The sequence below is a fragment of the Mycobacterium sp. IDR2000157661 genome, assembly GCF_022317005.1.
Lineage (GTDB): Bacteria > Actinomycetota > Actinomycetes > Mycobacteriales > Mycobacteriaceae > Mycobacterium.
Genome location: NZ_CP081006.1, coordinates 573,948 through 686,881 on the forward strand (window position 1 = coordinate 573,948; position 112,934 = coordinate 686,881).

The 112,934-nt window shown below is 67.4% G+C and carries 115 protein-coding genes (2 of these 115 cut by a window edge); 33 read left to right on the plus strand and 82 right to left on the minus strand.

The window, feature by feature from the left end; genetic code table 11:
* Window positions 1–1,098, plus strand: the 3' portion of a protein-coding gene (mycP, locus tag K3G64_RS03625) for a type VII secretion-associated serine protease mycosin (RefSeq protein WP_370647088.1). Its footprint begins 261 nt before the window's first position; only the last 1,098 of its 1,359 coding nucleotides appear in the window; its start codon lies beyond the left edge, outside the window; it ends in the stop codon at window positions 1,096–1,098.
* Here mycP and eccB read toward each other — a convergent pair.
* From eccB to K3G64_RS03640, 3 genes are read right to left on the minus strand one after another with little or no spacing between them, the layout of a single operon-like run.
* A complete protein-coding gene (gene eccB, locus K3G64_RS03630; RefSeq protein WP_238889062.1) occupies window positions 1,087–2,466 on the minus strand; it encodes a type VII secretion protein EccB in 1,380 nt (459 codons plus the stop codon). The two genes, mycP and eccB, sit on opposite strands and share 12 nt — an antisense overlap.
* A gap of 59 nt (window positions 2,467–2,525) precedes the next feature.
* Window positions 2,526–3,578 carry a polyprenyl synthetase family protein gene (locus tag K3G64_RS03635; protein WP_238889063.1) on the minus strand — a complete coding sequence of 351 codons (1,053 nt, stop codon included), beginning with the start codon at window positions 3,576–3,578 and terminating at the stop codon, window positions 2,526–2,528.
* Window positions 3,575–4,261: a hypothetical protein gene (locus K3G64_RS03640; RefSeq protein WP_238889064.1), complete on the minus strand. Its 687-nt coding sequence runs from the start codon at window positions 4,259–4,261 to the stop codon at window positions 3,575–3,577. Before K3G64_RS03640 ends, K3G64_RS03635 begins: the two co-directional genes overlap by 4 nt.
* A 75-nt stretch (window positions 4,262–4,336) precedes the next feature.
* Between K3G64_RS03640 and K3G64_RS03645 the strand changes: the two genes are divergently transcribed.
* From K3G64_RS03645 to K3G64_RS03660, 4 genes are read left to right on the plus strand one after another with little or no spacing between them, the layout of a single operon-like run.
* The gene (locus K3G64_RS03645; RefSeq protein ID WP_238889066.1) at window positions 4,337–5,767 is read left to right on the plus strand and encodes a hypothetical protein; all 1,431 of its coding nucleotides are present in this window, start codon (window positions 4,337–4,339) and stop codon (window positions 5,765–5,767) included.
* Window positions 5,764–6,276 (plus strand): hypothetical protein, encoded by a 513-nt coding sequence (locus K3G64_RS03650; RefSeq protein ID WP_238889067.1) that lies wholly within the window; start codon window positions 5,764–5,766, stop codon window positions 6,274–6,276. Before K3G64_RS03645 ends, K3G64_RS03650 begins: the two co-directional genes overlap by 4 nt.
* Before the next feature lie 16 nt (window positions 6,277–6,292).
* Complete coding sequence (locus K3G64_RS03655; RefSeq protein WP_238889069.1) at window positions 6,293–9,457, plus strand: ATP-binding protein; 3,165 nt, start codon at window positions 6,293–6,295, stop codon at window positions 9,455–9,457.
* 38 nt (window positions 9,458–9,495) lie between these two features.
* Window positions 9,496–11,517: an FAD-dependent oxidoreductase gene (locus K3G64_RS03660; RefSeq protein ID WP_238889071.1), complete on the plus strand. Its 2,022-nt coding sequence runs from the start codon at window positions 9,496–9,498 to the stop codon at window positions 11,515–11,517.
* Between the two features lie 4 nt (window positions 11,518–11,521).
* On the opposite strand, the gene K3G64_RS03665 is transcribed toward K3G64_RS03660, so the two are convergent.
* The gene (locus K3G64_RS03665) at window positions 11,522–12,775 is read right to left on the minus strand and encodes a saccharopine dehydrogenase family protein (RefSeq protein ID WP_238889073.1); all 1,254 of its coding nucleotides are present in this window, start codon (window positions 12,773–12,775) and stop codon (window positions 11,522–11,524) included.
* A gap of 22 nt (window positions 12,776–12,797) precedes the next feature.
* Complete coding sequence (locus tag K3G64_RS03670; protein WP_238889075.1) at window positions 12,798–13,355, minus strand: CGNR zinc finger domain-containing protein; 558 nt, start codon at window positions 13,353–13,355, stop codon at window positions 12,798–12,800.
* Between the two features lie 75 nt (window positions 13,356–13,430).
* Here K3G64_RS03670 and K3G64_RS03675 point away from each other — a divergent pair, with 75 nt between their 5' ends.
* From K3G64_RS03675 to K3G64_RS03690, 4 genes are all read left to right on the plus strand, one after another.
* Window positions 13,431–14,450 carry an EamA family transporter gene (locus K3G64_RS03675; RefSeq protein ID WP_238889076.1) on the plus strand — a complete coding sequence of 340 codons (1,020 nt, stop codon included), beginning with the start codon at window positions 13,431–13,433 and terminating at the stop codon, window positions 14,448–14,450.
* Window positions 14,451–14,497: 47 nt separating this feature from the next.
* Window positions 14,498–15,289, plus strand: a complete 792-nt coding sequence (locus K3G64_RS03680; protein ID WP_370647161.1) for a cutinase family protein — start codon at window positions 14,498–14,500, stop codon at window positions 15,287–15,289.
* A 37-nt stretch (window positions 15,290–15,326) separates the two neighbouring features.
* The gene (locus K3G64_RS03685; protein ID WP_238889080.1) at window positions 15,327–16,004 is read left to right on the plus strand and encodes a cutinase family protein; all 678 of its coding nucleotides are present in this window, start codon (window positions 15,327–15,329) and stop codon (window positions 16,002–16,004) included.
* A gap of 88 nt (window positions 16,005–16,092) precedes the next feature.
* Window positions 16,093–16,764, plus strand: a complete 672-nt coding sequence (locus tag K3G64_RS03690; protein ID WP_238950391.1) for a cutinase family protein — start codon at window positions 16,093–16,095, stop codon at window positions 16,762–16,764.
* Here the strand turns inward: K3G64_RS03690 and truA are convergent.
* From truA to K3G64_RS03740, 10 genes are all read right to left on the minus strand, one after another.
* On the minus strand, window positions 16,761–17,630 hold the full coding sequence (gene truA, locus K3G64_RS03695; RefSeq protein ID WP_238950392.1) for a tRNA pseudouridine(38-40) synthase TruA: 870 nt from the start codon (window positions 17,628–17,630) through the stop codon (window positions 16,761–16,763). The genes K3G64_RS03690 and truA overlap by 4 nt on opposite strands.
* A gap of 7 nt (window positions 17,631–17,637) precedes the next feature.
* A complete protein-coding gene (gene rplQ, locus K3G64_RS03700) occupies window positions 17,638–18,261 on the minus strand; it encodes a 50S ribosomal protein L17 (RefSeq protein ID WP_238889082.1) in 624 nt (207 codons plus the stop codon).
* A 59-nt stretch (window positions 18,262–18,320) separates the two neighbouring features.
* Window positions 18,321–19,373, minus strand: coding sequence for a DNA-directed RNA polymerase subunit alpha (locus tag K3G64_RS03705; protein ID WP_238889084.1), 1,053 nt, complete (start codon window positions 19,371–19,373; stop codon window positions 18,321–18,323).
* Window positions 19,374–19,454: 81 nt separating this feature from the next.
* Complete coding sequence (rpsD, locus tag K3G64_RS03710; protein ID WP_238889086.1) at window positions 19,455–20,060, minus strand: 30S ribosomal protein S4; 606 nt, start codon at window positions 20,058–20,060, stop codon at window positions 19,455–19,457.
* A 27-nt stretch (window positions 20,061–20,087) separates the two neighbouring features.
* Entirely contained in the window at window positions 20,088–20,498 is a 411-nt protein-coding gene (rpsK, locus tag K3G64_RS03715; protein WP_238889088.1) for a 30S ribosomal protein S11, read from the minus strand.
* A gap of 6 nt (window positions 20,499–20,504) precedes the next feature.
* A complete protein-coding gene (gene rpsM / locus K3G64_RS03720; protein ID WP_238889090.1) occupies window positions 20,505–20,879 on the minus strand; it encodes a 30S ribosomal protein S13 in 375 nt (124 codons plus the stop codon).
* A 178-nt stretch (window positions 20,880–21,057) separates the two neighbouring features.
* On the minus strand, window positions 21,058–21,171 hold the full coding sequence (gene rpmJ, locus K3G64_RS03725) for a 50S ribosomal protein L36 (RefSeq protein ID WP_003879483.1): 114 nt from the start codon (window positions 21,169–21,171) through the stop codon (window positions 21,058–21,060).
* Window positions 21,172–21,239: 68 nt separating this feature from the next.
* Window positions 21,240–21,461, minus strand: a complete 222-nt coding sequence (gene infA / locus K3G64_RS03730) for a translation initiation factor IF-1 (RefSeq protein WP_046182346.1) — start codon at window positions 21,459–21,461, stop codon at window positions 21,240–21,242.
* A gap of 514 nt (window positions 21,462–21,975) precedes the next feature.
* On the minus strand, window positions 21,976–22,518 hold the full coding sequence (locus K3G64_RS03735; protein ID WP_238889092.1) for a TetR/AcrR family transcriptional regulator: 543 nt from the start codon (window positions 22,516–22,518) through the stop codon (window positions 21,976–21,978).
* A gap of 20 nt (window positions 22,519–22,538) precedes the next feature.
* Window positions 22,539–23,750: a hypothetical protein gene (locus tag K3G64_RS03740; protein WP_238889094.1), complete on the minus strand. Its 1,212-nt coding sequence runs from the start codon at window positions 23,748–23,750 to the stop codon at window positions 22,539–22,541.
* Between the two features lie 234 nt (window positions 23,751–23,984).
* On the opposite strand from K3G64_RS03740, the gene K3G64_RS03745 reads away from it, so the two are divergent.
* The 6 genes from K3G64_RS03745 to rfbC are packed head-to-tail and all read left to right on the plus strand — an operon-like array spanning window position 23,985 to window position 30,548.
* The gene (locus tag K3G64_RS03745; RefSeq protein WP_238889096.1) at window positions 23,985–25,652 is read left to right on the plus strand and encodes an FAD-dependent oxidoreductase; all 1,668 of its coding nucleotides are present in this window, start codon (window positions 23,985–23,987) and stop codon (window positions 25,650–25,652) included.
* Window positions 25,653–25,688: 36 nt separating this feature from the next.
* Complete coding sequence (locus tag K3G64_RS03750) at window positions 25,689–27,191, plus strand: ATP-binding protein (protein ID WP_238889098.1); 1,503 nt, start codon at window positions 25,689–25,691, stop codon at window positions 27,189–27,191.
* Window positions 27,192–27,220: 29 nt separating this feature from the next.
* A complete protein-coding gene (locus K3G64_RS03755) occupies window positions 27,221–28,066 on the plus strand; it encodes an LLM class F420-dependent oxidoreductase (RefSeq protein ID WP_238889100.1) in 846 nt (281 codons plus the stop codon).
* Between the two features lie 15 nt (window positions 28,067–28,081).
* The gene (locus K3G64_RS03760) at window positions 28,082–28,924 is read left to right on the plus strand and encodes an LLM class F420-dependent oxidoreductase (protein WP_238889102.1); all 843 of its coding nucleotides are present in this window, start codon (window positions 28,082–28,084) and stop codon (window positions 28,922–28,924) included.
* Between the two features lie 26 nt (window positions 28,925–28,950).
* Window positions 28,951–29,946 (plus strand): dTDP-glucose 4,6-dehydratase, encoded by a 996-nt coding sequence (rfbB, locus tag K3G64_RS03765; protein WP_238889104.1) that lies wholly within the window; start codon window positions 28,951–28,953, stop codon window positions 29,944–29,946.
* The gene (rfbC, locus tag K3G64_RS03770) at window positions 29,943–30,548 is read left to right on the plus strand and encodes a dTDP-4-dehydrorhamnose 3,5-epimerase (protein ID WP_238889106.1); all 606 of its coding nucleotides are present in this window, start codon (window positions 29,943–29,945) and stop codon (window positions 30,546–30,548) included. The genes rfbB and rfbC overlap by 4 nt, the downstream gene beginning before the upstream one ends.
* A 3-nt stretch (window positions 30,549–30,551) precedes the next feature.
* Here rfbC and K3G64_RS03775 read toward each other — a convergent pair whose 3' ends face one another.
* From K3G64_RS03775 to K3G64_RS03815, 9 genes are all read right to left on the minus strand, one after another.
* Window positions 30,552–32,024, minus strand: coding sequence for an MCE family protein (locus K3G64_RS03775; RefSeq protein ID WP_238889108.1), 1,473 nt, complete (start codon window positions 32,022–32,024; stop codon window positions 30,552–30,554).
* A gap of 1 nt (window position 32,025) precedes the next feature.
* A complete protein-coding gene (locus K3G64_RS03780) occupies window positions 32,026–33,183 on the minus strand; it encodes a virulence factor Mce family protein (protein WP_238889110.1) in 1,158 nt (385 codons plus the stop codon).
* The gene (locus tag K3G64_RS03785; RefSeq protein WP_238889111.1) at window positions 33,180–34,472 is read right to left on the minus strand and encodes a virulence factor Mce family protein; all 1,293 of its coding nucleotides are present in this window, start codon (window positions 34,470–34,472) and stop codon (window positions 33,180–33,182) included. The genes K3G64_RS03780 and K3G64_RS03785 overlap by 4 nt, the downstream gene beginning before the upstream one ends.
* Window positions 34,469–35,713, minus strand: a complete 1,245-nt coding sequence (locus K3G64_RS03790) for a virulence factor Mce family protein (protein ID WP_238950393.1) — start codon at window positions 35,711–35,713, stop codon at window positions 34,469–34,471. Before K3G64_RS03790 ends, K3G64_RS03785 begins: the two co-directional genes overlap by 4 nt.
* Window positions 35,710–36,735 (minus strand): virulence factor Mce family protein, encoded by a 1,026-nt coding sequence (locus tag K3G64_RS03795; protein ID WP_238889113.1) that lies wholly within the window; start codon window positions 36,733–36,735, stop codon window positions 35,710–35,712. The genes K3G64_RS03790 and K3G64_RS03795 overlap by 4 nt, the downstream gene beginning before the upstream one ends.
* 33 nt (window positions 36,736–36,768) lie before the next feature.
* A complete protein-coding gene (locus tag K3G64_RS03800; RefSeq protein WP_238889115.1) occupies window positions 36,769–38,139 on the minus strand; it encodes an MCE family protein in 1,371 nt (456 codons plus the stop codon).
* A 4-nt stretch (window positions 38,140–38,143) separates the two neighbouring features.
* Entirely contained in the window at window positions 38,144–38,998 is an 855-nt protein-coding gene (locus K3G64_RS03805; RefSeq protein WP_238889117.1) for an ABC transporter permease, read from the minus strand.
* 9 nt (window positions 38,999–39,007) lie between these two features.
* Window positions 39,008–39,781, minus strand: a complete 774-nt coding sequence (locus tag K3G64_RS03810; RefSeq protein WP_238889119.1) for an MlaE family ABC transporter permease — start codon at window positions 39,779–39,781, stop codon at window positions 39,008–39,010.
* A 427-nt stretch (window positions 39,782–40,208) separates the two neighbouring features.
* On the minus strand, window positions 40,209–40,616 hold the full coding sequence (locus K3G64_RS03815; RefSeq protein ID WP_238889121.1) for a hypothetical protein: 408 nt from the start codon (window positions 40,614–40,616) through the stop codon (window positions 40,209–40,211).
* A 32-nt stretch (window positions 40,617–40,648) separates the two neighbouring features.
* Between K3G64_RS03815 and K3G64_RS03820 the strand changes: the two genes are divergently transcribed.
* Entirely contained in the window at window positions 40,649–41,887 is a 1,239-nt protein-coding gene (locus tag K3G64_RS03820) for a TetR/AcrR family transcriptional regulator (protein ID WP_238889123.1), read from the plus strand.
* On the opposite strand, the gene K3G64_RS03825 is transcribed toward K3G64_RS03820, so the two are convergent.
* Genes K3G64_RS03825 through K3G64_RS03850 form a run of 6 tightly spaced genes read right to left on the minus strand, consistent with a single transcriptional unit; the run spans window position 41,879 to window position 49,055 of the window.
* The gene (locus tag K3G64_RS03825; RefSeq protein WP_238889125.1) at window positions 41,879–42,649 is read right to left on the minus strand and encodes a glucose 1-dehydrogenase; all 771 of its coding nucleotides are present in this window, start codon (window positions 42,647–42,649) and stop codon (window positions 41,879–41,881) included. The two genes, K3G64_RS03820 and K3G64_RS03825, sit on opposite strands and share 9 nt — an antisense overlap.
* Before the next feature lie 37 nt (window positions 42,650–42,686).
* Window positions 42,687–43,769 carry a 3,4-dihydroxy-2-butanone-4-phosphate synthase gene (locus tag K3G64_RS03830; RefSeq protein WP_238889127.1) on the minus strand — a complete coding sequence of 361 codons (1,083 nt, stop codon included), beginning with the start codon at window positions 43,767–43,769 and terminating at the stop codon, window positions 42,687–42,689.
* Window positions 43,766–44,284 (minus strand): flavin reductase family protein, encoded by a 519-nt coding sequence (locus tag K3G64_RS03835; protein WP_238889129.1) that lies wholly within the window; start codon window positions 44,282–44,284, stop codon window positions 43,766–43,768. The genes K3G64_RS03830 and K3G64_RS03835 overlap by 4 nt, the downstream gene beginning before the upstream one ends.
* A gap of 19 nt (window positions 44,285–44,303) precedes the next feature.
* A complete protein-coding gene (locus K3G64_RS03840) occupies window positions 44,304–45,359 on the minus strand; it encodes an alpha/beta fold hydrolase (RefSeq protein ID WP_238889131.1) in 1,056 nt (351 codons plus the stop codon).
* 21 nt (window positions 45,360–45,380) lie between these two features.
* A complete protein-coding gene (locus tag K3G64_RS03845) occupies window positions 45,381–47,915 on the minus strand; it encodes an FAD-binding oxidoreductase (RefSeq protein ID WP_238889133.1) in 2,535 nt (844 codons plus the stop codon).
* Between the two features lie 30 nt (window positions 47,916–47,945).
* A complete protein-coding gene (locus K3G64_RS03850) occupies window positions 47,946–49,055 on the minus strand; it encodes an LLM class flavin-dependent oxidoreductase (RefSeq protein ID WP_238889134.1) in 1,110 nt (369 codons plus the stop codon).
* A gap of 261 nt (window positions 49,056–49,316) precedes the next feature.
* On the opposite strand from K3G64_RS03850, the gene K3G64_RS03855 reads away from it, so the two are divergent.
* The 7 genes from K3G64_RS03855 to mmsB all read left to right on the plus strand — a co-directional run bounded on the left by K3G64_RS03855 (window position 49,317) and on the right by mmsB (window position 57,940).
* The gene (locus K3G64_RS03855) at window positions 49,317–50,213 is read left to right on the plus strand and encodes an enoyl-CoA hydratase (RefSeq protein ID WP_238889136.1); all 897 of its coding nucleotides are present in this window, start codon (window positions 49,317–49,319) and stop codon (window positions 50,211–50,213) included.
* Between the two features lie 14 nt (window positions 50,214–50,227).
* A complete protein-coding gene (locus K3G64_RS03860; protein WP_238889138.1) occupies window positions 50,228–51,442 on the plus strand; it encodes an acyl-CoA dehydrogenase family protein in 1,215 nt (404 codons plus the stop codon).
* A gap of 1 nt (window position 51,443) precedes the next feature.
* The gene (locus tag K3G64_RS03865) at window positions 51,444–52,538 is read left to right on the plus strand and encodes an acyl-CoA dehydrogenase family protein (RefSeq protein WP_238889139.1); all 1,095 of its coding nucleotides are present in this window, start codon (window positions 51,444–51,446) and stop codon (window positions 52,536–52,538) included.
* Window positions 52,539–52,561: 23 nt separating this feature from the next.
* Entirely contained in the window at window positions 52,562–54,235 is a 1,674-nt protein-coding gene (locus K3G64_RS03870; RefSeq protein ID WP_238889140.1) for an AMP-binding protein, read from the plus strand.
* 76 nt (window positions 54,236–54,311) lie between these two features.
* The gene (locus tag K3G64_RS03875; RefSeq protein ID WP_238889141.1) at window positions 54,312–55,832 is read left to right on the plus strand and encodes a CoA-acylating methylmalonate-semialdehyde dehydrogenase; all 1,521 of its coding nucleotides are present in this window, start codon (window positions 54,312–54,314) and stop codon (window positions 55,830–55,832) included.
* Window positions 55,833–55,864: 32 nt separating this feature from the next.
* Window positions 55,865–57,055, plus strand: a complete 1,191-nt coding sequence (locus K3G64_RS03880; RefSeq protein WP_238889142.1) for an acyl-CoA dehydrogenase family protein — start codon at window positions 55,865–55,867, stop codon at window positions 57,053–57,055.
* Between the two features lie 12 nt (window positions 57,056–57,067).
* On the plus strand, window positions 57,068–57,940 hold the full coding sequence (gene mmsB, locus K3G64_RS03885) for a 3-hydroxyisobutyrate dehydrogenase (protein ID WP_238889143.1): 873 nt from the start codon (window positions 57,068–57,070) through the stop codon (window positions 57,938–57,940).
* 1 nt (window position 57,941) lies between these two features.
* Here the strand turns inward: mmsB and K3G64_RS03890 are convergent, their stop codons facing one another.
* The gene (locus K3G64_RS03890; RefSeq protein ID WP_238889144.1) at window positions 57,942–58,652 is read right to left on the minus strand and encodes a nitroreductase family protein; all 711 of its coding nucleotides are present in this window, start codon (window positions 58,650–58,652) and stop codon (window positions 57,942–57,944) included.
* Between the two features lie 100 nt (window positions 58,653–58,752).
* Entirely contained in the window at window positions 58,753–59,556 is an 804-nt protein-coding gene (locus K3G64_RS03895) for an HAD family hydrolase (protein WP_238889145.1), read from the minus strand.
* A gap of 106 nt (window positions 59,557–59,662) precedes the next feature.
* On the opposite strand from K3G64_RS03895, the gene K3G64_RS03900 reads away from it, so the two are divergent.
* Together K3G64_RS03900 and K3G64_RS03905 are read left to right on the plus strand one after the other, a co-directional pair.
* On the plus strand, window positions 59,663–60,325 hold the full coding sequence (locus tag K3G64_RS03900) for a response regulator (RefSeq protein WP_238889146.1): 663 nt from the start codon (window positions 59,663–59,665) through the stop codon (window positions 60,323–60,325).
* A complete protein-coding gene (locus K3G64_RS03905; RefSeq protein ID WP_238889147.1) occupies window positions 60,322–61,581 on the plus strand; it encodes a GAF domain-containing sensor histidine kinase in 1,260 nt (419 codons plus the stop codon). Before K3G64_RS03900 ends, K3G64_RS03905 begins: the two co-directional genes overlap by 4 nt.
* 29 nt (window positions 61,582–61,610) lie before the next feature.
* On the opposite strand, the gene K3G64_RS03910 is transcribed toward K3G64_RS03905, so the two are convergent.
* The 10 genes from K3G64_RS03910 to secY all read right to left on the minus strand — a co-directional run bounded on the left by K3G64_RS03910 (window position 61,611) and on the right by secY (window position 70,662).
* A complete protein-coding gene (locus tag K3G64_RS03910; RefSeq protein ID WP_238889148.1) occupies window positions 61,611–62,123 on the minus strand; it encodes a MarR family transcriptional regulator in 513 nt (170 codons plus the stop codon).
* 56 nt (window positions 62,124–62,179) lie between these two features.
* The gene (locus tag K3G64_RS03915; RefSeq protein ID WP_238889149.1) at window positions 62,180–63,214 is read right to left on the minus strand and encodes a pyridoxal phosphate-dependent aminotransferase; all 1,035 of its coding nucleotides are present in this window, start codon (window positions 63,212–63,214) and stop codon (window positions 62,180–62,182) included.
* Window positions 63,214–64,224, minus strand: a complete 1,011-nt coding sequence (locus tag K3G64_RS03920; RefSeq protein WP_238889150.1) for a 3-oxoacyl-ACP synthase III family protein — start codon at window positions 64,222–64,224, stop codon at window positions 63,214–63,216. Before K3G64_RS03920 ends, K3G64_RS03915 begins: the two co-directional genes overlap by 1 nt.
* 7 nt (window positions 64,225–64,231) lie before the next feature.
* Entirely contained in the window at window positions 64,232–64,909 is a 678-nt protein-coding gene (locus K3G64_RS03925) for an SRPBCC family protein (protein WP_238889151.1), read from the minus strand.
* Entirely contained in the window at window positions 64,890–66,578 is a 1,689-nt protein-coding gene (locus K3G64_RS03930) for a thiamine pyrophosphate-binding protein (RefSeq protein WP_238950394.1), read from the minus strand. The genes K3G64_RS03925 and K3G64_RS03930 overlap by 20 nt, the downstream gene beginning before the upstream one ends.
* 72 nt (window positions 66,579–66,650) lie before the next feature.
* Window positions 66,651–67,334: an anti-sigma factor family protein gene (locus tag K3G64_RS03935; protein ID WP_238889152.1), complete on the minus strand. Its 684-nt coding sequence runs from the start codon at window positions 67,332–67,334 to the stop codon at window positions 66,651–66,653.
* Window positions 67,331–67,855: a sigma-70 family RNA polymerase sigma factor gene (locus K3G64_RS03940; protein ID WP_305071273.1), complete on the minus strand. Its 525-nt coding sequence runs from the start codon at window positions 67,853–67,855 to the stop codon at window positions 67,331–67,333. Before K3G64_RS03940 ends, K3G64_RS03935 begins: the two co-directional genes overlap by 4 nt.
* 103 nt (window positions 67,856–67,958) lie before the next feature.
* Complete coding sequence (gene map, locus K3G64_RS03945; RefSeq protein WP_238889153.1) at window positions 67,959–68,762, minus strand: type I methionyl aminopeptidase; 804 nt, start codon at window positions 68,760–68,762, stop codon at window positions 67,959–67,961.
* A gap of 2 nt (window positions 68,763–68,764) precedes the next feature.
* Complete coding sequence (locus tag K3G64_RS03950; RefSeq protein WP_238889154.1) at window positions 68,765–69,325, minus strand: adenylate kinase; 561 nt, start codon at window positions 69,323–69,325, stop codon at window positions 68,765–68,767.
* Window positions 69,322–70,662, minus strand: coding sequence for a preprotein translocase subunit SecY (secY, locus tag K3G64_RS03955; protein ID WP_238889156.1), 1,341 nt, complete (start codon window positions 70,660–70,662; stop codon window positions 69,322–69,324). The genes K3G64_RS03950 and secY overlap by 4 nt, the downstream gene beginning before the upstream one ends.
* Before the next feature lie 305 nt (window positions 70,663–70,967).
* On the opposite strand from secY, the gene K3G64_RS03960 reads away from it, so the two are divergent.
* Genes K3G64_RS03960 through K3G64_RS03970 form a run of 3 tightly spaced genes read left to right on the plus strand, consistent with a single transcriptional unit; the run spans window position 70,968 to window position 73,738 of the window.
* Window positions 70,968–71,912 carry a class I SAM-dependent methyltransferase gene (locus tag K3G64_RS03960; RefSeq protein WP_238889157.1) on the plus strand — a complete coding sequence of 315 codons (945 nt, stop codon included), beginning with the start codon at window positions 70,968–70,970 and terminating at the stop codon, window positions 71,910–71,912.
* A gap of 12 nt (window positions 71,913–71,924) precedes the next feature.
* Window positions 71,925–72,830 (plus strand): SAM-dependent methyltransferase, encoded by a 906-nt coding sequence (locus K3G64_RS03965; protein ID WP_238889158.1) that lies wholly within the window; start codon window positions 71,925–71,927, stop codon window positions 72,828–72,830.
* Window positions 72,831–72,838: 8 nt separating this feature from the next.
* Window positions 72,839–73,738 (plus strand): SAM-dependent methyltransferase, encoded by a 900-nt coding sequence (locus K3G64_RS03970; protein WP_238889159.1) that lies wholly within the window; start codon window positions 72,839–72,841, stop codon window positions 73,736–73,738.
* Here the strand turns inward: K3G64_RS03970 and K3G64_RS03975 are convergent.
* Entirely contained in the window at window positions 73,710–75,053 is a 1,344-nt protein-coding gene (locus tag K3G64_RS03975; protein ID WP_370647091.1) for a xylulokinase, read from the minus strand. The genes K3G64_RS03970 and K3G64_RS03975 overlap by 29 nt on opposite strands.
* Window positions 75,054–75,071: 18 nt before the next feature.
* Here K3G64_RS03975 and K3G64_RS03980 point away from each other — a divergent pair, with 18 nt between their 5' ends.
* Both K3G64_RS03980 and K3G64_RS03985 read left to right on the plus strand, forming a co-directional pair.
* Entirely contained in the window at window positions 75,072–76,052 is a 981-nt protein-coding gene (locus K3G64_RS03980) for an NAD(P)-dependent oxidoreductase (RefSeq protein WP_238950396.1), read from the plus strand.
* Window positions 76,049–76,699 (plus strand): L-fuculose-phosphate aldolase, encoded by a 651-nt coding sequence (locus K3G64_RS03985; protein WP_238889161.1) that lies wholly within the window; start codon window positions 76,049–76,051, stop codon window positions 76,697–76,699. Before K3G64_RS03980 ends, K3G64_RS03985 begins: the two co-directional genes overlap by 4 nt.
* 36 nt (window positions 76,700–76,735) lie before the next feature.
* Here K3G64_RS03985 and sppA read toward each other — a convergent pair whose 3' ends face one another.
* The 31 genes from sppA to K3G64_RS04140 all read right to left on the minus strand — a co-directional run bounded on the left by sppA (window position 76,736) and on the right by K3G64_RS04140 (window position 101,999).
* Window positions 76,736–78,538: a signal peptide peptidase SppA gene (gene sppA, locus K3G64_RS03990; RefSeq protein ID WP_238889162.1), complete on the minus strand. Its 1,803-nt coding sequence runs from the start codon at window positions 78,536–78,538 to the stop codon at window positions 76,736–76,738.
* 31 nt (window positions 78,539–78,569) lie between these two features.
* The gene (locus K3G64_RS03995) at window positions 78,570–78,905 is read right to left on the minus strand and encodes a DUF732 domain-containing protein (RefSeq protein WP_238889164.1); all 336 of its coding nucleotides are present in this window, start codon (window positions 78,903–78,905) and stop codon (window positions 78,570–78,572) included.
* A gap of 110 nt (window positions 78,906–79,015) precedes the next feature.
* The gene (gene rplO, locus K3G64_RS04000) at window positions 79,016–79,459 is read right to left on the minus strand and encodes a 50S ribosomal protein L15 (RefSeq protein ID WP_238889166.1); all 444 of its coding nucleotides are present in this window, start codon (window positions 79,457–79,459) and stop codon (window positions 79,016–79,018) included.
* On the minus strand, window positions 79,459–79,647 hold the full coding sequence (rpmD, locus tag K3G64_RS04005; RefSeq protein WP_238889168.1) for a 50S ribosomal protein L30: 189 nt from the start codon (window positions 79,645–79,647) through the stop codon (window positions 79,459–79,461). Before rpmD ends, rplO begins: the two co-directional genes overlap by 1 nt.
* A 2-nt stretch (window positions 79,648–79,649) precedes the next feature.
* Window positions 79,650–80,330: a 30S ribosomal protein S5 gene (gene rpsE, locus K3G64_RS04010; protein WP_238889170.1), complete on the minus strand. Its 681-nt coding sequence runs from the start codon at window positions 80,328–80,330 to the stop codon at window positions 79,650–79,652.
* Window positions 80,331–80,359: 29 nt separating this feature from the next.
* Entirely contained in the window at window positions 80,360–80,770 is a 411-nt protein-coding gene (gene rplR, locus K3G64_RS04015) for a 50S ribosomal protein L18 (protein ID WP_305071274.1), read from the minus strand.
* A 2-nt stretch (window positions 80,771–80,772) separates the two neighbouring features.
* On the minus strand, window positions 80,773–81,312 hold the full coding sequence (gene rplF, locus K3G64_RS04020; RefSeq protein WP_238889172.1) for a 50S ribosomal protein L6: 540 nt from the start codon (window positions 81,310–81,312) through the stop codon (window positions 80,773–80,775).
* A gap of 15 nt (window positions 81,313–81,327) precedes the next feature.
* The gene (gene rpsH, locus K3G64_RS04025; RefSeq protein ID WP_238889174.1) at window positions 81,328–81,726 is read right to left on the minus strand and encodes a 30S ribosomal protein S8; all 399 of its coding nucleotides are present in this window, start codon (window positions 81,724–81,726) and stop codon (window positions 81,328–81,330) included.
* 138 nt (window positions 81,727–81,864) lie between these two features.
* On the minus strand, window positions 81,865–82,050 hold the full coding sequence (locus K3G64_RS04030; protein ID WP_059089870.1) for a type Z 30S ribosomal protein S14: 186 nt from the start codon (window positions 82,048–82,050) through the stop codon (window positions 81,865–81,867).
* Between the two features lie 4 nt (window positions 82,051–82,054).
* On the minus strand, window positions 82,055–82,627 hold the full coding sequence (gene rplE / locus K3G64_RS04035) for a 50S ribosomal protein L5 (RefSeq protein ID WP_238889176.1): 573 nt from the start codon (window positions 82,625–82,627) through the stop codon (window positions 82,055–82,057).
* Complete coding sequence (rplX, locus tag K3G64_RS04040) at window positions 82,627–82,944, minus strand: 50S ribosomal protein L24 (RefSeq protein WP_238889178.1); 318 nt, start codon at window positions 82,942–82,944, stop codon at window positions 82,627–82,629. Before rplX ends, rplE begins: the two co-directional genes overlap by 1 nt.
* On the minus strand, window positions 82,945–83,313 hold the full coding sequence (rplN, locus tag K3G64_RS04045) for a 50S ribosomal protein L14 (protein WP_067091049.1): 369 nt from the start codon (window positions 83,311–83,313) through the stop codon (window positions 82,945–82,947).
* 259 nt (window positions 83,314–83,572) lie between these two features.
* On the minus strand, window positions 83,573–84,454 hold the full coding sequence (locus K3G64_RS04050; protein WP_238889180.1) for a formylglycine-generating enzyme family protein: 882 nt from the start codon (window positions 84,452–84,454) through the stop codon (window positions 83,573–83,575).
* 4 nt (window positions 84,455–84,458) lie between these two features.
* Window positions 84,459–85,178, minus strand: coding sequence for a hypothetical protein (locus K3G64_RS04055; RefSeq protein WP_238889182.1), 720 nt, complete (start codon window positions 85,176–85,178; stop codon window positions 84,459–84,461).
* Entirely contained in the window at window positions 85,159–87,510 is a 2,352-nt protein-coding gene (locus tag K3G64_RS04060; RefSeq protein ID WP_238889184.1) for an arylsulfatase, read from the minus strand. The genes K3G64_RS04055 and K3G64_RS04060 overlap by 20 nt, the downstream gene beginning before the upstream one ends.
* Window positions 87,511–87,635: 125 nt before the next feature.
* On the minus strand, window positions 87,636–89,300 hold the full coding sequence (locus tag K3G64_RS04065; protein WP_238889186.1) for an ArnT family glycosyltransferase: 1,665 nt from the start codon (window positions 89,298–89,300) through the stop codon (window positions 87,636–87,638).
* A gap of 5 nt (window positions 89,301–89,305) precedes the next feature.
* The gene (locus tag K3G64_RS04070) at window positions 89,306–90,775 is read right to left on the minus strand and encodes a glycosyltransferase family 2 protein (protein ID WP_238889188.1); all 1,470 of its coding nucleotides are present in this window, start codon (window positions 90,773–90,775) and stop codon (window positions 89,306–89,308) included.
* Window positions 90,772–92,289 (minus strand): hypothetical protein, encoded by a 1,518-nt coding sequence (locus tag K3G64_RS04075; RefSeq protein WP_238889190.1) that lies wholly within the window; start codon window positions 92,287–92,289, stop codon window positions 90,772–90,774. Before K3G64_RS04075 ends, K3G64_RS04070 begins: the two co-directional genes overlap by 4 nt.
* Before the next feature lie 8 nt (window positions 92,290–92,297).
* On the minus strand, window positions 92,298–94,235 hold the full coding sequence (locus K3G64_RS04080; protein ID WP_238889192.1) for a hypothetical protein: 1,938 nt from the start codon (window positions 94,233–94,235) through the stop codon (window positions 92,298–92,300).
* Window positions 94,236–94,344: 109 nt separating this feature from the next.
* A complete protein-coding gene (gene rpsQ / locus K3G64_RS04085) occupies window positions 94,345–94,659 on the minus strand; it encodes a 30S ribosomal protein S17 (protein ID WP_238889194.1) in 315 nt (104 codons plus the stop codon).
* Window positions 94,659–94,892: a 50S ribosomal protein L29 gene (rpmC, locus tag K3G64_RS04090; RefSeq protein ID WP_238889195.1), complete on the minus strand. Its 234-nt coding sequence runs from the start codon at window positions 94,890–94,892 to the stop codon at window positions 94,659–94,661. The genes rpsQ and rpmC overlap by 1 nt, the downstream gene beginning before the upstream one ends.
* Window positions 94,892–95,308, minus strand: a complete 417-nt coding sequence (rplP, locus tag K3G64_RS04095) for a 50S ribosomal protein L16 (RefSeq protein ID WP_238889196.1) — start codon at window positions 95,306–95,308, stop codon at window positions 94,892–94,894. The genes rpmC and rplP overlap by 1 nt, the downstream gene beginning before the upstream one ends.
* 2 nt (window positions 95,309–95,310) lie before the next feature.
* The gene (gene rpsC / locus K3G64_RS04100) at window positions 95,311–96,258 is read right to left on the minus strand and encodes a 30S ribosomal protein S3 (RefSeq protein ID WP_238889197.1); all 948 of its coding nucleotides are present in this window, start codon (window positions 96,256–96,258) and stop codon (window positions 95,311–95,313) included.
* On the minus strand, window positions 96,258–96,851 hold the full coding sequence (gene rplV / locus K3G64_RS04105; RefSeq protein ID WP_238889198.1) for a 50S ribosomal protein L22: 594 nt from the start codon (window positions 96,849–96,851) through the stop codon (window positions 96,258–96,260). Before rplV ends, rpsC begins: the two co-directional genes overlap by 1 nt.
* A gap of 28 nt (window positions 96,852–96,879) precedes the next feature.
* The gene (gene rpsS / locus K3G64_RS04110) at window positions 96,880–97,161 is read right to left on the minus strand and encodes a 30S ribosomal protein S19 (protein WP_006245110.1); all 282 of its coding nucleotides are present in this window, start codon (window positions 97,159–97,161) and stop codon (window positions 96,880–96,882) included.
* Between the two features lie 22 nt (window positions 97,162–97,183).
* The gene (gene rplB / locus K3G64_RS04115; RefSeq protein WP_238889199.1) at window positions 97,184–98,020 is read right to left on the minus strand and encodes a 50S ribosomal protein L2; all 837 of its coding nucleotides are present in this window, start codon (window positions 98,018–98,020) and stop codon (window positions 97,184–97,186) included.
* 23 nt (window positions 98,021–98,043) lie between these two features.
* Window positions 98,044–98,346, minus strand: a complete 303-nt coding sequence (gene rplW / locus K3G64_RS04120) for a 50S ribosomal protein L23 (protein ID WP_238889200.1) — start codon at window positions 98,344–98,346, stop codon at window positions 98,044–98,046.
* Entirely contained in the window at window positions 98,347–99,036 is a 690-nt protein-coding gene (gene rplD, locus K3G64_RS04125) for a 50S ribosomal protein L4 (protein WP_238889201.1), read from the minus strand.
* A 2-nt stretch (window positions 99,037–99,038) separates the two neighbouring features.
* On the minus strand, window positions 99,039–99,692 hold the full coding sequence (gene rplC / locus K3G64_RS04130) for a 50S ribosomal protein L3 (protein WP_238889202.1): 654 nt from the start codon (window positions 99,690–99,692) through the stop codon (window positions 99,039–99,041).
* A 13-nt stretch (window positions 99,693–99,705) separates the two neighbouring features.
* Window positions 99,706–100,011: a 30S ribosomal protein S10 gene (rpsJ, locus tag K3G64_RS04135; protein WP_003883485.1), complete on the minus strand. Its 306-nt coding sequence runs from the start codon at window positions 100,009–100,011 to the stop codon at window positions 99,706–99,708.
* A gap of 395 nt (window positions 100,012–100,406) precedes the next feature.
* Window positions 100,407–101,999, minus strand: coding sequence for a carboxylesterase/lipase family protein (locus tag K3G64_RS04140; protein WP_238889203.1), 1,593 nt, complete (start codon window positions 101,997–101,999; stop codon window positions 100,407–100,409).
* A 136-nt stretch (window positions 102,000–102,135) separates the two neighbouring features.
* On the opposite strand from K3G64_RS04140, the gene K3G64_RS04145 reads away from it, so the two are divergent.
* Window positions 102,136–103,386, plus strand: a complete 1,251-nt coding sequence (locus K3G64_RS04145) for a cytochrome P450 (protein ID WP_238889205.1) — start codon at window positions 102,136–102,138, stop codon at window positions 103,384–103,386.
* Here the strand turns inward: K3G64_RS04145 and K3G64_RS04150 are convergent.
* Window positions 103,364–104,005 (minus strand): TetR/AcrR family transcriptional regulator, encoded by a 642-nt coding sequence (locus K3G64_RS04150; protein ID WP_238889206.1) that lies wholly within the window; start codon window positions 104,003–104,005, stop codon window positions 103,364–103,366. The two genes, K3G64_RS04145 and K3G64_RS04150, sit on opposite strands and share 23 nt — an antisense overlap.
* A 96-nt stretch (window positions 104,006–104,101) precedes the next feature.
* On the opposite strand from K3G64_RS04150, the gene K3G64_RS04155 reads away from it, so the two are divergent.
* Complete coding sequence (locus K3G64_RS04155; RefSeq protein WP_238889207.1) at window positions 104,102–105,760, plus strand: MFS transporter; 1,659 nt, start codon at window positions 104,102–104,104, stop codon at window positions 105,758–105,760.
* Here K3G64_RS04155 and mftG read toward each other — a convergent pair.
* The 7 genes from mftG to mftA form a co-directional block, all read right to left on the minus strand.
* Window positions 105,683–107,113 (minus strand): mycofactocin dehydrogenase MftG, encoded by a 1,431-nt coding sequence (gene mftG, locus K3G64_RS04160; RefSeq protein WP_238889208.1) that lies wholly within the window; start codon window positions 107,111–107,113, stop codon window positions 105,683–105,685. The genes K3G64_RS04155 and mftG overlap by 78 nt on opposite strands.
* Before the next feature lie 97 nt (window positions 107,114–107,210).
* Window positions 107,211–108,623, minus strand: a complete 1,413-nt coding sequence (gene mftF, locus K3G64_RS04165) for a mycofactocin biosynthesis glycosyltransferase MftF (protein ID WP_238889209.1) — start codon at window positions 108,621–108,623, stop codon at window positions 107,211–107,213.
* Window positions 108,620–109,363, minus strand: coding sequence for a mycofactocin biosynthesis peptidyl-dipeptidase MftE (gene mftE, locus K3G64_RS04170; RefSeq protein WP_238889210.1), 744 nt, complete (start codon window positions 109,361–109,363; stop codon window positions 108,620–108,622). The genes mftF and mftE overlap by 4 nt, the downstream gene beginning before the upstream one ends.
* Window positions 109,364–109,497: 134 nt before the next feature.
* The gene (gene mftD / locus K3G64_RS04175; RefSeq protein ID WP_238889211.1) at window positions 109,498–110,688 is read right to left on the minus strand and encodes a pre-mycofactocin synthase MftD; all 1,191 of its coding nucleotides are present in this window, start codon (window positions 110,686–110,688) and stop codon (window positions 109,498–109,500) included.
* Window positions 110,689–110,719: 31 nt separating this feature from the next.
* The gene (gene mftC / locus K3G64_RS04180) at window positions 110,720–111,895 is read right to left on the minus strand and encodes a mycofactocin radical SAM maturase (protein WP_238889212.1); all 1,176 of its coding nucleotides are present in this window, start codon (window positions 111,893–111,895) and stop codon (window positions 110,720–110,722) included.
* Window positions 111,892–112,170 carry a mycofactocin biosynthesis chaperone MftB gene (gene mftB, locus K3G64_RS04185; protein WP_238889213.1) on the minus strand — a complete coding sequence of 93 codons (279 nt, stop codon included), beginning with the start codon at window positions 112,168–112,170 and terminating at the stop codon, window positions 111,892–111,894. The genes mftC and mftB overlap by 4 nt, the downstream gene beginning before the upstream one ends.
* 56 nt (window positions 112,171–112,226) lie before the next feature.
* Window positions 112,227–112,319: a mycofactocin precursor MftA gene (mftA, locus tag K3G64_RS04190; RefSeq protein WP_238889215.1), complete on the minus strand. Its 93-nt coding sequence runs from the start codon at window positions 112,317–112,319 to the stop codon at window positions 112,227–112,229.
* 101 nt (window positions 112,320–112,420) lie between these two features.
* On the opposite strand from mftA, the gene mftR reads away from it, so the two are divergent.
* Window positions 112,421–112,934 carry the 5' portion of a mycofactocin system transcriptional regulator gene (gene mftR, locus K3G64_RS04195; protein WP_238889217.1) on the plus strand. Its footprint extends 86 nt past the window's final position, so the window shows 514 of its 600 coding nt (coding positions 1–514); it begins with the start codon at window positions 112,421–112,423; its stop codon lies off the right edge, out of view.

A 112,934-nucleotide genomic window follows, 5' to 3' on the forward strand; every position in this document is an offset into this window, starting at 1 on the left:
GCGGGTCAGACCGTCGCGGTGATCGACACCGGGGTGGTCCGCCACCGCCTGCTGCCGCGCCTCGTTCCCGGCGGAGACTATGTGTCCAGCGGCGACGGCACCGACGACTGCGACGGACACGGCACCGTGGTGGCCGGCATCATCGGCACCGCTGCGGCCGAGGGCTCCGCACCCGGATTCAGCGGTGTCGCCCCGGAAGCCACGCTCATCGGTATCCGGCAGTCCAGCACCAGGTTCCGTGCTGTGGATGCACCGGCCGGGACCGACGGATTCGGTGACGTCGACACGCTCGCCAGCGCTGTGCGTACCGCCGCGGACATGGGCGCCACCGTCATCAACGTCTCGACCATCGCGTGCGTGCCTGCCGAATCAGCGCTCGATGACCGGGCGCTCGGCGCGGCGCTGGCATACGCCGTCGACGTAAAGAACGTCGTCGTGGTGGCGGCGGCCGGCAACGTCGGTGCGCCGGGCCAATGTCCGGACCGCAACCCGGGAACCGATCCCTCCAGCGCTGCTCGACCGGACTGGACCCATGTCAACGTCGTGGTCAGCCCGGCCTGGTACGACGACTACGTGCTGACGGTGGGCTCGGTGGGACACGACGGGGCCCCTTCGTCGTTCAGCCTCGCCGGCCCGTGGGTCGACGTCGCCGCGCCGGGTGAACGGGTGGTCTCCCTGGACCCCGACGGCGAGGGGCTGATCGACACCATGCCGACGGCCACCGATGAAAAGCCGATCGCGGGAACCAGTTACGCCGCACCCGTGGTCTCCGGGGTCGTCGCCCTGCTTCGAGCGAGAGCGCCCCAGCTGACCGCCCGGCAGGTCATGCAGCGCATCGAGGACACCGCGCGTCGGCCGGCAGGCGGTTGGAATCCCGTCGTCGGACACGGTGTCATCGACATCCATGCGGCGGTGACCGGCAGCGCTGCACCCCCGGACAGCGCGAGCCATGAGGAACCCAGAGTCGTGTCCCGTCCGAACTCGGGCTCGCCGGATCAGCGTCCGGTACGGCTGGCCACGACGGCGGCGGCGGTGTGCCTAGCGGCCTCCCTGGTGGTCGGCTTGACGACGTTGTGGGCTGGTCGGTTACGGCGCTGAGACGGCGTCCCGCATGACCGATGCCGCTTCGACGCTCAGCACCGGTCCGCGGGGCAGTCGCGCAATCACCGGCCACGGAGCGGGCACCGGAGCGCTCAGGGCAAGGCGCTTGGCCGCCTCGTCGTCGTGAATGCCGAACACGACACCGGTGTCGTCGACGAGGTACAGCGGGCCGTCGTGGGCGCCGTCGCCGGTGACTCCGGCGGCTCGCACATAGGCGCTGCGGCCCTTCGGCAAGACGATCGAGTCGATCCGCGGACCCGAGCCGTCGGCCTGGGCGAGGGCCACCGCCCGACCGCGCGGGAGTGCATCGGCGGTGTACACCTCGGTCGACGTCGATCCCGTGTCCTCAGACCACCGCCACTGCGCGCACAGCACCGGACCGTCGGTTACGCCGCCCCGCCGGGGATGTCCCGCCACCGACAGGTGGTCGACGACCGGCACGGCACCGAGGGCCCCCGGTTCGACAGCGGCGATGTCGCGCCGCCCGTGCGATTGGGTGAAGCGAATGAGATCGGCGGTCACCTCACCGATCCGCTGCACTCCGTCGGATAGAACGACGAACAACTCCGACGAGTCCACCCTCTCGGTCCGCAGCACGCTGCCCACCGGCAACCCGTGCAGCAGCGACGGGCCCGCAGCGCCGGCATGGGCGATCGAGGGCGGTGCGATCGGTGGCGCTTCAGGGAGTGAGTCGAGCAACACGCGCGAAACCGGCCGTGCCACAACACCGTCGAGCCGCATCGCCCTGACCACGGCCGGCAGGCGCAGATCCACCTTCGCGCGCCTACCCTCATACAGCAGGTACGTCGCTGCGGCACCCTCCTCTCGCACGGTGACCAGCGCGCTGTGCTCCTCGGTGCGCGGTCGGCCCGAGAGACCCAGGATCAGGCTGGTATTGGAGTCGATGGTCTCGCAGATCGTCCAGCCGGACTCGTCTGCGGTCAGCGGGGCGCCGACGAAGTCGGGGGCACCGGGAATACCGAGCGTCGCACCGCCCGAAGCGTCGTCGACCGCCGATTGGCTGACCAGTTGCGGCGCGCCGGACGCACCGGTGATCAGCCGCGCCGAGGCCGTGTTCAGCACCGGATGCAGGGTGTCTGCGATGCGCACGTACATCGCACCCGAGTCCCGGACCATCACGATCGCAGAGTCACCGAGCCTGCCCTGCGGCTGGAAGAACGCGAGGACCGCGCAGGCGGCGATGCCGACCACCGCCAACACGCACCCCACTGTCAGGGCCAGCGACTGCGAACGCAGCGGATCGTCGAACATGCCGACGTCGCCGCGGACCAGCGCGTGCGTCATCCGGCGCGCCTGAAACCGGTGCCCGCTCAGTCCGTGTGTGGTGTTCGATCGCCCGGTCATCGCGCCCCCCTCCGCCAGCCTAAAGGCGATCGAGGGCCCCCTATGTCACAGTTTTCGGTTCAGCGCCAGCGAGCCCACACATAGGGCACCAGAGCGCGCAGGAAGTCCAGATCCGGCCCAGCCGCGGTACCGGCGAACGCCTGCTCGAAATACTCCTGCGCCACCAGCAGGATGCCCTCGGCGTACTCCCTGGTGAACGCGATACTGCCGTAGTCGTCCATGAGGGCGCGCACGGTGCGCACGAGTTCTTCCGAACGTTGAATTCTGTTGCGGCGCAGATAGTCACGCACGAGGTCACGGTCGGCACCCCTGGCGTTGGCCATCAGATGCACGAGCGTCAGGGTTCGTTTGCCCTCATAGAGATCACCGAGTATCTCCTTGCCGTACATTCGCTCGTCGCCGATCAGGTTCAGCAGGTCGTCGCGGATCTGGAATGCCGCGCCGAAGTGGAACCCGAACCGCACCATCGGTGCGAGGTCGGCGGTTCCGCGGGAGCCCACTACCGCACCGACACGCAGCGGGTGGATGGTGGTGTACCAGCACGTCTTGTGCATGATCAGGTTCAGGTAATCCTCGGGTCGCAGATCTTCCGCGTTGTCGAGTTGCCAGCCCACCTCGGATGCCTGCCCCTCGAGCGTTCGCATCGCCATGGTGTCGAACTCGGCCCATACCAAATCGGCGAGGTCGCGATCGAATCGCCGGGTCGCGCGACGCAGCACCTGCCCCGCCACGACCGCCAAGGCGTCACCGGCGTTCACCGCTGCCGCAACGCCGTGGGTGGCCGAGAGCGTGGGCCGGCCCCGTCGCATCTCGCTGCCGTCCGCGACATCGTCATGGACCAGAAACGCGTTGTGCAGCAGTTCTATTGCGACGGCGATGCCGAGCAGGTCGTCCGAACTTCCACCGAACACGCGGCCGGCCGACAAGCACAGCGCGGGCCTCAACGCCTTGCCCGGCCGAGAGGGATACTCACGCATCGGCGCGTAGAGCCAGCGGCTCGGTTCGCCGTCCGGAATCGAGTCAAGCATGGCACGACGAACGAGCTTCGCCACCTTACGCAGCCGGTCCTCGACGTCGGTCGTCAGCGCAGACCGGTCGGCGACGTCGGTCACGGCGCCGGTGTGCGGACGGTCAGAACAACAGGCAGCCACAGATCCGGCCGACCTTCGGTCAGCACGGTGCCGCGGTACACACCCGCCCGAACGTCGCCCGTCAACTCGATGCTCATCTCGATGCCGCGACTCGAGCGGGGAGGCATCGCGGCGGTGACGGGATCGAATCGCACGGCGGCCGACTCGACGATGAATCCCATGTCCGAGGTGAGGTCGCTGCACCGCAGCCGAATCTCGCCGATGTCGGTCGCGGTTCTGTTGTGCAGCCACACTTCCGTAGCGGCTTCACCCGGCGCGGTGATCTCCAGCGCCAGCGCTCCGTTCGTCGCGGCCCCTGACAGGTCCAGGGCGGTCGGCTCCGCGGCGGCCGCTGTGGACGTCGCGGGAGCGGAACTCATCAGCATCTGGCCGATCCACGCCCACCAGGACCGCACCAGCGGCTCGATGTCGGTGGCACCGAAGACGTCGGCACGTTGAGCATCGGACGGCGGCGCAGCCGGGGTGGCGGACCGGTGCTCGCCGTTGGGTCCCGAGGTCGCTAGGCGGGCGAACCGGTCCACTAGCTGGCTGGCGGCACGGAAGCCCTCCGCCTGGATGGCGCTCAGTGAGCGGGCGTTGGCCGCGGGGTCGAAGACCGACGCCCAGGGCAGGTCGTTGATGCTGCCGTCGCGATTGCGATCCATCCCCGGTAAGCCCCCTTTTTCCTGCGCGGTCGTGGCACGACCACGGTAATCTAGGTTGCCAACCGGGGAGGGCCGATGTCGGTGCTGCGTTCGCTGTTCGAGATGTACGGGGCACTCGACGAGGCCGTCATGCGGTCCAACGATGCGCGAGTCGCGCACATCGTCGACGAGGTCCTGCCGGGCGCGTCCGCGAATCCCGGCTGGTACCGCGACCTCAAGGACTTCTTCTTCGGCGAGACGAAGACAGGGCCGAACCCGGTCGCCGCTGTGAAGGCGATCAAGTCGGAGAGCGCCGACGCTCCTTTGACGCTCGCCGAGAAGTCGCGGCTGTTCGCCGCCGCCGTGGCCAATGACGCGATTGCGAGCACGCCGTCACAGCAGGGAATCCAGCCCTCCGGAGGCGGCAGCGGCCACGGCTCATTCATCGAAGCGTTGGATTTGCTCGCGCCGCCGCCCCAGGAAACCCGGTCGGGAATCCAGCCGACGATGGCCGCCCCTAAAGCAGCCGACCGCAAGAGAGCGGTCAAAGAGATCCGAGAAGGGATGTCTCGCGGCGAGTCCATCAACTGGGCCCTAAAGCGGGCGCAAGAAGGCGGGATAGTCGACCCGCTGTTGCCGCCGATGACAGTGCACCTGCCCGCTGTCGTCAAGGTCGACGGGCTTGACGCGCTCGTGGTCGACACCGAAACCATTACGCCCTTGATCTCGTTGAACGAGATGAAGAGCATCGTGAACCCTTACAACTGGGCCGACAATTACGGTGCCTTCTTCCTCAGCATGGAGCCGAATTCGCGGCTACGCAACGACGGCTGGCCCACCGTCATCGAGACGGTGGGATTCGGTGGCCTCGAGGCGGGCGGTGCGCGCACGCTTAAGACGGCGTTGAAGTACCACGTCACGGGAACGGCGCCTGACGACATCGTGGCGCGCCTCGATTACGACCTCGACGACCCCGCCCCAGGTGAAGGAGACGGCATCGTGCGGGTCGATCGCGGTTACATCAACATGTGGGCCTGGAACGAAGGTGGTGGACACGACCCGAACGAGAAGGGCGTGGCGATCAGAACCCGCAAGGTCGTTCACATCGACGGCCTGGCTCCCGACCGGCAGGCGCGACTGCTCCAGATCAGCGGATACGGCCTCGGCAGTACCGAATTGCTCATCGAGCCGGCCATGGCCGACGACTTGTCCGACCACAAGTGTTTCGACTATCCCCTCGGCACCGACTCGGCGCCCACGGATGAGTTGGGCATCCAATACGTGGAACCGGGCAGCCACTTCGCACCGACCGCGGTGGCGTTGTTGACCGAAACGGCGCGAGCGAACGCCGAGGATTATCTCGCAATCGCGGACAAGTGGATGGCCGGCAGGCTCAGCTACTACGACCTCGCCGAGTTCAGCAAGAACGTCAGCGGCCGACTCGCCAGAGCGCCCTGGCGATTCATCGAAGCCATGAGTCATCCAAGGCGCATCGGGACGGTGCCCGATAGGGAGGATCACGCGTGAGCCGCGGTCACACGCTGCTACAACAGCAAGCCGATATGGTGCGCGAAATCCTTAATCGCGTCGACACGATCTCGCGCAATGCGGCGCAGCAGGACGACAATGGAGAGTGGGGTCTGGATGGCTGGATCCGTGTGGGCCACGACCTTCTCGATCTCCAGATGCGCTTGTACGCCAGCATCGTCCAAGCCGTAATCGCCGGGCCCGCGATGTGGCTGACACCGCCCGCCAGTGATCCCCGTCCGTCCGAGAAAGTGACCGTCGAGGCGAAGCAGTACCCCCGGAAGATCGAGCTGGTCTGCCTCCGGCGGGTCGGTCAACCCTCGGTGGCGGTTCCGCCAACCAGCATCATGTTCAACCCACCCGTGCTGCAGCCAAAAGAGACGCTGTTCGAGATCGTCCTCACCGACGATCGCTTCGTTGGAGCCAACTACACCGGACAGGTCAGGCTGATCAATACGACCGACCCCACCGCGAAAGCCCCGGTCCAGGACATCACCGTCGGCTTGTGAACGACCTACACCACCGATGATCGACGATCTGCTGGACCGCGCCGTGCGCGCGATGAACCGGGGTGACCGCGCGACTGCCGATAGGCTCGCCGGTCAGGTACTGGCCGTCGACCACAGCAACGCCGAGGCCGAAGAACTACTCGCCGCGCCTGCGGATGGCGGGGAAATACGGCGCCTCACGATGCTTTTCGCCGATCTTGTCGACTCGACAGCGTTGTCCACCCGCATCGAGCCGGAGGTCTACCGCACGGTCGTGGGGCGGTACCGCGATGAGGTCCTCAAGATCGTGAACCGCTACGAGGGCCACGTCGGCAACACCAAGGGCGACGGGTTGCTCGCTGTGTTCGGACATCCCCGACCTCACGAGAACGACGCGCACCGTGCCGTGCAGGCGGGACTCGACATCACCCGAGAGGTCGCCACACTCAGCGAGCGGGTGCGAGCCCGGTTCGGATTCGACATCAGCGTGCGCGTCGGAATTCACCTGGGACTCGTCTACCTCGACACCGCCCAGGACGACGTCTACGGTTTCGGGGCAAACCTCGCCGCACGAATGTGCAGTCTCGCCGCGCCGGGAACCGTCGCCGTCTCCGAGACGATCGAGCGAGTGGTCAAGAGTTCATTCGAATTCGAGGAACTACCACCCAAATCGGTGAAAGGAGTGGACGGCCCGGTCATTCACCATCGCGTGGTCGCCGAGCGCGAGGTGACCGAGAGCGCCCGCGGACCGTTGGTCGGGAGAAGAAGCGAACTCGCGAAGCTGGAGACCAGTTGGGCCGAGGCGGCGGCCGGCACTCTGGCCACCCGCGGAATTGCAATTCTCGGCGAGGGCGGCGTCGGGAAGACCCGCCTCGCCCAAGCCGCGGTCGACATGGCCGAACAGACGGGCGCGACCGTGCTGACGTTCTTCGGCTCGCCGCTACACATCGATGTCGGTTTGCGGCCGATACGGCGAATGCTGGAGCGCCGCTGCGGTATCAGCCGGGACACCGACCCGCCCGACCGCCTCGACCGGCTGCGGGACGAGATCGAGCGGCGCTCGTTGGAGCCCGGAGAAGTGCTGCCGCTGTTGGCGCCCGTCCTGGGCATCGCGCCGGAAAGCGGCTACCTACCGGTCTTGGCCGGCGGTACCAGGCTCTACGAGCAGATCGCCGAGGGCATCGATCAATACTTCCAGGCCAGCCTACAGCCGGGGCCGGCGCTGGTGGTCGCCGAAGACATCCATTGGTTCGACGAGGACACCATCGAGTTCGTCCAGAAGTTGCTGCGCACCAACAGGAACGACCTGCTGGTCATTGTCACTGGACGCCGGCTGCCGCCGCTGGAGGGCGCACACGTCATCGAGTTGGTCCCACTCAGCGATTCGGAGGCCGACGAGCTCGTCCGTGACCTGCACCCGTCGGTGACTCCTGACGCTCGGCGGGCGGTGCTGCAACGCTGCGACGGCATGCCGCTCTACATCGAGGAGGTGGTGGCCAAACTGAAGGAACAGCCCTCGGACACCGCGCAGACCATGGTGCCCGACAGCCTCTATGAAACGTTGTGTGCGAGACTGCGGTCGAGCTCACACGCGCCTCAGGTCGTCGAGGCGGCCGCGCTCATCGGCAGCCGGTTCGACAGGCGCCTGCTGGCCTCCGTGGTAAGCCTGAACGAGCCCGATATCAACGACGCCATCCGCGAACTCACCAGTGAGCGGGTTCTGACGCCGGTCGACGCGAACAGCTGGCGGTTCCATCACGAACTGCTGCGGGAGGTGGCGGCCGAGCTGTCGCCACCCAGCGTCCGCCGCCGGATGCACGGCCGGATCGCCGACGCACTGGTCGGCGCGACACCGGAGGGGACCCCTGAGTGGCCGCTGGTCGCCCATCACTACGAACAAGCCGAGCGTTTCGACGCGGCGGCGTCGGCCTATCAGCAGGCATCCGTCGATGCGCGGCAGCGCGGTGCGCTCGGTGAGGCCCGCGTCCATCTCACCCGTGCACTGGAGAACATCGAAAAGCTGCCCGCGACACCGGAACGCGATCTCCGCGAAGTCCCGATTCGCCTGCAGCGTGGGTTCCTCGCCTCGGCGGCCACCGGGCACGCCAGCATCGAAGCCGCCTCGGAATTCGAGCGCTGCCTGCAGATCCTCGGCGACAAAGCCTCTTTGGAGCTTTTCGCCACCTTCAGCGCCTTATGGAGCTACTACGCCACCCGCGGCGATCTCGATCGGGCGACCCAGGTGGTGGAGGCGCTGCGGATGCGGCTCGACGACATGCCGGTGTGGTACCGAACCGCCAACACGGCTGCGCTAGGTTCACTCGCCGTCTTCCGCGGTGACTTCCGTGGTGCGCGTGAACCGTTGGAGGCGGCGGCGAGTGCACTCGACCAAGCCGGCCCCATCGAGATCGAAGGGGCATGGTTTGCTCCCAACGATCCGCTGGCGTCGACGTATACCTATGCCGCGTTCACCCGGTTCATCTCCGGTGATCTCGTCGGCGCCGAAGCGGCGTTCGCCGAGATGGAGAATCGTTGCGAGATGCTGCCCTTTCCGCACGGTCCGTTCACTCTCTGTTACGGCCGTACCATCGAAGCGCTGATGCGCACCGAAGCCGGCCAGCACGACCGCGCGATCGAACTCGTGGACGAGGTCGTCGGCTGGGGTCACGAGTACGGTTTCGACGAATGGGTGATGGTGGGCGCGAGCGCAGCAGCCGTCGCCCGCGCGATCGCCTCGGTCGACGGCGGCGAGACCGACGCCGCGACGTTACAAGTGCACATCGACGTTCTGACAGCCGTTGTCGACGGGTGGCGCGCAGCCGACATGAAGGCGTTCCTCGGTTGGTACGACTCGGCTTTGGCGAGGACACTGGCGGCCGCGGGAGCGACGGACGCGGCCCGGCAGCGCCTGGATATGGCACGCCGGATGGCCGAGGAGACCGGGTGGCGAATCTATGACGCCGAGTTGTTGCGGTTGCGCGCTCGCCTCTCCGACGACCCCGTCGCCCGGCGGCAAGATCTGGCCGCCGCCAAGGAACTGGCACAGCACCAGGGCGCATTGATCTACGAGTTGCGAGCCGCGGTCGATGATTTCGAATTGCGCGCTGACCCGGCGCGGGAAGCCTTGGCAAGCGTCCTGCGCCGGTTCCCGCAGGATCAGGACTGGCCCGAACTGGCGCGAGCCCGAGCCCTGCTGCGGTGAGGCGTCCGGGCGGACGGGTCGCAATTCTCGGTGGCGGCATGGCCGGACTCAGTGCTGCGTGGCGCCTCAGCGAGCCCGGTTGGCGTGATCGCTTCGAGGCGATCACCGTCTACCAACGCGGATGGCGACTCGGCGGCAAGGGTGCCTCGAGCCGCGGGCGGCACGGACGCATCGAAGAGCACGGTCTGCACGTCTGGCTGGGCTCCTACGAGAACGCCTTCGCGCTGTTGCGCGAGTGCTATGTCGAGCTCGACCGCGCCACAACAGATCCCGCGGCGCCGGTGCAGACGTGGGACCAGGCGCTGATCCCGTCGCACAACGTCGCCATGGCGGATCGATTCGGCCACGACTGGTTGATCTGGCCAGGCCACTTCTCCCGCAACGACGAAGTGCCCGGCGAACCCGAGTCCACAGGCCGTGAGCTGACGGTCGTCGACTTCCTGCGGCGCACCGTCACTTTGATCCTCGATGTGGCGGACAGCCTGAGTCAACCCACCGATGACGCTGATCTGGTGCTGTCGACGTCGCCCTCACCGGACATACCCCGCTGGGTCACCGCGGTGCGTAGGGGCGTGTCGGCCGCGGCGATGCTCGTCGGCGATCCGCTGTCCGACAAAGCCATTCGAGCCGGTTTGCTCGGCCGGCCGCTCGAGGCTCTACGGGAGGCAATCGATTACGACCCGCCGCCGGAACGGCGCAGGTGCTGGTTGCTGCTGTCGTTGTTGACCGCGACGGTTCGCGGGCTGATCGCCGACAACCTCATAACCGACCCACGCGGCTTCCGGGCCATCAACGACGAGGATTACGGCGCCTGGATCGTACGGCACGGCGCGCATCCGGATGTGGTCGATTTCGCGTTGGTGCGGGGCCTCTACGACATGGTTTTCGGTTACCAGGATGGCGACTACGAACGGCCCGCCGTCGCAGCCGGACTGGCTGTGCTCCTCAGTGGAATCGTCTTCTTCCAATACAAGGGTGCGTTGTTCTGGAAGATGACCGCCGGGATGGGCGATGTCGTCATCGCCCCGCTGTACCAGGCGCTCCGCCGACGCGGTGTGGAGTTCGAGTTCTTCCACCGCGTCGACGCTCTGCACCTGGACCACCGTCGACAGGTCGTCGACTCGATCGAGATGGGTCGGCAAGTCCGACTCATCGGCGGGCTCAGTCACTATGAACCGTTGACCACTGTGCGGGGCCTTCCCGTCTTCCCCGATTCCCCATTGGAAGATCAGATCGAGGCGTCGGCGGGCACCCGGGACCTCGAATCCCATTTCGGCAGGCGCGACGACGTCGAGACCCGGATGCTGCGGAAGGGTGAGGATTTCGAGCACGTCGTGTTGGCCGTGTCCGTCGGCATGGTCGAACTGGTCGCCACTGAACTGATCGACGACTGCCCCGAGTGGCGCGACATGACCACGCACCTGAGTACCGTCGCCACCCAGTCGTTCCAACTGTGGTTGAAGCCCGATGAGTGCACCCTCGGCTGGTCCCGCCCGGGCGTCACTACCAGCGGCTACGTTGCCCCGTTCGACACCTGGGCGTCGATGCCGCAGACGTTGTGGGCCGAGGACTGGCCGGAAGACGACAGCCCCCGCACTGTGGCCTACTTCTGTGGTGCACTCGGCGACGACGTGCCCGGTGCCCAGGACACCGCCGACTATATCGCCCGTTGTCGTCGGCAGGTACACGACGCAGCGATGCAGTACCTCGATCGCCACGTCGGGCTCTTCTTGCCAGGTGCCGTCACCGACCGGGGTTTCGCGTGGCATCTGCTCAGCGGTGTCAACGGGCACCGGGGCAGCGCTGCGTTGGCGACCCAGCACCTCAGCGTCAACATCGACCCGTCGGATCGATACGTTCAGTCGGTACCGGGATCGGACAAGTTCCGCCTCCGGTCCGACGAAAGTGGTTACGACAACTTGGTTCTGGCGGGCGACTGGACGGACTCAGGTTTGAACGCCGGCTGCATCGAAGCGGCGGTGATGTCTGGTCTGCAGGCCGCCAACGCACTGCTCGGTCGTGCGCGCTTTCACCGGATTCGCGGCTTCTACATGCCCTGACGGGTCAGTTCAGCCGCGTCGTGGTGATCGTCACGCCGGCCGCCGGCAAGCGCTTCAGCAACACGTCGCCCATCGACGATGCCGGTGTCAACACCCCTCGCAGGTCCGACAGCCCTTCCCGGTCGAGCGCGAGAGCCAGCGCGCTCTGGCCGAACAGCACTCCGGTGGCCGCGTAACCAGGGTCGCCGCGCTGCGCGACGGTGGCCATGTACCGGGCGCCGGATGTCGTCGTGGTGTAGGTCTCCACGCGGTAGTGGCCGAGCGATCCCTGGTCGAAGCCGGTGCCGGGCGCTGGGGTGAGACGCTCGATGAGCCCGGGGGGGACCATGTCCAGGTACCGGCCGCCGAACTTGGAGGCGCCGACCACGGTGGCACTGGACATCGCCGCCACCAGCGGCGCGGCGAACCACGAACCCATGCTCATCGTCTCCCGATAGCGCAACCCGCGACCGTAGGCGAAGTCCAGTAACGCATTCGAGCGCCGCACACAGCGGGTGTTGTACAGCGCCATGAGATAACCACCGGTCCACAATCCCGTCAGCTCCGGCGCGATGTCGCCGCCGCGCAACAACGGCATGTCGGGCTGAGGGCCGAACTCGGGTTCTACGCTGCGGTCGGGGCTCAGGCTGTATGGGTCATCGACGACTCGCCGCATCTCCGGGTCCTTGGCGGGCGCGCGCATCAGTTCGATCATCGTCGCGACGGTGCCACCCGATGAGCCACCGCCCGAGTAGGCCCGTAGCACGAAGGTGGTGTCTCCCAACTCGCCGGCGTTGTCCTCGACGACGCGGCGGTACAACGCATAGACGCCCAAATCCGAAGGGATCGAGTCGAACCCGCACGAGTGCACGATACGGGCGCCGCTTTGCGCTGCCTGGCCGTGATAGAGGTCGATGCTCTTGCGAACGAACGGAACCTCGCCGGTGAGGTCCGCGTAATCGGTGCCGGCGGCGGCGCATGCGGCGACGACGGGCAATCCGTACTGTTGATAGGGCCCGACCGTGCTGAGCACCACCCGGGTCCTGGCGGCCATCTCCTGCAATGCCTCCGGCGCCGCCAGCTCGGCGACGATCAGCGACCAGTCGGCGGCACCGGCGCCCGACGATCGACGGACAGCTTCGAGCCGTTCGGCCGAGCGGCCGGCCAGCCCGACGCGGATCCCGCCCCCCGCTGCTGCCAGGTACCGCGCCGTGAGGCTGCCCGCGAATCCGCTCGCCCCGTAGATCACGATGTCGAGGTCACGCTGCCCGGCGCGCATTGGCGTGACGCTACCCGAGGAGTCAGCTCTCCTGCGCCCGCTTGCGGTCACGATAGGCGGCCACATGCTGGCGGTTGCCGCAATTGCCGGTGTCGCAGAATTTGCCCGAGCGATTCCGCGACATGTCGACCAGCACCGCCTGGCAATCCGCGGCCGCACACGTCTTCAGCCGGCGCAGCTCCCCCGAGCGGATCAGATCCGCCAGCGCCATCGCCATCTCCGCACCCATCCGCTGCCACAACGGATCGTGCACCGACGCCAGATGCAGGTGCCACTCCGGCATCTCGGGATGGCGCGTCAGCCACGGCGCCGCTTTCGTGTCGCTGAGCAATGCGTTGACCTGACCGACGGCATCCTCCTCTTCCCGGGCGACGGCCCACAGCTTGCCGAGCCGCCCGCGCAGTCGCTGCACGGCCGCCAACTCCGCGTCGTCATGGTCACGCCGGCCGGTCCAGCCGAACTCGTCGAGGTAGGCGTTCAGGGCGGCCATGTCGCCCAACTGCTCGCCGTCGACCCGATCGCTGTTGACGAGCACGCACGCCGCCTGCAACGTGAGCTCGGTGTCATGACTGAAACGCATTTGACTCGTGACCACCCCGGTCGATAAGGTCATTACCGAAATTCATTTTACTCATTACATCCCGGAGGTGCCGTGATGACCGCGACCCCGCAGGCCGGTCGCACCGCCGTCGACCACTTCCGGCTGGGCCTGGTACTGGCCGTCAGCTCGGCCGTCGCCTTCGGCTCCTCCGGGCCGTTCGCCAAGTCGCTGATGACTGCCGGCTGGAGCCCGACCGCCGCGGTCGTCGCCCGGCTGGCAGGCGGTGCCCTGGTGATGGCGATCTTCGCCACGATCGTGTATCCCGGCTGGCTCCGCGAGGCGCTGCGCCACCCAAGAACCGTGCTGGCCTACGGGGTCATCCCGATCGCGGGGGCGCAGTTGTTCTACTACCACGCGGTCGCGCATCTGTCCGTCGGCGTGGCGCTGCTGCTCGAATACACCGCACCGATCCTGGTGGTCGGCTGGGTGTGGGCCACCACCCGGCGGCGACCGACCGGGCTGACGATGACCGGTGTCGCCCTCGCCGTGCTGGGCATCACGCTGGTGCTCGACGTCTTCAGCGGCGCCCACATCAACCTCGTCGGCGTCGGCTGGGGTCTGGCCGCCGCCGTCTGCGCGGCGTGCTACTTCCTGATGTCCGCGAACGTCGCCGACGGCGGCGACGAGGCGGGAATCCACCCGATCACGCTGGCCGCCGGTGGGCTGATCGTCGGCTCGGCCGCGGTCACGCTGCTCGGAACGACCGGCATCATGCCGCTGACGTTCACTACGAACGATGCGGTCGTCGCCGGGTGGACGACCTCGTGGCTGGTACCCGTCGTCGTGCTCGGCGTCGTTGCCACCGCAGTCGCGTACACGCTCGGCATCATGGGTATCGCCCGATTGCGCCCCCGGTTCGCCTCGTTGGTCGGCTTGTCCGAGGTGATGTTCGCGGTGCTGGCGGCCTGGGTGTTGCTCGGCGAGGCGCTAACCCCGACGCAGGTGTTCGGCGGGGCGATCGTCCTGCTAGGACTCGCGCTCGCACGCGCAGGAGACCGTTCCGAGGCACTCGCCGAGGCCACCTGGCCGGACGGCCCACCTGAGGAGACGCGACCGGCCGCGGCGAACTGTTAGACCATTCGGGCGCGGTATGTGAGTATGTCGGCGTGACTTTGCTGAGCATGACGGCGCGAGCCGCCTTCGCGACCGCCATCGCGGTCGCGGTGGCAGGGCCGGTCCCGTTGGCTGCGGCCCAGCCCGGGCCCGCACCCGGGCCGCCCGGACCCGGGTACAGCCCCGGCTATGCGCCCGGACCCGGGTACGGCTCGGCCTATGCGCCCGGACCCGGGTACGGCTCGGCCTATGCGCCGGGACCCGCGGTGGCACCCGGACCGTCGGTCTCGTCGACGTCCTCCTGTCCCGACATCGAGGTCATCTTCGCGCGCGGCACCGACGACACCCCGGGCCTCGGCACGAACGGCACGGCGTTCGTCAACGCGTTGCGACCGCTCGTCGGCGGTCGCACTGTGACGGCGTACGCGGTCGACTATCCCGCCTCATACGACTTCCTCGCAGCCTCCGACGGCGCGGCCGACGCCACCGACCGGGTCATGACGGTGGCGCAGGAGTGTCCGGCCACCCGCATCGTGCTCGGCGGCTATTCGCAGGGCGCCGCGGTCATGGACATGCTCGCCGGGATCCCGCCGCTCGGCAACAAGATCGGCGACATCGGATCGGCACCGCCGCTGCCCGCCCGCTATATCCCGAACATCGCCGCGGTCGCTGTGTTCGGCAACCCGGCCGCGAAGTTCAGCAACCCGATCACCCGGTCGGTGTTCGGCGGAAATGCCATCGACTTGTGCAACGACGGCGACCCGATCTGCTCCGACGGACGCAACCCGTTCGCCCACAACGACTACGCCAGTGACGGGCTGGTACAGCAGGCCGCCAACTTCGTCGCAGATCGGGTGTGACCGAGCCGGGTCAGACCCGGCGATATCATCTGATCCCGTGAACCTCGATCGGCTCCGCCGAGGGCTCGTCGCCGCTGCAACCGCCACCGTCACCGCATCGGCCGTCGTCGCCGCGCCCGCGTTGGCGCCGCTGCCGGCCCCGGTGGCCGCCGCCCAGGGCTGCTCCGACGTGACGGTCGTGTTCGCGCGCGGCACCGGCGAACCGCCCGGCATCGGCCGGGTCGGCCAAGCCTTCGTCGACGCCCTGCGCCCGCAACTCGGCGCCCGCTCCCTGTTCACCTACGGGGTCAACTATCCGGCGAGCTACGACTTCGCACTGGCCTCCGACGGCGCCACCGACGCCACCACTTTCGTCACGAACACCGCGCTGACCTGCCCGTCGACCCGGATCGTGATCGGCGGGTTCTCCCAGGGTGCGGCCGTGGTGGACATGCTCGGGGGCATACCGCCGCTGGGCAACCGCCTGGGCGCCCTCGGCCCGGCACTGCCGGCGACCGTCTCACCGAACGTCGCCGCGGTCGCCGTCTTCGGCAATCCCGCGACGAAGTTCGGCAACCCGATCACATCGGCGCCGTTGTTCGGCGCCCGCGCGATCGACCTGTGCAAGGACGGCGACCCGATCTGCTCCAACGGCCGCAATCCTTTCGCGCACAGTGACTACGTCGGCGCAGGTCTGGCCGCCCAGGCCGCCGGTTTCGTGGCACGCCTGCTCTGAGCCGGCGGCATCGGTGGCGTATTTACCTGCCTGCGCGTCGATTAATTCGATTAGGATCGGCGGGGTGCAAAGTGATCTTGTTCGCCGCATGCGCCGCCGGGCGACGCTGCTCGTAGGAGCCGCCGTTCTCGCGGTGGCCGGAGTCGTCGCCCCCGCCACCCCAGCCGTCGAGAAGCTGGCGCCCCTGGCAGCCGCGCAGTCCTGTCCGCAAGCCGAACTCATCTTCGCGCGCGGCCGTATCGAATCGCCCGGCGCGGGCGTGATCGGCAACGCGCTCATCAGCGCGGTGCGCAGCAAGAGCGGCAAGAATGTCGGCCTTTACGCCGTGAACTACCCAGCCGACAGCGAGATCGACGTCGGCGCCAACGACATGAGTTCGCGCATCCAGGACATGGCCGGGCGGTGCCCCGACACCCGGTTGGTCCTCGGCGGGTACTCGCTGGGTGCCGCGGTGACCGACATCGTGCTGGCCGCGCCGATCGCCGCGTTCGGATTCGAGAAGCCGCTGCCACCGGGCTTGGACCGGCACATCGCCGCGGTCGCGCTGTTCGGCAACGGCATCGCCTGGGCCGGGCCGATCACGAACTTCAGCCCGCTCTACCGCGAGCGCACCATCGAGTTGTGCCACGGCTCCGATCCGATATGCAACCCGGCCGACCCCAACACATGGGAGACCAACTGGCCCGACCACGCCGCCCGCGCCTATGTCAACGCGGGCATGGTCAACCAGGCCGCCGACTTCATCGTCGGACGCATCTAATCGACGACCCGCAGGTCCCTGGTCACCCGGTTGCGTGCCTCGAGCTGGTCGTCGGGCGGATAATCGACCCGCACCAGGGTCAGCCCCTGCGCTGGCGCCGCTGCGAACTCGCTCGAGCGACGTTGCGCGGTCAACAAGCCGGTGCACCAATCCGGCCCCCGCCGGTGCTCGCCGACCGCCAGTAGCGCGCCGACCAGCGATCGCACCATGGACCAGCAGAACGCATCGGCGGTCACGTGCGCTGTGACACGCTCGCCGTCGCGGGCCCAGTCCAGCCGTTGCAGCTCCCTGATCGTGGTCGCGCCCTCCCGGTACCTGCAGAAGGCGGCGAAGTCGTGCAGGCCCAGCAGGTCCCGCGACGCGACGGTCATCGCGGCGACGTCGAGCTGACGGGGCCACGGCGTCACAAACCGGGTGTCCTGAGGCTCCACACCGTACGGGGCGGTCGACAACCGGTAGATGTAGTGACGGCGCAATGCCGAGAACCGCGCGTCGAAACCCGGTGCGGCACGTCTGATGTCCAGCACCCGCACGTCGGCAGGCAGGAACCGGCCGAGCCGTCGGACCAGCGGCAGGAATTCGCTGTCGTGAGGTCTGGCCGCGCGCGGGTACGCATGCGGCACGGCCTCGGCGGGCACATCGACGTGCGCAACCTGACCGGTCGCGTGCACTCCTGCGTCGGTGCGCCCGGCGGCGCGCAGCAGCACCGGGGTGCGGAAGACGGTCGACAACGCATCGTTGAGCGCACCGGCGACCGTGCGCTGCCCCGACTGCGCCGCCCACCCCGCGAATTCGGTTCCGTCGTAGGCGATGTCGAGCCGAAGTCGAACATGCCCGCCACCGGAACCGATGGCGGGCATGTTCATACGGTCGTCAGGACTTGTCGTCATCCTTCGCTGCTTCAGCCTGAGCAGGCTCGTCGGCCGGCTTGGCGCGCGGCGCCTCGACGGCCGTGGTGTCCTCGGCCTCAGGCAGCGACTCATCTGCCGTCGCCTCGGCCGCCTCGTCGACAGTCTCCTCGGCGACCGGGCCCTCGGTTTCCTCGGGCTCGACGGCCGCCTGAGGCGCGGCCGCAGCCGCCACCTTCTGCGCGCCGGCGGCGCGGCTCCGGCGGGCACGGTTGGCTTCCGACGTCACCGTCTTCTCCCGCACCAGCTCGATGACCGCCATGGGCGCGTTGTCGCCCTTCCGGTTCTCGACCTTGATGATGCGGGTGTAACCGCCGTTGCGGTCGGCGAAGAACGGGCCGATCTCGGCGAACAGCACGTGCACGATGTCCTTGTCGCGGATCTTCTTCATCACCTCACGCCGATTGTGCAGCGTGCCCTTCTTGGCGTGCGTGATGAGTTTCTCCGCATAGGGCCGCAACGCCCGCGCTTTGGGCTCGGTCGTCTTGATCCGGCCGTGCTCGAACAGCGACGTGGCCAGGTTGGCCAGCAGCGCCTTCTGGTGCGAGGACGACCCGCCGAGGCGAGGGCCCTTGGTGGGCTTGGGCATTGCGACTATCTCCTATTCGGGGCCGGCCCCCGTATCAGGTAGGGCCGGGACGGACTCTCTTAAAGCTGTTCGGTTTCGGCGTAGTCCTGGTTGTCGTCCAGGTCGTAGCCGGCGTCGCTGTTCCAGGTGCCGGTGGCGACGTCATAACCGGCGACCTCGGACGGATCGAACGTGGCCGGGCTGTCCTTGAGCGACAGACCGAGCTGGTGCAGCTTGATCTTCACCTCGTCGATGGACTTCTGGCCGAAGTTACGGATGTCCAGCAGATCGGACTCCGTGCGGGCCACGAGCTCTCCCACCGTGTGCACACCCTCGCGCTTGAGGCAGTTGTACGAGCGGACGGTCAGGTCGAGGTCATCGATGGGCAGCGCGAAGCTGGCGATGTGATCGGCCTCGGCAGGCGACGGGCCGATCTCGATGCCCTCCGCCTCGATGTTGAGTTCCCTTGCCAGACCGAACAACTCGACCAGCGTCTTGCCGGCCGAGGCCAGCGCGTCACGCGGGGTGATCGAGTTCTTGGTCTCGACGTCGAGGATCAGCTTGTCGAAGTCGGTGCGCTGCTCGACGCGGGTCGCTTCCACCTTGTAGGTGACCTTGAGCACCGGCGAGTAGATGGAATCGACGGGGATGCGGCCGATCTCGGCGCCCGACGCCTTGTTCTGGACGGCGGGGACGTAACCGCGGCCGCGCTCGACGACCAGCTCCACCTCGAGCTTGCCCTTGTCGTTGAGGGTGGCGATGTGCATCTCGGGGTTGTGCACCGTCACGCCGGCGGGCGGGACGATGTCGCCCGCGGTGACCTCACCTGGGCCCTGCTTGCGCAGGTACATGGTGACCGGCTCGTCCTCCTCGGACGACACGACGAGGCCCTTGAGGTTCAGGATGATGTCGGTGACGTCTTCCTTGACCCCCGGCACCGTGGTGAACTCGTGTAGCACGCCGTCGATGCGGATGCTGGTGACCGCCGCGCCCGGGATGGACGACAGCAGCGTGCGCCGAAGCGAATTGCCAAGGGTGTAACCGAAACCGGGCTCCAGCGGCTCGATGACGAACTGAGAGCGGTCCTCTGCTGTGACGTCTTCGGACAGTGTGGGTCGCTGAGAAATCAGCATGTTTTCTTCTTCTCCTTTTGACGCCCGCTATTTGACGTCTTTCGGGGGGTGCTCGGGGGGCGGCGCCCCCCAAGTGTGGGTTTACTTCGAGTAGAGCTCGACGATCAGCTGCTCGGTGAGCGGGATGTCGATCTGCGCGCGTTCCGGCAACTGGTGCACCAGGATGCGTTGACGTTCGCCGACGACCTGCAACCACGCCGGAATCGGACGATCGCCCGCGGTCTCCCGCGCCACCTGGAACGGCAGCGTATTCAGCGACTTCTCCTTGACGTCGATGATGTCGTACTGCGAAACCCGGTAGCTCGGGATGTCGACCTTGACACCGTTGACCAGGAAGTGGCCGTGGCTGACCAGCTGACGGGCCATGCGGCGGGTGCGCGCCAGCCCGGCCCGGTAGACGACGTTGTCCAGCCGGCTCTCCAGAATGCGCAACAGGTTGTCGCCGGTCTTGCCGGGCAGCCGGTTCGCCTCCTCGTAGTAGCGGCGGAACTGCTTCTCCATCACGCCGTAGGAGAAGCGGGCCTTCTGCTTCTCCTGCAGCTGCTGGCGGTATTCGCTCTCCTTGATCCGCGCGCGGCCGTGCTGACCGGGCGGGTAGGGGCGCTTCTCGAAGGACTGATCCCCGCCGACCAGGTCGACGCCGAGGCGGCGTGACTTGCGGGTTGCGGGTCCGGTGTAACGAGCCATGTGTTGATTCCTTCCCTAGACCCAGCCCTAGACTCTCCGCCGCTTCGGCGGACGGCAGCCGTTGTGCGGCTGCGGCGTGACGTCGGAGATCGCGCCGACCTCGAGGCCGGCGGCTTGCAGTGAGCGGATCGCGGTCTCGCGGCCCGAGCCCGGGCCCTTCACGAACACGTCGACCTTCTTGACGCCGTGCTCCTGCGCCTTGCGGGCGGCGTTCTCAGCGGCCAGCTGCGCGGCGAACGGCGTCGACTTGCGCGAGCCCTTGAAGCCGACATGGCCCGACGACGCCCACGCGATGACGTTGCCCTGCGGGTCGGTGATCGACACGATCGTGTTGTTGAACGTGCTCTTGATGTGCGCGGCGCCGTGCGGGACATTCTTCTTTTCCCGGCGACGGGTCTTCTGGCCCTTCTTGGGCGCAGCCTTTTTTGCTGGTGCCATGTGCGGTTACCTGGCCTTCTTCTTGCCGGCGATGGTGCGCTTGGGACCCTTGCGGGTGCGCGCGTTGGTCTTGGTCCGCTGGCCGCGCACCGGCAGTCCACGGCGGTGCCGCAGGCCCTGGTAGCAGCCGATCTCGATCTTGCGGCGGATATCGGCCTGCACCTCGCGGCGCAGGTCGCCCTCCACCTTGAGGTTGCCTTCGATGTAGTCGCGCAGCTGGGTCACCTGATCGTCGGTCAGGTCCTTGGTGCGCAGGTTCCGGTCGATGCCGGTGGCTTCCAGGATTTCCTGGGAGCGGGTACGGCCAACGCCGTAGATATAGGTCAGGGCGATCTCCATGCGCTTATCGCGCGGGAGGTCGACGCCCACGAGACGTGCCATCAGGCGGTGTTCCTTCTGCTATGCGGAGGTCTGGTCCCAGCCCGTTCCCTCGCCGACGAGCCCTCGGGCGAGGAGCCGTCGATCCTGCGGGGTCCGGCCTCCGTGCCGGACGTGATGAGTGGCGGACCCACTCAGTGGTGCTGGGGTTTCGTCATTCAGTTGTCGGCAGCGGAGGGTTCTACCCTTGGCGCTGCTTGTGTCGCGGATCTGAGCAGATCACCATGACCCGCCCATGCCGACGGATCACCCTGCACTTGTCGCAGATGGGCTTGACGCTCGGGTTCACCTTCACGGCTCGTTCGATCCTTCTGTGTCCATCGGTGACTCGCGCGAGCGCTCGTCACGTGTCTGGTCTGGTTGTTACTTGTACCGGTAAACGATGCGGCCCCGGGACAGGTCGTAGGGAGACAGCTCCACCACGACGCGATCCTCGGGAAGGATGCGGATGTAGTGCTGCCGCATCTTGCCGCTGATGTGGGCAAGGACCTTGTGACCGTTCTCCAGCTCGATGCGAAACATCGCATTGGGCAGGGGCTCGACCACGCGACCCTCGACCTCGATGGCACCTTCTTTCTTGGCCATTGTGTTTCGGAGATCCTCCGTTGTCCTGATCGTTGGCGCCTTCTGCTGGTACAGCGCGCTCCGACGTCAAAACGTGAGCCAGCAGCCAGAAATTCCAGAACAGGGGCACGCAAGAGTCGGCGCGGTGGCCGCACCGTTGGTCCATATTACCTGCTGAGACGCTCGCCCCAAAATCGCCGACATTTCCGACACCGAAGTGACGCGACAGCGAAACAACGGCCTCCGCCAACCGAAGTGAGCAGTTCAACTCAGCCACTGTCGTGCCACCCATGTCGACCGCTCGAGATCTCGGCCGTTGCGGCCGTGTGATGCCGGTCGTCCCTGATCTACAAGGGGGTCCCGCACTGCGACACACGATCGTCGTGACCCAACAACGACCGGGCGAGGTGACCGTCGGCGGCTTCTACCCGTTAGTCGTGACTGGCCGAATCGAGCAGGCGCTCACCAGCGGCTTAACTCGTCGCATCGCCAGTCGCCGAAAACCGTCGACGAGAACACGGCTGACACTGGCGGGTCAGGTCGCATCCCCTCGAACTATCCGTGCGAGCGTCTCAACGAATCGGCTTCGATCCACGCCGATCGGTTCGCCGAAGAAGTGCTCGGCGAGGTGGTGGCCCACGAGTGCGAACATTGCGACCGCAGCCACCGCTTCGGCGTCGGACTCCTCGATCTCGCCCCGCACCATGCGTTCGGCGAGGAGAGCGCTCTCGATCTTTGCGCCGTCGTCGGCCAGGACTCGCCGGAGCGGCTCGAGCAGGTCTGGCCTATGGCGTCCTTCCCGGGCGGTGACCTCGATCAGTGGTTGCATGCGCGCGAGGTCGTCGAGGGTCCTGTGGTACATCACGTCGAGCCGCTCGGCCTCTTCGATCCGCTCCTTGCGTGCAGCGGCGGCCCGAGCAAGCTCACGGTCCACGACGGCAATGAGCACGGCCTCCCTGTTCTCGAAGTGCCGATAGAAGCTGCCGCTCCCGGGTGACAGGCCTGCGGCCGCCTCGATTTCGACGACGGTCGTGCCGGCGACCCCCTGGCGGGCGAACAGCTCCAGCGCCCGGTCCATGATTCTGTCGCGGGTGTCACTCACCACGAACGCAAGATAGCTGTTGTCGAGATAGCCGTCGCCGCGGTGTCTTCGGTCGACGGTCCGCCCCGCTGGAACGGACGCGGTGGGATTCGGAGCGCCAATGCGCGGACCTCGACCGACATACGCATCACCGCATGTTGGGCCTGTCGGGCTCGTTCGACCCAGCGGTCGTGGGGGTCGCCTGGCCGGAGACGGCGGCCGTGGTCGAGCACCGACTGCAAGTCATCAATCGCGTCCTGCAGCGCAACGGTTCCGGCGCGGCCGGATCGGAGCGCGGACCCGGGTCGCACCGATTCCCCAGCGAGGACGGCATCGACGGCGGCGTCGACCATCTCGAACCCTTCTGCTGCAACCTCCTCGCCGGGCACAACGAAAGAACAATGGGGTGTGCTGAGCGTGTCGAACACCCACGCGTCCCCCAGACCGGTCGTCGACCGGAACTGCCACCGCTGCGCAGGGTCGTGACGGAACCACCAGATATCGATCATCGCCTTTTCGCCTTTGCGGTCGAGGATGCTCTCGGTCGGAAGGACGTAGCGAAGCTGGTCTCTGGTGCGGTCCAGCGATCGGGTGTCCATCATCGCCAGTGGCCGGGTCACCTGGTTCAGCGGCATCCACAAATTGACGAGCAGCAGTGGGGACCGTCGATTCGCACAATCGGGGCTCTCGTGGCTAAACAATCTGCGGCCCCGCCCGCGCGTCATCTGGTGAAGTGGACGACCAAGGACGTCCTGGTCGGCGTGGACATTGCTGGCACCACCGTGCTGATCCTGTACGTCATGTCCGTCGAGCTCGATGCCGTTGGGTCCCACGCACCGAAGAATGGCGCCCTCGTTGACGACGTGAATCACGAGAAGCCGCGATCCGTCGGCGCTGTGGAGTCGGGCGCCGGCAAGGGCGTTGCGGACCGCCTGCACGTCCTCTTCGTCGAAATGCGAACGCTCGCTGATGAGCCGCAACCGGTCGAGCAGGCCCCGACGATCCGGCAGACGCATCGACTCGAACCCATGGGTCGCGAGCGTCGTGCGACGCCGGGTCTGATCGAGGTCCTCGATCGAGCAGCAAGGCTGGAACATGTCCGAAGCGACTGGGGGCTCGTTGACCGTTCGAGCTCGCAGCACCGGTCGTCCGTCATCTGACTCGAGGATGTTCTCGGGTCGGGCGAAGCCGAGCGGTGCGCGGACTGTGGACGGAGCGGTCGGGGCCATGGACGCAGTTTGCAAGACCACTCTTGCGGGCGCAAGAGGAATCTTGCACGGGACGGTCCTCAGCACGATGTGGGCCAGTGGCCCTCAGCCGCCGAAGCCGCGGGCTAAGAGGACACCGAACTGCCAATCGGCGGTGGACGGCGGACGAGAGGTGCCGTGAGCGCCGGTCGCGCGCTGATTCCGGCATACCGCTGTCCGGATAAACATTCGACGCCGGGCGCATACTTGATCTCGATGACCGGCCCCACGCCCCAGCCCCGCAAGCCCGTGATCCTGTCCGTCGACGACGACCCCAACGTCTCGCGGGCCGTGGCCCGCGACCTGCGCCGTCACTACGGCGAGAACTTCCGCGTCGTGCGGGCCGAATCCGGGCCGGACGCGCTCGAGACACTCAACGAACTCAAACTGCGCGGCGAGACCGTCGCGGTGTTCGTCGCCGATTACCGGATGCCGCAGATGAGCGGTATCGAGTTCCTCGAAGAGGCGATGGACATCTACCCGATGGCGCGCCGGGTGCTGCTCACCGCCTACGCCGATACCCACGCCGCGATCGACGCCATCAACGTCGTCGATCTGGACCACTACCTGCTCAAGCCCTGGGACCCGCCGGAGGAGAAGCTCTACCCGGTGATCGACGCGCTGATCTCGGCCTGGCGCGAGACCGGCGACCGTGCCATCCCGCACACCAAGGTGATCGGGCATCCGTGGAATGCCCGTTCCGCGGAGGTGCGGGAATTCCTGACCAGAAACCGGCTCTACTACACCTGGATCCGGGCCGACGAGCCGAAGGGCAGGCAGCTGCTTGACGCCGCCGGGCGTGACGAGCTGACACTCCCCGTCGTGATCACCGAGCAGGGCGAGACGCTGGTCGAGCCGTCGAACTCCGAATTGGCAGCCACGCTGGGCCTGACCACCACACCGTCGGAGGATTTCTACGACCTCGTGGTCATCGGCGGCGGACCGGCCGGGCTGGCGGCGGCGGTCTACGGCGCATCCGAGGGCCTCAACACCGTCCTCATAGAGCGCACCGCGACCGGCGGCCAAGCCGGACAGAGCTCGCTCATCGAGAATTACCTCGGCTTCCCCGACGGATTGTCCGGAGAGCAGCTGGCCGAACGGGCCCGCAGGCAGGCAGAGAAGTTCGCGGCCGAACTCATCACCGCCGCCGAGGTCACGACCTTGGAAGTGGACGGCAACGCGCGCACGATCCACTTGTCCGATGGCCGGACGATCGGCGCGCGCGCGGTCATTCTCGCCATGGGCGTCAACTACCGCCGGCTCGACGCCAATGGCTGCGACGAACTGACCAATGTCGGCGTCTACTACGGCGCCAACCCGTCAGTGGCCGCCGACTGCGAGAACGACGAGGTCTACGTCATCGGTGGCGCCAATTCGGCGGGCCAGGCCGCGATGAACCTCGCACGGACCGCGAAGACGGTTCACATCGTGTGTCGCCGCACGATCGACGAGTCGATGTCGCATTACCTGGTGCAGCAGGTCCGCAGAACGGACAACATCAAGGAGATGCCCTACACCAAGGTGCACGCGGTGCAGGGAAACGGTCGGCTGGAAGGCATCTGCCTGGAGAACCTCCAGACCGGAGAACAGCAGCACCGTGACTGCGGGCGGATGTTCATCTTCATCGGTGCCGAACCGCGTACCGAGTGGGTCGAGCAGGCGGGCATCGCGCGCGACGACCACGGGTTCATTCTGGCCGGGCCGGACGTGACGAAGGTCGCCGGCTGGACGTTGGACCGTCCTCCGCACCACTTGGAAACAAGCGTGCCCGGTGTCTTCGTTGCAGGAGACGTGCGTTCGGAATCCGCCAAACGGGTGGCGGCTGCCGTCGGCGAAGGGTCGATGGCCGTGATGCTGGTGCACCGGTATCTGGCGGAAGCATGATGGCCTGCACCGCTGGCGAAGCGTAGGAGGACGGACATGGGTGACTCGGTGATCAGGTGCCTGCCCGACGAACTGCGAACCCTGTTCCTGTTCGAGAAGCTGACCGACGCGCAGTTGCAGATCCTGTGCGACAACGGGCATATCGCGAGCTTCGAGCCCGGGCCGATCTGCATCGAGGGCGATCCGGCGACGTGCTTCTACGTGCTGCTCGACGGAGAACTGGTGATGTCGAAGCGCTCGGGCGGCGTCGACATCGAGACCAATCGCACCTCCCAGCGCGGCGTCTACTGCGGCGCGTGGTCGGCCTACGTGCCCGGTGAGGAGCATGTGTACGAGGCGTCGGTGCGAGTGACCAAACCCTCGCGGTTCTTCGTCCTGGACGCCGACGCGTTCGCCGCCTTCATGCAGTCGCAGTTCCCGATGGCGGTGCACCTGCTGGAGGGCCACAAGGTCGGGGGCCGGCGGCAGAGCCAGATCATCGGCCAACGCGAGAAGTTGTTGGCGCTCGGCACCATCACCGCGGGCCTCACCCACCAGCTCAACAACCCGGCCGCAGCCGCCGCACGAGCGGTCGCCGATCTGCGCGAGGGCGTCGGCAAGATGCGTCACAAGCTGGCGATGCTCGCCGACGGCAAGTTCACCCCCGAGGCGCTGCGCGTGCTGGTCAGCATCCAGGACGAGGTCGCCGAACAAGTCGCCAAGTCCAAGGCGCAGGAGTTGTCGGCGCTGGAGACCTCCGACCGCGAGGAGCACATCGGCGACTGGCTGGAGGGCCACGGCATCGGGGGGGCCTGGGACTACGCCCCGACCTTCGTCGAGGCGGGCCTGGACGTCGACTGGCTGGAACGGGTCGAGGCCGCGATCGATGCGGTGGACTGTTCGGCGACTCTGCAGAGTGCACTCGGTTGGCTGAAGTACACCATCGACACCGAGCTGCGGATGAACGAGATCGCCGACGCCAGCGAGCGCATTTCATGGCTGCTGGCCAGCGCCAAGAAGTACTCGCAGATGGACCGCGCCGAATACCAGGTCGTCAACGTCCACGAATTGTTGTGGAACACCCTCAAGACCCTCTTCGGCGACAAGGTCGGTCCCGACAAGCCGGTCAAGCTCGTCAAGGATTGGGACAAGTCACTCCCAGAAATCGCCTGCTACCCCGGGGCTTTGAATGAGGTATGGGACGTGACCATCAACAACGCGATTCAGGCGATGGGCGGTGCGGGGACGCTGACTATCCGTACCGGGCGTCAGAGCGACGAGCGGATTCGCATCGAGATCGGCGACGACGGGCCCGGCATTGCCGAAGAGATCGTCGACCGCATCTTCACACCGTTCTTCACCACCAAACCTTTCGGCGAGGGCGACGGCCTTGGACTTGACCTGGCGCGGCGCATCGTCGTCGAGAAGCATCAGGGCGACATCCGGGTCGAATCGCGGCCCGGCGATACCCGCTTCATCATTCTGCTGCCGCTGGTGGCCCCCGCTCCCCTGGCGCAGACTCCGAGCGAACTACCGGTGGCGCGGAACAGCTCGGAATAGCCGGGCGACATCGACCGGTTGCAGCGACCATGACGAAGCCCGACCTCGGAACGTACGGCGCGTTCGGCCATTATTCGATGTGGCGGCGACTCAATCCCGACCAGCTGCGGTCCATCGAGGGCCTCGGCTACGGGGCGATCTGGGCCGGCGGTTCGCCGGCGGCCGAATTGGACTGGGTGGAAAGGCTTCTCGAACCGACCACCAACCTGAAGGTCGCCACCGGGATCGTCAACATCTGGACCGCGGAGGCGGGTCCGGTCAGCGAGTCCTACCACCGGATCGAGGCGGCCCACCCCGGGCGGTTCATCCTGGGTATCGGTGTCGGACATCCCGAGGCGCACACCGAGTACCGCAAGCCGTACGAGGCGCTCACCGACTACCTCGACCAGCTCGACGAGTACGGCGTGCCGAAGGACCGCCGTGTCGTCGCCGCGCTCGGACCACGGGTACTGAAACTGTCGGCGCAGCGGTCGGCGGGCCCGCATCCATATTTGACGACGCCCGAACACACGGCCCAGGCGCGCGGGCTGCTCGGGCCGGATGCGTTCATCGCGCCGGAGCACAAGGTGGTGCTGACGACCGATGCCGACAAGGCCCGCGCGGTCGGCCGCAAGGCGCTCGACATCTACCTGAACCTGACCAACTACCTCAACAGCTGGAAACGGCTGGGCTTCACCGACGAGGATGTCAGCAAGCCGGGCAGCGACCGCCTCGTCGACGCCGTCGTCGCGTATGGCACCGTCGAGCAGGTAGCCGCACGACTGAAGGAGCATCGGGACGCCGGGGCCGACCACGTTCCCGTTCAGGTGCTCACCGGACCGGACAAGCTGGTCGACGCGCTGGCCGACCTGGCCGGTTCGCTCGGCCTGAAATGACCAAGGGGGAAACACATGCCTGAGCTCAAGCCCGATCTCGGCCGCTACGGCGTCTGGACGTTCGGAACGCCCAAGCCCGAACAAGCGGCCGAGATCGAGAAGCTCGGCTATGGGGCGCTCTGGATCGGTGGCTCACCGGCCGGTGACCTGAACTACGTGGAACCGATCCTCGAACGCACCGAGACACTGCAGGTGGCAACCGGCATCGTCAACGTGTGGACGGCGCCCGCCGCACAGGTCGCCGAGGCATACCACCGCGTCGAGGACGCGCATCCCGGCCGCTTTCTGCTCGGCATCGGGGTCGGCCATCCCGAACACACCGAGGAGTACCGCAAGCCCTACGACGTGCTGGTCGAATACCTCGACGCGCTGGACTCGGCGAAGGTGCCCACGAGCCGGCGGGTGGTTGCCGCGCTGGGGCCGCAGGTCCTGCGACTCGCGGCACTTCGCAGTGCCGGGGCGCACCCGTATCTGACGACGCCGCAGCACACCGGTGAAGCGCGAAACCAATTGGGTCCGACCGTCTTCCTGGCGCCCGAACACAAAGTGGTGCTCGCCCGTGACGCCGAGGCGTCGCGCCAGATCGGCCGCGAGGCCGTCGACTTCTACCTGAACCTGTCGAACTACCTGAACAACTGGAAGCGGCTCGGCTTCACCGACGACGATGTCGCCAAGCCCGGCAGCGACCGGTTGATCGACGCCGTCGTCGCGCACGGCACACCCGACGACATCGCCGCGCGGCTGCAGGAGCATGTGGACGCCGGCGCCGACCACGTCGCGATTCAGGTGCTCGGCGGCTGGGACGCGCTGGTACCGACACTCACCGAGTTGGCCGGCCCGCTGGGCTTGAAGGGCTGAGAGCCACGCCCGTCTAGGGTCTAGACATGCGATTGCTGGTCACCGGCGGCGCAGGCTTCATCGGCGCCAACTTCGTGCACGCCTGCGTACGCGACCGCCCGGACGACGAGGTGACGGTGCTCGATGCGCTGACCTATGCGGGCAGCAGGGAGTCGTTGGCACCGGTGCAGGATCGCGTCCGCCTCGTGCAGGGCGACATCACCGACGCCGGCCTGGTCGACAAGCTGGTCGGCGAGGCCGACGCGGTGGTGCACTTCGCCGCCGAAACCCATGTCGACAACGCGCTGGCCGACCCGGAGCCGTTCGTGCACACCAACGTTGTGGGCACCTTCACGATCCTCGAGGCGGTGCGCCGGCATGGTGCGCGCCTGCACCACGTCTCCACCGACGAGGTCTACGGCGATCTCGAATTGAACGGCTCGGCGCGGTTCACCGAATCGACGCCCTACAACCCGTCGAGCCCGTACTCGGCCAGCAAGGCAGCCGGTGACATGCTGGTGCGCGCCTGGGTCCGCTCCTACGGCGTGCGTGTGACGATCTCCAACTGCTCGAACAACTACGGGCCCTACCAGCACGTCGAGAAGTTCATCCCCCGCCAGATCACCAACGTGCTCACCGGCCGGCGTCCCAAGCTCTACGGCACAGGCGCCAACGTTCGCGACTGGATCCACGTCGACGACCACAACAGCGCGGTGTGGCGGATCCTCGCCGACGGCCGGATCGGGCGCACCTATCTGATCGGCGCAGAGGGTGAACGCGACAACCTTTCGGTGCTGCGCACGATTCTTCGGCTGATGGACCGTGACCCGGACGACTTCGACCACGTCACCGACCGTGTCGGCCACGACCTGCGGTACGCGATCGACCCGTCGACGCTCTACGACGAACTGGGCTGGCGGCCGTCGCACACCGACTTCGAGCACGGTCTGCGGGACACCATCGAGTGGTACCGGAACAACGAGTCCTGGTGGGGCCCATTGAAGGACGCCGTCGAAGCCACCTACGGAAAGCGCGGGCGGTGAAGACCCGCGAGCTCGCCGTGCCCGGCGCATGGGAGATCACCCCTGCACTGCATGCGGACGCGCGGGGGGTGTTCTTCGAGTGGTTCACCGACGCGGCGTTCCGCGGGTTCGCCGGTCATCGGCTCGAGCTGCGTCAGGCCAACTGCTCGGTGTCGTCGGCGGGGGTGTTACGCGGTCTGCACTTCGCCCAGGTGCCACCCAGTCAGGCCAAGTACGTGACGTGCGTGCGCGGTGCCGTGTTCGACGTGACGGTCGACATCCGTGTCGGCTCACCGACTTTCGGCCGCTGGGACGCTGTGCGGCTCGACGACCGGACAAGGCGCACGATCTATCTCTCGGAAGGGCTCGGGCATGCATTCCTAGCGTTGGAGGACGATTCGACCGTCATGTACCTGTGCTCAGCGGGTTACGACCCGCAGCGCGAGCACACCGTCAGCCCGCTCGATCCGGCGCTCGGGATCGAATGGCCGATGGATGACGGTGCACTGATCCTCTCGGACCGCGACCGGCAGGCCCCGACGCTGGACGAGGCGCAGACGGCGGGACTGCTACCGACGTGGGACGAGACCCGAGCCTTCGTCGACGAACTGCGTCGCGGTTGACTCTCAGCCGCCCGGCGGCAGCAGCATCGTCTGCCACGTCTTGTGCTGCGGGGCGCCCTGCGCCAGATCCGCCCGCGTGTATCGGCGGCCGTCGGGGCCGATGTAGGAACCGCTGGCCGGGTCGTATCCCGTCACCGCAAGCGCAGGGGGGTCCGGCAGCGCGACGGCAGGCGGGCTGGGCGCGGCCGGTGCGGACGCCGACGCCGGCGGCAGGTGCGGTACCGGCTGGCCCGACAGTGTTGCGTTCGGATCACCCTTCCAGTTGAACCCGTCATTGAGCGGCACGTACTGTTCGTCGCTTTCGCACAACGCCACCGTGGGCGCACGCTTGCCGGGCACGGTCTCGCAGGGAATGTTGCGTGCGCCACGCACATTGAACGGCGAATCAGGTGGCACCCGGCAATACAGGTCACCGGCCGGCCGCTGCGGATAGTCTTCCGACGCGGCGGTTCGCTGTTGATCGGCCGGCAGGAAGCCGGTGGTGCACGGCGGCGGCAGGTTGAGATTGAGGTTGAAGCTCAAGTACTGGCCCTTGTAGTCCTGCTTGGTGTTCAGATTGCCGAGGATGCCGGCCTGTTCGATCGCGATGGCTTGCGGGAACACCACGAGCAGTTGTTCGATGTCGTTCTGGTAGGTGAGCGCGACCTGGCCTACGGTGACGAGGTTGGCGAGCAGGATCGGCAGCGTGGGTGCGAGCCGCTCGACCAGTTGGCGTCCCTGCGCCGCCGCCGGCCCCCCCGCATCGATCACCCCGGCGACCGCCTCGTCGTGGTCGCGCAGTTCCGCTGTCACGGTGGCCAGGTGAGATGCCCACGCTCGGATCGCGTCGGAGGAGTCGGTCTGCGAATCCAACACGGGGCCGGCCCGATCGATCAGAGTTGTCAACGCGTTCAGATTCTCGCGGGCGTCGATCGACAGCGTGGTCGCTCCCTTGACCAACCGGGACAGCTCGGGACCGAGCCCGCCCACCGCGGTGTAGGACTCGTCGATCACCGTCTCGAGGTTGTCGCGCGGAATGGCATGCAGTCCGGCATTCGCCGTGGCGAGCAAGGTGTTGATGTCGGGCGGCACGGAGGTGTCGGCCAGCGCGATCACATCGCCGTTCTTCAACGGAGGCGCCGTGCCACTTCGGGGCAGCAGCAGGACATAGGATTCGCCGACCGCTGACCGGCTGTGGACCTCTGCGGTGAGGTCCGACGGTATGTCCACACCCGACGTCAGCGACAGCACCGCTTCCACGCCCGTGTCGCTCAGCCGAACCGATTGCACTCGCCCGACTTTGGTACCCCGATACGTGACGTTGCCGGTTTCGTAGAGGCCTCCGGATCGGGGCAGTTCGACGGTCACCGTGTACCGCCCGATGCCGAACATCGTCGCGGGCAATTTCATGAAGTGCAACGTCATCACGGCAACCGCACCCACGGCGACCACCGCGAAAACGGCCAGCTGGAGCCTCGTCCGTCGGTTCAGGTGCACGTCAGGGCCCCTGGTCCCACCGGTAAGGGATGGTGAGCGGGTTTCCGGGGCGGTTCGGACCGCCTGCCATGCAGGGGCTCGGGAACTGCCCGATGGTGCGGCCCCACTGCAGCTCCAACGCGGTCAGGTCGCACTCCCATCGGGTGCCGGTGAACAAGCTCTGATCGATCCGGCTCAGCGTGAGGTCCACGATGGCGGTCAGGTTGGCGTAGTCACCCCGCTGGAAATTCTCGAAGGTCTCGTTCGGAAAAGGAAACGTTGCCAGCAGGCTGAGGGATCGGGTGAGGCTGGGCCCGGCGTTGGCCAGCGATTCCAGCACGGGCCCGACATCGGACAACTCCTTCACCAGGTTGGACTTCGTCTGATTGACCGAATCAACAGTCAATGCGCTGAAATTGGCGAGCTGTTCGGCGGCCTCTACCAGATGGTCCCGTTCGGAGTTGAGCACCTCGAGCGCGTCAGGGACGGTGGCCAGCGCCCTGTCCAACACGGGTTGCTGCGCAGCGAATCGCCCGACGAGGCGGTTCACACTGTCAGCGGCGGCGATGATGTCGCCGGTCTGGCCGTCGAGGTGGGCGGTGAATTCGCTGAGCTGCTCCATCAGGCTCCGCGCGTCGTGCTCTCTGCCCCGGAACGCGGTCGAGAAAGCCTCGGTGATGTCCTGCACCTGACCCAACCCGCCGCCGTTGAGGACCATCGACAACGCCGCCAGCGTCTGCTCGGTGTTCGGATAGGCACCGCCGCGCGACAGCGGGATGACCGACCCGTCGTGCAGCCTGCCCTCCGGAAGCTCATCGCTCGGGGGTGCCAGCTCGATGTGCAATGAACCGAGCAGGCTGGTGCTGCCGATCTTGGCGGTCGCGTTGGCTGGGAGGTCGACGTCGCGGTTGAGCCGCATCGTCACCAAGGCATGCCACCCTTGGCGTTCGATCTTCGCCACATGCCCGACGGTGACATCGGCGACGCGCACCCGTGAGTTCGGCTGGACGTTGTTGACGTCCGGTAGTTGCGCCCGGACTTCGAATGAGCCCGAGTCGTTGCCCTGAACACCCGGCAGCGGCAATGAGTTCGGCCCCCGCCAGCCGCACCCGGGGACGACAGCAACCAACAGGACGGTGACCAGCAGGGCCACCGCACGGTGCCGGCGCCGCCGAGTCATGAGCGACCACCGTGTGGCACCATCAACCCGGGCAGACCCTCCGCGGGGTCGGTGGCCACCACCGCGCCGGGGATCGGCCGTTCTGCGGCCAGTGCCGAATCCGGCGCCGCCGGAACGTGATCGGGCCGCATCCAGGCCTCGCTGTAGGTGATCTCATTCGGTCGGGCCTGAGTGCCGACGAAGAGGTTCTCCCCCAGCGGCGGAAAGTTGTACTGGCGGTTCTTCACGATCGGCGCCAGATACTGCGCGCACAGCTTCGCCGATTGCTCACCCCCCAGCCGGGATGCGGACTGAATCGCCCCGCAGAGGAAGGAAATCGGGTCGGCGAAGTTGTTGATGGCCAGCGCACCGGTCAACGAGCCATTGGCGGGCTCGTAGATGTTGTTGAAGTTCTGCAGCACTGTCGGGGCGATGTGCAGCGTCTGCTTGATGTCATCGATGCTGCCGACCAGAGTGTCGGTGATCGAGGTCATCTTGTCCGAGGCGGTGCCGATGGCCTCCGTGTGCTCGGCCGCGAAGTCGTGGACATCGGAGAGCACGGAATTGAGGTCTTCTGCTGCCCGGCCGACCTTGTCGGGATCATCGGCCAGTAGCGACGTCACAGCGGCAAGGTTGTGGTTGAGCTGTTCGAGCAGATCGGCGCTGTCATGCAGAGCCGACACCAGCGTCGAGAGGTTCTTCAGTGTGGCGAAGACGTCGTTGCGTTCATCGGAGAGAGTCGAAACAGTCCGTGACAGTTTGGTGATGGCGTCACGGATGGTGGGTCCCTGACCCCGAAGATTGTCCGCGGCGGTGTTGATGAGCGCTCCCAGTGTGCTGACACCGCCGGGCTGATCGGGTCTCAGTAGCTCGGTCAATCGCTCGAGCTGGGTTCGTAGGTCGTCCCATTCGACCGGCACCGCGGTGCGCTCGAGGGGGATGACGGCGCCGTCGGTCATCGTCGGACCGCCGCTGTAGGGCGGCGTCAGCTGGATCGACCGTGCCGTCACCAGCTGCGGCGCCAAGATCACCGCCCTGGCATCGACTGGTACTTCGTACTTTTCGTCGATCCAGAACGTGACCTTGGCACGCTCGGGCTGGGGATCGATCCTCTCGACCTTGCCGACCGACACGCCCCGAATCCGCACATGGTCGCCGGCGAACAGCCCGGTGCTGTTCTCGAAGAAGGCGACCACCGTCGTCCGGGCGGCCTGCGCGGGCAGGCGCACCGCTGCCACCACGCCCGCACCGAACACCAGCAGCAGTACCGCGGCCACGACCGCGCGCACATTTCGCAACCGCCGCGTCATGGTTGGACGCCCGACTGCTCGGGTGGCGGCGCCGCGGGCGGGCCCGGCGGCGGGCCGCCGGGTGGGGGAGGTGGTGGCGGCTGGCGGTAGGGGTACCGGGGGTCACCGGGCTTGCCGGTGATCGCATCCGGCAGTGTCAATCTCGGTTCGCCACCCTGGCCGGTGCGGGGAAACGGCATCGACAGCGCCGGAGTTGCCGGCTGTCCGGTCTGCGGATCGGTCAGTTCCGATGGCAGCATCGTGGCCGGATCCAGCCCGAGGTCGGAGAACGCCGCATCGATGAATGGTTGTACGAATTGACCGGGGAACAGGTTGGCCACATACGCCTTGAAGAACGGTCCAGAGGAAACGGACTCACCAAGCGACATGACATAGGTGTTGATCAGCTTGATCGCCTGTGCCATTCGCTCCTTACGGTTGTCGACGATCGCGAGCACCCCGTTGAGCTTGTCCAGTGCGGGTCGGAGCTGCTGGCGGTTCTCGTCGATAAACGCCTTCAGCTGCACCGAGACCGCCGAGATATTGCCCCAAATCCGGTCCAGGGCTGCGCTTTGCGTCCGCAGCTGCGCCAGTAGCACATTGGTGTCGCGGACCAGCCCGACGATCTGGTCGGTGCGGTCGGCCAGTACCCCGGTCGCGGCGGCCGCGTTCTCCAGCAGGCTGCGCAGCTGGGCATCGCGAGAGTCAAGGGTCTGCGCAAGCCGGGATACCCCGGCCACCGCCTCCTTCAGATCCGGCGGCGTGTCGGCGAATGTCTGCGCCAGGGTCGCCAGCGATGTCGACAGCCGGCCGGTGTGCAGGCCGCCGATCGTTGTTGCCAAGTCACCCAGCGCATCCGGCAACTGGTAGGGCGAGACTGTCCGGTTCAGGGGGATGGTGCCGCCGAGTCGGCCGTCTCCCAGCGGAGTCACGTCGACGATCTTGGCGCCCAGCAGGCTCTTGGTTCTGATCGCGGCCTCTGTGCGGGTCCCCAGCCGGACGTCGTCGCCGATCTTGAAGGTGACGAGGACCCCGCTCGGCTCCAAGTCGATGCTCATGACGCTGCCTACCGGGTATCCGGACACTTCGACAGCGGCGCCGGTGTTCAAGCCGCCGGCGTCGTCGAAGTACGCGGAGTGCACCTGACCCCGGTTGAGGAACGGCAGGTTCTGGTACTGCAGTGCCGCCGCAACCATCGCCGACACTGTCACGACACCGACGGCACCGATGAGCACCGGGTTGCGTTCCGAGAAGGACTTCACTTGGGCGCGCACCGCCCTGTGCTCTGGCCGGCCACCTTGACATACACCGGCTGTCCGCCTTTCCCGTTTAGCTTGAGCACCACGTCGCACAGGTAGAAGCTGAAGTAGTCGCCGTACATCCCCTGCCGGACCAGCGCCCGGTATTTGTCGGGCAACGTGTTGAGCAGGTTGTCGAGGTATTCGCTGTCCGCAACGGCGATCTGCGTCACCCGGTCGGTCTCGTGAACCACCTTCCCGAACGGCGCCCGTGATTGCGCCACGAGGTCGGCGAGCGAGCCGGCCGCGGCGTCGGTATAGGCCACGGCGTTGGAGACGTCGGTACTGCGTTCCGCGAGCCTGCGGACCAGTTCGGACAGTGACGCCACTGCCGTGTCGAGGCGGTCGCTCTGTCCCCCGAGCGATCCCAGTACGGCGTTGAGATTGTCGATGACCTGCCCGATGAGCAGATCGCGGTCGGCCAACGCATTGGTCACCGCCGCGGCGTGGTCGAGGAAGGACCCGATCGCGGGTCCCTGGCCCGCGAAGGCCTCGATCAGTTGCGCACTCAACGTGTTGACCTGTTCCGGGTCGAGCGCCCGAAACAGCGGCTTGAAGCCACCGATCACCGCGTCCAAGTCCAGCGCGGGTTCGGTACGGGTCAGCGGAATGGTCTGGCCTGGAAGCAGTGTCGTGAGCCCGCCGGTGCCTTCCTCCAGCGCGAGGTAGCGGTCACCGAACAGGTTGTCGTAGCGGATCACTGCGCGGGAGCCCTCGGTGAGCACCACCGACTTGTCCGCCGAAAACGCCACTCGGACGGTCGCGTCGGAGTTGATGGCGATGTCGCCGACCTTGCCGACTTCCACCCCGGCGATTCGGACGATTGTGCCCTTTCTCAGATTCGAGACATTGGTGAAATCGGCGTAGTAGGTATTGCCGGCACCGAAGCGGAACTGTCCGAAGGTGATCAGCAGCAGGAAGGCGACAAACGAGCAGACAGTAAGCCAGATGGCCAGGCGCCAGATGACGCCTTTGAGATCAGCCATGGTTTCTCCCCTGCTTCAGCGGATGGTCGACGGTCACGATGGCGGCGGCGGGCCGGTGTTCGTGTGCTGCGCCGTTGAGTCCGCCGGCGCGACACCGGGCCACAACGGCACCCCACCCGGCCCGTACAGTGGCGCGCCGTAAGGCGGTGCCCCGGGGTACGGAACCGGTCCGATCGCCGGGCCCGGAATGCACTGACGGATGCTGGGTGGCTCCGGCACAGCACGTGTCACCGGCAGGTAGTTGGCCCAGCAGGGATGCCCGATGCCGGGGTTGGGACGGATGTCGACGCCTGTGCCCCAACCGGTGTCGGTGACAAGCTGCCGGACGGGGAAGTTCTTCGTGGCGTCCGGCAGCGACCCGCAGCCCGGCTGCCCGCCGGGTCCGCCCTTGGCCGCTACCACGGGCAGATGTTGCGGATAGGCGTAGGGATCGTTGCCCAACAGCAAGGCGACATCGAGCTGCAGTGTGCGGCCGTCACCGCCCCATGCCGCATAGCCGCCGTTGTCGAGATACCACGTGGTTCCCTGCAGGAAGCAGGTGTACACCGGGTTGTGTTCGAGCAGCAGGCCCGTGGTCGGCTCGAGGGTGTTGACCGCTTCTACCAAATCGTCCTTGCTCGTGGCGAGTAGGTCGGTGCCCGCCTTGGTGAAGCCGATGACGTTGAGCAACAACGTGTCCAGGGCGCTCGCGTGGTCGGAGACGGTCGCGCTTGTGGTACTGACCGCATCGAGGATGCGCACGACGTCGTCGGCGACGGCATCGTAGGTGTCGGCGAAACCCTTCAGTGAGAGCCAGTTCTCAGCGACGGTTTCGCTGCGGTCATTGAGCGCCGTCAACACCGAATTGAGATCGGTGATGGCTTGACCCATTCGATCACCTTGTCCGCGCACGCCATCGGCCACCGCGGTCAGCACCGCGTTGAGCTTCAGCGGGTCGACCTTCTCGAGCAGCTCGACGACGTTCTCGAACACGGTGTTGATCTCGGTGCTCACGCTCTCGGAGCGCAGGACCGCACCGGAAGTCAGTCGCGCAGCGCTCGGATCCGGTGGATACACCAGCTCAACGAATTTGGTGCCGAAGGCCGTGGTGGCACTGATCCGAGCCCGCACGTTGGCCGGGATGTACCGCGTCTGTTCGGGGTCGATCTCCAGCCTCAGGCTTGTCGTGTGCTTGTCGCTGCTGAGCCGGCTGACCCGGCCGACCTTCACTCCACGCAGCATCACGTCGGCGTCGGTCTCCATCACCAAGCCCGCCCGATCGGAGGTCAGCGTCACCGGAACCGCCGACCGGAACATGCCCGTGAACGCCGCAGCGGATCCGTACAGGAACAGTGCGATCAACGTGAACAGAATCAACGCCCACCATCCGGTGGAAATGCGGTAGGTACCTGCCCTGCGGCTCATCTCGCTAACCCGCCAGCTGAAAGTTGCCGGACTGCCCGTAGATCGCCAATGTCATCACCACGATCAACAACGACGCCACCACCATCGAGGCGCGCACGGCCCGCCCCACCGCCTCTCCCACCCCGGCGGGTCCGCCGCTCGCCGTGTAGCCGTAGTAGGTACACATCAGCATGATCAACAGGGCGGCCACGGCGACTTCGCCCATCGACCACAACACATCGGTAGGGCTCAGGTAGGTGTAGAAGTAGTGATCGTAGACACCGGATCCCTGCCCATAGATCGACGTAGTGCCGATGCGTGCGGCCCAGAACGCCGTCATGAGGCCGACGCAGAACAGTGGTACCGCAACGATCACTCCGGCCAGGACCCGGGTCGACGCCAGGTAGCTGACGGTGCGAATACCGATGGCCTCCAACGCATCGATCTCTTCACTGATCCGCATGGCCCCCAGTTGAGCGGTGCTGCCGGCGCCGATGGTGGCCGCCAGGGCGACCATCACCGTTCCCGGCTGGATCTCCCGGGTGTTGAAGAAGGCCGACACGAACCCGGTCAGGGCCTCCACCCCGACCGACTCCAGTTGGTTGTATCCCTGCACCGCCACGATCGCCCCGGTGGTGATCGTCAAGAATGCAACGATCACCACAGTTCCACCGATCACCGCGAGGGCTCCCGCCCCCAGCCTCATTTGCGCTATCACCCGCAGCAGTTCGCTGCGGTAGCTGACCACCGCATCGGGAATACCCGCCAGCGTGGTGGCATAGAACCGGGTCTGCGCTCCGATCCGGTGCCACCCGCCCACCGCGGTGCTCGTTAATCGCCTCAGCCGCAGATGAGTTGGGCTCGGAACGCTCAGCGTCATGGGATCACCTCACGACACCATGAACGGGACACCGACAGCGGTGACGATGATGTTGGTCAGGAACAGGACGATGAAGGCGAACACCACGGTTTCGTTGACCGCCCGGCCCACGCCGGCGGGGCCACCCCCGACCGACATGCCCTGATAGCAGGCGATCAAGCCGGCCGCCAACCCGAACAGGGTCGCCTTGATCATCGAGATGATGACATCGGCCAGGTGGGTGAGTGTCGTCAGCCCGGCCACCCACGCGCCCGCGGAGACGTCCATCAGGAACACCGAACAGACGAACGCTCCGACCAGACCCGTCATGATGAGAACCGAGTTCAGTGCCAGCGAGACCGTGGTGGCTGCGAGCACCCGGGGTACCACCAGCGCCTGGATCGGGTTGATGCCCATCACCCGAAGCGCGTCCAATTCCTCGCGGATGGTCCGCGCACCCAGATCGGCGCACATGGCGGTGGCACCGGCGCCCGCGACCACCAACACCGTCACGATCGGACCACTCTGCGTCACCGTGAAAATCGCAGCACCCGTCCCGGAGAAGTCCGCGGCGCCGATGTCGGACAACAAGACGTTGAAGAGGAAACCCGAGATCACCGCCCACGGGATCGTCATCAACAGTCCCGGCAGCGTCGACACCCGTGCCACGAACCAACACTGAAGCAGGTACTCGCGGTACGCGAAGGGGGGCCGGAACATCATCACGAAGGTGTCCATGGCCATGGCGAAGAAGCCGCCCACCGCGCGGACGGGTTTGGCCAGCGCCTGAGTGTCGATCACCATGGCGCCGCGCACGGCGTGACGTCGAGGCTCTGCCGTCGGGTGGAGTTGCTCACGCTGACCCTCCGGACAGGTCGAAGTGGACGAGTGACAGGGGGAAGCGTACGCCGCCTGAGTCAGTGATGTCCATAGGTGATACGCCCCGTATTGCCCGCGATCACACTAAAAAGCGAGCATATTGGCATGTCGTTTGCAGTAATGTATTTACCGGATACCAGCGCATTACCACCACACGGGCGCGTGAGCGAAGGGTGACCCGGCCATCTGAGGCGCTGCTGGACGGCACCGCGCGACCGCAGCGCGATCATTTGCCCCATTTCCCGCCGCGAAGACGGTCACAATTCCAGGCATGCGACACCTGCACCGGAAACCCTGCCGTTTCAGCAGCCGAGTCGAACGGACCCTCCCGCAGCGCCGGGCTGCTGCCGACTCAGCACCACGGATTGCGCGGCATGGTGGTACCTGTTGCCGCTGAACACGTTTCATGCGAATTGCCCGCTTCGACGCGGCGTACCGTCGGCACCCCCACGCCGTCGCCGGCCGGCTTTCCAGCCTTCATGACTAGAATGTCCATGAGCGATACGCCTTCGGGCACATTAGCAGTGATGAAACCTGGTTTGCAGTAGTAATTATGATCGCTGATGTATCTTGGTAGTACTGCGCTGACATCGCGCGGCAGGTAGCGGTCGGCACCCGGGGCCGGAAGATCAGGAGGCGACGCGTGACCGACACCCTTCACGCCGGCGAAAAGCTCGTCCGCGACCTTCTCGACGGTGACCTCGATACTATCTGCGGTGCATCCGTACGCTTCAGTGACTGCCTCCCGCCCGCGGGTCACGACCGCCAGAGTGGCTTCGCACTGTGAGCGGCGTGGCCGGCGACTCGGTCGCTGCTGCACCGCCCGCTGTCGAGCGCGTAGCGCCGACCGTCCGGCGCAGGCCCAAGGACCGCAAGAAGCAGATCCTCGAGCAAGCGGTCCGGCTGTTCATCGAGCGCGGCTTCCACTCCGTCAAGCTGGAGGACATCGCCGATGCGGCCGGGGTCACCGCGCGTGCGCTGTACCGCCACTACGAGAACAAACAGGCTCTGCTCGCCGCGGCGATCCGCGCCGGCCAGGAGCAGTACCAGAGTGCCCGGCAGTTGACGGTCGGTGCGGCGGCCGCGACTCCTCGCCCGCTCAGTGTCGATCTGCCCGACCTCATCGCCGCCGCCGTTGCGTCCCGGTCGTTGACGGTGCTGTGGCAACGCGAGGCCCGCTATCTGGACGAGGTCGAGCGAGCCGAGGTGCGGCGCCGGATCAATGCGATCGTCGCGGGCATCCGCGAGGGTGTCCGATTGGAGATGCCGGAGCTCAGCCCGGCCCACACCGAGCTGCGGGCCTGGGCGGTGTCGAGCACCATCACCAGCCTGGGCCGGCACACCCTGACCCTGCCGAGCCAAGAGCTCAAGGAACTCTTGTACCGCGCATGCATGGCCGCGGCTCAGACTCCCCCGACTGGTGATCTGGCCCCGCTGGTGGTGACACCGAAAAATGCGGAGCGCGTTCTGTTCTCCCGCGCAGAGACGCTGCTGGCCACGGGCGCCCGGTTGTTCCGGGCGCAGGGTTACCCCGCCGTCAGCACCAGTGAGATCGGCAAGGGCGCCGGGATCGCCGGCCCGGGTCTGTACCGTACGTTCCCGTCAAAGCAGGCCATCCTCGACGCGCTGATCCGCCGACTCGACGAGTGGTGGAGCCTCGAGTGGATCCGCGCCTTGCGGGAGGATGCGGGCGACGCGGAATGCCTGCACGCACTCGTCGCAGGCCGGGTTCGCGTCAGCTTGGCGGATCCCGATCTGGTCTCCGTGTCGATCACGGAGCTCTCCCACGCCTCCAGCGAGGTCAGCGACTGCTACGCGAGGAACCAGGCAGACCGCGAGGGCGTGTTGATCGACCTGGTCCGAAAGCTGTTTCCCGAGACCACGATCACCGAAGGACGGTTGCTCGTGGCAGGTGCCGTCAGTTTCATCGACGATACCGTGCGCACCTGGCATCTCACCCGCCACGGCGGCGTCGCCGACGAGATCACCGCGATCGCGCTGTCAATCCTGACCAGCCGAGGATCACCATAGCGCGGACGCGGTGCCACCATCTGCGAACTGTGCGGTACCCGTGACGATCGAAGCGTCGTCCGACAGCAGGAAGGCGACCACGCCCGCGATCTCGCCGGGACCCGCCATGCGCCCCTGGAGGCGGTCGATCATCGTGCGCGCGCCACCCTCGCCGAGCGTCTCATCGAACTGCGTCATCGCGGTCTGCTGCATCGCGGTGTCGACGAACGCGGGCAGTACGGCGTTGGATCGCACATTGCCCGAGCGCAATTCGGCGGCGGTGATACGGCTGAGCTGGATGATCGCGGCCTTCGACAGCCCGTAGGCGACCGTTCCTCCGGCCCCGACGACACCGGCCAACGAGGCCATGTTGACGATGGCACCACCGCCGCGCTCGATCATCTTCGGTGCTGCATGTTTGGTGCACAGCCAGGTGCCGCGCAGGTTGATGCGGATGACCCGGTCGAAGTCATCGACGGTGGTGTCGGTCAACGGCGCGAAGTGCACGACGCCGGCGTTGGCGACCAGCTTGTCCACACCGCCGAACGCTGCGGCGCAGGCGTCCACCATGGCGATCACCTGCTTCTCGTCGCTCACGTCGACCGCATGGGCGACGGCGCCTCCGCCGATGCCGGCCGCCGCGGCGTCGGCGGCATCGCCATCGATGTCCGCGCACAGCACCCGGCAGCCCTCGGCGGCGAGCCGCTGGGCGATCGCCAGCCCGATTCCGGCTCCTGCGCCCGTCACGATCGCCGCCTTGTCGGCCAGATCCGGATAGGTCATTGGCTCACCTCGATGTCATGTTGCGCCGTAGCGCTTCTCATCCTGCCTGACAAAGACCGAGATCGCGGATGGCCCCGAACATCACCAAACCGAATCCCGTGGTGTCCTCGGACAGCCGGATCGTGTACACGCCGAGGTCGCGAAGTATCCATGTCACGGTATCGGAGGTGAGATCCGCTGTACCCGCGTCGCCGCCGCCGAGGACACCGCACGCCCGCACGGGTCCAGCGGGGCGCGCGTAGACGATCACTCCGCCGCCCTGAATCCGCATCGCTTCCAGCGCGCCCGCGAGTTCGCCGCCGCAGCGACATGCCTTGGAGCCGAACACATCACCGGTCAGGCACTCGACGTGAACGTGCAGCGGCACGGCCACCCCCGGGCCCACGTTGCCGACGATCACCGCCAGGTGTTCACCACCGGTATGCACGTCGCGGAACCCGATAACCCGGGAAGCACCGGCGCTTATCGGCAGAATGCTCTCCGCCAACCGTACGACCTGAGGTTCGGTTCGCCGGCGATACTCGATGATCTCGTCGATCGAGACGATCGGTAGCGAGTGCTCGACGCCGAACTCGACCAACTCGCCGCGGCGGGCCATCGCGGTGGGGCGGCGACGCGACACGATCTCGCACAACACGCCCGCCGGCCGCCGCCCCGCCAGGCGGGCCAGATCCACCGCCGCCTCCGCGGCCCCCGGACGGATCAGCACGCCTCCGGGTCCCGCGTGCACGGGGATGACATGACCGGGGCGCAGGAAGTCCGGCGCAGTCGAGTGCGGTGAAGCCAGCGCCGTGATCGTCCGTGCGCGATCGGTCGCCGAAATGCCGGTGCCCGGTTGACGCAAGTCCACGGTCACCCGCTGCGCAGCCGCATCCGAGCCACCATTGTCGCTGTTGCACATCGGCGGTAGGTTCAGTCGCTCGCATTCCGCACCGGGCAGTGCGACGCGTACATAGCCCGACGTGTGTCGAATGGTGAAGGCGAGCAGCTTCGGAGTGGCGGCGTCGGCGGCGAAGACGAGATAACCGTCGCTGTCGTCGGTGGTGCCGCTCACCACGGCTGCACGGCCCGCAGCCACCGCGGTGATCGCCCGCCGTACCCGCACATCGGATGTCCTCATCGACTCTCCTGCACTGTGCCTACAACGGCCAATCGCCGGAATCTGCTGTGGTGGAAGACCAGCGGCATCTTCTCCGGGTCGGCGCCCAGCTCACAGATCTCGAGCAGAACGATGGTGTGGTCCCCGGCCGGGACTTCGGCGTGCACGCGGCAATCCAGCCAGGCACTGGCGCCGTGGACGAAGACGCTGCCACTCGGCTGGTGGATCCAGCGCACCGTGGCGAACCGGTCGCCGACCTTGCGCGACAGGCTCAGGCAGGCCTCGCCGTGGTCCTCGGCCAGCACACTGACGCCCAACCGCAGGCGGCTCCGCAACCTGGGCCATGTCGTCGAACTGTTCTGGACACAGACCGACACCAGCGGCGGATCGACCGAGACCGGGGTGAAGGAGCTGGCTGCCATCCCGACCGGCACGCCGTCGAGCAGCGCGCACACCGCGGTCACCCCGGACGGGAAACAACCGTAGACCCGGCGCAATTCGGCGCCATCGATGTGCCGTGGGGTCGTCTGATCCATGTCGTTCACCCTCTGCCGGCTAACGCAGCGTACGCAGGAAGTCGAGCACCAGCCGGTTGGTTTCCTTCGGCTCCTCCTGCTGGATCCAGTGACCGACGTCGGCCACCATGTGGGTGCCGCAGTAGTTCGACATCACCTCGCCCGCACGCTCGACGGCCTCGGCCCCCCATGTCGTTCCCACGTCGTACTGTCCACCGATGAACAGCGCGGGCGGTGTCAGTGGCTCGCCGGCCTGCCCGGCCAGATCCTGCCAGTCGTTGTCGATGTTGTGATAGAAGCTCAACGGTCCTCCGAAGCCGGAGCGCTCGAATTCACCTGTGTAGAAGTCGAGGTCGTCGTCGGTGAACCAGTCCGGCATGGTCTCGGGATAAGCGAACGCGTCCTTGAGCCGTGCGCCCTCGGCCATGCACAGCGGTCCGGCGCGGATCACCTCGATCGGGTCCATCGCGGCCAGATCGACGCCCGCTGCCCCGGCCGCCTTCGTGGCCGCGATCATCCCCTCCCCGGAAACCGTGTAGGTCAGACCCAGCAACCAGTTGCGCAGATCCTCCTCGATCTCGGAGATGATGCCGTCCTGTGCGGCGAAGTAATCCTGGTACCACACCTTGCCTGCACCGGCGATCTCCAGGTGGTAGTCGTTGGGGCGGCGCTCCCCGAAGGGGCTGCCCGGCAGCGCGATCACACCGCGTCCGGCGAAGGGCACGCTGACACCGACCACACCGGAGCACCTTTCCGGGTGCAGCCACGCGAACGTCCAGGCCACCGGGGCACCCCAGTCATGGCCGACGACCACGGCCGTCTTCTCGCCGTATGCCTCGATGACACCGAGGACGTCGCCGACCAATTCTTTGATGCGGTAGGCGGACTGCACTCGGTACTTCGACGAGCGCCCGTAACCCCGCTGATCGATTGCCACCGCGCGGTAGCCCGCGGCGGCCAGCGCGGGAATCTGGTGGCGCCATGAGTACCACGACTCCGGAAAGCCGTGCACCAGCACCACCAACGGGCCCTCGCCGTCCTCCACTGCGTGGATGCGGGTACCCCGGCAGTTCAGCATTCGATGAAGCGGTGGCATCTCGAGCCTCTTTCCTCGGTGTCAGGGCGCATGCGTTCCCGCCAGTCCGACCGCGACTTCCTCGGATCGGACGACGTGGTCGGGAGAGGGCACATCATCACGGTTCTCGTAGTTGCGGGCGATCAGCGTCTTCTGTCCCGACAATCTGGTCCGCGCCCACTTGCCGATCACCCGACCGGCGACCCCTGGTCGCATCAGCGCCGACGGCGGCTTGACCAGGTGAACGACCGCCAGGAACTCGTTGTAGGCCTGCGGGTCGTCGTGGACCAGCTCCATGACCCGGTCCATGTACCAGGTCAGTGCGCGGAAGTAGAACGGGCGCTTCTCGTCGACGTCCTTGAGCCAACCGAAACGCAGGTTCTGTTCGCGGATCACGAACCAGGCCGTGTCGGCAAGACGGCTGATCTTGCGGTAGTAGCGTCGTGGCAGCTCGGCGTGTCCCGGCCCATATCTCTGCAACAACAGCTGCATCTGCCGAACCTCTTTGAGCGCCAGCGTCATTCCCAGTCCGGACACCGGGTCGGCGCTGGTGTATGCGTCGCCAACCGCGAGCAGGGCCCGAGGGAGATTGCGCTTCTTCTCATAGCGCAGCCGAAGCATGTTGGGATAGCGGAAGTTGTAGATCGGTGACGCCGGTTCCAGCCCGTCGATGTTCTCCCCCACCACGGGCGACGGCATGAGATCGGCAAACGCCCGAAACTCCTGCGCCGTGCGTGGGGGCGAGTAGCAGTTGTAGGCGACCAGTGAGGTGGACAGGATGGTGCGGGAGCTGTCGGTGTAGTACTGCGCGGCGTAGGTGTCTTCGTACGGCCGGTACGCGTAGCAGATCATCATCACCTTGTCATGCCACTGCCGCTCCGGTGGCACCCGGTGCTGCATTGTGGAGTAGAAGCAGTTGATGATGTCCTGTTCGACTTCGGGCGCCCCGATCCCGATGCGCTCCAGGAACTCCGGAAGTCGGGTGTTCTTACCCGAGGCGTCCACGACGAACTCGGCAGGCACGATCTCCAAGTCGCCGTCGCGTTCCACTGCAACTCCGACCACCGCGTTGGCGTTGCCGTCATAGACAAGGTCGGCCACTTCCGATTCGTACTGGAAGCTGATGCGCGGCTCGTCGTCGAGTCGCCGCCGCACACACCATTCGAGTAATGGCCGCCCGGCACAGACGATTTGAATGGCGCCTGTACCCGGCTTCTTCCAGGTCCCGCCCAAGCGGATGCGGTACTGGGCCGCCATGTCGACGTCAAAGGCGCCCTCGCGCACCATGTCGTCGATGATGCCGGGGAACATGCGCTCCAACTCGACGCGTCCAGCGGTGAGCAGGTGATGCAGATGCCAGCCTTGTGCGGCGCCCGGCCTGCCTTCGCGGCGACGGTGCGGTGGGTCCTTCTCCAGGACGATGACCCGCTCGAAGGTGTCGCTGCACACCTTGGCCGCGGCGATCCCCGCGATGCTGCCGCCGATGATCACCGCGGTACCGCGACCCCGGCGGCGCACGTCGGCCACATCGAGCTTGGCGTGGTCAAGCCGGGGTGGGATGCGCCGCCGGACCGCCCCGCTCGGCACGAACTTCTCGTAGTACAGCCCCACACGATGAAAGCCCCGATCATCCAGCCAATTTCGGGTCGCCTCGACCATGGCGGCCGGGCCGCACAGATAGACATCCGCGTCGCCGCCGCTGAGCATGTCCTCGTTCAACAGATCGGTGACAAGCCCGATCGGTCCGTCCCACTCTTGGTCCGCATGGGCGACGGTGACGTGCACCTGCAGGTTGGCGATAACGCCTGCCAAAGCCTTGAGCTCATCGAGCTTGCAGAGATCCTCGGCATCGGTCACCCCGTAGAGCAGATGGACCGGTTGTGCGACATCGTCGAGGGTGCGCGCCATCGCCAGAATCGCCGAAAGGCCGGTGCCGCCGGCCACCAGGACCACCGGCCTCACAACGGGACGCAGGTAGAAGCTTCCCTTGCTGCATCGCAACGCGATACGGTCGCCGGGTTTCGCGCGGTCGCGCAGATAGTCCGACATGACGCCCTGCGGCAGCAGTCGAACTATGAACTCCAGTTCCTCGCGGCCGTCGGCGGGATGCGCGTAGGAGTAGTTGCGCCATGCACCGGTGCCGGGCACCTGCAGTTGGGCGAACTGTCCCGCCTTGAAGGCAAGTCCGGGCATGCCTGAGACGTCGACTCGCAGAATCGCGGTGGTCGACGACACCAGATCCACCCCGGCCACCACCCCGTGGCCGGTGATCAAGCGTGCGGCATTGTCGTCGGATGGGTACTGCAGTTCGATCAGGCAGTCGGACTTGGCGAACGTCTGACATGTCAGTATCTTTCGTGCGTCGCGCTCGACGTCGGACAAGCCCTCCGTGCGCCCCATGTCGTAGTCACCGGTGGTGCAGGCGGCGACGCAGGTGCCGCAGATCCCGCTCTGGCATTCGTTGACGATCGCGACGCCGTGTTCTTCGGCCGCCTCCAGAATCGACTGGTCCGGCCCGGCGGGCATCGTCGTCTGCGTGCCGTCCGAATATCGGACGGTGATCTGACGAGCGTCCATCGGGTACCCCTTCGGTATGAGTGCCGACAGCTAGACGGTCGCGATAACGGGCTTCTTGGCCAGCCGCGCATTCAGCTTGGGCAGGACCTCCTCGGCGAGCAGCCGCATGGACTCCTTCCAGGGACCCGGGTTGTCGCTGTAGTCGCAGCTGAGGATCAGCAGGTGTCCGAAGCCGCCGACCTGGTCGTAGGTGGCCTCCAGCTTGTCGACGACGGTGTCCACCGACCCGACCACGAAGGTGTTCTCGGCGAGGTACTCCGGTGTCACGTCTTCATCGGGCACCGACGGGTTGTGCTTGTAGAACCTCGTCATGCCGAACATCCGGAACGTCGGCAGCACGTACTCACGCATGAAGCGACCGATCATGCCGTCCACGGCGAGGCGGAACGCCTGTTCGTCGGTCTCGGCGACGACGACCTCACGCACCAGCCGCCAGTCGCGACGGTCGGGTGTGCGCCCACTGCGTGCGGCACCTTCGAGCACCGCATCCCAATGCGAGGCAACGTATTCGGCGTTGAGGTCCAGGCTCATCGGAATGTAGCCGCGCTCGCCGGCGAGCTTGAGCGTCTCCGACCCGGCGGAGAAGCCGGTGACACCGATCGGCGGATGAGGCGTCTGGAACGGCTTGATGTGGCGGGCCATCAATCCTTCGAACATCGGCGCGATGCCGTTGGCGTTCCAGTACTTTCCACGATGTTCCCACGGCTGGTCCTCGGTCCAGATGCGCAGCATGATCTCAAGCGCCTCGCGGGTCATCTCGCGATGCTCACCGTTTTGGCCGTCCACGTCGAACAGCGCCCAGTCACCGGGGATACCGCTGGCGCCGACGCCGAGCATGAAGCGCCCCTGGGCAAGGTGGTCGAAGTAGGCCACCCGGTGGGCCAGTTCCACCGGGTGGTGGTAGGGAAGCAGATGCGCACCGGGGGCGAGCTTGATCGACTTCGTCCGTTGCAGCGCTTGGGCCAGCAGCAGGTCCGGTGCGCAGATCGGCTCCCAAGCCACGGTGAAATGTTCGCCGACCCAGGCCTCCACGTAGCCCAACTGATCGGCGAGCTCGATGACCTCGAGGTCCCACTGGGTTGCGTCGTACAGGCTGCGCTCCGGTGGATGCGCCGGCATCAGGAAAAGTCCCAGTTCCATCGTGCACCTCTCGATTGTGGTCACTTGCGAGCCGCCGTAGGGATCGAGCAGCCCGGGTGGGTCTCGCGCCTCAACTGCGATGTACAACACAGTACTAGCAAGATACTTCATGCGGCGCAAGTACGGAATATCTTGCTGGTTTAGCGTGGATATTCTTTTACTCTGCCCGTATCGTCTATGGACATTCTGGTCACGCCACGCGTAATCTTCTGCATCAGCGGATCCCGCGCAGCGGGGGTGCCGACTTGAAGGGAGCACGTCGTGCAGCTTTTCGACTACATCGACTACGAACTGCTCGACGACGGTCGCATCGCCGTGGTCACTCTCGATCGCCCCAAACAGCGGAACGCGCAGAACCGGGGAATGCTCGTCGAACTCGGGTCGGCGTTCGAACTCGCCGAAACGGACGACACCGTGCGGGTGGTGATCCTGCGCGGCGCGGGGCCCTCCTTCTCCGCCGGTCACGATCTCGGGTCCTCCGACGATGTCCGCGAACGCACACCCGGTCCCGATCAGCACCCGACGTACCAATGCAACGGCGGGACGATCGGCGGCGTCGAGACCCGGCATCGCCAGGAGTGGCACTACTTCTTCCAGAACACCAGGCGGTGGCGCAATCTGCGCAAGATCACCATCGCCGAGGTGAACGGCATGGTTCTCTCCGCCGGCCTGATGCTGGCATGGTGCTGTGATCTCATCGTCGCCGCCGACGACGCGGTATTCGCCGACGTCGTCGGCACCCGACTGGGGATGTGCGGGGTGGAGTATTTCGGTCATCCCTGGGAATTCGGCCCGCGCAAGGCCAAAGAGCTACTGCTAACCGGCGATGCGCTCAACGCCGACGATGCCCACGCACTCGGCATGGTCAGCAAGGTCTTCCCCAGCGACGAACTGTCCCAGTGCACGGTCGACTTCGCACGCCGGATCGCCAAGCTGCCCACGCTGACAGCGCTGCTGATCAAGGAGTCGGTGAACCAGACCGTCGACGCCATGGGCTTCGGCACCGCGCTCGACGCGTGCTTCTCCCTGCACCAGCTCAACCACGCCCACTGGGCCGAGAAGACCGGTGACCCGCTGGGCATCGGGACGGTCGAGCACGGGCTGGAGGACTGGCGGTTGGCACCCGACATACTGCCCGCGGCCAAGCACCGACCTTGAGGCAGGCGAGGCATATGGACGTCGACTACCCACCACAAGCCGCCGCGTTTCGCGAACAGATCCGTGCCCTTCTCAGCGAGCACCTGCCGAGTGACTGGCCGGGCGCAGGTGCCCTTGCGCCCGATGAGCGCAAGCAGATCGGGCGGCGATGGCGAAAGATCCTGGCTGACCGAAGGCTCGTCGCCGTGTCGTGGCCCAAGGAGTACGGCGGCGGCGGTCTGTCCGTAATTGAACAACTGGTGCTGGAAGAGGAATTCGCTCGTGTCGGCGCCCCGGAACGGGCCGAGAACGACGCCCTCGGAATCGATCTGCTCGGAAATACGCTGATCGCGCTCGGCTCCGAGGAGCAGAAGGCGCGCTTCCTGCCCAGGATCCTGTCCGGCGAAGACCGGTGGTGCCAGGGCTTCTCCGAACCGGAAGCGGGTTCGGACCTGGCATCGGTGCGGACCCGCGCCGTGCTCGACGGCGGCGAGTGGGTGATCGACGGGCAGAAGACCTGGACGTCGGCGGGTCCGACGGCGAACTGGATCTTCCTGCTGGCGCGAACGGATCCCGCCCGACCCAGGCACGCGGGGCTGTCGATGCTGCTGGTGCCGATCGACCAGCGGGGTGTCGAGGTCCGTCCGATCGCCAACGCCGCCGGACACGCGTCGTTCTGCGAGGTCTTCCTCACCGGCGCCCGCGCCGGGGCGGCCGACGTGCTCGGCGGGGTCGGCGGCGGGTGGACCGCGGCCATGACGCTGCTCGGCTTCGAGCGTGGCTCGCAGATCATCTCCGCAGCAGCGGAATTCGGCCGCGACCTGCAACGGCTCCGCACACTCGCCCGCGCCCGGGGGCTACACACGGATCCCCTGATCCGCGACAAGCTCGCATGGTGCCACTCGCGGGTCCAGATCCTGCGCTATCAGGGATATCGGGGCTTGACCGCACTGCTGACCGGACAACGCCCGGGGGCCGACGCCGCGATCAGCAAGGTCATCTGGAGCGAGTACTTCCGGCGCTATACCGAGCTCGCCGTGGAGATAGTGGGGCTGGAGGCACTGAGCCCCAATGGTCCGGGAAACGGCGCGGCGCTGCTGGCTCCGGTGGCGGGTACGCCCAACTCGGTCGGCTGCTGGATGGAGCAACTGCTCTATGGGCGCGCCGCGACGATCTACGCCGGCAGTTCCCAGATCCAGCGCAACGTGATCGGGGAACGGCTGCTGGGTCTTCCGAAGGAGCCGCGCTGACATGGACTTCCGCTACAGCGCCGAACAGGATGACTTCAGAGCGTCGCTGCGCGGATTCCTCCGCCATGCGGGGAACATGGCGCATCTGCGCGACGTGGCCGCCGCAGAAGGCTACGACGGACCGCTCTGGAAACGGCTGTGCGCCGAGCTGGATCTGCCCGGGCTGAACATCGCAACCGGATACGGCGGAGCCGGTGGCACCATGCTCGAGACTGCGATCGCGTTCGAGGAGCTCGGCCGCGCACTCACCGCCGTCCCGATGGCCGCCACCACCTTCACCATCGAGGCCGTCATGCGGATGGGTGACGAGACCCAGCGCCACAGGCTGCTTCCCGGGTTGCTCAGCGGCGAGCTCGTCGGAGCCTTCGCGGCAGCGGGAACCGATGCCGCTGAAGCGGCGTCGACCGTAATGGCTCGTCGCGACGATGGCCGGACCACCCTCGTCGGCGAGTGCTCACCGGTACTGCACGGGCACGTCGCGGATGTGTTCGCCGTGCCGGCGCGCGCAGGCCACTCGGTGGGGGTCTACATGGTGGCGGCAGGCACCCCCGGCGTCACGGTCGAGCGCCTGCCCTCGTTCGACGTCACCCGGCCGGTCGCCAGGTTGACGCTCGACAACGCGTCAGCGGAGCCGCTGGCGGCCGCCACACCCGGCCGGATGGAGCGGGTGCTCGACGTGGCACGTGTGCTGCTATCGGCCGAGATGCTCGGCGGCGCCGAGGCATGTCTCGCACTTGCCGTCGAACATGCTTGCACCAGAACGCAGTTCGGCCGACCCATCGGTTCGTTCCAGGCGGTCAAGCATTCGTGCGCCGAGATGATGATCGAGATCGACGCGACCCGCGTGGCGGTGATGTTCGCCGCGATGAGCGCCGGCGACCCGGATGAACTGGCGAGCACGGCACCGTTGGTCAAGGCCCAGGCCGCGGACACGTTCACTCAGTGCGCCGGTTCGGCCCTCCAGGTACACGGCGGGATCGCGTTCACGTGGGAACATGACGTTCACCTGTACTTCCGCCGAGCCAAGACCACCGAAGCACTGTTCGGTAGCAGTGCCCGCCACCGAGCGCTGCTCGCCGACCGCGTGGACCTGTAACACCGCATACCGAGGAGCGACCGATGACCACCTCACCAGCGGGACAACCTGTAACCTCGCCCACTTCCGGCGAACACGTCACGGCCGAGTCCTATGCGGCGGGTTCGACCGAGGCTCCCCTGTTGGAGGAGACGATCGGGACGAACTTCGAGAGAACCGTCTCCGTTCACCCCGACGTCGAGGCCCTCGTCGACGTCAGCACCGGTCGACGGTGGACCTATGCCGAGCTCAACACCGAGGTCGACCTCGTTGCCCGCGCCCTGCTGGCCGGTGACATCAAACCCGGTGATCGAGTCGGCATCTGGGCACCCAACTGCGCGGAGTGGACGATTATCCAATACGCCACCGCCAAGGTCGGTGCGATTCTCGTGACGATCAATCCGGCCTACCGCACCCACGAACTGGCCTATGTGCTACGGCATTCAGGTGTCCGGCTGCTCGTGTCGGCGACGAGCTTCAAGTCCTCCGACTACCGAGGCATGGTCGCCGAGGTGCGCCAGGAGGTGCCCGACCTCGAGGAGGTGGTGTTCCTGGGATCCGGCGACTGGGACACCTTGCGACAGCGCGGTGAACGGGTCTCGATCACAGACCTGCAATCCCGGCACGACGGCTTGATGCCGTCCGACCCGATCAACATCCAGTACACCTCGGGCACCACGGGCTCGCCGAAAGGGGCGGTGCTCTCGCACCGCAACATCCTCAACAACGGCTACTTCGTCACCGAACTCATCAACTTCCGTCCCGGCGACCGGCTGTGTATCCCCGTGCCCTTCTACCACTGCTTCGGCATGGTGATGGGCAATCTCGGCTGCACCACGCACGGCGCCACCATGGTGATCCCGGCAGCCGGCTTCGATCCCGGCGCGACCCTGGCGGCCATCGAAGCCGAGCGTTGCACCGCGGTGTACGGCGTGCCCACGATGTTCATCGCGATGCTTGCCCAGCCCGAGCTCGCGCAGCGCGACCTGTCGTCGCTGCGGACCGGGATCATGGCCGGTGCCACCTGCCCCATGGAGCTGATGAAGCGTTGCATCAACGAACTCCACATGCCCGAGGTCGCGATCGCCTACGGCATGACCGAGACCTCGCCGGTCTCATGCCAGACCCTCATCGACGATGACCTGGACAGACGGACCGCCACCGTCGGTCGCGTGCACCCGCACGTTGAGGTCAAGATCGTCGACCCGGATACCGGAGCCACTGTCCCGCGCGGTGTTCGCGGCGAGTTCTGCACGCGCGGGTACTCGGTGATGACCGGCTATTGGGACGACGACGACAGGACCCGGGAGGCCATCGACTCTCACGGATGGATGCACACCGGAGATCTCGCGGTGATGCGCGACGACGGCTACTGCCAGATCGTCGGGCGCATCAAGGACATGGTGATCCGCGGAGGCGAGAACGTCTATCCCCGGGAGGTCGAGGAGTTTCTTCACACCCACCCCGACGTCGAGGATGTCCAGGTCGTCGGGGTTCCGGACGAGAAATACGGCGAGGAGATCTGCGCGTGGGTGAAGATGCGATCGGGCGCTCGACCGCTGGACGCCGACACGGTGCGGGAGTTCTGCGTAGACCAACTCGCCCACTACAAGATTCCCCGCTACGTGCGCGTCGTCGACGAGTTCCCGATGACGGTGACGGGCAAGGTGCGCAAGGTCGAGATGCGTGCAGAAACTGTCCGGCTGCTCGGCCTCTGACCCGACCCCGGATCTTGCGCGTGCCGTCCCGCGGTTACTAGGATATCCAAGTATCTAGTCGGCGAAGGGCATGCTCATGACCAATCAGATCCCGCATTTCATCAACGGCAAGCGGTCCACCGGACAGTCGCCGCGCACCGCCGACGTCTTCAATCCCAGCACCGGTGAGGTTCAGGCGCAGGTGTCGCTGGCCTCGGCCGCCGACGTCGACACCGCAGTGGCCGGCGCCGCCGAGGCGCAGATCCAGTGGGCGGCGTGGAACCCGCAGCGCCGCGCCCGGGTGCTGATGAAGTTCATCGAACTGGTCAACCAGAACGCTGACGAGCTGGCCGACCTGCTGTCGCTGGAGCACGGCAAGACCCACGCCGACTCGCTTGGCGACATCCAGCGCGGCATCGAGGTGATCGAGTTCGCGGTAGGGATCCCCCACCTGCTCAAGGGCGAGTACACCGAGGGCGCAGGCAGCGGCATCGACGTGTACTCGCTGCGCCAGCCGCTCGGTGTCGTCGCGGGCATCACGCCGTTCAACTTCCCGGCGATGATCCCGCTGTGGAAGGCCGGGCCCGCCCTGGCGTGTGGCAATGCCTTCATCCTCAAGCCGTCCGAGCGTGACCCTTCGGTGCCGGTCCGGCTGGCCGAGCTGTTTCTGGAGGCCGGCCTGCCGCCGGGGGTGTTCCAGGTTGTACAGGGCGACAAGGAGGCCGTCGACGCCATCCTCGAGCACCCGGCGATCCAGGCGGTGGGCTTCGTCGGTAGCTCCGACATCGCCCAGTACATCTACTCCACCGCAGCGGCCAACGGTAAGCGCGCACAGTGCTTCGGTGGCGCCAAGAACCACATGATCGTGATGCCCGACGCCGACCTCGACCAGGCCGTCGACGCCTTGATCGGCGCCGGGTACGGCAGCGCCGGTGAGCGGTGCATGGCGATCAGCGTCGCGGTGCCGGTCGGCAAGGAAACCGCCGACCGCTTGCGCGCCCGACTGGCCGAGAGGGTCAGCGAACTGCGCGTCGGCCACAGCCTCGACCCGAAGGCCACCTACGGCCCGCTGGTCACCGAGGCCGCGCTCAAGCGGGTGCGCAGCTACATCGACGCGGGCGTGGAGGCCGGCGCCGACATCGTGGTCGACGGTCGCGAACGGACAAGCGACGACCTGCAATTCGGTGAGGAGAGCTTGGAGAACGGCTTCTTCATCGGACCCACGCTGTTCGACCACGTCACCACCGACATGTCGATCTACACCGACGAGATCTTCGGCCCGGTGTTGTGCATCGTCCGGGCCGGCGACTACGAAGAAGCGTTGCGGCTGCCGTCCGAACACGAATACGGCAACGGCGTGGCGATCTTCACCCGCGACGGTGACGCCGCCCGCGACTTCGTCAATCGGGTCCAGGTCGGCATGGTCGGCGTCAACGTGCCGATTCCGGTTCCGGTGGCCTACCACACGTTCGGCGGCTGGAAGCGGTCCGGCTTCGGCGACCTGAACCAGCACGGACCGCACTCGATCCTGTTCTACACGAGGACGAAGACCGTCACCCAGCGTTGGCCGTCGGGAGTCAAGGACGGCGCCGAGTTCGTCATCCCCACCATGAAATAGCCCGACGACCGCTCGCGCGAGGAGAAGTAGCGTTGGACTATTTCGGTCTGGACGACGACGAACGGGTGATCGCCGAGACGGCGGCTGCGTTCGCCGAGAAGCGCCTCGCGCCAGGTGCATTGCAGTGGGATGCCACCAAGCACTTCCCCACCGAAGTAATGCGCGAGGCCGCCGAACTCGGGATGGCCGCGATCTACTGCCGCGATGATGTCGGCGGCAGCGAGTTGCGTCGGCTCGACGCCGTGCGCATCTTCGAGCAGCTGGCGGCGGCTGACCCGACGGTCGCTGCGTTCCTGTCGATCCACAACATGTGCGCGTGGATGGTGGACACCTACGGCACCGACGAACAACGAAAGTCGTGGGTGCCTCGGCTGGCCTCGATGGAGGCCATCGCGAGTTACTGCCTGACCGAACCCGGGGCTGGATCCGACGCCGGTGCATTGCGCACCAAGGCCGTCCGGGCCGGCGGCGACGCTGGAGCGGACTGGGTCATCGACGGTGTCAAGCAGTTCATCTCGGGCGCCGGGGCGTCGGACATGTACGTCGTGATGGCTCGCACCGGAGGTGAGGGTCCGCATCCGAGAAGCAAGGGCATCTCGACGTTCCTGGTCGAGAAGGACGCGCCCGGACTCAGTTTCGGTGCCAACGAGTCGAAGATGGGCTGGAACGCACAGCCCACCGCGCAGGTGATCCTGGAAGGCGTGCGGGTGCCCGCCGACGCGATGCTCGGCGGCGCCGAGGGTGAGGGCGCCGGCTTCGGGATCGCGATGAACGGGCTCAACGGCGGCCGCATCAACATCGCCGCGTGTTCATTGGGCGGTGCGCAGGCCGCCTACGACAAGACCGCCGCCCACCTGCGCGACCGCGAGGCGTTCGGCGGCGCCCTGCTCGACGAACCGACCATCCGCTTCACGCTCGCCGACATGGCCACCGCATTGGAGACGTCGCGAAACCTGTTGTGGCGGGCCGCCCGTGCGCTCGACGAGAACCACCCCGACAAGGTGGAACTCTGTGCGATGGCCAAGCTCTACGTCACCGACTCGTGTTTCACCGTGGCCGATCAGGCGTTGCAGCTGCACGGCGGCTACGGCTACCTCACCGAGTACGGGCTGGAGAAGATCGTCCGGGATCTGCGGGTGCACCGGATCCTCGAGGGTACGAACGAGATCATGCGCGTGGTCATCGGGCGGTCGGAAGCCGCCAAGGTGCGCGCGTCCGCATAGGAGGAGCCGATCATGAGCACTGTCGCATTCCTGGGCCTGGGCCACATGGGCGGTCCGATGGCGGCCAATCTGCTTTCCGCCGGCCACACCGTGCACGGCTTCGATCCCGTGCCTGCCCTCAAAGACGCTGCGGCGCAGAAGGGTGCACGAGTGTTCGACAGCGGCGCCGCGGCCGCCGCCGACGTTGAGGTGGTCATCACCTCGCTGCCCAACGGTGACATCGTCAAATCCTGCTACGCCGAGATCCTGCCTGTCGCGCACGAGGGCACGCTGTTCATCGACACGTCGACGATCTCGGTCGACGACGCGCGCTCCATCAACGCCCAGGCCGCCGACCGCGGTTTCGCCCAGTTGGATGCGCCCGTCTCCGGCGGCGTCAAGGGTGCGACCGCCGGCACGCTGGCGTTCATGGTCGGCGGCGAGGAGTCCGCCGTGGAGCGGGCGCGGCCGGTATTGGAACCGTTGGCGGGCAAGGTGATCCACTGCGGCGCATCGGGCACCGGTCAGGCGGCCAAACTGTGCAACAACATGGTGCTGGCGGTGCAGCAGATTGCGATCGGTGAAGCGTTCGTGCTCGCCGAGAAGCTGGGGTTGTCGGCGCAGTCGCTGTTCGACGTCATCACCGGCGCCACCGGCAACTGCTGGTCGGTGCACACCAACTGTCCGGTGCCGGGTCCCGTGCCGACCTCGCCGGCCAACAATGACTTCAAGCCCGGTTTCGCGACCGCCCTGATGAACAAGGACCTCGGCCTGGCGATGGACGCGGTGAAGTCGACGAGTTCCAACGCCCCGCTGGGCAGCCATGCGGCCGAGATCTACGCGAAATACGCGGCCGACCATGCGGACAAGGACTTCAGCGCCGTGATCGAGATGCTCCGCAGCTGATTCAGCGGTCCTGGGCAGTGCCGAGCCAGGCACGGTTGCCGTACCCGTCCAGGTGGGCGACCTGCTCGACGGGCTTGCGTGTCGTCGGCCCGTACCGACCGCGCGGCCAGCCCAAAGGCACGACGCAGACGGGTGTGACGGTCAGCGGCAGGCCCAGGGTCTTGCGCGCCGACGTCACACTCCACAGCGGCAGGGTGATCAGTGATGCGCCCAGCCCCATCGCCCGCGCCGCGAGCAGCAGGTTCTGCACGCTGGGGTAGATCGATCCGAAGAACGACGACTCACCGACGAACGGCGATGGCACGTACGGCAACCGCATTCCACCGCGCAGACACGGCACCACCAGTACCGGGATCTCATCGAAGTGGTCCACCTGCCATTGCACGGCCCGCAGGATCTTCTGCATCGACTCGTCACTGCCGGCGACGCGCCGACCGATCCCGCCGTACAGCGACCAGGCCTGGCGGTAACGCTTGCCGAGTCGGCCCTTCACGGCGGCGTCCTTGACGACGATGAACTCCCAGTTCTGCCCGTTCGAGCCGGTGGGTGCCCGCAGGGCCAACTCGATGCACTTCAACACCACCGCGTCGTCGACCGGATCGGGAAGGACGCGACGCACGGCACGCTGGGTCATCATCGCGTCGACAAGCGGCATCTCCAGGCGGGCAAGCGCTTCGTCGGTGGACGGGATCGTGGTGGGAATATCAGCCATTCCCGCACGTTACCCTTCGCTGCTACGCAGCTGCGGCCTGATTCGCTGCTACGCAGCTGCGGCCCAATTCGCTGCTACGCAGCTGCGGCCCAATTCGCTGCTACGCAGCTGTCGGCTTGCGGAGCCTCCACCAGTTGGCATGCATCCGTTGGCAATCGGCGATCGTCAGTGGCGAGTCGCCGTCGAAGTTCGGCCGCACGGCCAGCGCCGTCGGAATGTCCGGGGTGCCCTCGCCGGTGACCACCACGGTCGCCAGGTCGGCCGCGTTCGCCGCCCGCAAACCGCAGGCCGAGCCGCTGACGGCGACCGCGTCCTCGGCGGACACGCCCAGGTCGTCCAGCGCGTGACGATGCGCTTCGGGATCCGGCATCGGCTTGGTGACGTCCTCGACGGCGACGACCGTCTCGACGAGTCCCTCGCCGATCAGTTGGCGCACCAGCGGCTCCACCCACGCCCGCCGGCCGTTGGCGACCACGGCCACCTCAACGCCTGCACCGACGGCGTCCATCACGAAGTCGACCAGTCCGGGCCGCGGCGACAGGTCGTGCTCGAGGATCAACTCGTCGAACATCATGGTCTTGGTCGTGTAGATCTCGTCGGCCAGCAGCGCGGTCAGCACGTCGGACTCGGTCGCCACGCACCGCTTCCGCAACTCCGCGGCGACACGCTGGCGCTCGTCGGTCAGCGCCAGCAGCTGCCGGTAGCGCGCTACCGACCAGTGGCAATCCAGCCCGTGGGCCGCGAAGGCCGCGTTGTACGCTACGCGGTGGCCGTCGCATTCGATGTCGGTCAGGGCGTCGAGGTCGAAGACCACGGCACGCAGGGCACATCGCGGATCGGAGGGCGAAGCGCAGTCCCACCAGAACCGGCCTGCGCGCCATGTCGTCTCATGCGTTGTCGGCATGGGAACAAGGGTGGCTCAAGTCACAACACCAAGACCTCCCCCAATCGGGGGATCGGGGATGCCAAGTTCCTCTACCACCGCAAACGGCACCTCTAAGGTTGGTGCCATGCCGAGCAGCTCCCCGGTGCGATTAGTGCTGGTCGACGACCACGAAATGGTCATCGAAGGCCTCAAGGCCATGCTGGCGGTGTTTGCCGACCGGGTGCAGGTGGTCGGGCAGGCGATCGGTGCCGAGCGAGCGCTCAGCGTCGTCGACGATCTCGACCCCGACATCGTGCTCTCCGACGTTCGCATGCAGGGTTCCAGCGGCCTCGACCTGTGCCTGGAGCTGCGCGAGCGCAATCCGGAGCGCAAGGTCGTCATGCTGTCGGTCTACGACGACGAGCAGTACCTGTTCCAGGCCCTGCGGGTGGGGGCCTCCGGCTACCTGCTGAAGAGCATCAGCAGCGACGAGCTGGTGCGTCAGCTGGAATTCGTGCACCGCGGCGAGACCGCGATCGACCCGGGCATGGCCGCGCGCGCCGTCGACACCGCGGCGCGGCTGCAGCGCGACGAATTCTGGCCCGGTGCCCGGCAGGGCCTCACCCAGCGGGAGAGCGAGATCTTGTCGTTCGTCGTCAACGGCCTGTCCAACCGCGCCATCGCCACCAAGCTGGTGATCGGCGACGAGACGGTCAAATCGCATCTCAGCTCGATCTACCGCAAGCTCGGGGTCAGTGACCGCACCGGCGCCGTGGCGACCGCGCTGCGTGAGGGGATCTACCAATGAGCAGCGGCCCACCCGACGCGGTACACGAGCTCAGCCAGTACGCCCTGGCCGCGGACCGCGAGCTGGGGCTGCTTCGCGAGCTGATCCAGGCGGCGTCGAAGGGTCCCGGCGTCGAACCCTTGGCGGCCGCCGCGGCGCGGATGATCACGGCGGCCACCGCCAGCGACGTCTGCTTCGTCCACGTCCTCGACGACAGCGACCGCTCGCTCACCCTCGCCGGCGCGACACCACCATTCGACTCGCAGATCGGCAAGATCAGACTGCCGCTCGGACAGGGCATTTCGGGCTGGGTGGCCAGTCACCGCGAACCCGTGGTGATCACCCAGGACAAGGAGTCCGACCCGCGGTACATGCCGTTCCAGTCGCTTCGGGGCTCGGATTTCACCTCGATGGTGTCGGTGCCGATGGAGACCGACCCGGGCGGGCTGGTCGGCGTGCTCAACGTGCACACCGTACAGAGGCGTGAATTCACCGAGCGCGACGTCGAGTTGCTGGTGGTGATCGGACGGCTCATCGCCGGTGCCATGCACCAGGCCCGGCTGCACCGCCAATTGGTCGCCCGCGAGCGGGCGCACGAGAACTTCGTCGAGCAGGTGATCGAGGCTCAGGAGTTGGAGCGGCGCCGACTCGCAGGCGATATCCACGACGGGATCTCGCAGCGACTCGTGACACTGTCGTACCGTCTCGACGCCGCGACCCGGTCCGACGACCCTGCCATCGTCGCCGAACAACTCGGCAAGGCAAGGGAACTCGTCGAGCTGACGCTGCAGGAAGCGCGCGCCGCGATCAGCGGCCTGCGCCCGCCGGTGCTCGATGACCTCGGACTGGCCGGTGGGCTGGCCAGCCTGGCGCGTTCGATACCGCAGATCGGCATCGACGTCGACCTCGCCGAAACCCGGCTGCCCGACCACATCGAGCTGGCGTTGTACCGGATCGCGCAGGAATGCCTGCAGAACGTCGTCAAACACGCCGACGCCAGCACCGCACGGCTGACTTTCGCCGTCGAGTCGGGCGACTCCGGAGACATCGCCCGACTCGAGATCATCGACGACGGAGTCGGTTTCGACACCTTCGAACACCCGCTCGGGGGCGATGACATGGGTGGCTACGGCCTGCTGTCGATGGCCGAGCGCGCCGAGATCGTCGGCGGCCGCCTGCACATCCGTTCACGACCGGGGGCGGGTACCGCGGTGACGGCCACGATCCCGTTGCCGTCCAGTCCGGCGGTCGCCGGCTCCGTGCGCGATGAGCGCTGATCGGTTGCGCGCGGCCGGCTGACCTTGCGCTAGAAGTCGCCGGAGTTCCTGCGCAGCGTCTGGATCGACCAGGCAAGGGCACGCGACTCCTCCTCGGACATGCCGATGTCGGAGAACACCTCTTTGTTCAGGGTGACCGTCGCGTCTTCGACCGTCGAGCGGCCGAGGTCGGTGATGCGCACCAGCGTGGTGCGGCCGTCGGTGGGGTGCGGTGTCCGTTCGACCAGTCCGTCGGCCTCCAGCCGCCGGATGGCGTGCGTGACGCTGGTGACGTGCACCTGCAGCCGGTCGGAGGCCTTGGTGATCGGCAGCGCGCCCGCTCGGGTGAAGGCCAGCAGGCGTAACAACTCGAATCGCGAAAAGCTCAGATCGTAGGGGCGCAACGCCGTCTCGACGCGCGCCAGCAGGATCTGGTGCGCGCGCATCACCGACGTCACCGCCACCATGCCGTCGGCCACCTCGCCCCAGCCCGACCGCTCCCAATTGGCGCGGGCCAACGCGATCGGGTCACGATCAGCGGGTTTCGACGGCTCCAGGGGCATGCCTCTTCATACCCCATCGCTGTCAGCGCGCCCGGAAGTTTCCCGTCACCGCGGTCTCACGGACGGCTCGAGGCCACCGCGGCCGACACCGCCCGCGTCGAGCGCCGGTCACCGACGGTGATCCGCACGCCACCGTCGGGGTAGTGGCGCACCTGCAATCCGCTGCTGTCGAACACCTCTGGCCACGGACGCTCGCCGAGCGGCAGGTAGAGGAAGTTGGCGTGGCTGTCGGTGCTGTACACCCCAAGCGACCGCAGCCGCAGCCGAAGGTGGTGCCGTTCACCGGTGATGTACCGGATCCGTTGCTGCAGCTGGCTGTCCGCGTCATACGACGCTGCCACGCCGACGAGGGCGGTGAGCGGGACACCGAAGGGCAACTGCATGGCCCACAGCCGGCGCGCCAGCCCCGAAGCGCAGAAGCCGTATCCGATGCGCAGACCCGCCAGCCCGTAGGCCTTCGAGAACGTCCGGATCACAACGACGTTCGGGTGCCGACTGATGATTGCGGCCGTATCGAGGCGGTGCGCCGCCGACAGGAACTCGAAATAGGCCTCGTCGAGCACCACAACGGTCTCGACGGAGACCTTCTGCAGGAACCGTTCGATGTCGGCGGCCGTTTCTACCGTCCCCGTCGGATTGTGCGGACGACAGATGACGACGACTCTCGCCTGCGCGGCCGCCGCGGCCATCGCGTCCAGATCGTGGCGACCGTGCCGGTCCAGCGCGACGGCCACCGTCTTCAACCGGGCGATCTGCGCGACGATCGGATACCCGTCGAACGTCGGAGCCGCCATCACGATCCTGTCGCCGGGACTCGTCACCGCCTGCAGCACCTGCATGACCACCCCTGTCGCACCGGCGCCGATCACGACCTGCTCATCGCGCACGCCGATGTGGGCGGCGATCAGCGCACGCAACCGCTGCGGCAGGTACTCCGGGTACCGGTTCGCGGCGTCGATCGACGCGGTGAGCGCCGACCGCACCGAGGGCAGCGGCGGGAACGGATTCTCGTTGAGCGACAAGGCCGACGGGTCCGCTGCGCTGGGCAGCGCACCGAGCGCCCCACCGCCGATGCGGGCCGGCGTCGCCATCAGCGGCCGCCCCATCGCACCGCGGCCGCGCCGGCGAAATCACCGGCGTGCGCGAACGCCGCCATCAAGATCACGTCACCGGCACGCAGCCGGTCATCCCGAATCGCGCGGTCCAGGTTGACCGGGATGGCGGCGGCGAACAGGTTGCCGCACTCGTCGAAGGTGTCGACGTGCCGCTCGGCGGGAAGCTCCAGAGCCTCGCGCCAGTTCCGGAGAAACACCCGGTTGGGTTGGTTGGTGACGAGCAGGTCGAGGTCTGCGGGTTTGACGCCGATGCGGTCACAGACCACGTAGGACACCTCGGGCACCTGGCGATTGCCCCGGGCCAGCACCTTGGTGATCTTGCTTTCGGTGAAGCCGATGTAGCCCTCCCCCGGGCCGGGCTGCCACCACTTGCGCGGCGGGTCGATCGCGATCGTCATATCGCCGGCGAACTCTCCGTAGGTGCGGCACTCGACGTCGAGTATCGGCGACCGCGGCGACACCGTCACCAGCCCGACCGCCGCGCCGTCGCCGGGCACCGCGGCCTGCGCCTTGCGCCGCACGCCCGGCTGGTCGAACACCTGCCCTGCGGCGTTCTGCGCGACGGCGATCAGGGCCGTGTGCCCCGCGCCCGAGGCCAGCAGCTGCTGGGCCAGCTTCAGACCGAGCACGAACGCCGCACAGCCCCCGTTGTGCAGGTCGAGCACCCAGTCCGGCCGCATGCCGAGGCGGTCTGCCATCGCACCGCCGCCGCCGTAGAACGGCATGTCGGGCATCTGGGTGTGGGTGATCAGCACGTCGACGTCGGAGAGCACGTCGGTTCCGTGCCGTTCGAGCAGGCCCGCCGCGGCGTGTTCCACCATGTCCACGGCCGTCTCGTCCGGCGCGACATGGTGGCGGAAGGACGGCGCGCGGAACATCACGTTGTCGCGCAGGTCGTCCGACTCGGCGAACTGCGCGTAGTAGTCGGCGCTGATCGGATCGCCGGGCAGGTAGGTGGAGACGTCCACCAGGCTGACGGTCCTCATCGCGTCCTCACCGCATCCAGTCCGGTGTCACGGGAAGACCGTTGCGGTGTCGATACTCGGCGATGGCCTTGAGGTTGCGCAACTCGAGCAGGTGGCCCGCGCCGAACATGTCCCAGAAGTCGCCCACCCATTCCGGCCGCTGCGGCGGGGCGGCGCCGGGGTAGGGGTTTCGGTCGTAGAAAGGGTGATGGCAGTTGGTCCACAGCACCACCGAACCCGGCTTGTCGAACACCAACTGCGCGTCCACGATTCGCATCAGGTAGACCATCCACAGGTGTGTGCCCTGGTCCCAGGCGCAGTGGTAGTCCACCGTCATCGCCGCCCTGTTCGCCACCGTCCGGGCAAAGATCCGGGTGTCCGGGGCGAGCAGGTCATAGCCCAGCCACAGCCCCGGCTCTTCGGTGGGGCTGAAACCACGCGTGCTGTACGTCCACTCCTCGAGGCATCGGGTGTCGGCCAGGTAGTCGAACAGCGCACCGGGCGGACAGTCGATGTAGCTGTTGACGGTGCAGTACTCGCCGAAGACCTGGTCGTGCGGGTAGACCGACCGCATCATCTCCATGATGAGCGGCGTGGCCTTCTCCCGGGGCGAGGTCTCGACCCGGATCACGCCGTCGAGCGGGTCGCCGGTCCCCGCCGAGTGGCGCCGGTGGGCGGTGATGTCGTCAAGCGCGCGGAATGGCATCGACGGTGCTCTCCTTCGAGTCATGCTGGGTCAGAAAGGCTGCGAACGGGGGAATTTCGTCCGCCGCGCACTCGACCGCGACCACCGACGGGCCGTCGGCCGCGAGCGCGGCGGCCAGCGCGCCGGGGAGGGCGTCGACGTCGGTGATGTCGGTCGCGGCCAGACCGGGGAACATCGCGGCGAGCCCGGCGCCCAGCCGACTGGCGCCGAACTTGTTGTAGCTGTAGGCGCCGCCGTAGAACGTCTGCTCACGCGTGACGCACATCGCGTGCGCATGGTTGTCGAACAGCACGAAGGTCACCGGCAGGCCGTACTGCACGGCGGTGTGGATCTCCATGCCGTGCATGTAGAACGAGCCGTCGCCGGCGATGACGACCGTCCGCCTGCCGCGTCCGAACGCCATGCCGATCGCCGCGCCGAAGCTGTAGCCCATCCCGCCCATCCCGAGGGCGACGAGGAACCGGCCGTCGCGGCGGGCAGGCAGATGGTGGATGGCCGCCGCTCCGATGTTGCCGGCGTCCACCGCGATGTCGACCCCGTCGGGCAACGTCCGGTCGAGCACCGTCATCGCGTCGCGGTAGCGAACACCCGGGCCGTGATGCTCGGGCGGGTGCAGCTCGCGGTGCACCACGTCGGTGGCCTCTCGAACCCGGATGGGCGGGCTCGACAGCGCAGCGGTCAACTGCGTCAGCGACGTGCGCAGGTCGTCGGTGTGGACGTGGGTGCAGGGCAGGTACGGCGCGGCGCAGCCGAGGGAGTACACCGCGGCCGTCGCCAGCGCGTCGTCCAGCCCGGCCCGCGCCGTCACCGTCATGCGGGTACCGATGAGCAGGCACACGCCGCTGCGGGCGACCGCCGCCGCGACCCCCGGGTGTCCCATCACCCCGGTCACGCCCAGGGCCGAAGCCGAACGCGATCCGAGTGTGGCCGCGACGTCCTTGGCGTCGGGCACCGTGGCCACGCGGGCGCACAAGACCGCCCGCAACGCCTCGAGTTCAACGCGGGCGTCGTCGCGCGCCACCTGCTCACCGGCGATGACCGTGACCGGACTGCCGGCCTCGCGCAGCGCGCGCACCAGCACACCGGGATCCCCGACCCGCCGTGACGGTTGCGTACACCCGGCGGCGCCGTTGCGGGGTATGGATGCCTGCTGGATGTCCTTGGGCAGCAACAGGACGGCGGGTCCACGCCGAGCGAGCGCCGCGGCGACCGCCTCGGTCAGCGCCGGCACGATCTCGGCGGGTGCCAGCACCCGTCGGCACTGCGCCGACACGGCGGAGAACAACGCCACGCCGTCGAGCGCGCCGTTGCGTCCGCTGGTGTCCTGGAAGGCGCCGCGGCCGTCGAGTCCGGTCGGTGGCTGCCCGATGAGGGCCAGCACCGGCACCCGGCTGGCCAGCGCCTCACCCAGGCCGGGCACGGTGTTCAGGCAGCCCCCGCCCGACGTCGCCGCCAGCACCCCGAGCCCGCAACCGCTGCGGCTGTAGCCGTCGGCCATGGTCGCCGCGGCGAACTCGTGCTTGGCCAGCACCGCGGTGATGTCGGTGCGCAACTGTGCCGCGTCGTAGAGGTCCTCGATGTTGGCGCCGTCCACGCCGAAGATGAGATCGACGCCGATCGCCGCAAGGTAGGACACGATGTGATCGACCACCCGATGTGTCGTCGCCATCCGTACCTGCTTTCCTTCGAAGCTCACCAGTGACACGGTGGCCCGGGCGACCCGGTTCAACTATGGCGTCAATTACACCCGGCGTTGCAACAGCACCTGTCCCGATTCGGGGGATACCAGTTGCACGGCGGCGATCTGGTCGGCTTGCAGCGGGGTGTTGGCGCTGGGCAGGGCCGTCGCACCGGAGAGCCCCAGCCAGGTGGCGATCTGATTGCGGCTGCCGTCGCGGCCGACGACCACCATCGCCAGTTGCTGCGGCGGCGCGTCGCGTCGGCCCCAGTCCCCGTAGGTGCAGGCCATGTCGATCCGTGTGCCCCAGCCGAACCCGGTCAACTCGACCGTGGCGTTGATCGGAGTGTCCGACACCTTCTCCATCGCCACCTGACTCGACGTGGGCGGCCTAGCCGGATCTTCCCCGAAGAGCGCAGGCCCGACGGCGAAGAGCAGGGCGACAGCGATCAGCGCGGCGGCCAGGCCCACGGCCGCCGACGTCAACCAGCGCCGCCGGCGCCTGCGCTCGCGCAGCCGGTCCAGCAGCGAATCGAGAACGTGCGCGGGCGGTTCGGAGTCGCCATCGGCGATCTCGGCCGCGTCGATGGTGGCGAGCAGCGCCGGAATGCCGCGCAACTCCTCGACCGCGGCGCGGCAGTGCGCGCAGGCACTGAGATGCGCTTCGTACTCGCGACGTTCCGGCTCGGACAACGAGCCAAGCACGTAGGCGGCATCCCACGTCGCGTAGCGATCGTCGACTTTCACGGCGCCACCCCCATCTCCTCGAGCCGCAGTCTCAGCGCACGCACCCCGTAGTGCAGTCGCGACTTGACCGTGCCCTCGGCGATGTGGAGGTCGGCGGCGATCTGCGCGGTGGTCCAGCCCTGGTAGTACGAGCGGCGGATGACCGCGCGGTGATCGTCGCTCAGGGCGCCGATCGCCTCACCGAGCAGCATCCGGTTCAACGCTGACTCCACCTCGTCGGGTCCGGGCCGGTCCGCGGCCATCTCCATGTCCGCGGTGCCGGATTCGCTGCGAAACCGTGCGCTGCGCCGCTCGTCGATGACCAGGTTCCTCGCGACGGTGAACAGCCAGGCTCGCGCTGACCTCTCGCTGTCCCCGGTCACCTCGGGATGGCGCCATGCACGCAGTAACGTCTCCTGCACCACGTCCTCCGCCCGAGCCGTATCACCCGTCAGCCGCACCGCGTAGCGCCAGATGGCGGCGGAGTGCTCGGCGTATAGCGCCCGCATCGCCTGGCTTTCGGCGGCCTCCGGGTTGTCCAAGTTCAACCTCCGTCATGGATACGAGGCTGGCCGGTGTCCGGTTCAGTATTGGCCGTCGACGCTGGACGCGGCGGGGAAAGTGCGCAGTCGGAACGGAGTCGGCTCAGGAACCCTGGGTCAGGATGCGCGGCCCGTCGTCGGTGGCGGCGACGGTGTGTTCCCAGTGCGCCGCGCGCGAGCCGTCGGCGGTGACGACGGTCCATTCGTCGTCCAGGACGATCGTCTTGGTGGTGCCCAGGCTCAACATCGGCTCGATCGCCAGCACCGATCCGGCGGCCAGGTGCGGGCCGCGGCCGGGAGCGCCCTCGTTGGGCAGGAACGGATCCATGTGCATCTGCCTGCCGATGCCGTGGCCGCCGTAGTTGGCGACGATGCCGAACTTGCGGTCGTAGCGCTTCTCGGCGGCGCGCGTCGCAGTCTCGATGGCGTGTGACACGTCGGTGAGCCGGTTGCCGGGCACCATGGCCGCGGCGCCGGCCAGCATGGCCTCGCGGGTGGCTTGCGACAGCGCCTCGTCGATGGGGATCAGTCGGCCGACGCCGAACGTGATCGCCGAATCGCCGTGCCAACCGTCGACGATCGCGCCGCAGTCGATGGACACCAGATCGCCGGCCGCCAGCTTCTCGTCGGCCGAAGGGATCCCGTGCACCACGCGGTCGTTGACCGACGAGCAGATGCTGGCCGGGTAGCCGTGATAGCCCAGGAACGACGGGACGCCGCCGCCGTCGCGGATCACCGACTCCGCGATCTCGTCGAGCGCGAGGGTGGACACCCCGGGAGCGGCGGCCTGGCGCACCGCGCGCAGGGCGGACGCCACCAGTGACCCGGCGACCGCCATGGCGTCGAGTTCCCCTGGGGTGCGCTGCGCGACGACTCGGCGGCCGCGCAGGCCCGGCAGGCTGACCACGCTTACTTGCCGAGCGCCCGCAGGGCCCGCGCGAAGACCTCGTCGAACGAACCGACCGCGTCGACCTGCTGCAGGTTGGCGTGGCTGTCCGTCTGGCCGTAGTACTCGAGCAGCGGATAGGTCTCGTCGCGGTACACCTGCATGCGGTTGCGGATGACGTCTTCGGTGTCGTCGTCGCGGCCGCGGGCCTCGAGCCGCTTGAACAGCTCGTCCTCGGAGACCTTGAACTCCAGCACGGCGTCGAGCTTGGTGTCGTGGCGCCTGAGCATGTCGTCGAGCGCCTTGGCCTGCTCGACCGAGCGGGGATACCCGTCGAGGATGAACCCGGCGGCCGCATCCTCCTGCTCGATGCGGTCCTCGACCAGCTTGTTGGTCAACTCGGAGGGCACCAGATCGCCGGCGTCGAGGTACCGCTTGGCTTCCACTCCTAGCGGGGTTCCGTCGCCGATGTTCTGCCGGAACAGGTCGCCGGTCGAGATCTGCGGGATGCCCAGCTTCTCGGAGAGCTTCTGGGCCTGGGTGCCCTTTCCGGCGCCGGGCGGTCCGAGCAGAACGACTCTCACTTCAGGAACCCTTCGTAGTTGCGCTGCATGAGCTGGCTCTCGATCTGTTTGACGGTATCCAAGCCCACGCCGACCATGATCAGAACCCCGACGCCGCCGAAGGGCAGGTTCTGGACCGGCCCGCCGCTTCCGACGGTGAGGAACAGGTTCGGCAACACGGCGATGGAGCCCAGGTAGATCGAGCCGGGCAGGGTGATCCGGCTGAGCACGTAGCGCAGGTAGTCCGCCGTCGGCTTGCCGGGGCGAATGCCCGGGATGAAGCCGCCGAACTTCTTCATCTCGTCGGCACGCTCATCCGGGTTGAAGGTGATCGAGACGTAGAAATAGGTGAAGAAGACGATCAGGGCGAAGTAGATCGCGATATAGGCGGGGCTGCTCGGGTCGGTCAGGTAGTTCGCGACGAAACGGCTCCACCAGCTGGTGCCGTCAGGGTTGGTGCTGCCGCTCTGGATCAGCTGGGTGATCAACTGCGGGATGTAGATCAGCGACGACGCGAAGATGACAGGGATGACACCGGCCTGGTTCACCTTCAGCGGCAGATAGGTCGACGTGCCGCCGTACATGCGCCTGCCGACCATGCGCTTGGCGTACTGCACCGGGATGCGGCGTTGGCCCTGCTCGACGAAGACCACACCGATGATGATGGCCAGCGCGCCCGCGCAGACCAGCGCGAACACCAGGCCGCCGCGGCTCTCCAGGATGCTCTGGCCCTCACCGGGCATCGCCGAGGCGATGCTGGCGAAGATGATCAGCGACATGCCGTTGCCGATGCCGCGCTCGGTGACCAGCTCGCCCATCCACATCACCAGGGCCGCGCCCGCCGTCATCACGATCACCATGACGACGAGGGTGAAGATCGGCAGGCCGTCGCTCTGACCCTGGATGATGTCAAGCGAGCAACCCTGCAGCAGCCCGCCGTTGGCGGCCAGTGCCACGATGCTGGTGCTCTGCAGGATGGCCAGGGCGATCGCCAGATAGCGCGTGTACTGCGTCATCTTGGCCTGACCGGCCTGGCCTTCTTTCCGCAGCTGTTCGAAGCGTGGGATGACCACGGTCAGCAGCTGCACGATGATGCTCGCGGTGATGTAGGGCATGACACCCACCGCGAACACCGACAGCTGCAGCAACGCGCCGCCGGAGAACAGGTTGATCAGCGAGTACAGCTGGCCCGCCTCGCCGCCACTGACCTCGGCGATGCACTCCTGGACGTTCGGGTAGTTGACGCCCGGTGACGGTATCGAGGCGCCGACCCGGTACAGGATCACGATGCCCAGGGTGAACAGGATCTTTCGCCTCAGGTCGACTGTCCTGAGCGAAGAGATGAAAGCCGAAAGCACTCTTCCTCCTGCGCAGCCGACCTGTTGATCGCGGCGTGCGGATGGGGCTGGATTCCACCAGCGTCTTGGTTAAGTCGTGTGCGGATCCCCGTCAGGCGCGCAGCCTGCGGAGTTGCCCGTCAAACAGTCTACGAGAGTAACAGCCGGGGTCCGATGGCTCCGCATTCCGCTGATCGTCTGGCACTCACGGCGACGTCTCAGTCATGAACTCCTCGATGAACACGTCGGGGAACATATCCGGGAACGTATGGTGGGACCGATCCGTTATATCGGCTAAGTAATGCACCGAGGGCATGGGAGACGAGATGGCACGCACCGAGGACGACACCTGGACCCTGGCCTCCAGCGTGGGGGCGACGGCCACGATGGTGGCAGCGGCGCGGGCGATGGCAAGCACCGGCGACGGCGCCCTGATCTCCGACCCGTACGCCGAACCGCTGGTGCGGGCGGTGGGCGTGGACTTCTTCACCAGGTTGGCCACCGGTGAGCTCACGGCGGCCGACCTGGATGTGGACAGTGCGTCGATGGGCATGCAGCGCATGACCGACAACATGGCGGTGCGAACCAAGTTCTTCGACGAATTCTTCACAGCGGCGGCCGAAGCGGGCGTCCGTCAGGCGGTGATCCTGGCCGCCGGCCTCGACGCGCGGGCGTACCGGCTGTCGTGGCCGGCTGGAACGAGCGTTTACGAGATCGACCAGCCCGAGGTCATCGAGTTCAAGACCCGCACGCTGGCCGCCCTCGGGGCCCACCCGACCGCCGAGCGTCGCACCGTGTCGATCGACCTGCGCGCCGACTGGCCCGCCGCGCTCATCGACGCGGGATTCGATCCCGACCAGCCGACGGCGTGGAGCGCCGAGGGGCTGCTCGGCTACCTGCCGCCGGAGGCACAGGACCGGCTGCTGGACACCGTCACCGCGCTCAGCGCGCCCGGCAGCCGGGTCGCGGTCGAAAGCGTGCCCAACACCGCCGCGGCCGACCGCGAGAAGGCCTTCGAGCGTATGCAAGAGGCTTCGCAGCGGTGGCGCAGCCACGGGTTCGACCTGGACTTCGCCGAGCTCGTCTATCTCGGCGAGCGCAACGAGGCCGGTCAGTACCTGGCCGACGGCGGCTGGCGACTCACCCGTCGCACGGTCGCCGAACTGCTGACCGACAACGGCCTGCCCGCGCTGTCGGAGGAGGAGGACTCGGCCGGTTTCGGCGAACTGCAGTACGTCACGGGGATCCTCCCCGGAGGCGAGGAGGACTAGATTACTGAGTTCGTGAGCCGGAGCGACGCGGACAGCTGGGATCTGGCCTCCAGCGTGGGCACCACCGCGACGATGGTGGCGGCGGCCCGCGCGGTGGCCAGCCGGGAGGCCGATGCGCTGTTCGACGACCCGTTCGCCGCCCCGCTGGTCCGTGCGGTCGGCCTCGAGTTCTTCACCCGCCTTGCCGACGGTGAGATCGAGTTGGAGGACGGCGACGTGGCCGGTGCCCGGTTCATGGCGCGCGTCATCGCGGTGCGGACCCGGTTCTTCGACGACTTCTTCCGAGACGCCGGCCATGCGGGCGTCCGGCAGGCGGTGATTCTGGCCTCCGGCCTGGACTCGCGGTCCTACCGGCTGCCGTGGCCGGACGGGACGGTCGTCTATGAGATCGACCAACCGCAGGTCATCGAGTTCAAGGCGACGACCATGGCGTCGATCGGTGCGGCGCCTGCCGCGCACCTGCGCACGGTCGGCATCGACCTTCGCGACGACTGGCCGAACGCGCTGCGCGCGAGCGGCTTGGATCCCGACCAACCGACCGCGTGGAGCACCGAAGGCCTGCTGGTGTACCTGCCGCCGGACGCGCAGGACCGGTTGTTCGACGACATCACCGCGCTCAGCGCGCCGGGCAGTCGGCTGGCGACCGAGTACCACCCGGACGCGGCGGCGGCGATCGGCGCGCGGGCCAGGGCGATCAGCGAGCGGTGGGGTGACGAGGCCGTCACCAACCTCGACATCTCGCAGCTGTTTTATCCGGGTGAACGCAACCATGTGGTCGATTACCTCGGCGAACGTGGTTGGCAGGTGTCCGCCCGGACCCGACCGGAGGTGTTCGCCGCGTACGGCCGAGACTTCCCCGACTCTGAAACCCTTGCGCCGATGCGTGATTCGCTCGCAATCGTCGCCGCGAGAACCTAGGAGAGCAGATGGCCCGCACCGACGACGACTCGTGGGACCTGGCGTCCAGCGTGGGCTCCACCGCGACCATGGTGGCCGCGCAGCGCGTGCTGAGCCACCGCGAGGGACTGATCGACGACCCGTTCGCCGAACCGCTGGTGCGCGCGGTGGGGCTCGACTTCTTCCTTCGGGCGCTCGACGGCGAGGTCGACCTCGACGCCATCGACCCCCGCTTCAACGCGCGCCGGGCCGCCGAGGGGATGGCGGTTCGGACCCGGCATTTCGACCGGTTGTTCACCGACGCCTCGGCCGTCGGTATCCGCCAGGCGGTCATCCTGGCGGCCGGACTCGACGCCCGCGCCTACCGGCTGACGTGGCCGGGCGGCACCGCGGTGTACGAGCTGGACCAGCCGGAGGTCATCGCGTTCAAGGACGACACGCTCGCACGACTGGGCGCGCGACCGGCTGTCAACCGGCGCGCAGTGGCGGTCGACCTGCGCGACGACTGGCCGAAAGCCCTGAGCGACAACGGGTTCGACGCAATGAAACCCACCGCCTGGATCGCCGAGGGACTCCTGATCTATCTGCCGCCCGAGGCGCAGGATCTGCTGTTCGACCGGATCGACGCGCTCAGCGCGCCGGGCAGCAGGCTCGCCACCGAGCACATCCCCGACATCAGCATGTTCTCCGACGAACGGTCGCAGGAGATCGCCGACCGACTCCGCAAGTACGGGCACGACATCGAGATGCGCGACCTCATCTACCACGGCGAGCGCAACGATATCGTCGACTACCTGAACGCACGAGGGTGGGACGTCACGGCGCAGAGCATGCGAGACGCGTACGCCGCCAACGGCTTCGACTTCCCGGACGAGGAGACCATCGGGATGTTCGCCGACGTCAGCTATGTGGCGGCGGCGAAGCGCTGAGTTCCAGGAACCGGCCGTAGCGGTCCTGCGTCGCCGCCACCCACGCGGCGTCGGGTTCGACGACGCGTTCGGTGGCGGCCCAGCGCGCGGCGTCGGACAGCGACGACTCCAGACCGGCCGACATGCGCGCGAGAAACGCCGCCCCCAGCGCGGCGCCCTCGGCGACGGCCGACACCCCGACGGGCAGGCCGGTGGCGTCGGCGATGGCCTGCATCCACGGCGCGACACGGGTGCCGCCGCCGGTCGCCACGATGCGGGTCGCGGGCGCGCCGCTCATCTCGATGAGCTGGCGCACCACGAAGCCCGACGCCTCGAACCCGGCGCGGCGGATCGCCGCGCCGTCGTGCGTCAGATCGAGCCCGTCGAGCACGCCGCGACGAAACGGATCGTGGTGCGGCACGCGTTCCCCGCGCAGATACGGCGCCCACACCGGGACACGACGCGGATCCACCGCGTCACCCGGTGCGACGGCCCGGTCCAGCCAGCCGAGGAACAGTCCGCCTGCGTTGCTCGGCCCGCCGATCTGGCACTTGCCCGGCGCGGTGTGCGGCAACGTCCACAGCCCGGGCACTTCCCGATACTCCGGAATCGTCACCCACACGATCAGCGTGGTGCCGCACAGCACGAGCACGTCGCCGTCGGTGTCGGCCCCGGCGACGACCTGCTCGCACACCGCATCGACCGCACCGGCGCCCAGCAGCGTGTCTCTACCGCGCACCGTGCCGACGGCCTCCCCCGACCCCGCGATCCGCGGGAGCTGGCCGGGCGTCACAGCGCAGTCCGCACACACCGGTTCACTCCAGCCCGCGCCGTCGAACAACGGGTACATGGTGCTGGCGGTGGCGTTGTCGATCACCGCCTCGCCGGCCAGCGCGTGATTGGCCAGCGCGGCCGCCGGCCAGTAACCCGGCGCACCGGGCCGCTCCCCCGCCGTCCAGCGGAGGAACTCCACCGCCTCGCCGGACAGGAACCGGGCGTCGGGACGGCCGGTTGCGCCGCGGCCCCGCTCGTCGCCGTAGAGCAGGCCCGGTGTCTGCGGAGCGCCGTCGGCGTCTACCGCGGTCAGCGACGGCACCATCGCGGTGACGGCCACGGCGGCGGCGTTTAGGCGGCCCAGCGCGTCCAGCGCCGCAAGCGGGCCGCGTCGCCAGGCCTCGCCGGCGTCGTGCTCGAGGCGGTCGGGCGTCGGCACCCGCACCGCGTGCGGGACCCGGGTTCGCGCGGTCACCCGGCCGTCCTCGTCGACCGCCACCGCCTTGACCGAGGTGGTGCCGATGTCGACGCCGATGACCGCTTTGGCTGACACGCCGGTCACCGTACGCCAGCATGTGTCATCGTGACCCGACTTCGCGCCCTCGTGACGGCCCCGCTGCGCGGGCCGGGTTTCGACAAGCTCCACCAGCTGGTCGACGTCGTGTACGACCCGTGGATCGACCTGCGGCCGCTGCGGATCTACGCCGCCGAGCAACTCGCCGAGCGTGCCACCGCCGAACGCGCCGATGTGCTTGTCGTGGAGGGAGATTCGATAGCCGGCCCGGTTCTCGAGCTGCCACTGACGGCGGTGGCCTCGACCCGCGGCGACCCCAACAACGTCGACGTCGCGGCGGCGACGGCGGCGCGGGTCCCGGTGCTCAACGCCCCCGCCCGCAACGCCGACGCCGTCGCCGAGATGGCGCTCGCGTTGCTGTTCGCCGCGACCCGCCACGTGCTCACCGGCGACGCCGACGTCCGCGCTGGCGAGGTGTTTCGTGACGGCACGCTTCCCTATCAACGGTTCCGGGCGTGGGAGATCGCGGGCCGCACGGCCGGCCTGGTCGGCCTCGGCGCGGTGGGCCGCGCGCTGCGCTGGCGACTGCAGGGCCTTGGCCTCGAGGTCATCGCGCACGACCCGTACCACGACGAGGCCGGCCACAGCCTCGAGCAACTGCTCGCCGAGGCCGACATCGTCTCGCTGCACGCACCCGTCACCGAGGACACGGTCGGCATGATCGGCGCCGAGCAGTTCGCCGCGATGCGCGACGGCGCGGTGTTCCTCAACACCGCCCGCGCGCAACTGCACGACACCGACGCCCTGGTGGCGGCACTGCGCAGCGGCAAGGTCGGCGCGGCGGGCCTGGACCATTTCGTCGGCGAATGGCTGCCCACCGATCACCCGCTGGTCGCTATGACCAACGTCGTGCTGACGCCGCACATCGGCGGCGCCACCTGGAACACTGAGGCGCGACAGGCGCAGATGGTCGCCGACGGTCTCGAAGCGCTGCTGTCGGGACGCAGGCCGGCCAACATCGTCAACCCGGAGGTACTGGCGTCGTGAGGTTCGTGAACAACGCGCAGGAGGCGGTGCTGGCCGCGGCCAAGGACATGCTGCGCCGCGGCCTGGTCGAGGGCACGGCCGGCAACATCTCGGCGCGGCGAGAAGACGGCAACATCGTCATCACACCTTCGTCGGTGGACTACCGCGACATGGTGCTCGACGACCTCGTGCTGGTCGACCCCGACGGCACCGTGCTGTCAGCCAAGGACGGCCGGGCGCCGTCGACCGAGATGGCGCTGCACCTTTCGTGCTACCGGGCCTTCGCCGACATCGGCAGCGTGATCCACAGCCACCCGGTGTGGGCGACGATGTTCGCCGTTGCGCAGCAGTCGATTCCGGCCTGCGTCGACGAGTTCGCCGTGTACTGCGGCGGCGACATCCGTTGCGCCGAATACGCGGCGTCGGGCACTCCCGACGTCGGCGACAATGCCGTCAAGGCGCTCGACGGCCGGGCTGCGGCGCTGATCGCCAACCACGGCCTGGTCGCCGTCGCGCCGCGGCCGGACAAGGCTCTGCATGTCACCGCGCTCGTCGAGCGGACCGCCCAGATCGCCTGGGGCGCGAGGGCGCTCGGCGGACCCGTACCGATCCCCGACGAGGTCAACACCAACTTCGCTGCCGTCTACCGCTACCTGCGCGAGCACTGACCCCGTCCCTCGGCGCGTGGGCCATCGGCGCGAGGACTAGAAGCGGTAGTCCCCCAGCCACAACGCGCTCACGCCGGTCAGCGACTCCTCCGCGCGAACCACCATGCCGGCCACCGATCGGCCCAGCAGCGCGGCGAACGCCTCGGGCAGCGATGCCGCCGCCGGCTGGGAGGACGCCTTGGGCCGCAGCCGGTCCATCAGCGACGAGCCGGGATAGCCGATGATGCGTACGTCGGCGTCGGCGTCCAGACCGGCCAGCACCTTGGCGCGCCTGATCGCGGTGCGCAACCCGCCGAGTTCGTCGACCAGACCCCGCTCCTTGGCGTCGGCTCCCGTCCACACGCGGCCGCGGGCGATCGCTTCGACGTCCTCGACGCTCATCTTGCGCCCGACGGCCACCCGCTCGATGAAGTCGGTGTAGAACAGGTCGGCCTCGGCCTCGACGTGGGCCTGCTGCTCGTCGGTGAACGGCTGGTTGATCGACCAGGCGTCGGCGTTGGCATTGGTGCGTACCGAGTCCGAGCCCACGCCGAGGCGGTCCTTGAGCTCGCGGGCCACCAACTTGCCGGTCACCACGCCGATCGAACCGGTGATGGTGCCGGGATTGGCGACGATCTCGTCGGCGCCCATCGACACGTAGTAGCCGCCGGACGCGGCGACCGCGCCCATCGACGCCACCACCGGCTTGCCGGCTCCATCCTTTCCCGAGCGCACCCGATTCACTTCGCGCCAAACGGTTTCCGATCCGGTGACCGAACCGCCGGGGCTGTCGACCCGCAGGACGATGGCCGACACGTCATCCGAGGCGGCGGCCTCGCGCAGTGCGGCGGCGATGGTGTCGCCCCCCGCGCTCGAACTGCCGAGAGGTAGCGGGCCCGGCCCGCCGCGACCGCTGACGATCGGCCCGTGCAGGGTGACGACGGCGATGGTCGGCTTGGCCTTGCGCCCGGGGATGGGCGGCATCGGCGGGCCGGGCCGCTCGGCGGTGGCCCGCGCGTACCGCGACAGATACAGCCGCGGCGGCGCATCCTCGGAGTCCACGTCCGACGGCGATATATTCGGCGCCCCGGCGAGTTCGGCGATCCGCGCGTATGCCTCGTCCCGGAACCCGATCCGATCCACGAGTCGACCCGCGAGTGCGTCGTCGCGCAGCAGCGGCGCCTTGTCGGCGAGCGCGTTCACCTCGTCCGGCGACAGGTGCCGCGACTCGGCCACCGCCTCCAGCACCTGGGTGTGCAGGCTCTGGATCAGCCGCTCGTCGGCCTCCCGATGGGCCTCGGTGTAGCTGTCCTGGGTGAACAGGTTCGCCGCCGACTTGTACTCGCCGCGGGCGATGAACTGCGCCTCGATGCCGGCCTTGTCCAGAGCGTCGCGCAGGAACAGCGCGTTGGTGGCGAAGCCGATCAGACCCACGGTGCCCGACGGCTGCATCCACACCTCTCGGAACGCCGACGCCAGGTAGTACGACAGCGTCCCCGGATAGGTCTCCGCCCACGCCAGCGAGGGCTTGCCATCGCTGAATGCCGCGATCGCGTCGCGCAATTCCTGCACAGGTCCGGCCGGGGCTCCCGAGACCTGCACGCGCGCGATCAGCCCGGCGACCCGGGGATCCTGGGCCGCCCGGTGGAGGGCGGCGACGGTCTCGCGCAGCAGCAGCGGCCGGACCGCGCCGGTGAGCAGTGCGAACGGATCGAATCCGCCCGTCTCGTTGGGCACCGACAGTAGATCCAACTCGAGGATGACCCCGTCCGGCACACCGTGGTGGCGGGCGGTGTCGACGCGACGAACCAGCGCGCGCAGATCGTCGGGACCGGGCAGACCGGGCAGGAAGGCGAACATGAGTCGAGCGTACCGACGCCCGACCGAACGGCTAGCGGCCGATCAAGCGGGCGTGATTGGGGCAGTAGACGGCGACCGAGGCCCGCATGAAACCGACCGCCTGCTCCCGATTCAGGTTGCTGCTCTGCAGCGACGTCACCACCCCGCGCACCACCGGCACCGGGTTCACGTTGCTCGCGAAGCCTTCGGTCAGCATGGTGCACACGCGCCGTCCGAGCTCGGTGATCTCCGATTCGGAAGCGGCCGAGACACCCAGTTCGGTCACCACGTCGACGAACCGCTCGTCGGCGGTCTGGGCGTGGGCCGTCGCTGCACCGCTGAACACCGCCAGACCGGCGAGACCCAGCGCGACGCAGTGACGGATCATGGGCTCCTCCTCGGTGCCGGCATCAGCAGTGTAATCGCGACGCCGCCCCCGGGCGTTACGCGCTCAGATGCGAGAACCCCCGCCGAAGCGGGGGTTCTCGATCAGGACTGTCAGAGCTCGGTCGCCGATCCGCCCGCGGAGGTGATCTTCTCGCGGGCACTGCCGCTGAACTTGTGGGCGGTGACGTTGACCTTGACGGTCAGCTTGCCGTCGCCGAGCACCTTGACCAACGAGTTCTTGCGGACCGCACCGGCGGCCACCAAGTCGTCGACACCGACGTCGCCGCCGTTGGGGAACAGCTTGTCGATGTCGCCGACGTTGACGACCTCGTACTCGGTGCGGAACCGGTTGCGGAAACCCTTGAGCTTCGGCAGCCGCATGTGGATCGGCATCTGCCCGCCCTCGAACATCACCGGGACGTTCTTGCGGGCCTTGGTGCCCTTGGTGCCGCGCCCGGCGGTCTTGCCCTTCGAGCCCTCACCGCGACCAACGCGGGTCTTGGCCTTCCTCGATCCGGGCGCCGGCTTCAGGTCATGGAGTTTGATGGGTGTCATTAGGAGGACTCCACTGCTTCTACTCTGACGAGGTGGTGCACGGTGTTGATCAGGCCGCGCGTCTGCGCGTTGTCTTCACGGACCACCGACTGGCTGATCTTGCGCAGCCCCAGTGACCGCAGGGTTTCGCGCTGCTTCCAGCGCGCACCGATGGTGCTGCGAACCTGGGTGATCTTGAGCTCTGCCATGGTTATGCCGACCCTTCCCGCGCGGCCGACGCGGCAACGGCCTCGGCCTCGCGTCGCGCCCGCAGCATGCCCGCAGGCGCTACGTCCTCGATCGGCAGCCCGCGCCGCGCCGCGACCTCTTCGGGACGCTGCAACAGCTTGAGCGCGGCGACGGTGGCGTGTACGACGTTGATCGCGTTGTCACTGCCCAGCGACTTGGCCAGGATGTCGTGCACGCCCGCGCATTCGAGCACCGCACGGGCGGCGCCGCCGGCGATCACACCGGTACCGGGGCTGGCCGGACGCAGCATCACCACACCGGCGGCGGCTTCGCCCTGCACCGGATGGGTGATGGTGCCGCCGATCAGCGGGACGCGGAAGAAGTTCTTGCGCGCTTCGTCGACGCCCTTGGCGATGGCGGCGGGCACTTCCTTGGCCTTGCCGTACCCGACGCCGACCATGCCGTGACCGTCACCGACGATCACCAGCGCGGTGAAGCTGAAGCGGCGACCGCCCTTGACGACCTTGGAGACGCGGTTGATCGACACCACGCGCTCGAGGTAGTTGCTCTTGTCACCGCCGTCGCGGCCACGACCGCCACGGTCGTCGCGGCGGCCGCGCCCGTCGCGGTCACCCCGCGACCCACGGCCGTCGCGTTGTTCGGATGCCGCCGGCCCAGCGGCTCCTGATGCCTGCTCGGCCATCATGCAATCCTTCCGTTGAAGTCAGTCATCTAGAACTCCAGCCCGCCTTCGCGCGCCGCGTCGGCCAGCGCCGCGATGCGCCCACCGTAGGTGTAGCCACCGCGGTCGAACACGACCTTGTCGATGCCCGCGGCCTTGGCGCGCTCGGCGATCAGCTGGCCGACCCGCACTGCGTGGGCCTTCTTGTCGCCCTCGACCGCGCGCACGTCGGCCTCGATGGACGACGCGGCGGCCAGGGTGGTGCCGTTGATGTCGTTGACGAGCTGCACGTGGATGTGCCGCGACGAGCGGTTGACCACCAAGCGCGGCACCTGGGCGGTGCCGGAGATCTTCTTGCGCAGCCGGGCGTGGCGCCGCATCCGCGACACCCGCCGGGTTTCGGAGACGTTGCGCCCCGCGGGCTTCTGCGTCGCCGCCGGATCCTTCGTAGTCGTAGCCATGTCTACTTACCTGTCTTTCCGACCTTGCGGCGGATCTGCTCACCCTCGTAGCGGATGCCCTTGCCCTTGTAGGGGTCGCTCTTCCGCAGACGGCGGATGTTCGCCGCGACCTGGCCGACCCTCTGCTTGTCGATACCGGAGATCGAGAACTTCGTCGGCGTCTCCACCGCGAAGGTCACGCCCTCGGGCGCGGTGATCGTGACCGGGTGGCTGTAGCCGAGCGCGAACTCGAGGTTGGAGCCCTTGAGCTGCACGCGGTAGCCGACGCCGAAGATCTCCATCTTGGTGGTGTAGCCCTCGGTGACGCCGGTGATCAGGTTCGACACCAGCGTGCGCGACAACCCGTGCAGCGACCGGCTGCGCCGCTCGTCGTCGGGGCGGCTGACCACGATGGCGCCATCGTCGTCGCGAGCCACGCGGATGGGCTCGGCGACGGCCAGCGCCAGGGTGCCCTTTGGCCCCTTGACCGACACGTTCTGTCCGTCGATCGACACGTCGACCCCGCTGGGAACCGGGACCGGCTGCTTTCCAATTCGCGACATGTCTCTATATCTCCCTCACCACACGTATGCGAGGACTTCGCCGCCCACGCCCTCTTGGGCCGCCTGGCGGTCGGTCTTCAGGCCTGCCGACGTGGAGATGATCGCCACGCCGAGGCCGCCGAGGACCCGCGGCAGATTGGTCGACTTCGCGTACACCCGCAGTCCGGGCTTGGACACCCGGCGCAGGCCGGCGATGCTGCGCTCGCGGCTGGGGCCGTACTTCAGTTGCACGACCAGCGACTTGCCCACCCGAGCATCCTCGGTGTGGTAGTCGGAGATGTAGCCCTCGCGCTTGAGGATCTCGGCGATGTTGGCCTTGATCTTCGAGTGCGGCAGGGTCACCTCGTCGTGGTACGCCGAATTGGCGTTGCGCAGACGGGTCAAGAAGTCTGCGATCGGATCCGTCATAGTCATCGGGCGCTGCTCCTCTTCGTCGCTGCGCTCCGCATCGTCGTCATCGCGGTCATGACAGGAGGTTTACCTTCCTCACGGCGGTTCCCTGCTCAGGGCCTACCGCAACTGTTTTCGTGGGTTGTGGGCTGGTGCCGGCCGTTACCAGCTGGACTTCTGAACGCCGGGCAGCTCGCCGGCATGCGCCATCTCGCGCAGGCAGATCCGGCACAGGCCGAACTTGCGGAACACCGAGTGCGGACGGCCGCAGCGCTGGCACCTGGTGTAGGCGCGCACCTTGAACTTCGGCTTCTTGTTGGCCTTGTTGACCAGTGCCTTCTTTGCCATGTGCTCAGTTCTCCTTGAACGGAAAGCCGAGAGCCCGCAACAGCGCTCGTCCTTCGTCGTCATTCGTCGCCGAGGTGACGACGGTGATGTCCATGCCACGGGGCCGGTCGATGGAGTCCACGTCGATCTCGTGGAACACCGACTGCTCGGTCAGCCCGAAGGTGTAGTTGCCGGTGCCGTCGAACTGCTTGGGCGACAAGCCGCGGAAGTCGCGGATACGCGGCAGCGCGATCGAGATGAGCCGGTCCAGGAACTCCCACATGCGGTCACCGCGCAGCGTGACGCGCGCGCCGATCGGCATGCCCTCGCGCAGCTTGAATTGCGCTATGGATTTCCGGGCCTTGCGGACTTCCGGCTTCTGCCCGGTGATCAGGGCCAGGTCGTTGACCGCGCCGTTGATCAGCTTGGCGTCGCGCGCGGCATCACCGACGCCCATGTTCACGACGACCTTGACCACGCCGGGGATCTGCATGACGTTGGCGTAGCCGAACTCCTTCTGCAGCGAGTCCTTGATCTCCTCGCGGTAGCGCTGCTTCAAACGAGGAAGGGTCTTCTCAGCGCTTTCAGTAGTGGTCATCAGATGTCCTTGCCGTTGGTCTTGGCGATGCGGACCTTCTTGCCGGTCTCGTCGTCCTTTCGATACCCGATGCGGGTGGGCTTGCCGTCGGAGTCGACGACCATGACGTTGGAGACGTCGATCGGGGCTTCCTGGGTGACGATGCCGCCGGACTGTGCGCCACGCTCGTTGCGCGAGACCGCGGTGTGCTTCTTGATGCGGTTGACACCTTCGACGAGCACCTTGTTGCGCGCCGGGTAGGCCACCAGGACCTTGCCCTTGGCGCCCTTGTCCTTGCCGGAGATGACCAGCACCGTGTCGCCCTTGTGGACCTTCATCTACAACACCTCCGGAGCGAGCGAGACGATCTTCATGAAGCGCTTCTCGCGCAGTTCACGACCGACCGGACCGAAGATGCGCGTCCCGCGCGGGTCGTTGTCGGGCTTGATGATGACGGCGGCGTTCTCGTCGAACTTGATGTAGCTGCCGTCGGCGCGACGACGCTCCTTGACGGTGCGCACGACGACGGCCTTGACCACATCGCCGCGCTTGACGTTGCCACCGGGGATGGCGTCCTTGACCGTCGCGACGATGACATCGCCGATGCCGGCATAGCGTCGCGACGAGCCGCCGAGCACGCGGATGCACAAGATCTCCTTGGCGCCCGTGTTATCGGCGACCTTCAGCCGCGATTCCTGCTGAATCACTCGATCTCCTCGACCTGGTTGTATGCACGCCAGGCCCCAGCCTGATTGTGGGCACAGCCCACGGGACCTGACGTGCGCGTCTTGCTGTCACCGAAGGGCACGCGGGGCCGAATCCGGCCGAGGTCTGCCCAAGGCAACCGTTTGATTCTATGGGACGACCTGCGGGGAACCAAATCGCCGCCGCTGGGGCGAGAGACCGTGTTCGCCCGGCGACACGCCGCGTTTTCTGTCCGGGAACGGTCGCTCGCCGGCGAGCCCGCTACCGATCCGCCACGCAGCGGAAACCGATGTGGGTCGTCGCACTGTCCTGCGACTGCGGCGAGCGCGCCGCCGGGCGGTAGCGGTGACAGTACTCCGGCGCGCACAGATGCGAGCCGCCCTTGAGGGTCTGCATCACCGTCGGATCGGCGGGTCCGCTCGGCGTGCAGCACGCCTTCACCGGGTCGTCGAGGCGGTGGTGTGCCGAGAACCTCGTCGTCGTCCACTCCCACACGTTGCCGATCATGTCGACGAGCCCGAACCCGTTCGGCGGAAACGTCCCCACCGGTGACGTGCCGACCCAGCCGAGCGCGCCGGTGTTGTGGTACGGGAACCGGCCCTGCCAGGTGTTGGCCATCAGCTGTCCGCCCGGCATGGCCTCGTCGCCCCACGAGTAGGCGGTCACGGTCCCGGCGCGCGCCGCGTACTCCCACTCCGCCTCGGTGGGCAGTCGGCGACCGGCCCAGCGCGCGTAGGCCGCGGCGTCCGGATAGGCGATCTGCACGACCGGGTGGTCGAGTCGGTCGTTCATGGTGCTGTCCGGGCCGAATGGCCGGCGCCAGCTCGTGCCGGGCACCCAGCGCCACCACTGTCGCCAGTCCCGCAGGTCCACCGGGCCTGCGGTCGGCCCGAACACCAGTGCACCCGGCACCAGGTCCCTCGGCTCCGCACCCGGGTACAGCGCGGGGTCCAGCCGTTGTTCGGCGACGGTGAGATAGCCGGTGTCGGAGACGAATTCGGCGAACTGGGCGTTGGTGACGGGATGCCGTTCGGCGGCGAACGCGGCGACGCGGACGGTGTGCGCGGGCGCCTCTTCGGGATAGAACTGCGTCGATCCCATCCGGAACGACCCGCCCGGCAGCTCGACGAGTTCGGTGAGCATCGTTTCAGGGTATGACGACCGCGAAGTCGTCCATCAGCGGTGAGGTGAACGGGTCGAAGCCGGGCTGGACCGGGCCCTCGACGTGCACCGCCACCAGATAGGTCGCGGTGTTGGTCCAGATGTGGGCGAGGCGGTCGCCGAACTCGACTGCCTGCTGCGGCGAGCCCGACCACGACCCGAGCAGCTTCTGACCGCTGTACTCACAGACCTCGGCGGGCAACACGCTGATGCTGCTGACCGGCGCCGCGGCCATCGCCTCGTCGGCGTACTCGGCGAACGCCTCGGCAGGGCCGAGTCGCGTCTCGGCGATGGTGACGGTCGCCCACACGCCGTCCGGTCCGGCCAGTCTCGCGCCGACATCGCCCTGCCCTGCGGTGGTCGACCAGCCGGTGGGCAGCGCGACGGTGACCTTGGGCGCCCCGGGGTCCTCGACCGAGGCCACCACGCCCACCGGCGGGGGGTCGACGTCGCACGTGGGTGTATCCGGCGGCAGCGCCACCTTGGTGGTCGGGGCCACACCGGGCTCATCGGTGGGGGTCGGCGGCACCGAAGTTCGGGACGGCATCGAAGTTCGGGACGGCGCTGATGTTCGGGACGGCGGCGCGTCGGCGGCGACGGGTACCCCTGCCTCGATACGGTCGCAGCCCGACAGCACGCAGGCCAGCGCCAGCCCCACCGCCGCACAGCCGACGAGCTTCGGTCCGTCAGTCCTTCGCGAACGCACGTGCGAAATCTCGTTCCAGATCCGCATACGGCTTGCCCGAGACGTCGACGTTCACCTGGGCGATGACGCCACCGGTGAACGGGAACGGCGCCTTGTAGGCCCGCGAAACAGGAGACCCTGTGTTGCGGCCGATGCTCAGGGTGGCCCCGGCGAGCCCGTACGTGCCGGGGATGATCTTCATCCCGTCGAAGGTGGCGACCTGTTCGTCGTCGATGTACAGCGCCGCGTCACCGAGTGGGGTGTGGCTGCCCTCCACCGTCCCGGTCCGAACGAAGGCGGCGCCGAAGGTGTGCTTGCCCGACGGCACCGCGCTCTCCGACGAGAGGTGCTGCTCGATCTCGCCGAGGAAGTTGTACACGTAATGCAGTCGGCCGTCCTGCAGGAACAGCACGTGGCCGCCATGGGCGCCGCCGTGTTTGAACACCACCCCCTCGGCTCCGGCGGAGTCGACGATCACGTCGGCCATGACCGAGAACGACCGGCCCTGGATCTCGACCGCTGCACCCATGCCGATATCCGCGGTGCCCGGATAGTAGATGTAGGACTCCCGCGCACCCGACAGGTGGGGTCGCCACCGCGTGATCGTCTCGATGATGTTCAGATCACCCAGCGGCAGCCCGTGGTACTTGTCGGCCTCGGCGAACCACAGCGCCTTCAATTCCTCGAGCTTGTCCGGGTTTTCGGCGGCCAGATCGTGGCACTGACTGCGGTCGGCGGCGATGTGGAAGAGCTCCCAGCGGTCCTTGTCGAAGTGTGACCAGCCGGCCGGCGAGGCGGCGTGCACCGTGTTGGCGAACCAGCCGTCGTGCCAGATACCGCGAGTGCCGAGCATCGTGTAGAACTGGGTCTGCTTGCCGGTCGGAGCCGTCGAGTCGTCCAGTGCGGCTTTGAAACTCATTCCGTCGAAGGGCTTCTGCGGCACACCTCGAACCGTCGCAGGCAGCGTGATGCCGAGCAGTTCGAACACTGTGGGCGTGACGTCGCAGACATTGACATAGTTGTCCCGAACCTCGCCGTGTGCGGCAATGCCGTTGGGCCAGGAGATGATCGCGGTGTCGGCGATACCGCCCTCGTGGGAGGCGTACCGCTTGAACAGCTTGTAGGGCGTGTTGAACGCCATCGCCCAGCCGATCGGATAGTGGTTGTAGGTCTCCGGACCGCCGAGGTCGTCGATCATCCGCATGCTGTCCTCGACGGTGTCGATGTAGCCGTTGAAGAATTTGACCTCGTTGACCGAACCGTTCGGACCGCCTTCGCCGCTGGCTCCGTTGTCGGAGATGACGACGATGATCGTGTTGTCCAGCTGGCCCGATTCCTCCAGGTAGTCGAGCACGCGGCCGATCTGCGCGTCGGTGTAGGACAGGAAGCCGGCGAACACTTCAGCCATCCGGCCGAACAGCCGCTTCTCCTCGTCGTGCAGCGACTCCCATGGCCGCACGGTGTCCTGCTCGGGCCACGGTTCGCCGTTGGGCCCCTTCACATCCTGGTACGGGTTGATCGGGGACAGCGCGGTGTCGGCCGGGACGATGCCCATCTTCTTCTGGTTCTCGAGCACGATCTCGCGGTAACGCTCGTAGCCCATGTCGAACCGGCCGGCGTAGCGGTCGGCCCACTCCTTGAAGACGTGATGCGGCGCGTGTCCGGCGCCGGGACACACGTAGGAGAACCACGGCTTGTCCGGGGCGATCACCTTGGCGTCGCGGATGAACTCGATGGTCTTGTCGGCGAGGTCCTTCGACAGGTGATAGCCGTCCTCGGGCGCTGCCGGTGGTGCGATCGGGTGGTTGTCGTAGACCAACTCCGGATACCACTGGTCGGTCTCACCCCCGAGGAAGCCGTAGAAGCGTTCGAATCCCCGATTGAGCGGCCAATGTCGTTTGGTGGAAGCCAGATTCGACTCTTCGAGCGGGGTGAGATGCCACTTTCCGATGCAATAGGTGTTGTAGCCGTGCTCGTTGAGCACCTCGGACATGAGTGCCGTGTCGAAGGGAATCCGCCCGTTGCAGCCGGGGAAGCCGTCGGTGAACTCCTCGATCGTCGCCATGCCCACGGTGGTGGGGTTGCGGCCCGTGAGCAACGACGCGCGGGTGGGCGAGCACAGCGCCGTGGTGTGGAACTGGGAGAGCCGCACACCGCGATCCGCGATGCGGCCCATGGCCGGCATGTCGACCAGGCCACCGAAGCAGTCCCAGGTCGCGATGCCGATGTCGTCCCAGACGATGTAGAGCACGTTCGGCGCACCTTCGGGCGCGGTCGGCGCGGCGTACGGCCCCCAGTCGGGCTCCGAATCGCGGATGTCGAGTTCGATCTTGCCGTTGAATTCCGCTGCCATCGGGCCTCGCCTCAGGGTCGGGATCGCCGCGTGGTCGACGATGGGCCGGAGATTACACCGGCCGCATGTCGCGCAGCGGGGGATTCGACCTCCGTGTCACCATCCGTGGTACGTGCCGTCATTTTTCAGCTTTCGGGCACGCCTCCGTTCACCCGGTACAACCGCCACGTCGGCTGGCCGTCCCCGTCGTTGGGGATCTCGAGTTCAAGGGTCGCGATGTCGGCTCCGGTGTCGTACAGGGTCGGATAGCGCACGTTGAGAGCATCGGAGACACCACGGCCGGTCGGTGGCACCGCCAGCAGGTACTCGACACCTTGGCCCACCGGGTCGTTGAGCAACGTGGCGAAATCGGGATCCGACGGCACCACAAACGTTTTCGGTCGTTGGGAGGCGGCCACCACCGCGAAGCCGTACACGGTGTCCGTGATGACCGCGCTTTCCGGCAGATCGAGGTCGTCGAGGTATTGGGCGATCTCCCGTTCGGTGGAGAAGGTGGCGGCGATGCGCCGCTCCACGGCCTTGCGGTCGGAAACGTCGTCGGGGTCGGGAGCCAGCACCGCGCCCAGCGCGTATTCCTGCGGCGCGTACGTCGGCAGGCTCATGGCCCACGCTGTGGCGGGCACGGTGACGGCGAACACCAAGGCGACCGGGACATAGGCCGGCCAGCCACGCTGCCGCCGCGGCTCCACCGCGGCAGGAGCGAACCTGCCCGGCCGCTTGGCAGCGACGTATCCGCGCTCGGGCACGGCCAGCATCGCCAGGCACGCGGCGAACGGGATCGCCGCGATGTAGAACCGCAGGAACGCAAACGTCGACCCCGACGCGTAGCTGTAGAACTGGAACCCGAGCACCGCGCCGTAGAGGGCGAACGGGACCACCAGCGTCGGCCAGTATGGACGGCGCAGCCGGATGACCCCGGCCCACAACGCTATCGGGATCAAGGTGGGGGTCATCAGCATGGTGCAGGTGGCGGCGAACACCAGGCCACCGCCGAAGTCGACCGCCTGCGTGCCGGACTGTTGCAGTATCGCGGCATTGCCGTATTGAGAGGTGAACTGTGCGAAGGGTTCTCCTGTGATCAGCCAGCTCGTGGCCGCCCACCCCACGAACGACGCCAGACCGGGCCCGCTGACCAGGACCAGGTCCAGCACCGCTCGGCGCAGTCGCGGCGGTTTGCGGGCCCGCAGGAAGGTGGTGACGGCGACGACGATGCCCGCGGTGAAGATGCATGCGACCGCGTCGTAGCGGGTGAGGTACGACAGCGCCATCGCGACGCCCCCGGCAGCGATCAGGTGGTGTACGTCGTCATCGACCATCCACATGATGAGCCGACGCACCGCCCAGGTGATGAAGAACAGGAAGGGAGCCTCGCTCATCCCATTCGAACCGTAGAACACGATCATCGGGTTGAGCGCGAACAGTGCGGTGACTGCGACGATGTAGCCGCGGGGCAGCTTCCGATCGGTGCCCATGCTCAGCACCTGAACCACACAGCCCGCCATGAAGACCGCCGTCATCAGCGAACCCGCGAAGGCGCGCTCGGTCAGATCCGGCCACAGCGGGCTGAGCAGGACGGCGGGGATCTGCAGCATCGCGGTCAGCGGTGTGAAGATGAAGCCGATCGCCGCCAGATGCGGGTCGCGACTGAACAACACGGCTTGGGCCGCAGACACCCGCGACAGCGCGTCGCCGAGGATGAAACCGTTCTGCACCTGCAGCCAGTAGCCGACGGCGATGTACAGCACGCAGGCCAGCGCGAACGCGATGACCTTCAGCCGCCGATCGGTCATCGACGTCACGTCGGGGCGGCCTCGTCGGCGGCCGGCTGATTTGTCAGACCGTGAAAGGTCTTCTCCCAGTAGGACGGCTGGCGGATCAGCTGGTAGGTGCCCTTGGCCGCGGCGACGCTCATCATCACCCAGAACAGCGGCACGGTCAGCGCGGGCACCAGCAGGTCCGAACGGTCGTCTTCACGCAGCGTGATGAGGTTCATGTAGAGCGTGGCGAAGTTGCCGAGAACAAGGGCCACCAACGCCGGAAAATATATGTACCAAGGGAATACGGCCTCAATCGTCGCGGGCTGGCCGAGAAACCACAACAAGGTGATCAGCCAGAACGCCAGGTTGAGCACCGCGATGATCGGCGTTCCCGCGAGCACCAGGTTGAACCGGATGAAGCTGCGCGTTCCGACGGTTCGCCACAACGGCACCGGACGCCGGATGTGCACCAGCCAGGTCTGCAGGTAGCCCTTGTACCAGCGGGAGCGCTGCCGGATCCAGTTGATCGGATCGCTGTTGGCTTCTTCCAGGGTCTGCGACTCGAGCACCGCGGTGCGGTAGCCGCGGGACGCGATGCGCAGGCCCAGGTCGGCGTCCTCGGTGACGTTGTAGGGATCCCAGGTTCCGATCTCGTCGAGCACCGCTCGCTTGAGATGATTCGACGTGCCGCCCAATGGAATCGGCGTGCCCGTCCCCATCATCCCGGGCAGCAGGTAGCCGAACCACAGGGCGTACTCGGCGGTGAACCATCCGGCGAGCAGGTTCTGGTCTCCGTTGTGGTAGCCCAGCTTGGCCTGCACGCAGGCGACGTCGTCGGGCAGCCTGCGCATCGCCGCGACCACACGGCGCAACTGCAGGGGTTCGGGCAGGTCCTCGGCGTCATAGATGGTCACGATGTCACCGATGGCGAAGTACATGCCGTAGTTGCACGCCTTGGGTTTCGTGCGCGGTTCGGCCGGGGGGACCAGCAGGATGGTGATGGCATCGGACTCCGCACAGCGCCGCGCCGCGTCGATGGTGACGCCGTCGTCGGCCTCCAGTATCAGCAGGACCTGCAGCTTGTCGCTCGGGTATTCGAGGCGCGCCATCGCGCCGATCAGGTCGTCGACCACTTCGGGTTCGTTGTAGGCCGGCACCAGGATGGTGTACGGAGGCAGTTGATCGTCCGGGATGGCACGGGCTTCCTCGTCGCTGACGACGATGGCCCGCAGGGCCAGTCCCCGTCGGAAGATCTGCACGCGGTCGGCCATCGTCACCACGTAACCGAGCGTGCACACACCGATCAAACCGACCGCGGTCTCCAGAGGCCGCCAGACCGCCAGTATGGCGACGGCGATGAGAAGGGCCGACAGCACCACCTTCTGCCACCCAACGACGGGCACGGAGGCCGACCCCAACGGATCGTCCTCGCGCAGGCCGTTGATGGCGCGCTCGAGCGCGTGGGCGCGCTGCTCCTCGGTGAGGGTCTCGACGGAGTAGACGGTCACGGTAGGCGACCCAGGGGCTGGATCTGCGCGGCCACCAGACCGCGCCCGAACGCGGTGAGCAGATCGATGTCCTTGAATGCCGGGTTGCGGTCGGTGACCGCGGAGTTGCCGCGGAACAGCACGGTGAGCAACTTGTTCAGGGTGGTCACCAACGCACCGCTCGGATTCGGGAAGGGCGCATTCGGCTCGTGATTGTCCACGCTGATCACCACGATGCGTTGGGCGCGCTCGGCGTTGCGCCAGGTCCACTGCAGCATGTTGTAGGTGAGCAGTTGTTCGTCGTCGACCACCGACGTCGCCTCCCCGGTGATGCCGTAGCCGAGGTCGACCCGGCGGGGCTCGCTCAGGCGGACCGACACGTCGTAGAGAACCCTGGCCGGATAGACCTCGAAGGAGAAGGGGCGGTCGGTGACCACGTTGTCGACGACGACCGTTCGGGGCCGCGAGAACTTGTCCCAGTCCGGGTTTCCGACCTCGGCGACCATCCGCTGCCGGGTCAGGTGGGCCATGCGCCCGTGCAACCGCTTCACCCAGGTGTAGTCCTCGGTATCGGTGACACGCCACCCCGCGGGCGGGTTGAGCGGGCCCGAGATCTGCAGCCCGTCGAAGCGGGCCGCCGATGGGTAATCGGGGCGCGGGAGGTCGACCAGCGACAGCAGCACACCGGCGACCAGGACCAGAGGCAGCGCCTGGACGACCTGGCGAGCGGCCAGCGGCTCGACCTTCCGATCCAGCGCCCGCTTGGGTGCGCCACGGCGCGCGTAGAAGAACATCACCACTCCCACCAGCGCGGTCGCGGTGAGGGCCGGTATGGCCTGGTAGGCGAACACCGGCGCGTAGGGGAACCAGATCGCCATCGCGGCGAGCACGGCGAGACCGACCGCCCAGGCGGCGAGGCCACCGAACCAGCCCCGCTTGTACGTCCGGCCGACCGCGATACCCGTCGCGCTGCCTGCGATGATGAGCGCGGCCCCCCCGGCGGATACTCGGCTGCCGCCCAACACGATCACCGCCAGGTGGTAGGGCAACGTGAACATCATCGACAGCAGCAGCCAGACGAACACGAAACGGCTGACAGGCCGCAGACCGAACAGCGCGATCGCCGAACTGAGGATGAACACGTACATGGCGAAGAAGTCGAGCCGCAAGACGTAGAAGTACTGCTCGTACCGGTGCATGAGCACGCCGTGCAGCATCAGCGCTAATACCAGACCCATGGTGCCGACGATGATGTCGGTCTGACGGTCGTGGATCGGCAACTCGGTGCGGGGCCGGCGGGCCACCCCCTGAGCCGCCAGAACCGCCGCTACCGGCAGCGTCCAGAGGTAGCCGTTGAAGCCACCCTGTCGGGTGGTTTGCACCAGGCTTTCGAAGCTCTCCCAGAACGCCATCAGTGTCACGGAGCCGATGAAGACCCACCGCAGCACGATCCGCAGGGTGGGGTTCTCATACCACGGGCGGATCGACTCCACCGGCGCTGAGGGCTCGGGTGGGGTCTGCGTCGGCGCGGCCATCGTGGCTCCTAGGCGCGGCGCTTGCGGCGCAGCAGCAGCCATCCGAGCAGAGCGGCGGCCGCGGCGACGGCGGCGCCGGCAGCCAGCCACCAAGCCAGACTGAACTTCACCCCGGTCTCGGCGGCGTCGGCTTGCGACGACTCGACCGCCACCGTCACCGGGTCCTGGCCCTGCGCGGCGATCACCGCGGCGCCGCCCAACCGCGCCCACCGCCGCACGTCGGCATCCAACCACTCGAGTAGCGAATCCAGCTGAGCGGCAGCGTTGTTGGAGGTCGCAACCAGCAATGGCCGGTTGTCGTCATAGACGGTCTGCAGCGAACCGAACCGCAGGCCCGGCTCCAACCGTAGTGTCGTGCGCTCACCGTCGACGGTCTCGACGTCCAGGTCACCGTCCGCAGCGCTGCTGACCGGCAGTGTCACGTTCTGGTCTGGCCACGTGTCGGCGGAGATCACCACCGCCGGCAGTCGTGACGACATCGCCTCCTGGACCGATACCACCTGGGTGTCGATCGGCAGTGCGCTGAGGCGTTGCAGACCCTCCATGATCTGCACGGCCCGCTGCGTGTCGGCGAAAGACCCTTCGCTGATGCCGACCTGGACCCGCGGCATCAACGCCTGAGGCAGCGACTGAAACCCCAGCGGCGACGGGGGTTGCGCCGGGGCGCTTTCCACCGTCGTCGCACCGTCGATCGTCAGCGTCACCGGCTGGAATTCTCCGCACGGCCCGGTGTTGCCGCTGAGGTCGACGGCCACCCCCAGATTGGTGTAGCGCTGCAGCATGTCATTGGGGATCGTCACCCAACGGTCGATGACGCCGCTGGAGTCGGCGGGCCAGCGGTCCACCGTCTGACCGCCGACCGAGGCGACCACCTGAGCTCCGACGCTTGACGGCAGCGGCGTGTAGGAGCCCTTCAGTTGCACCCGCACATTCTTGACCGGCCGACCGAGCTTGGTCTGGTCGAGCGCGACCACGACCTGCGGCTCGAGCGCGGTGGCGTTGACGCCGGGCTGCCCGAGGTCGCGGATGGTCGTGACGTTCGGCGGCAGCTGGGGGCTCGAATGTATGGGACCGACCACCGCTTTCGATGACAACGCCAACCGGGCGATATCACTGGTGAGCAAGCGGGACTGGTTGCCGAGGTCGTCGGCTGATCCGGTGATCAGCAGCGGGGGTACCCCGTCGGCGCCCTGCAGTGCCACGGCCGCATCCGGCCCTTCCCGCACTACGATGTTGCGCTCGAAGGGAAGCGACGGTGTCGGCGGCGTCGACTCATCACCGCGCAGAGAAACCACTTCGACGTCGGGCTGCTGCTCCCCATAGCGGGCGACAACCGCAGTGGTGAGCCGCACGGCGGCATCCGATTCGGCCCGCGTCGGCGATTCCGGCACGAAGATCGTCAAGCGTTCCAGCACCGGTGGCAGGAATTCGGCGACTACCGTCGGCGCCTCCTCCCTGCCGACGTAGGCGACGGCGGCGTTCACCAGGCGCAGCGGAATCGTCGTGTCGTAGAGGCAGTACCCTTCGGGCGGCAGCAACTGGCTGCGCAACAGCATCGTGATGGAGTTGTCGACGATCTGGGCGCCGGCCAGCGGAATGGAGATCGGGGACCGATCGGGCGGCAGGTCGACCCGCGCCAACATGCGGTTGTCCTGGGTGACGGCGATGCTGCCTGCGAGCACGTTGGGCGGCAACTCGACGACGGCGACCAAGGCATCAGGGGTCAGGCCGACGGGCACGGGAAGGATCAGCGTCTGCGTGCCTTGCAAACCGTAGAGCGCGATGTCGGCATCAGCGCCGAGCGCAGGCAGCCCCAACGTGGGCGCATCGGCCACTGCTCCGCCGCCGGCCGGCTGGGCGGGCGCCTGCGGGGGGACACTGATGGCGGGCAGGATCATCAGGCAGGCGACTGCGGCTGCCCACCCCCGACGACCCCCCACCCTCACGCTCAGAATCTAGCCAACAGCGTCGGCACCCGAACAGCGAATCCGTCGATCGTTACTTTGACGTGAGCTCACCGGACGAAGCCCACGGGGCCGGCCGGCGTAGCGCCTGCTACTTGGCCTTTTCCAGGATCTCCACGAGCCGCCAGCGCTTGGTCGCCGACAGCGGACGCGTCTCCATCAGCGAAACGCGGTCGCCGATGCCGGCGTCGCCGTTCTCGTCGTGCGCCTTGACCTTCTTGGTGGTCCGAATGATCTTGCCGTAGAGCGGATGGCTCTTGCGATCCTCCAGCTCGACCACGATGGTCTTCTGCATCTTGTCCGACACCACGTACCCGATGGCCGTCTTGCGGCGGCCACGCGTCTCCTCGACGCGCGGAGTGCGCCGCGGACCCGCAGCGCCCTTGGTCTCTTCTTTCGCAGCCATTACGCTCCCTCACCTGCGGGCCCGGAGGCCAGGCCCAATTCACGTTCACGCAGCACGGTGTACACACGCGCGATCTCCTGGCGCACCAGGCGCAGCCGACGGTTGTTCGACAACTGGCCGGTCGCCATCTGGAAGCGCAGGTTGAACAGCTCTTCCTTGGACTCGCGCAGCCGGTCCCTCAGCTCGTCGTCGGTCAGTTCGCGCAGTTCACCCGGCGTCACTCCCACCGCCATCAGAAGCGCTCCTCTCGGGTAACGATGCGTGCCTTGATAGGCAGCTTGTGAATCGCGCGGGTCAGCGCGGCCCTCGCGATCGCCTCATCGGGGTAGCTCAACTCGAAGAGCACACGGCCCGGCTTGACGTTGGCCACCCACCACTCCGGGGAACCCTTACCCGAACCCATGCGGGTCTCGGCGGGCTTCTTGGTCAGCGGACGGTCCGGGAAGATGTTGATCCACACCTTGCCGCCACGCTTGATGTGCCGGTTGATCGCGATACGGGCCGACTCGATCTGCCGGTTGGTGATGTAGGCGTGCTCCAGTGCCTGGATGCCGTAGTCACCGAAGCTGACCGAGGTGCCGCCACTGGCGATCCCACGCTGCTTGGGATGATGCTGCTTGCGGTGCTTGACCTTGCGGGGAATTAGCATGATCAGCTCCCTGAATCCTTGGTTGTGTTCTCGGTGGTCGGTTCGGCAGCAGCACCCGCAGCCGCCGAAGTGCCTGCCTCCGATGTCGAAGCCTCGGCAGCCGCAGGCGCCGCGGCATTCGGCGAGACGCTGCCGGTGGGAGCCGTTCCGCTATCGCTGGCAGGCGCCGAGCCCGCATCGCCGCCGGAGGCCGCACGACCAGCTTCGGTGCTCGTCGCAGTGGTGCCCGACGCGCCGCTGCGCCGTGGCCGGGTGCCCGAGGGGCGCTCGCGGCGCGGGCGATCCGCACCGGCGGGCGCGGCAGCGGCCAGCTCGCGCTTGCCGCCGACGATGTCGCCCTTGTAGATCCACACCTTGACCCCGATGCGACCGAAGGTGGTCTTCGCCTCGTAGAGCCCGTAGTCGATATCGGCGCGCAGCGTGTGCAGCGGAACCCGGCCCTCGCGGTAGAACTCCGAGCGGCTCATCTCGGCGCCGCCGAGTCGGCCGGAGCACTGCACTCGGATGCCCTTGACGTTGGGCTGGCGCATCGCGGACTGGATCGCCTTGCGCATCGCACGGCGGAACGCCACGCGGTTGGACAATTGCTCGGCCACGCCCTGAGCGACCAACTGCGCCTGCGACTCGGGGTTCTTGACCTCGAGGATGTTGAGCTGGACCTGCTTCTTGGTGAGCTTCTCCAGGTCGGCGCGGATGCGGTCGGCCTCGGTGCCGCGCCGGCCGATCACGATGCCGGGCCGGGCGGTGTGGATGTCGACGCGGACGCGGTCGCGGGTGCGCTCGATCTCCACGTCGGCGATGCCCGCGCGCTCGAGACCGGTCGCCAGCAGCCGGCGGATGGCGACGTCTTCCTTGACGTAGTCCTTGTACTGCTTGTCGGCGTACCACCGGGACTTCCAGTCGGTGGTGATACCGAGCCGGAAGCCGTGGGGATTGATTTTCTGGCCCACTACTCCGAGCCCTCCTTCGCATCGGACGCTTCAGCAGTCGTTGGTTCGGCCGCCTTCTTGGCAGGCGCCTTCTTGGCAGGCGCCTTATTCTCAGGTGCCTTCTTGGCGGGTGCCTTCTTCTCGGCCGCCTTGTTGGCAGGCGCCTTCTTCGCGGCGGCCGCCTTGCTGCCCTGGGCGCGACGGGCCCGAGCCCCGTCGGCCGACTGGCGGCCGGACGCGCCGGAGCGCTCCTGTCGGCTCGGCCGGCTCTCCACGATCACGGTGATGTGGCTGGTGCGCTTGCGGATCCGGAACGCACGACCTTGCGCGCGCGGCCGGATGCGCTTGGCGGTCGGGCCCTCGTCGGCGTAGACGCTGGCAACCACGAGGGTGGACGGGTCCAGGCCCTCGTTGTTCTGCGCATTGGCGGCTGCGCTGGCGATCACCTTGGCGACCGGCTCGCTGGCGGCCTGCGGCGCCCACCGCAGGATGTCGAGCGCCTCGGTGACCGGCTTGCCACGCACCAGGTCGATGACCCGGCGCGCCTTGGACGCCGAGACACGCACGAACCGCGCCTTGGCGGTCGCGGTGGGATATTCAGTCGTCGTAGTCATTAGAAGCCTTTGCTCTTCGCGCAAGCGCTCATCGCCGCTTGGCCTTCCGGTCGTCTTTGATGTGACCCTTGAACGTGCGGGTCGGTGCGAACTCGCCGAGCTTGTGCCCGACCATCGACTCGGTGACGAACACCGGGACATGCTTGCGGCCGTCGTGCACCGCGAAGGTGTGCCCGATGAAGTCGGGGATGATGGTCGACCGACGCGACCAGGTCTTGATGACCTGCTTCGTGTTCTTCTCGTTCTGCACGTCGACCTTCTTGAGCAGATGGTCGTCGACGAACGGACCCTTCTTCAGGCTGCGTGGCATCGCTCTGGTGTTCCTTTCCGGCCTAGCGCTTCTTGCCGGTGCGCCGGCGTCGGACGATGAGCTTGTCGCTCGGTTTGTTCGGTTTGCGGGTACGCCCCTCGGGCTTGCCCCACGGGCTCACCGGGTGACGGCCACCGGAGGTCTTGCCCTCACCACCGCCGTGCGGGTGATCCACCGGGTTCATCACGACACCGCGGACGGTGGGACGCTTGCCCTTCCACCGCATGCGGCCCGCCTTGCCCCAGTTGATGTTCGCCTGCTCGGCGTTGCCCACCTCGCCGACGGTGGCGCGACAGCGCACATCGACGCGGCGGATCTCTCCGGAGGGCATACGCAGCGAGGCGTAGGTGCCCTCCTTGCCCAGCAGCTGGATGCTGGCGCCGGCCGAGCGGGCGAGTTTGGCGCCACCTCCCGGACGCAGTTCCACGGCGTGGATCAGCGTGCCCGCGGGGATGTTGCGCAGCGGCAGGTTGTTGCCGGGCTTGATGTCGGCGTTGGCGCCGGACTCCACCACGTCGCCCTGCTTGAGGCCGTACGGCGCGATGATGTAGCGCTTCTCGCCGTCCAGGAAGTGAAGAAGCGCGATGTTCGCGGTGCGGTTGGGGTCGTATTCGATGTGCGCGACCTTGGCGTTGACGCCGTCCTTGTCGTTGCGACGGAAGTCGATGACGCGGTAGGCGCGCTTGTGGCCACCGCCCTTGTGCCGGGTGGTGATCCGGCCGTGCGCGTTTCGGCCGCCCTTGCCGTGCAGCGGACGAACCAGCGACTTCTCGGGATGGTCGCGGGTGATCTCGGCGAAGTCCGAGACGCTCGAACCGCGGCGACCGGGTGTCGTCGGCTTGTACTTGCGAATTGCCATGATGCGTAGGTTCTCCCTGCCGGCTAGGCCGGCGCTCCGAACAGGTCGATGGGCTTGCTACCGGCGGCCAGCGTGACGATGGCGCGCTTGGTGCTCTTGCGCCGGCCATAGCCGGTCCGGGTGCGCTTGCGCTTGCCCTGGCGGTTGGCGGTGTTCACCGAATCGACCTTGACGCCGAAGATCTTCTCGACAGCGATCTTGATCTGCGTCTTGTTCGAGTCGGGGTGCACCACGAAGGTGTACACGTTGTCCTCGATCAGCCCATAGGACTTCTCGGAGATGACCGGGGACAGGATGATGTCGCGGGGATCAGACACGGTCGCCATCTACGCCGATACCTCCTCAGCGGATTCGTTGTCGGCGGTGTTCGCCGCGATGTAGGTGTTGAGCGCCTCGACGCTGAAGACCACGTCGTCGGCCTTGAGCACGTCGTAGGTGTTGAGCTGGTCGGGCGAGATCACATGCACGCCTTGCAGATTGCGCACGCTCTTGGCGCCCGTCTCGTCGCTGCGGCCGATGACCACCAGCACCTGCGGGCGGTCGGTGAGAGTGCCCAGGAACGCCTTGGCGCCCTTGGTCGACGGTGTCTGACCCTCGACCAGTTCGGTGATGGCGTGGATGCGGCCGTTTCGCGCCCGGTCCGACAGTGCCCCGCGCAGTGCGGCGGCGATCATTTTCTTGGGCGTGCGCTGGCTGTAGTCGCGCGGCTTGGGGCCGTGCACGGTGCCGCCGCCGGCGAACTGCGGAGCACGCGTCGAACCCTGGCGGGCGCGGCCGGTGCCCTTCTGCCGATACGGCTTCTTGCCACCGCCGCGCACTTCGCCGCGGGTCTTCGTCGAGTGCGTGCCCTGTCGCGCCGCGGCGCGCTGGGCCTCGACGACCTGATGCATCAACGCGATGTTCGGCTCGACGTCGAACAGCTCGGCGGGCAGCTCGACGGACCCGTCCTTCGCACCCGCCGGGGTACGGACGTCGATCTTCAGTGCCTTCGCGGCCTCTGTGTTGTTGGCAGCCATGTCTACTTCTCGCCTCGCTTGATTGCGGTGCGGACCATCACGAGCCCGCCGTTGCGGCCGGGGATCGCCCCCTTGATCAGCAGCACGCCGTTCTCGGCATCGACCTTGTGCACCAACAGGTTCTGCGTCGTCACCCGGTCATTGCCCATCCGGCCGGCCATCCGGGTGCCCTTGAACACGCGGGCGGGGGTGGCGCAGCCGCCGATCGAACCGGGGCGGCGGTGCACTGCCTGCGCGCCGTGGCTGGCGCCCTGGCCACGGAAGCCGTGGCGCTTCATGGTGCCTGCGAAACCCTTGCCCTTGCTGGTTCCCGTCACGTCGACGTAGTTGCCGTCGGCGAAGATCTCGGCGGTCAGCTCCTGGCCCACCTCGTACTCGGCGGCGGCGGACTCGTCGTCGAGCCGCAGCTCGGCGAGGTGACGGCGCGGGTTGACCCCGGCGGCGGAGTACTGACCCGTCACCGGCCTGTTGACCTTGCGCGGGCTGATCTCGCCGTAGGCCAGCTGCACCGCGCTGTAACCGTCGCGCTCCGGTGTGCGGATGCGCGTCACCACATTGGGCCCGGCCTTGACGACCGTCACCGGCACGACTCGGTTGTTCTCGTCGAACACCTGCGTCATGCCCAGCTTGGTGCCCAGAATGCCTCTCCTAGCCATTTCTCGGGTTCCTTTACTGGATGTTGACGTCGACGCTGGCCGGCAGATCGATGCGCATGAGGGCGTCAACGGTCTTCGGCGTCGGGTCGAGGATGTCGATCAGCCGCTTGTGCGTACGCATCTCGAAGTGCTCCCGCGAGTCCTTGTACTTGTGCGGGGACCGGATCACGCAGTACACGTTCTTCTCGGTCGGCAGCGGCACGGGGCCAACCACGCTGGCGCCGGTTCTGGTGACCGTCTCCACGATCTTGCGCGCCGAGGCGTCGATCGCCTCGTGGTCGTAGGCCTTGAGCCTGATGCGGATCTTCTGTCCCGCCACGCTTCTCCTACCTCACTCTTCGTGGGCCCATGTCTGGGCCGCTCGTCCCTGCGCACTCGCGCTGGTATGCCGCCGCTGTTCTTCTGTCTGTGGTTCACCGGTCCCCGCGGTCGGGTGTGTCGCCCGCACGCATTCGTCCGCGCCGAAATAATCGTCACGATCGAGGTAGGCACCGGATGCGCCCGGTTGGGCGCCGGCCGTATGCCCCGGCCAGGCGGTCCGACAGGCACCGACCCGGCTCAAGGCAACCCGAACAGTATGCCTGACGAACGGGCCCGCTCCAAATCTCTGGCCACGGGGTATGGGCGCCACTCGGTTGACTCTGCGCCCACGGCGCCCAATAGCGCCGAACTCACGCCGTATGCGCAGCGTCGACGCAGGTCGGCGATGCTCGGCTAACTCCGCACCCCCGCCCAGAATGCGCACTCGTGGTTCTGCTCGTAGTCGGTGACGACGCGATTGCCGTCGGGCCGAAGCGACATCCGCCGCCCGGCCCGCCCGTCGGTCACCGGCGGCCAGTCGGGACCGGGTGCTGCGGTGCTCACGAAGCTGCTCCAGTAGTCGATCATCTGCTCGGCGAGCCGCTGCTGGGCGGTGTTGAACGCGGGCGCACCGCCGACGTCGAACAGATACTGCAACTCGAGCGAATGGGCGGCACCGATGGGGAACGGTGCCGCCTGCAGCGGCTCGGGAGCCGGCGCCCCGCGATCGTTGAACTCGTAGGAATACACGGGCGCGGACGCGTGAGCGTCGGCGATGAAGTCCGCCACGCAGGCGAAATCGCCCGCCGTCATCGCCGCCGAGTAGGCCTGCGCCACGTCGCCGCCGAAACGCTCCGGCGGATAGCGCGCTGCGACGGCGTCAGCGGCCGGGCCGAATGCCTCGGCGAGCAGTTCGGGATATTTCGCCGCGTCGAATTGGCGGCCGCGGAGGTACTGCAGGGCGGTGAAGAAGGTGAACTCGTCGGCGGTGGTTCCGATCATCACCGGTACGGGAGCCGCCCTGCCCTCGGCGATTCCGACCACCGGGTTGACCGGCAGCACCGGGGTTCCGGTGACCGGACCGCTCAAGCGCTCGGTGCCGAACCGGCCGTACATCAGCGGGTGCTGGAATCTGTCCGCGGGCAACGCGCGCAGACAGGCAGCCACGTCGGCGCGGTCAGGGCATCCGACCTCAGCGGCATAGGCAGTGCTGGTCAGCTCGGCGGTCGGCAGGTCGTACTGCGCCTGGCACGGCGCGCTCTGGATGATCGCCGCGCGGAACAGTCCCGCTGATCCCGGCGCCACCAGGTGGTCGCACACCGCCATGCCGCCGGCCGACTCGCCCGCGATCGTCACCCTGTCCGGGTCACCTCCGAACGCGGCGATGTTGTCCCGCACCCAGCGCAGCGCCGCCTGCTGGTCCGCGAGCCCGTAGTTGCCGATGGCATCATGTCGACGAGGGTCGCGGCCCAGCGCGGGGTCAGCCAGGAAGCCGAGGGCGCCGAGACGGTAGTTGATGGTGACGACGACGATGTCGCCCTGGCTCACCAACCGGCGCGCGTCGTAGAGGTCGCCGCTGCCGTTGAAGAATCCACCGCCGTGAATCCACACCATGACCGCGCGCGGCTGCGGCGACGGCGGGGGCGTCCACACGTTGACGAACAGGCAATCTTCACTGGTGCGCCTTCGGTCGACCTCGGTGGTGACGTCCTGGACACAGCGGGCACCCGGACTGCTGGCGTCGCGCAGCCCGCTCCATGCCGCTACCGGCGCGGGCGGCTGCCAGCGCAGCGGGCCGACAGGCGGAGCGGCGTAGGGGATTCCGGCGAAGTAGCGATGGTCGTCGGCGGTGGTGCCGCGCAATGCTCCCGCCGCGGTGTGCACCACGGCCGGATCGGTGGGCGGGTCCTCGAGCACCGCCCCTCCCCGTCCGCAGGCGGCCAGCAGCGCCGCCGACACCAGCGCGGCCACGACCGTGCGGGTGAGGGGAACGGCGGCGCGTCGCATGACGCCCGAGCCTACTGAGACCCCCACCGAGACCAAGTTGTCCGCTTGCCTTCCCCGCCGTGGGCGCCATCACATAGACTTACTACTTGACACCCGTCAAGTTTTCCGGCCCGCCCCGGAAGTCGAAGGAGCCCGTATGAATCCACGGACGATGGACGACGCCGCGAAAGTCCTGGCCGACCCCACGGCCTACGCCGACGACGAACGGCTGCACACGGCGCTGACCCATCTGCGGGCGAACAACCCGGTGGCGTGGGTCGACAATCCGCCGTACCGGCCGTTCTGGGCGATCACCAAGCACGCCGACATCATGGACATCGAGCGCGCCAACGACCTGTTTCTGTCGGAACCCCGCCCGCTGCTGGCCCGGGCCGAGGCCGACGACGTACTCAAGCAACAGCAGGCCGCGGGCCTGGGTATCCGCACGCTGATCCACATGGATGATCCGCACCACCGCAAGGTGCGCGCCATCGGCGCCGACTGGTTCCGGCCGAAGGCGATGCGGGCACTCAAGGTTCGCGTCGACGAGCTCGCCAAGCGCTACGTCGACACCATGCGCGACATCGGTCCCGAATGCGACTTCGTCACCGATATCGCGGTGAATTTCCCGCTGTACGTGATTCTTTCGCTGCTCGGCCTGCCCGAGGACGACTTCCCGCGAATGCTCAAGCTCACTCAGGAGATGTTCGGCGGCGACGACGAGGAGCACCAGCGCGGCGGTTCGACGGAGGACCTGCTCGCGGTGTTGGCCGACTTCTTCAACTACTTCTCGGCGCTGACGGCGTCGCGGCGGGCCACTCCCACCGAGGATCTGGCCTCGGCCATCGCCAACGGCCGCGTGGACGGGGAGTTGATGTCCGACATGGACACCCTGTCGTACTACGTGATCGTGGCCAGTGCCGGACACGACACCACCAAGGACGCCATCTCTGGTGGGCTGCACGCGCTCATCGAGAACCCCGATGAACTCGACCGACTGCGCGGCGACCTGAGCCTGATGCCGACGGCGGTCGAGGAGATGATCCGCTGGACGACACCGGTCAAGGAGTTCATGCGCACCGCGGCCGAGGACACCGAAGTCAGGGGCGTGAAGATCGCCAAGGGCGAATCCGTCTACCTCGCTTACGTTTCCGGCAACCGCGACGAGGACGTCTTCGATGAGCCGTTCCGCTTCGACGTGGGCCGCGATCCGAACAAGCACGTGTCGTTCGGCTACGGGGTGCACTATTGCCTGGGCGCCGCGCTGGCGCGCATGGAGATGACCAGTCTGTTCACCGAACTGGTACCGCGACTGGAGTCGATCGAGCTGGCCGGCACACCGGAGCTGTCCGCCACCACCTTCGTCGGCGGCCTCAAGCACCTGCCTATTCGGTACTCGGTGCGCTGAGCCCCCGCGGCTTCCGCGCGTGCGTCGCCAGGAAGCCGTCGACGGCGGCCTCCGCGCACGCCCGGTAGTCGAACTCCGCCACGGTCGAGAGCTTGCCCAGGATGAGCGGACCGATGAGCAGGGCGAGCGTCTGGATGCGGTCCGTCTCGTCGAGTTCGGCGTCGGCATCGGCACTGTCGAGGATTGCGTCGAACGGCGCCGAGTACAGCTGGATGATCCGCGACTTCAATGTCCCGACGGAGTCCGAATCACTCTGCGCGCCAGCGGGATAGACACCGGCATCGGGTCCGGATGCGAGCCACGTCATCGCGGTGAGCATGGCGGGCACCTCGGCGATCGATTCCGCCCAGCCGACCACGACGGCGATCAACCGGTCACGGACGCTGCCGTCGGCGGGCGGCATCGGGGCGGGGCTGAGCAGGCTCATGAAGGCCGCGGCCATCAGGTCGTTGGCGCCGGAGAAGTGGCGGTACAGGGTGGCCCGCGCTACGTTGGCGGTGCGGGTCACCGCATCGATGGTGACAGCGTTGGGCCCGCCCGAACGCAGCAGGGCCGTCGCGGCCTCGAGCAGGCGGGCCCGCGACCGCGCCGGCCGCGGATCATTGCTTTCGCCGGCCATCGTTTACCGCACCTCCTCCGCGGGAACAAGACTATCGGTCTTGTTACAAGACTGTTAGTCTCAAAAATCTCTACTTGCGAAAGTGAGCGACGATCGATGGCCAACACCCTGGCCGGGCCCGATCCGGATATCGACGCCAACATGGCCACATTGAGCAGGTCCGGCCGCCTCTGGCTGCTCACCGTCGCCTCGCTCGCCGTGCTGCTGGTGATTTCGTCGATGGTTGCACTCAACGCCGCACTGCCCGACATCGCACTGGAGACCGCGGCGACACAGACCCAGCTGACCTGGGTGGTCGACGGCTACACGCTGGTGCTCGCCTGCCTGCTGCTGCCTGCCGGCGCACTGGGCGACCGGTACGGCAGGCGCGAGGCGCTGATGCTCGGCCTGGCGATCTTCGGCCTGGCCTCGGTTGCGCCGGTGTTCCTCGACAGCCCGGTACAGATCATCCTCGCCCGCACCGTGGCGGGTATCGGCGCTGCGTTCATCATGCCCGCGACGCTGTCGTTGCTGACCGCGTCGTTCCCGAAGTCCGAACGCAACAAGCCCGTCGGGATCTGGGCCGGTGTCGCCAGTTCCGGCGCCATCGTCGGGTTCATGGGCACCGGCGTTCTCCTGCAGTTCTTTTCGTGGCGGTCGATATTCTACGCATTCGCGGTCGCCAGTGTCGTACTCTTCGTCCTCAGTCTGACGATCCGGACCTCCCGCGACGAGACGGCGACGCCGTTGGACTGGCTCGGCGCGGCGGCCATCGGCGGCGCGGTTGCGGTGTTCGTCTTCGGCGTGATCGAGGCACCGATGCGCGGGTGGAGCCATCCTGTGGTCTGGGGATGCATGGCGCTCGGCGTGGTCCTGGCGGTGGTCTTCGCGGTGGTCGAACTGGCCCGCAGGCACCCACTCCTGGACGTCCGGCTGTTCGCCAGACCCGACTTCGCCACCGGGGCCGTCGGTATCACGTTCCTGTTCTTCGCCAACTTCGGCTTCTTCTTCGTAGTAATGCAGTACATGCAGCTGCTGCTCGGCTACAGCGCGCTGCAGACCGCTTTCGCCCTTGCGCCCCTGGCTGTTCCGATCATGGTGCTCGGCGCCACCATGCACCTGTACCTGCCCAGAATCGGCCTGCGCACGGCGGTGTCGGCGGGGCTGTTCCTTTTGGCCGCGGGTCTGTTCTGGATGCGGTTTCTGACGGCCGACGCCGCCTATGTCGATCTGGTGCCCCCGATGCTGGTTGCCGCTGCCGGGATCGGATTGTGCGTCGCCCCAACCACGTCAGCGATCATGAACGCCGTTCCGACCGAGAAGCAGGGCGTCGCCTCTGCGGTCAACGACGCCACCCGGGAGGTCGGCGCCGCCGTCGGCATCGCGGTCGCGGGCTCCGTCCTTGCCGCTCAGTACGGCGCCTCCCTGGCCTCCGGGCTGGCGGCCTTCCCCGAGCAGGTCCGCACGGCGGCCTCCGACTCGCTGGCCAACGCGCTCGAAGTCGCGGCCCGACTCGGCCCGCAGGGCGCCGTCCTGGCCGACGAAGCGACGCGCGCGTTCATGGATGCGATGAGCCTCTCGCTGCTGGTGTTGTCGATCGCGCTGGCCGTGGCGGCGGCGTTCACCGCACTGTGGGCGCCGGGCCGCGACGGCCGGCAATCCCGGCTGGTGCGCCGGGCCATGGACCGCTGGTCGCACTCAGAGGATGAAACTCGCAGCACGATGGGCGATCATGACGATGCTGGCGTGGGGTCCCCGACTGGTGATCGTCGGTAGCACCGACCCGTCAACCACCCACAGCCCATCTATTCCGTGAACCCGGCACTGCGGGTCCACCACCGCACGGTCGTCGTCGGCGACACCCATCGGCGCGGTGCCCGACAGATGTTGCGATGTGGACCAGGTGACTGGGCCGAGATCGCTGACGGCGCCGATGATTTCGTGGGCCAGCTTCGTGGCTGCGGTGAGAGTCGCGATGTCGTCGGGTTCGCTGTCGTATCTATGCTCGATCGCCGGAGGCACATCCGGGTCGGCCGACAAGATCGTCATGCGCCCGCGGGCCTTGGGCTGCATCAGCGACACACCGAGATGAGGGCGATCGCCGGGATCGTCCCTGCGTTTACTGACCATGGCGCCGAAGCCCGCGGTGTACGGCCTGATCTCGACGGCGTCGGCCGTGGTGAGCACCGCCTCCAACGGCGGCAGGCCATGTGTCTGCGTCCAGTCGACCGGAACCACCCACTCCGGGTGGTCCGTCGAGGCACGGCCCACCGGCAGGTCGGCCGTCACCGTTACACCGGCCGCCTCGAGCACCTGCCGGGGCCCGATGCCGGACAGCATCAGCAGCCACGCCGAGCCAATGGCGCCGGCGCACAACACTGTTCGATCGGCCCGTAGTTCGACCGGCCCTTCCGGTCCGATGCAGTCCACACCGACCGCCCGACCGGCGCGGATCCGCACACCCGTGGCGCGCGTGTTCGTCAGCACCGTCAGGTTGACGCGGTCCATCGCAGGCTGCAGGAACGCTCCGCCTGGACCGACGCGCGTGCCTGCGTGGATGTTCAGCGGCACCGCCCCCACCCCGGCGCCCACCGGCGATTCGGCGGTCGAGCCGTTCAGGTCGTCCAGCCACCGAAACCCCGAATCGGTCGCTGCACGCACGAATGCCGCTGTGCAACCGTCGAATTCGGACACCCGACGGACCAGGATCGGGCCCTCGGACCCGTGCAGCGCGTTGTCGAAGTCCAGGTCGTTCTCGATCGCACGGAAGTGCGGCACCACGTCGGACCAGCCCCACCCGGGCAGGCTCCAGCCGTCGAAGTCGCTCGGCAGCCCGCGGCAGAAGTACCCGCCGTTTACCGCCCCGGACCCGCCCACCACCGCGCCCCGCATCAGCTGCGCGTGGCGGACCGGATCGCCGGTCAGCGTCGTCTGGTACCGGCGCACCACCGAGCTGGCGTCACCGATGGGCAGCCGAAGTCCATCGGTGATCTGGGTGAGCACCCGCGGATCCGACGGGCCGGGACCCGATTCGACGACGGTGACACGGCAGGCCGGGTCGGCGGAAAGCCGTTCGGCGAGGACGGATCCGGCACTGCCCGCGCCGACGATCAGGACGTCACTGCGCACGCGAGGAGCAATATTGTCACTGCGCACGCGAGGAGCATTACGATCACTGCGCACGCGAGGAGCATTACGATTGCTGTGAACGCCGGGCAACCGCGACTCAGGCTCGGATCTGCGGCTTGAGGGCGCCGAGATGGCGTTCGCGGACAACACCGGTCCACAACCCCGCTCCGTAGGCGATGTCGTCGAGGCGCTTGAGCACCACGTACGTCAGCAGCCCGATGCGTTTCGTGCCGTCGTCGGCGGCGCCGCTACGGGTGACCCAGTCGATAACCCCGTCGACGATGGCGGCCAGCAACACCACTTGGCGGCAGCGCTGCGACACCAGCGCCGCGACCAATGCCAGGGGCCAGTAGTGCCGGCAGACGGCCGCCGCGAGTTGCAGCGCCGCCGCCCACAGCCCGTGTGCGGCCACCACCGCCACTTCTCGTGGCTCCGTCTCCACCGAGGACAGCGACCGCGCAATGCGGCGGCCCGTGATGGTCGCGACGACGATCGACGCCAGGTAACCCAGGGACGAGCCCATCGCCAGCAGCATCCACGCGACCAGCGTCCAGCCGGAGATCACCAGCGGCGCGGTCTTACCGGGGTGCCGGACCGACAGCGGCGCCGCCGCTCCACCGTAGAAAGTCCTGCGCAGGAACCACTCTCGCAGCTGCGTGCGGTGATCATGGGCCACCAGCGCGATCGGCTCGTAGCGCAGGCGCACGCCGGACTCGATGAGCCGCCAGCACAGGTCGACGTCCTCGCCGGACGTCAGTGTCTCATCGAAGCCACCCACCTCCTTGAGCGCCGAACGCCGGCAGATGATCGCGGCGCTGGGGACGTAGGAGACGGTGCCGTAGGGCACCACCGGCGCCTCGCGCAGGCCGAGGTCCAGTGAGGAGCGCACCGCCTCGTAGCGCGCCACCACGTTGTCGGGCTCCCGCAGACCGACGATCCGGGGTGCCACCAGCGCGACCGCCGGATCGCAGAAGTGACCGAGTAGCGCCTCCAGCCATCCCCGCCGGGGCACCACATCGCTGTCGAGGAACGCCACGAAGTCGGTGTTGCACGCGGCCATTCCGGTGTTGCGCGCGGCCCCCGGACCTTTGCTGCGGTCATGCCGCAGTATCTGCACGTCGTTGTGCACTCCGGCGAAGTCGGACTGCTGCAGCGCGGTGGTAGACCCGTCGTCGACGATGATGACCCGCATCCCGCGCAGCGCGTTGAGCAGTCGTCCCACGCCGGAAACGTTGTCGCGCACGGGGATCACCACGGTCACGTCGCGGTGTGACGGACCACTCGCCGGACGGGGGTGCGCGACCGTCGCATCGAGCAGCGTGCGCGCCAACTGCGCGCTCACGGCGTCGTGCACCTCGAGCCTGCCGCCGGTCAGCATTGTTTGCGCGGCCGGGGCCAAGCGTAGAAGTCGCGTCGGCGAACCGCCGAGCAGAGCCGCCCCCTCACCGAGCACTTTCACCCGGCGATCCACCTGCACGGCGAACCCGTCGGGAAGCCGCGGGCCGGTCACCTCAGCATCCCGTCGCGGTTCGGGGTCCACTGGACGATCCGCCGCGCACACGCCTCGACCATAGCCAAGAAGATGCGGGCGCCGTCGTCTGCGGTTGCGGTGGTGGGATCGCCGAGCACGCCGACCTCGCTGACCGCGGCGACGCCGCCGCGCCGCAGTTCGGGGAGCAGCTCACCAAGGGGAGCCCCGTTGCCTGCGACGCGCTCTTCGACGCGCACATGCTCGGGCGAAAGATGTAGCAATACAGAGGTTTCGGTGTGGCCGGCGTGCGCATCGGCGCCGGCGACGGTGCACGAGCACCAGCCGACGTTGCGCCCCTCTGACCTAAGCAAAGCCGACGCGGCGACGAGTGCGTCCACGTTTCCCCCGTGACCGTTGACGAAGACCAGCCGAGATGCCCACCGCATCGCGGACCGGCCGAACTCCACCAGCAACAGCCGCAAAGCCGACGTTCCGATCGAGACCGTGCCGCTGAAGGCCTCGTGTTCTCCGCTGGCGCCGTATCCGACCGCCGGGGCCACCATCCAGTTCGACCCATCCCGGCCGGGCAGTTGGTCAGCAACGGCCCTCGCGACAGCCGATGCGATCCGGGTATCGGTGTCGAGCGGCAGATGCGGTCCGTGCTGCTCGGTGGATCCGACCGGCACGATCAGCGCTGTTGACGTGCTAATCAGTTGCTTCGAAGTCGCATCGGCGAGCTCGCTGACTGATGGCACCCGCCGATGGTAGGCCCAATTCACCTGTCGTGCGCCAATTGTTGGCGCATGCGCAGCAATTCGTTCGACAAAATTTTCCCAAGCGACGGGACGGCGTTCACGCCAGTCCCCTGCGCCCCGCCTGTACCAGCGCGTTCGGCGATTCGCCGGACTCGCCGTCAGGTCGTGTCGCCGGGCACCCCGAGCGCTCTGGCGAAGCCTGGGGGCACCAACACGTCCTCGGCGAGCAGGTCGTGCACCGAGGCGCGGCCCAGACCCATCAATGCAGAATCGATGCCCCCGCGCAGAACGTCGAGCACGTTCTCGACGCCGGCCTGACCGTTGGCGGCCAGGCCCCACAGGTATGCCCGGCCGATCATGACCGCACGGGCCCCCAGCGCGACCGCCTTGACCACGTCGCTGCCGCGCCGGATGCCACCATCCAGCAAAACCTCGATGTCGTTGCCGACGGCATCGGCGATCGCCGGCAGTGCACGAATCGACGCTGGCGTCCCGTCGAGGTTGTTTCCGCCGTGATTGGACACCGAGATGGCTGAAACACCGGCATCCACAGCGCGTTTGGCGTCGTCCACCCGCATCACGCCCTTGAGCATGAACGGACCACCCCACTGTTCACGTAGCCAGGTGATGTCTTCCCAGGTTGGCGGGGGCGTGCCCATCCACTCGCCGTAGGCCGCGAAGAACGGTGGCCCCGGTTCGCCGCGTGGCGCCTGGTTGGGCACTCGCAGGTTCGGCGGTCGCATGGTCTTGGCCCACTGCAGGAACCAAGCGGGGCGAGTCAGTCCCTCCGGCAGCATCCGCACCGTGGTGCGCAGGTCCATCTGCTCGGGGATCTTCGGGCTGCCCCAGTCGCGGCCGTGGGAGAAGGTCCAGTCGGTCGTCACGATCAGACCCACCGCACCGGCTTGCCGGGCACGTTCGACCCGCGCCGCGATGGCGTCGCGCCCGCCCAGCCAGTACACCTGGAAGAAGGTCTTGGGGTTGGCGGCGACGACGTCCTCGATCGGCTTGCTGGCGAACGAGGACAGCCCCATCGCCGTGCCGCGGGCGGCGGCTGCGCGGGCCACGGCCACCTCGCCGTCCGGGTGCACGGCCTGCACGCCTGTCGGCGATATCACGACGGGCAGCGAAATGTCCTGCCCCATCACGGTTGTCGCGAGGTCACGCTTCTGCACCGCACCGACGACGTGGGGCGCGAATCCCAACTCGGCGAAGGCGTCGACGTTGTCGGCGACGGTCAGGCCCTTCTCGCTGGCGGCCAGCAGCGCCGCGTAGACCGACTTGGGCAGCCGCTTCTTGGCTTTCTGCTGGGCGAAGGCGACGGTCTCGAACCAGGTATCTCGTGCCATGGTTGTTGGTGCTCCTTTTCGTCCGCGGCGACTACACCGGACTTTCGTTGCACAGCCTGGCCGGAGGCTTGGTCAGCAGCTTGAGCGCCACCGGCCCACTTCGGGAGTGGTCGACGCTCGGCTTGGGCTTGACCCGGTCGCGAGCCAGCGCGGGAGCACCGTAGCCCTCGACGCATTCGGGGTCCGGCCCATCCATCGGCAGGCCGGTGAAGAACTTGGCTGCCATACAGCCACCGCGGCAGCTGTCGTAATGGTCACAGCTGCTGCACGCGCCGGCCGACTGCGGTTCGCGCAGCTCACGGAACAGCGGCGCGTTCTTCCACACGCTGTCGAATCCCCCATCGGACAGCACGTTTCCGGCCAGGAAGCGCTCGTGGATGGCGAACGGGCACGCGTAGACATCGCCGACGGGATCGATCAGGCACACCACCCGGCCTGCCCCGCACAGATTGAGCCCGGCCAGCGCACCGGGTTCGCCCAGCCCGGACAGGTGGAAGAACGAATCACCGGTCAGCACCCGATCCCCCTTGGCGACCAGCCAGTTGTACAGCTGGACCTGTTGGTCGGCGGTGGGGTGTAGGTCGTCCCAGACATCGGCGCCGCGGCCCGACGGCCGTAGGCGGGTGATCCGCAGCGTGGCGTCGTAGCGCGCGGCCAGCGCCGCGAACTCGTCGAGTTGGTCGACGTTGTGGCGGGTGACCACGACGGAGATCTTCGTGTCGGTGAACCCGGCGTCGGTCAGGTTCTGCAGTGCACGCGTGGCCATCGCGAACGAGCCCGCGCCGCGCACCGCGTCGTTGACCTCGGCCGTCGCCCCGTCCAGCGAGATCTGCACATCGACGTAGTCGCTGGCAGCCAGCTTGGCCGCGATGGTCGGGGTGATGCGCACGCCGTTGGTGGAGAACTTGACGCCGACATGGTGTGCGGTGGCGTAGTCGACGAGTTCCCAGAAGTCCGGTCGTACGGTCGGTTCACCACCGCCGATGTTGACGTAGAACACCTGCATGCGCTCGAGTTCGTCGATGATGTCCTTGCACTGCCGAGTGGTCAGCTCGCGCGGGTCACGCTTGCCCGACGAGGACAGGCAGTGCACGCACGCGAGATTGCAGGCGTAGGTGAGTTCCCAGGTCAGGCAGATCGGTGCGTCGAGCCCGTGCTCGAACTGCTCGATCAGACGGGGCATGCGGGAGGTCTGCGGTGAGGTCATTGCGGCACCAGCATTTTCGATTGAGCAAGCACCTGGAGTGCATGCAGATAGGGCCCGTGCTGCGCGTCGTCGATTCCGGCGGCACGGCAGGCGGACCTGGCGTCGGGATACTCGGACAGCGTGTTGACCACGTCGACGATGGTCCGGTTCTTCAGGAACGACAGCTTGCGCGTCCCGAAGTGGTAGAGCAGCGCCCCGAACGGCTCCGGCCGCACCGCCACCTGGTGGTGCAGCTGCCAGCCGACTTCCGGGTCGAACACGATGGCTGGGGACATCAATCCCACCGGAGTGTTCGGGGACATCGATTCAGACGGGGCGGGGGCGCTCACGCTCAGTAGACCCCGCACATCCCGTCGATCGACACCTCTTCGACCAGGCTCTCCGTTACGAGTTCCTCGGTGTCCACCTGCTGATTCGGTTCCATCAGGCCCCGCCTTTCGCTATACCGGTTCTGCAACTGTGATCGAGATCGCAATAATATGGCATCCAGTGCCAGAATGGAAGCAGGGTCGGAAAGGGGGACGCATGGGGCCTGCCCAGCACCGCGTGGGCCGTCGGCGTTCCACCACGTGGGACCACATCAGCAATGTGGCCATCGACCTGTTCGCCGCCCGCGGGTTCGACGACGTCAGCGTCGACGACGTGGCCGAGGCGGCAGGGATCGCCCGGCGCACGCTGTTCCGCTACTACCCGTCGAAGAACGCGTTGCCCTGGGGTGATTTCGACGCCCACCTGACGCACATGCGAGATCTGCTCGCCGACGTCGACCCGGAGGTGCCCATCGGTGCCGCATTGCGCACAGCGCTGTTGGCGTTCAACACTTTTGACGATACCGAGACGGCACGCCACCGACAGCGCATGCGGGTCATCCTCGAGACCGCGGCGCTGCAGGCCTACTCGATGACGATGTACGCGGGCTGGCGCGGGGTCGTGGCCCAGTTCGTCGCCAACCGGCTCGGCACGACCGCGGGTGACCTCACGCCCCAGACGGTGGCGTGGACGATGCTCGGTGTGGCCTTGTCCGCCTACGAGCACTGGC

What these genes read in the sequence shown, in the direction of transcription:
- K3G64_RS04050 (WP_238889180.1), bottom strand. Translation starts at nt 84,454, where the DNA reads ATGCTCACCGAACTCGTCGAGCTGCCGGGCGGGTCGTTCCGGATGGGA.
- K3G64_RS03825 (WP_238889125.1), bottom strand. Translation starts at nt 42,649, where the DNA reads ATGACCTATCCGGATCTGGCCGACAAGGCGGCGATCGTGACGGGCGCA.
- K3G64_RS03735 (WP_238889092.1), bottom strand. Translation starts at nt 22,518, where the DNA reads ATGGACCGGGCGCTGGAGCTGTTCGCCCGCCAGGGGGTCGCCGGCACG.
- K3G64_RS04060 (WP_238889184.1), bottom strand. Translation starts at nt 87,510, where the DNA reads ATGGCAGCGGAATTCAACGGCAAGATCGAACTCGACATCCGCGATTCG.
- rpsH (WP_238889174.1), bottom strand. Translation starts at nt 81,726, where the DNA reads ATGACTATGACGGATCCGATCGCAGACTTCTTGACCCGTCTGCGCAAC.
- mmsB (WP_238889143.1), top strand. Translation starts at nt 57,068, where the DNA reads ATGAGCACTGTCGCATTCCTGGGCCTGGGCCACATGGGCGGTCCGATG.
- rpsQ (WP_238889194.1), bottom strand. Translation starts at nt 94,659, where the DNA reads ATGGCTGCGAAAGAAGAGACCAAGGGCGCTGCGGGTCCGCGGCGCACT.
- K3G64_RS03900 (WP_238889146.1), top strand. Translation starts at nt 59,663, where the DNA reads ATGCCGAGCAGCTCCCCGGTGCGATTAGTGCTGGTCGACGACCACGAA.
- rpmC (WP_238889195.1), bottom strand. Translation starts at nt 94,892, where the DNA reads ATGGCGGTGGGAGTGACGCCGGGTGAACTGCGCGAACTGACCGACGAC.
- mftC (WP_238889212.1), bottom strand. Translation starts at nt 111,895, where the DNA reads ATGACCTCACCGCAGACCTCCCGCATGCCCCGTCTGATCGAGCAGTTC.
- K3G64_RS03875 (WP_238889141.1), top strand. Translation starts at nt 54,312, where the DNA reads ATGACCAATCAGATCCCGCATTTCATCAACGGCAAGCGGTCCACCGGA.
- K3G64_RS04145 (WP_238889205.1), top strand. Translation starts at nt 102,136, where the DNA reads ATGAATCCACGGACGATGGACGACGCCGCGAAAGTCCTGGCCGACCCC.
- rpsM (WP_238889090.1), bottom strand. Translation starts at nt 20,879, where the DNA reads ATGGCACGTCTCGTGGGCGTCGACCTCCCGCGCGATAAGCGCATGGAG.
- K3G64_RS03660 (WP_238889071.1), top strand. Translation starts at nt 9,496, where the DNA reads ATGGCCGGACTCAGTGCTGCGTGGCGCCTCAGCGAGCCCGGTTGGCGT.
- K3G64_RS03840 (WP_238889131.1), bottom strand. Translation starts at nt 45,359, where the DNA reads ATGCCACCGCTTCATCGAATGCTGAACTGCCGGGGTACCCGCATCCAC.
- mftD (WP_238889211.1), bottom strand. Translation starts at nt 110,688, where the DNA reads ATGGCACGAGATACCTGGTTCGAGACCGTCGCCTTCGCCCAGCAGAAA.
- K3G64_RS03910 (WP_238889148.1), bottom strand. Translation starts at nt 62,123, where the DNA reads ATGCCCCTGGAGCCGTCGAAACCCGCTGATCGTGACCCGATCGCGTTG.
- K3G64_RS04140 (WP_238889203.1), bottom strand. Translation starts at nt 101,999, where the DNA reads ATGCGACGCGCCGCCGTTCCCCTCACCCGCACGGTCGTGGCCGCGCTG.
- rplB (WP_238889199.1), bottom strand. Translation starts at nt 98,020, where the DNA reads ATGGCAATTCGCAAGTACAAGCCGACGACACCCGGTCGCCGCGGTTCG.
- K3G64_RS03830 (WP_238889127.1), bottom strand. Translation starts at nt 43,769, where the DNA reads ATGAGGACATCCGATGTGCGGGTACGGCGGGCGATCACCGCGGTGGCT.
- K3G64_RS03870 (WP_238889140.1), top strand. Translation starts at nt 52,562, where the DNA reads ATGACCACCTCACCAGCGGGACAACCTGTAACCTCGCCCACTTCCGGC.
- K3G64_RS03865 (WP_238889139.1), top strand. Translation starts at nt 51,444, where the DNA reads ATGGACTTCCGCTACAGCGCCGAACAGGATGACTTCAGAGCGTCGCTG.
- K3G64_RS03785 (WP_238889111.1), bottom strand. Translation starts at nt 34,472, where the DNA reads ATGACGCGGCGGTTGCGAAATGTGCGCGCGGTCGTGGCCGCGGTACTG.
- K3G64_RS03750 (WP_238889098.1), top strand. Translation starts at nt 25,689, where the DNA reads ATGGGTGACTCGGTGATCAGGTGCCTGCCCGACGAACTGCGAACCCTG.
- K3G64_RS04030 (WP_059089870.1), bottom strand. Translation starts at nt 82,050, where the DNA reads ATGGCAAAGAAGGCACTGGTCAACAAGGCCAACAAGAAGCCGAAGTTC.
- rfbB (WP_238889104.1), top strand. Translation starts at nt 28,951, where the DNA reads ATGCGATTGCTGGTCACCGGCGGCGCAGGCTTCATCGGCGCCAACTTC.
- K3G64_RS03930 (WP_238950394.1), bottom strand. Translation starts at nt 66,578, where the DNA reads ATGGCGACGACACATCGGGTGGTCGATCACATCGTGTCCTACCTTGCG.
- K3G64_RS03925 (WP_238889151.1), bottom strand. Translation starts at nt 64,909, where the DNA reads ATGCCATTCCGCGCGCTTGACGACATCACCGCCCACCGGCGCCACTCG.
- K3G64_RS03805 (WP_238889117.1), bottom strand. Translation starts at nt 38,998, where the DNA reads ATGACGCTGAGCGTTCCGAGCCCAACTCATCTGCGGCTGAGGCGATTA.
- K3G64_RS03755 (WP_238889100.1), top strand. Translation starts at nt 27,221, where the DNA reads ATGACGAAGCCCGACCTCGGAACGTACGGCGCGTTCGGCCATTATTCG.
- rplW (WP_238889200.1), bottom strand. Translation starts at nt 98,346, where the DNA reads ATGGCGACCGTGTCTGATCCCCGCGACATCATCCTGTCCCCGGTCATC.
- K3G64_RS03760 (WP_238889102.1), top strand. Translation starts at nt 28,082, where the DNA reads ATGCCTGAGCTCAAGCCCGATCTCGGCCGCTACGGCGTCTGGACGTTC.
- rplC (WP_238889202.1), bottom strand. Translation starts at nt 99,692, where the DNA reads ATGGCTAGGAGAGGCATTCTGGGCACCAAGCTGGGCATGACGCAGGTG.
- K3G64_RS03860 (WP_238889138.1), top strand. Translation starts at nt 50,228, where the DNA reads ATGGACGTCGACTACCCACCACAAGCCGCCGCGTTTCGCGAACAGATC.
- rpsS (WP_006245110.1), bottom strand. Translation starts at nt 97,161, where the DNA reads ATGCCACGCAGCCTGAAGAAGGGTCCGTTCGTCGACGACCATCTGCTC.
- K3G64_RS03915 (WP_238889149.1), bottom strand. Translation starts at nt 63,214, where the DNA reads ATGGCGACGCCGGCCCGCATCGGCGGTGGGGCGCTCGGTGCGCTGCCC.
- rpsD (WP_238889086.1), bottom strand. Translation starts at nt 20,060, where the DNA reads ATGGCTCGTTACACCGGACCCGCAACCCGCAAGTCACGCCGCCTCGGC.
- infA (WP_046182346.1), bottom strand. Translation starts at nt 21,461, where the DNA reads ATGGCCAAGAAAGAAGGTGCCATCGAGGTCGAGGGTCGCGTGGTCGAG.
- K3G64_RS03970 (WP_238889159.1), top strand. Translation starts at nt 72,839, where the DNA reads ATGGCCCGCACCGACGACGACTCGTGGGACCTGGCGTCCAGCGTGGGC.
- rpmD (WP_238889168.1), bottom strand. Translation starts at nt 79,647, where the DNA reads ATGGCAGAGCTCAAGATCACCCAGGTTCGCAGCACCATCGGTGCGCGC.
- K3G64_RS03995 (WP_238889164.1), bottom strand. Translation starts at nt 78,905, where the DNA reads ATGATCCGTCACTGCGTCGCGCTGGGTCTCGCCGGTCTGGCGGTGTTC.
- rplQ (WP_238889082.1), bottom strand. Translation starts at nt 18,261, where the DNA reads ATGCCCAAGCCCACCAAGGGCCCTCGCCTCGGCGGGTCGTCCTCGCAC.
- K3G64_RS04155 (WP_238889207.1), top strand. Translation starts at nt 104,102, where the DNA reads ATGGCCAACACCCTGGCCGGGCCCGATCCGGATATCGACGCCAACATG.
- eccB (WP_238889062.1), bottom strand. Translation starts at nt 2,466, where the DNA reads ATGACCGGGCGATCGAACACCACACACGGACTGAGCGGGCACCGGTTT.
- K3G64_RS03895 (WP_238889145.1), bottom strand. Translation starts at nt 59,556, where the DNA reads ATGCCGACAACGCATGAGACGACATGGCGCGCAGGCCGGTTCTGGTGG.
- K3G64_RS03920 (WP_238889150.1), bottom strand. Translation starts at nt 64,224, where the DNA reads ATGAGGACCGTCAGCCTGGTGGACGTCTCCACCTACCTGCCCGGCGAT.
- K3G64_RS03690 (WP_238950391.1), top strand. Translation starts at nt 16,093, where the DNA reads ATGCGCCGCCGGGCGACGCTGCTCGTAGGAGCCGCCGTTCTCGCGGTG.
- K3G64_RS03905 (WP_238889147.1), top strand. Translation starts at nt 60,322, where the DNA reads ATGAGCAGCGGCCCACCCGACGCGGTACACGAGCTCAGCCAGTACGCC.
- K3G64_RS04075 (WP_238889190.1), bottom strand. Translation starts at nt 92,289, where the DNA reads ATGGCCGCGCCGACGCAGACCCCACCCGAGCCCTCAGCGCCGGTGGAG.
- mftA (WP_238889215.1), bottom strand. Translation starts at nt 112,319, where the DNA reads ATGGAACCGAATCAGCAGGTGGACACCGAGGAACTCGTAACGGAGAGC.
- rplV (WP_238889198.1), bottom strand. Translation starts at nt 96,851, where the DNA reads ATGACTACGACGACTGAATATCCCACCGCGACCGCCAAGGCGCGGTTC.
- rplD (WP_238889201.1), bottom strand. Translation starts at nt 99,036, where the DNA reads ATGGCTGCCAACAACACAGAGGCCGCGAAGGCACTGAAGATCGACGTC.
- rplO (WP_238889166.1), bottom strand. Translation starts at nt 79,459, where the DNA reads ATGACACCCATCAAACTCCATGACCTGAAGCCGGCGCCCGGATCGAGG.
- rplR (WP_305071274.1), bottom strand. Translation starts at nt 80,770, where the DNA reads ATGGCTACGACTACGAAGGATCCGGCGGCGACGCAGAAGCCCGCGGGG.
- K3G64_RS03680 (WP_370647161.1), top strand. Translation starts at nt 14,498, where the DNA reads ATGACGGCGCGAGCCGCCTTCGCGACCGCCATCGCGGTCGCGGTGGCA.
- K3G64_RS04065 (WP_238889186.1), bottom strand. Translation starts at nt 89,300, where the DNA reads ATGACCGATCGGCGGCTGAAGGTCATCGCGTTCGCGCTGGCCTGCGTG.
- K3G64_RS03745 (WP_238889096.1), top strand. Translation starts at nt 23,985, where the DNA reads ATGACCGGCCCCACGCCCCAGCCCCGCAAGCCCGTGATCCTGTCCGTC.
- K3G64_RS03850 (WP_238889134.1), bottom strand. Translation starts at nt 49,055, where the DNA reads ATGGAACTGGGACTTTTCCTGATGCCGGCGCATCCACCGGAGCGCAGC.
- K3G64_RS03670 (WP_238889075.1), bottom strand. Translation starts at nt 13,355, where the DNA reads ATGCGTTTCAGTCATGACACCGAGCTCACGTTGCAGGCGGCGTGCGTG.
- K3G64_RS03780 (WP_238889110.1), bottom strand. Translation starts at nt 33,183, where the DNA reads ATGACTCGGCGGCGCCGGCACCGTGCGGTGGCCCTGCTGGTCACCGTC.
- K3G64_RS03665 (WP_238889073.1), bottom strand. Translation starts at nt 12,775, where the DNA reads ATGCGCGCCGGGCAGCGTGACCTCGACATCGTGATCTACGGGGCGAGC.
- K3G64_RS04150 (WP_238889206.1), bottom strand. Translation starts at nt 104,005, where the DNA reads ATGGCCGGCGAAAGCAATGATCCGCGGCCGGCGCGGTCGCGGGCCCGC.
- rplX (WP_238889178.1), bottom strand. Translation starts at nt 82,944, where the DNA reads ATGAAGGTCCACAAGGGCGACACGGTGCTGGTCATCTCCGGCAAGGAC.
- rplP (WP_238889196.1), bottom strand. Translation starts at nt 95,308, where the DNA reads ATGCTAATTCCCCGCAAGGTCAAGCACCGCAAGCAGCATCATCCCAAG.
- mftB (WP_238889213.1), bottom strand. Translation starts at nt 112,170, where the DNA reads ATGTCCCCAGCCATCGTGTTCGACCCGGAAGTCGGCTGGCAGCTGCAC.
- rpsE (WP_238889170.1), bottom strand. Translation starts at nt 80,330, where the DNA reads ATGGCCGAGCAGGCATCAGGAGCCGCTGGGCCGGCGGCATCCGAACAA.
- K3G64_RS03960 (WP_238889157.1), top strand. Translation starts at nt 70,968, where the DNA reads ATGGCACGCACCGAGGACGACACCTGGACCCTGGCCTCCAGCGTGGGG.
- K3G64_RS03675 (WP_238889076.1), top strand. Translation starts at nt 13,431, where the DNA reads ATGACCGCGACCCCGCAGGCCGGTCGCACCGCCGTCGACCACTTCCGG.
- truA (WP_238950392.1), bottom strand. Translation starts at nt 17,630, where the DNA reads ATGAACATGCCCGCCATCGGTTCCGGTGGCGGGCATGTTCGACTTCGG.
- K3G64_RS03810 (WP_238889119.1), bottom strand. Translation starts at nt 39,781, where the DNA reads ATGGTGATCGACACTCAGGCGCTGGCCAAACCCGTCCGCGCGGTGGGC.
- sppA (WP_238889162.1), bottom strand. Translation starts at nt 78,538, where the DNA reads ATGTTCGCCTTCCTGCCCGGTCTGCCCGGTCCCGACGATCTGCGCGCG.
- K3G64_RS03800 (WP_238889115.1), bottom strand. Translation starts at nt 38,139, where the DNA reads ATGAGCCGCAGGGCAGGTACCTACCGCATTTCCACCGGATGGTGGGCG.
- K3G64_RS03640 (WP_238889064.1), bottom strand. Translation starts at nt 4,261, where the DNA reads ATGGATCGCAATCGCGACGGCAGCATCAACGACCTGCCCTGGGCGTCG.
- K3G64_RS03890 (WP_238889144.1), bottom strand. Translation starts at nt 58,652, where the DNA reads ATGGCTGATATTCCCACCACGATCCCGTCCACCGACGAAGCGCTTGCC.
- K3G64_RS03795 (WP_238889113.1), bottom strand. Translation starts at nt 36,735, where the DNA reads ATGGCTGATCTCAAAGGCGTCATCTGGCGCCTGGCCATCTGGCTTACT.
- K3G64_RS03655 (WP_238889069.1), top strand. Translation starts at nt 6,293, where the DNA reads ATGATCGACGATCTGCTGGACCGCGCCGTGCGCGCGATGAACCGGGGT.
- K3G64_RS03740 (WP_238889094.1), bottom strand. Translation starts at nt 23,750, where the DNA reads ATGGCCCCGACCGCTCCGTCCACAGTCCGCGCACCGCTCGGCTTCGCC.
- K3G64_RS03845 (WP_238889133.1), bottom strand. Translation starts at nt 47,915, where the DNA reads ATGGACGCTCGTCAGATCACCGTCCGATATTCGGACGGCACGCAGACG.
- K3G64_RS03835 (WP_238889129.1), bottom strand. Translation starts at nt 44,284, where the DNA reads ATGGATCAGACGACCCCACGGCACATCGATGGCGCCGAATTGCGCCGG.
- K3G64_RS03645 (WP_238889066.1), top strand. Translation starts at nt 4,337, where the DNA reads ATGTCGGTGCTGCGTTCGCTGTTCGAGATGTACGGGGCACTCGACGAG.
- K3G64_RS03705 (WP_238889084.1), bottom strand. Translation starts at nt 19,373, where the DNA reads ATGCTGATTTCTCAGCGACCCACACTGTCCGAAGACGTCACAGCAGAG.
- rplF (WP_238889172.1), bottom strand. Translation starts at nt 81,312, where the DNA reads ATGTCGCGAATTGGAAAGCAGCCGGTCCCGGTTCCCAGCGGGGTCGAC.
- rpsK (WP_238889088.1), bottom strand. Translation starts at nt 20,498, where the DNA reads ATGGCACCAGCAAAAAAGGCTGCGCCCAAGAAGGGCCAGAAGACCCGT.
- rplE (WP_238889176.1), bottom strand. Translation starts at nt 82,627, where the DNA reads ATGACCACTACTGAAAGCGCTGAGAAGACCCTTCCTCGTTTGAAGCAG.